The following is a 115,343-nucleotide window of genomic DNA, read 5'->3' as shown; positions in this document are numbered from 1 at the left end:
GGCGGTTATCCAGCGAGGCGCTGTTGAGGCTTGCGGCCTGGCCGTCACCAAAACGAATCAGGCCGCCGAGGTTGACGATGGCCGGCGAGTTGAGCGCTAGGCTTTGTTCGCCGAACAGGCGCGCGGTGGCGCCCTGGTTGGTCAGTTTGGCGCTGCTGACATCGACGGTTTTGGCCTGGATGATCGCACCCTGGTTGGTCAACGCCTGCGCGGCGGTAATCGCCAGGTTGCGGCTGGCCAGCAGGTTGCCGGTGGTGGTGACAGTCTGAGCGTTGATCACCAGGTCGCCGGTGGTATTGCGGGTGTTGTCGGCGGCGACGCCGGCTTCGATGATGCCGGGGTTGTTGACCGTGGCCGCATTGATATCGATGCGTTGGCCGGCGGCCACACTCTTCTGGTTGACCAGGGCCTGGGCGCTGGTCACTTGCACGTTGCCGGTGGCGTAGACCTTGTCGGTGAGGTCGACGTTCTGCGCGGTGACCTTGACGTTACCGGCGGCCTGGGTTTGCGCCATGCTCAAGCGCCCATTGGCGTCGAGCTGAATATCGCCGCCACTGGCCGCCAGCGTGCCGTCGAGCTTCACGCCCACGCCGGCTTCGGTGCCCACCAGCTTGATTGCGCCGGCGTACATGCCGCCCAGGGCCGACGAGTCAATCGCCAGCTCGGGCTTGGCACTGCCGTCGTCGGCGCGCGCGGTGGCGTTCAGCGTTTGTGCATCCACGTCATTGCGACCGGCAATCACGGTGAGCTGGCGCGCGTTGATCTGCGCATTGATCCTGGCCGAGCGGGTGATGATTTCGAAGCGGTCGACGTCGCTGGCGTTCAGACCCTGGCCGTCGATGGTCACGGCACCGCCGTCGACCTGGTAGCTTTTCAGTTGGCCGGCCGCGTCGAGCACCGGCTTGCCGGTGGTCAGGGTGACGTTGGGGGTGTTGATAAAACCGCAACCGCTGCAGGTAATGCCGTACGGGTTGGCGACGATGACCTTGGCCGATTGCCCCGCCACTTCGGTGTAACCGCGCAACTGGCTGGGGTTGGCGCCAGTGACTTCGTTGAGGATGACGTTCGCGGCACCGCCCTTGAGGTTGGGGTTGCCAACGATATAGCCACCAAGCTGGGTGTTGGCCATGGGACTATTGGCGTTGTTGAGGATCACGCCGTTGGGGCCGACGTTGTAGTCCGTGTACTGGTTATGGGACACGCCTGCGCCGTTGGGCGTGGCGATGTTCACCACCGGCACGCCATTGCCAGCCGCGCCCACGGTGGTGCCGGGGGTGGCGACCACGATACCTTCGGCCTGGGCCAGCAGAGGCTGCCAGAACAGCGCGTTGGCGAGGATCAGCACCAGCCCGCGCTTGGGCAGACCGAAAAACGCGTCTCGCGGCTTCAGGACAGCAGAAGGTTGGCGGGCCAGGAAGGCGAATTGGCGAACATCCATTTTCAGACTCTCGTTACGGTGCAGCGTTGAATTACAGGAAGAAATCCATACGGAAGTAGATCGGTGCTTCGCGTTCGGTCAGCACGCCGGGTCTTTCCAGCGAATGGGCAAAGGTCACGCTGGTGCTGACACGCTTGCCACGGGCGAACAGTTCCAGAGAGTTGCTGGAGACTCGGCCATGAACGTTGTCGTTGTAACGATCCCGGGTGATCACACCCTGGTCATAGCCGATGCTGGCGCCGTATTCGACGAACGCCGGGCGCATCCAGTCGAGGGTCACCGGGCGGGCCCAGCGCACTTCGTTGCGCCAGTAACCGCCGCTGTCGCCCATCAGTTGCTGGTCCTTGAAACCACGCACCGAGGCCGAGCCCCCCAGGCTCATGCGCTGGGGGCTGAACAGGATGTCTTCGCTGCGTTGGCCTGTCGCCAAGCTGCTGAAGCTGAACGACTCGCCCCACAGGCTGAATGGCTGCAGGTAGCTGACCGTGGCGGTGTACTTGCGGTAGCGCGAATTGGGCTGCCGACGACCCAGAGAGTCACGCTCGTCCTGGGATTGGGCGTCGAACAAACCGATGCCGTTCTGCATGCCAAGGTCGAGGTTGACGAAAGCACTGCCGATGCGTCGTCCGTGGTTGACGCCCAATTGCAATTCGCTGAGGCGGTTACTGCTGGGCGCGGTGCGCACGTCGAGGATGTAGTTGTTGGTACGCAGGTGCGCCAGGCCGACGTTCACCGATGTCTTGCTGACGTCATCGCGGTGGATGACTCGCTCGGCACGCAGTTGATGGTTCTGGTTATCGCCGTTCTGCTTGAACTTGAAGTCGTTGGTCACGCCGTAGGTGCGGTAATCGCTCTCACTGTAGGTGTAACTGAAGTTCCACCAGCCCCAAGGCACGTTGTAATACAGCATGCTGTTTTTCGAGGTTTTCTGATGGTCGCTGATGGCGTCGTGGCCGCCGCGCACTATCAGTTGATCGGCCAGGCCCAGCGGGCTGTCCCACTCAAGGCCGGCGCCCCACTGCTGTTCGCCGGTGCTTTTCTGGCCGTCGTTGTTGCGCGACAGACTGGCGCGCCAGGGTTTTTGCGGCTGGTTTTTGACCAGCACTTCGCTGCCGCCGATCTGCGTGCCGGGGGTCAGTTCCATTTGCGCCTGTTTGGACGGCAAGCGGCTCAGTTGATCCACCAATTGTTCGACTTCACGCAGGTTGAGCGCTTCACCGACCTTGCCGGGAAACGCCATCGCCAGCTCGCGGTCAGTGACGGTGCTGCCCTGGGCGCCCTTGATGCCTTCGAGTTTGCCTTCGACTACGAGCACCTGCAGGTGGCCGCTGGAAAGGTCCTGCTGCGGCAGGTAGGCGCGGCTGGTGACGCGGCCCTTGGCGATGTAGTAATCGGTGATGACCTTGAGCAATTCATTGAGCTGAGTAACGCCCAGGCACTGGCCGATATAGGGTTTGAGCAGGCGCGTGCGGTCGGCGGCGGAGAGGCTGTCGGCGCCCTTGAGTTCGATGTCCTGGATGGGGAAGCAGCGGGTGTCTGCCGGTGTGGCCGGGGCCTCGGGCTTGGCCGCTTTGCCGGGCAGGTCCTGGAGTTCCTGCAGGCGCCGCTGTTGCTCCTCGAGGAGACGGTTCTGGCGGTCGCGGATCAGGTCCTGATCCCCCGGCGTAGGGGCGGCCATGGCACTGTTCAGGCTCAAGTAAGCGAGCAGTAACGTGCTGAGGAAATACCGAGTCCGTGGCAATAAAAATGACATATCCGGTCCGTCGAAAATCAAGGGCCGCGAAACTAACATCAAACTTCATCCAGCCAAACAAGTTAGGCCAGTTGCACTTTCGCGCTGTTAATTCACGCAAACAATTGATTACTAACAATAAAAAATCATCAAAAAGCCAGGCAGCCTGAAACAGAAATTAATCTTCCGACAGACGGCAGCTGTTTTGATAACGATTCATCGGGAACTTAGAACTTGCCACTAGTTGGCCATCAAGTTCTTTCCGAGATTAGTTAGTACCGAAAAAAGCAGATAAGTTCGCGGGGGTTTTGTGAATTGGATCCCAATTCTCGGTCGTACGCCAGATCGTTCCCATGCTCCGCTTGGGAACGATCATTATGGTTTACAGCCTTAGCCGGCGTCTTTGCTCTGATCCTTGCCCGGCACGAGGCTCAAGCCGGGCTTTTCCACGTCGCGCGAGACATGGGCTTTGACTTCCGACACGCCGCCGTCTTCGTCGTTGTGGATCACCAGAACGCCCGGACGGCGCAGTTGCTCAAGGTCGCCCTCGGCGAGGCTGAAGCTCTCGCTCAGGTTCTTGTCGGTGAGGGCCTTGGCCTCGGCGCGGCGCTGGGCGAACTTGCGCCCTTTGCGTTGCTGGTAGCGCGCCCAGGAGACGAGGATCACGGCGTTGAACACGGCGATCCACAGGTAGATCTGCAAGGTGTTGAGCGCCGCGAAGATCGGCGCGTCGAGGCGCGGGCCACCGTGGGTGCCGAGCATTGAGGAGATGCCGCGCCACAACAGCCAGACCAGTCCGGCCCAGGCCATCAAGGTCAGGATCACGTCGATGACCCACATCACGGTACTTTGGCGAGTTCTGACCAGTTTCATGATCACGCCTCCTCTTCAACAGGTTTGATACCGCGATCCGGGCTGACCCAACGCGCGCGTTTCTGGTGCTGGTTGAACAGCACCTTGGGGAAGCTCACCAGCGTGGTAAACAGGCTGACCAGCCAGAACACCATCGGGTACCACACCGTCCAGAACAGGGTTTTCCACAGGTCCTTCTCGTAGCGACGGTCGATCAGGATGCTCACCGCAAACTGCACCAGGCACACCATCGCCAGTACCAGCCCGGTAAACGCCGGCGGCATCAGAGAGTCAACGGCAATGGCTTGAGGCAGCGGGATGAATTTCCCCACGCCCCAGAAAATCACCGAGAGCATGAACGTGAAGGCCCAACCGGTGGATAGGCAATACTCGAACAGCAGCGGCCACAGGTAGCGATGGCGCCACTGCCAGATGCCGCGGATGTTCTTGAACAGCACTTCGGCGCCGCCCTGGGCCCAACGCAGACGTTGTTTCCACAGGCCACCAACCGTTTCGGGCATAAGGATCCAGCACAGCGCGCGCGGCTCGTAGAAGATGCTCCAGTGGTCGAGCTGCAGCTTCCAACTGACGTCGATGTCCTCGGTGATCATGTCGGTGCTCCAGTAGTCGATGCGGTCCAGCGCCTTTTTACGGAACGCCACCACCACACCCGACACCGTGAAGATCCGCCCGAACACGCGCTGGGTGCGCTTGATCAGGCCGATGATCGAGGAGAACTCACCCACCTGCACCCGACCAATCAAGGTCGAGCGTGTGCGGATCCGGGGGTTGCCGGTGACGGCGCCCAGACGTGGGTTGTCGAGCATCGGCGCGACCAGATAGGCCGCCGCGTTTTTGTCGAGCAACGCATCACCGTCGATGCACACCAGGTACTCGCTGCGCGACGCCACGGCGCCCATGCGCAAGGCCACGGCCTTGCCCTGGTTCTGCGCCAGATGCAGCACGCGCAGACGCGGGTGTTGCAGTGCCAGGGCGTCGAGCACCGCAGCGGTATTGTCCTTGGAGCCGTCGTTGACCGCGATCACTTCGATGTTCGGGTACAACTGGCCCAGCGCCGCATGGATGGTGTCGGCGGCGTTATCGCCCTCGTTGTAGCAAGGGATGATGATCGAGATCAGCGGGTTGCCGGCCAGGGTCGGCGCCGGGGTGTCTTCTTCCCAGGGCCAGTGGCGCTCCCAGTGCAGCCAGAAGTACAAGCCGCCCGCGATCCACAAGGCCGACATGAACAGTGGGTAGAAAAACACGAAGTCCATCAGGAACTGCCCGGTGACCAGAAAGATCAGGCCCAGGGGCACGCCCAATACCAGTGCCAGCACGAATAAAGCCAGGATTCTGTCAAACATGGTCAAGGATTCCATTGGTTGGAAAGGGCCGGACGCACTGTCTTCAGGTCCGGGGAGTTTTCCAGGAAGTTGTCCGGGTAGTAGCCAAAACTCGTGACACCCTGGCGCTTGAGCACACCCATCCACTCGGCCATTTGCTCGGCGGACAAGTCGGGGGCTGCCGGGGTACGCCAGTCCTTGGCTTGCAGCTCGAACACCGTTCGCTGCAGGGCACCGGGGCGGGCCTTGACCGTGGCCACCAGTTTTTCCAGCCAGGCATTGGAGTTCTTGAATGTCTCGCCTTCCATCAGCGGCATAGCCATGGGCGCGGTCCAGTCGTAGGTCTGGAGGAAGTCATCGAGGTTCTGCGCGAACCAGGCTTCGCTCTGCGGGTTGAGCATCGGCTGGGCGAAGATGTTGCGCGCGGTCAGCACCTGCGGCCCGGCGATGGCGCGGACCTTGGCGGTCAGCTCGTTGGTGAAGTCGATCAGGTAGCGGCTCTTGAAGCGCGTCCAACGCTGCATCACCGCAGGGTCGGCGCGCAGGGCTTCGATGCTGTTCGGCAGGCCGTTGGCCGCGTAGGCCTTGAGCGCCGCGGGGCTGGCGTCTTCGAAGTCGGAGAACACCGCGTCATCGTGGTACAGCACACCGTCGATCGCACTGTTGCGCGCCAGGTCCTCATAGAGCTCGCCAATGATTTTGCGCACCTGCGGGTCGAACGGCGACAGGCGTTTGTATTGATCCGGGTCGATGCCCACCTTTCCGGTTTCCGGGTCCCAGCGCGTGACGCGAGGCAGCTTGGGGTCGAGGGCGAAGCTCAGCACCGGCATCCACGCATACACCGATGCATGGGCACGGGTGTGCAACTGCCAGGCGACGCGGTTGAACAGGTCGGCGCGCACCGGCAAGTGGCGGTTGGGGAAGTACAGCGAGTGCACCAGGCCGTCGCCCTTGGGGTCGGCGAAGGCTTGCAGGAACACCGTACCGGCGCCCATGTCCACCACGCGCTGTACCAACTGGTCGAGGTTGCGCGCCTGTTGGGCAGGGTCCGGGTCGTACACGTTGTCCAGGTCCACATGCAGCACGCGCATCGGCACCGGGGTTTGCACGGCAACGATGCTGTTGGCGAAATGCTCGCCGTCCGGGTCGGAGGCCACCAGGAAGCGTGGGCTGTTCATCAAGTCCGTGGAGCTGTCGAGGCCGTCCTCCAGGGTCAGGGCCATTTGGTAGCCCTGCTCGCCGACGATCGCCAACGAAGTGCCTTTGGCAGCGCCGTAGGGCCATACCCACACCCGGGGTTTTTTGCCGGTCACGGTTTGGATCTTGTTGGAGATGGCCGCGACATCGGCACGCAGCCGCGCATCGAACTGCGCCTGGGTTTCGTAACGCCCGGTGGCCGGGTCAAAGCGCAGGGACGTGGCGGCCGGCTCGAGATTGCCCTGGGGGTTGGCCAGGATGCCTTTGTGATTGGCATCGGTGTGCGCGGCGATTTCCACCAGGCCCGACTGCGACACTTCGCGGATCTGCTGCCAGGTCAGGAACTCGCCACGCGGCCGTGGTGAGCCGGCAAAGTCCACCGGTTGGTTAAGCGGCGTGTCGATCCAGCTGCCCACCGGCGCCAGCAAGGCCGGCCAGCGATAGGCGCGCAGGATCGGCATCACACGGGTGTAGAAGCTCGAATAGCCGTCGTCGAAGCTGAGCATGACGGCCTTGGGCGGCAGCGCGGGTCCGCCACTGCGCGCGGCGAGGATCTGGTCGACGCTGACCGCCTGGTAGCCGTTCTCGCGCAGCCAGGCCAGTTGTTCGATCAACCGTTCGGTGCGCACCGCCACCACCGCCTGGTCGGGGTCGCGGTCCGAGACGTCGTGGTAGGCAATGCCCAGGAAATGATTGTTTGGCCACGCCTGTTCGCTGGCCGGGGTCGGCCGCTCGGCGGGTGGAGTGAAAGGGGCGGGTTGCTGGGCGCAGGCACTGGCCAGCAATACACCCAGAACCAACAAGCAACGGCTGAGGAAGGTCATGGTCAGGCTCTTTTAGAAACGGTAAGTGAGGTCGACGAGCAGGCGCAGATCGCGTTCGCGATCACCGTCATAAGGTCGGCTGATCAGGCTCAGGTTGGCGCCGGCGTCCAGTACATCGTTCCAGCGAAAGCGCTGGCCGTAGCCGACCAACGCCATGCCGCCGGTGGAGTAATCGCGCTGGCTGTAGGTACCGGCACCGACCTGGAACTGCTGACTCCACTGGGTCTCGTAGCGGTGATAGAGCACGTGGTTGATGTTGAGCACCGGCAACACGGTGAAATCCGACTTCGGATTGAAGTACACCGCGTCTTCCTTGCTGTTGCGGCTGGCGCCGACTTCCAGGCCCAGGTCCACTTGCACTTTCGGCGAGCTGTAGAGGCCTTCGCGGCCGCTGAGCAAGGCTTCGAGGCGGTCGTTGCCGTCGCTGAAGTGGGAGGGGCTGAGGGTCAGTTTCCATTCGCGGCTTTCGTTGGCGCGCCAGCGGATAAAACCGCTGCCGCCGTTGGCCGTGATGTCGGCATTCAGCGCGCGCAACGGCGTGGTGCTCAGCAGGTAGCCGAGGCTGCCGCCGTATTGCCAGTTGTCGTTGATGTCGCGGGCGATCGATACGGCGGCGCCTTGCTTGGTGCCATTGCCGTAGGCATGGTTGGACACCTCGGCTTCGAGGGTCATGTCACGGGTGCGCCGCTCCACGCCGACAACCTGCCAACGATGGTGGCCGGTACCTTCCTCGAAGTCGGCGGTGGCATAGCCAGCACCGGCGAACAGGCGCCAGTCTTCGTCGATGGGCGGCGTGTAGAGACGGCTTTCGATGCCCCAGTCGCGGCTGCCGGAAACGGCGCCGGCCTCGTTGTCACTGCCGCCACCGAAGCTTTTACCGGTGTAGGCTTCGACGCGCAGCTCGGCCATGTCATGCACATCGCGCAGGCGGTTCAGGCGCTGCACCTGGCGGCTGTCGGGGTTGCGGGCGACCACGTCATCGGTGAGCACGTCGAGCTGGCGCCACTCCTGCAGGTCCATGGCGGTGTAGGCCTGGCTGACTTCCAGGCCGATGTCACGCGGGGCCTGGGCTTCGGTTTCCTTGAGAATGCCTTCGGCGCGCCGTGGCAGGTCGCGGGCGCGGTACATATCGGCCTGGGCCAGGCGCAGGCCGACGTTGCCTGGGGCTTTTGCTACCAAGGCTTCCAGGCCCGCTTCGCTGCCCGGCAGGTCGCCGCCGTATACGCCGGCCTGGGCCGACAGTTGTTGCGCGTCCATCCAGGCATCGTTGGGGTTGCCGACGGGCAAACCCTTGAGCTCGACCCGAGGTTTCTGACTGTTGGCCAGGCCCTTGGCAACGTCGTTGGCGTCCTCGCCTTTGTCGCTTTCCTGCAAGGTGTAGAACAAGGCGGTGGTGTCTTCGACCCGATCATCCGGCTCGGCGTCGGTGGCGCTCAGGGCCTGGCGATACAGCGGCTCGGCTTTTTCCGGCTGACGCTGGTCGAGGTAAGACGCAGCCACCCAACGCACGGCGTAGGTCGGCAACTGCACGCCTTCGCCTTTGAGGGTTTCGTATTCGCGGATCACCTCGGCGGTACGCGCCCGTGCCTTGAGCGCGCCGAGGCGGTCGATGCGCCAGCGCACCACGTCATCATGGGCGGTGGCGTCTGGGGTCCAGCGGGCGATCAGCTTGTCGTAGTCGCCCAAGGCCCGGTCGGCAATCACATAGCGGTCTTTCTCGCTGCGCGTGGCGAACTCGGCCATGCGCACGCGCTCGGCGGCGAGGTCGCCTTCCAGGCGGCGCTGGGTCACCGGGTCGAGCAGGCCGGGACGCTGGGCCGACAGGCGCAAGGCGGGTTCCGGCATCCGCGCCTTTTGCAGGGCGATGATGTATTCGCGGGCGACCTCCGGTTTGTCGCCGGCGCGGATAAACGCCTGGTCGAACTCAAACAGCGCGTCGTAGTTCAAGCCGGCACGGGTCAGGGCGTAGCCCAGGGCCATGCGTCGGTTGGGGTCATCAGGCTTGGCGGCGACCAGCGCGCGGGTGCGTTGCACGGCTTCGCTGGCCTTGCCGCCGTCGGCCTGGGTCAGGGCCAGGCCCAGTTGCAGGTCGATGTTGTTGGGCTCACGCAGCAGTGCCTGGCGATAGACCGCCTCGGCCTGGGCCCACTGCTTGCCGTTGCGATAGGTACGCGCCACCGTGGCGAGCGCCTGGGTACTGAGGTTGCGATGTTTACCCTGGGCCTCGTACACCTTCAGCACTTCGGCGTCCTGGCCGGCCCAACCGGCAATCACCAGGTGATCGCTGACCTGGCCTGGCGTCTGTCGTTCGTCGGACAGCTGACGCAATTGGGTCAGTGCAGGGGTGAAGTTGCCGTTACGCGCCTGAATAATCAGCGCGTCATAGGCCGGATCGGCCATGGCGAAAGTGGGCATCAGCAATTGGCCGCATAAGGCTGCGCCGATAAGCAGTCGCAACCGGCCTGATGCACTGAGTGGTAGGTTTCGCAACATATCGTGAGCTTCCTTACACAAGGAAAGCTGTAACGATAGGTGGTCCTGAGCGAATGGCTGCAGGGTGCCGGCGTCTAATGACCCGACCTAGCTTTCCTGTAGGAACTATCCCTTAGGAGAGTAGGAAGAAGTCCGATTCAGAACAATTGTTCAGAATTGCGGCAGATTCTGGAAAGGTGAATGTGGGAGCGGACTTGCCTGCGACAGCGCGGTATCCGGCGGCTTCAACGCCAGCCGTTTGACCTCTGTCGCGGGCCCCGCCCGCTCCCACACTATTTATTTTTGCTTGATGGCAAAATAGTTACTGCGCGCCGCTCACTGCTCCCACTTTGGCCATGACAAATCCAATGAACTGCTCAACCGTCATCTTCTGGCCGTTGAACGTCACTTCATTGTTGGCGTAGTGCAGTTTGGACACCACGTCGCTGCCGACCAAGGTCGCCAACTGAGTACCCACCGCCATGCCGCTGACCATCTCGGCGGCCATCTGCGACTGCTGCTCGATCGCTTTAGGGTCGGTCACACCACCCAGTTGCGCTTGCAGCGCGGACACATCGGCAATCATCGGTTTGGACAGCGTCAGGTTGGCATCCAGCAGCGCGATCATCTGCTTGCCCAGTTCAACCGGGGGCAGTTCCATGGACGCCGGCTTGGCCAGGTCCACCAGCAGGTTGAATTTGCTTTCGCCGTGGGTGGTTTTCAGCGAGAGGTTTTCCAATGCCACTTGCGGCTTGGCCGCCAGTACCTGGTTGACGTTGGCTTCGGCCAGGGCTTGCTCGGCTTCGGTCAACTGCAGTTCAGGAACCGGTTCGCCTGCCGCAGCGGCGGCTTGCACCGGCTGCATCTTGTCCTGGTAGAGCTTGGTCAGCACCAGCATGGCCGGGATGTCGACGTTCTTCATGCTCAGGGCCATGGCGGCCGACCCAACGGGTTTGCCCTGGTAACCGATCTCGTCGATTTTGTAGTCGACACGGCCGGCCAGGTTGTTGTCCTTGGTTTCGCTGGTGTCTTTTTGCTCGAAGCCTTTGACGGTCAGCACGGCTTTCTGCGGGCCGAAAGTGAACTTGCTGTTGGTCAGCTCAATGGTGTTTTGCCCGGTGTAAAACCCGAAGGTGGATTTTTCCAGGTTGCTGGCGATGGTCAGGCCAGCCAGTTCGGCTTCGAAGTGTTCACCCTTTGCATCCACTGCCGCGACCTTGAGGCTGTTCATAAAGCCATCGGCCTTGACCTTCTGGCCTTCGGCGGTGCCGTCGAAATTCATGTTGGCGCCGGAGAAGCTCACCGACGAGGTGTCGTCCTTGAACTCCAGCGGCAACAGCTCGACGTTGCCGCTGACCGAACGGGTGTAACCGATATTGGCCACGCCTTTGAGCGGCGACACGTCTTTGGCGGCGGCGAACCACTTCTCGGTGGTGGGGTTCTTTTCCAGTTCGTAGTGACTGGTGGCCATGACCGGCAGCCATTTGAGCGTCACCAGACGCGAGAACGGCAGCGGGCCGTGCTCGATATGGTCGACGAACAGCAGTTCGGGATTAGGGTTTTCTGCGCCGAACACCGAGCCTTGGCCCTTCAGGCGATAGTGCGCGGTGCTGCTGAACACGCCACGGTCCAGGGAGACCAGCTCCAGGGCCACGGTGCCATCGACGCCGGCCATGGAGGTCTGCAGTTCCTTGTTGGCGTTCTGGATCGCGGTTTGCAGCACCGGTTCCAGTTGTTTACCGGTGTACCAGGCGCCGCCTGCACTGACGACGCCAACGGCGACAACAAAACCCAAAAGAACGACTGCTGGCTTATTCATGAAGTGACCTGATCAAATCCTGTGAGAAGTGGGCTTTCTTCCTTGAACCCTGTAGGGGTTGGCTCAAGCCCGCCGAAAGCGGGGGGAAGATTAGCACTGGCGGCCACAAACGGCCCAGCCTTTCAGAGGGATCCGTTCAGGAGTAGTTCACGAATACTCCAACTCGATTTCATCGAGCTGGTGATCAAAGCTCTTCAAGCGCGCCGTCCAGGTGTACACCAGCACCTCAAACTCGCGGTGGATCACCGCGTTGCCGGGGGTGTCCGTCTTGGGATCGCAAAAATCCAGCTGGTAGCGTTCGCGGGCCATTTGGGTGGCGACGTCGGACAATTCCCGCGCGTTATTCAGCCAATGCCTACCATCGGCGACCTGCTTATCGAGCACGACACACTGTTTTTTCAGGACTTCGAGGCTTTTTTCCAGGGGGGTGCCGGTCAGGTCGCCCATCACTTCCTGGAATGTGCGCCCCGGCTGCCAGTAGCTGCCCCAGAAATACCGGTCGAACACGGTTTCGACGCGGCGTAGCGCGACCTTGGTGTCCCAGATCGCCACACGGGTCTTGCCTTGCTCGAGGAGCTTTTTCTTGACCCGTTGATTTTGGTAAGAGGCCCACGCCACGACGCCGATGGACAAGGTGCCGATCACCAGGCAGGCGCTGTCGAGAAACACCATGGCCTTGTCGAGCTGGTGGGCGAGCATGACGCCATAGAAATACGCGGCCGATAACAACACCAGTGCGAAGAGCACGCACCAGAAAGCGGGAGCATAAGGGTTTTTCATTATTGGAATCCCCATGAGCAAACGCGAGCAGTGTCAGGCGGGCCACCACGGGTCCGCCTGTCAAAGCATAGCTATTCGCTCAGGGTTTGCTGGCTGGCGCAGCGTGCGTTCGTCCGCTTTCCCAACCGCCGCCAAGGGCCAGGAACAGGTCGATCTGGCTCATGGCGACCTGGGTGTTGGCCGCCGCCAATTGCGCCCGCATCGCGGTGTAGGTGCGCGTGGCTTGCAGGTCGGCCAGGAACGATTCGCGCCCGGCCTGGAAGAACCGGTGGGTCTGGTCCGCCGCTTGTTGGGCCGATTGCTCGGCGTCGGCCAGTGCGTCACGGCGCTGCAACATGGCGGTGTACTGGGCAAGGCCGGTCTGGGTTTCGCGGATGGCGTTGAGCACCACCCCGTCAAAATGCGCCAGGGCGCCCTGGGTCGCGGCCTCGGCTTCGTGGATGCGCGCACGGGCGCCGTTGGTCGGCACGGTCCAGCTGATCATCGGGCCAAAGCCCCAGCGGTTGGTGGCCGGCTGGCCGAGGTTGTCGAGCAGGCCGACGGTGCCCACCGTGGCGCCGATGGCGATGTCCGGGTACAAGGCGCCGGTGGCGACGCCGATCCGTGCGGTGGCCGCCGCCAATTGGCGTTCGGCCTGGCGCACGTCGGGGCGGCGCTTGAGCAGCGCCGCGCCATCGCCCACCGGCAACAGTTGGGCGATGTGCGGCAGCTCGGCGCAGTTGCCGGTGCCCGCCGGCAGTTGGTCCACCGGCTTGGCCAGCAGCATCGACAGGCGGAACAGTCCCGCCTGGCGCGCCGCCTGGTAGCGCGGCATGTCGGCGCGCAAGGATTTGTATTGGGTCTGCGAGCGGGTGACCTGGGTTTCATCACCCCGCCCGGCGTCGCGCAGGCGCTGGGTCAGCCGGGTGCTTTGGGCTTGCAGTTCCAGAGACTCATTGGCAATCGCCAGCTCTTCATTGGCTGCGCAGACCTGGGTGTAGGAACGCACCACATCCGCCACCAGGGTGATGCGCGCGATATCGGCCGCAGCCTGGGCCGCATCGGCGCTGGCCTGGGCGCTTTCGATGCCGCGTTGCAGGGTGCCGAACAGGTCAAATTGATACGAGGTGGTGATGCCCACACTGCCGATGTTGTCGACCGGGACTTTGTCCGCCAGCAGGAACGCTTCGCCGGACTCCTGCAGGCGCTGCGCCTCGGCCTTGACGCCCGCACTCCAGCCACCGGCGGATTGCGCCTGTTGGGTCTGGTAACGCGCGCGCTGCAGGTTGGCGGCGGCCACGCGCAGGTCGGTGTTGGAGGCCATGGCCTGGCGCACCAGCTCATCCAGGCGCGGGTCTTGGTACAACTTCCACCAGTCGCCAGGCACGGGCGCGGACACCACGTTTTTGCCGTCCACGGGCAGTTGGCCTTGCAGGTCGCTACGGTTGACGGCGGCCTTGTCCGGCACCTGGTAATCCGGGCCGACCACTTGGCACGCCGACAGCAGCAACCCCAGTGCGACCGTGGTCAACAGCTGCTTCATGGCCGGGCTCCGTCATCGGGTTTATCGCCAATGATCGACACCGTGGCCGTGCGCCCGGCGATCATGCGGAAATCCGCCGGCACGTCGTCAAAGGCAATGCGCACCGGAATTCGCTGGGCCAGACGCACCCAGCTGAACGCCGGGTTGACGTTGGGCAGCAGGTTGGAGCCGCTGCTGCGGTCGCGGTCTTCGATGCCGGCGACGATGCTCTGCACATGGCCGCGCAGGCGGGCGTTGTCGCCGATCACGCGGATGTCCACCGCCATGCCGACGTGGATACCGTCGAGCTTGGTCTCCTCGAAGTAACCGTCAATGTGGAAGGAGTTGCTGTCCACTACCGACAGCACCGGGCGACCTGCGGTGACGAACTCCTGGGTGCGCGGCGCACGGTCGTTGACGTAGCCGTCCACCGGGCTGCGGATCACCGAGCGGTCCAGGTTCAATTGCGCCGCATCCACCGTCACTTGGGCCTCGGCCAGCGCGGACTGGGCGCGGGCCACGCGGGACTGGCTTTCTTCCAGTTGCTCGCTGGGCACCAGGTTACCCAGGCCACGGTTGCGCTTGTACTCGCGCTGGGCCTGGGCCAGGGTTTCCTGGCGGTCGGCCACGGCGGCCTGGGCTTGGCGCAGGGCCAGCTTGAAGCGGTCCTGGTCGACGGCAAACAGCACCTGACCCTTGCTCACCAACTGGTTGTCGCGCACGTCCACTCGCTGGATCAGCCCGGACACGTCCGGGGCGATCTGCACGATATCGGCACGGATGTGCCCGTCGCGGGTCCAGGGCGCAAACATGTAGTACATGACCATGCGCCACACAACGACGACCGCGAAGCTCACGATCAACAACGTCAGGACTACACGGCCGATGGTCAAAAAAGGTTTTTTCATGTCATCAGGTATCGACTGAGTGAGTCCACCGCACCCAGCAACAGCGCGTAGAGCCCCACATTGAACAATGCCCGGTGCCAGACCAGGCGATAGAAGTGCATGCGCGTCAACAACCCGTGCACCACCAGAAACAACACATACGTAATGCCCATCAGCACCAGCAGCGTGGGCAGGAACACCCCGCTGATATCCAGATCACCGATCATAAAGGCGCTCCATCAGGCAGCGGCGCCTGCAGTTCGCTGCCGCCAATAAATTCGACGCCAGGCAACAGCGCCAGGCGCAGGCCGGCCAGGGCGTGCAACAGGTGCAGGCGGGTATCGTCTTCGTCCTGCAAGCCCTGGCCGTTGAGGGCGCGGCGCGTGCGGTCGAGGGTCATCAGCAGACCGCTGGGCGCGGGCAGGCGTTCACCGGCCTTAAGGCAGGCCTTGTAGTAAGCGCCGACGCCTTCGACCACTTGGTTGAGCAACACCCGAGGCACGCCGAGGATGCGCGGCGAGTAGGCCAACAGGTCGAGCAGGTTCAGCGCCACGCGCAAGTCGCGCAGTGCGCTGCCGGTGTCCTGGCCGGTGAGGGCCAGGCGCGGCAGGTGCTGCATCAGACGGTCGAGCATTTGCACAGCCAGGTGCCGGTGCTCGGCCAGGGTGGCGGGCTCGCTGAGCCCGACGATGTCGCGCCAACTGAAGCGGGTCAGGCGCCTGGCGGCGAATTCGGCGCCGAAAGGCCGCGCGACCAGCGTCCACACAAACGCAAACAGCAGACCCACCGGGCCGGCCAGGTTGACGTTGGCGAAGTTGAGGAAGTCCGCGTCGTAGGCACCCTGGATGCTGATGAATGACGAGGTGTTCACCAGCGTCAGCAACATGCCCAGGTAGAACCGCGGCTGCACGGTGAGGGTGCCGATGCAGATGAACGGCACGGCGAACGCCAGCACCAGCATCGGGAAATCGTGCAGGTTGGGCAGGACCAGAAACAGGTACAGGCTGGCGAACAGCACCGACATCGCGGTCCAGAAAAAGAACCGGTAGATCTGCGGCGCCGGGTCGTCCATCGATGCGAAAAAGCTGCACGCCACCGCCGCCAGAATCACCGCGCTGCCGCCGTCGGTCCAGCCCAGCAGAATCCACAGCACGGAGGCGACGATGATCGCCGTGACGGTGGAGAACGCCGAGTAGAACATCAGGCCACGGTCAAGGAACGGCGTAAGCCGGCCCAGGCGCCAGTGACGGTAGACCGCGCGCCAGGTGTCCTGGCTCTCGCACTGAATGGCCGCTTGCAGGCTGCGGCAGTCTTGCCACAAATCGATCCACTCGCCCAGGCGGTACAGCGCGTTGGAAAACAGCAAAGTGTGGCGGTCGTCCAGCGCGTCGCCGTGGGGCTGGAGCGCGTCGACCTGGTCACGCAGGGCACGCCAACGTTCCAGCGGCGCGCTTTCGGTCGTGCTTTCCAGCCACTGCCGGGTGGCGTCCAGCAGCGGCGTGAGCTGCTCGAGAAACTGCGGCGCCCGGTGCTCAATGGCGTACAGCGCATCGTCGAGGGCATCCACCACTGGCAGCAGGTGAATCATCCGTCCGCGCAGTTCCTTGGTGTTGCGCACTGTCTGCGGCCGCGCGCCTTCGTGGGGCAACTGGCCGATCATCAATTCGAGGGTGTTGAAGGTCGCAACCATACCGCTGCGCAGGGTGCTGACTTCTTCGGGCTGCACGTTGCGGGTCAAAAAGCGCTGGCTGTAGACCTGGGCATCGGCAAACCACTTGGCCACCGAGCCGTCGAACACCGGCATCAGGCGGCGCGGCCAGAACATCGCGCCCACCACGGCGGCCACCGCGATGCCGAGGAAGATCTCTTCGGTGCGTGCTTCGGCCACGTCCCACACCGCCAGGGGGTTATCCACCACCGGCAGGGCGATCAGCGGCAAGGTATACCCGGCCAGCATCAGCGCGTAGTTGTTGGCGGTGCGCAGGTGCATGGAAAGGAACAGCAACGTGCCGGTCCACAACGCAATTACCACCACCAAAATGTAGGGTGACTGCACGAACATCGGCACAAACAATACCGCCGCCGCCGCGCCCATCAGGGTACCGATGGCGCGGTACAGCGCTTTGGAACTGGTGGGACCGACAAACGGGCTGGAAACGATATACACCGTGGCCATCGCCCAGTACGGACGCGGCATTTGCATGAGCATGGCGATGTACAACGCGATCATCGACGCGGCGAAGGTGCGCACACCGTAGAACCAGTCACGGGCGGGTGGGAAGCCGGTAAAAAATCCGCTCACAGCGTTGCCGCCTCGAAAGCGCGCAGCACACGCAGCGCGGCTTCCATATCGGCGTACGCCACATCGGCCAGCACTTCACGACGCAGGCGCACCAGTTGCGCTTCCACCGCCTGCACCAGCTCACGGCCACGCTCGGTGAGGCTCAAGGCCTTGGCGCGGCGGTCGTGGGCGTCTTCGGTGCGGCACACATAGCCGCCGCTGCACAGTTGATCCAACAGGCGCACCAGTGACGGGCTTTCCATGCCGGAGGCCTGGGCCACTTTGACTTGGTGCACCCCGTCGCCCAGGCGGCCGATCATCAACAGCGGCACGGCGCAGGCTTCAGAGATGCCATAGCTCACCAGCGTGTTCTGGCAGATTTTGCGCCAATGACGGGCGCCCACCACCATGCTGCTGCTGAGGTTCATCTGAAGTTGTTCGAGGGATTGGGGCATTGGATAGCTTGCATACAGTTAGTTTGCTAACTATCAATATGGTGGAGAGATCGAATTGCGTCAAGTTTTGAAACAATTTAGCGATGGGTGGGACGGTTCAATGGTGACGGCGCAGGGCCAATGTGGGAGGGGCTTGCTCCCGGTAGCGCCGGGCTGCGCGGCAGCCCTAAAAGCTGCGCCCCGGTTAATCCTGACACACGGCGGAGGTCTTATTGAGGCGGCTGCGCCGCCCGGCACTACCAGCACATTTAGCGCCAACAACGCCTCCAACTCAGGCGTTCGCTCCACGGTGGCGCAGTACCCAAGAAAAAAATCACTCAGCCGATTAGAGCCCAGATTTTTTTTACTGCTCACCATTTTTTTTTACAAAACCACAATTTCCAACAGATTTTTTTACACTCCTCGCCCACCCCGCAACATCAGATTCAACTCATCGACCACTTCGGCCCAATCCGCATCCTCCAGGACTTCCTCACGCAAAAACGCTTGCTGGCTTTTCGTCCAGAAAAACGCGTCCGCCAGGTGCAGCTCCGGCTTGAGCGGCGAATGGGCCGAGACGAACTGCTCGATGCTGACCGGGTCATCCGGCAAACCCAGCTGTTTGAACAGTGACGGCAAGCTATGCACAGGCGATTCCATGGCGGACTCCTAAGAAGACGATTCCGCGCAGTCTAGCCCAGGCGCCAGCCAGGCCAGCAAGCGCTCGACGCATTGCTGCGCCGACAGCACACCGGTGTCCAGCATCAACGCTGCATCTGCAGGCGGCTCGTAGGGTGAGCCGACGCCGGTGAATCCCGGCAAGTCGCCCCTTCGCGCACGGGCGTAGTGTCCTTTGGGGTCGCGCCCTTCGCACACCGCCAAGGAGGCGTTGCACCACACTTCGCGGTAGTCGGTGCCCAGGCGATCGGCAAACACCGCACGCAGTTCCACCAGGGGCGCAATCATCGCCAGGATCACGATTTGCCCGTTCGCCACCAGCAGCGCCGCCAGTTCGCTGGCGCGACGGATGTTTTCCTCGCGGTCGCCGTCGGCAAAGCCCAGGTCTTTATTGAGCCCGCCACGCAAGGCATCGCCGTCGAGCACGATGCTTTGCCGGCCTTGTTCGAACAGTGCGGCGTGCAGCCCTTGGGCCAGGGTCGATTTACCCGAGGCAGGCAAACCGGTAAGCAGGATCGCCATGCCGCGATGGCCATTACGCGCCTCACGCTTGAGGCGCGTGATGCTCGCCGTCGGCGCCACCAGGTTAGGGGGCAACGACACGCGGCACCGGTGCGGCGATATTGCCCGCGGCCCACGCCGATTCGCGGCTGGCCAGCGCCGTGGCGATGGTCTGCACGCGGTCAGAGTCCAATTGCTCCGGCAACGGGTCGAGCCCGGCACTGGCGAAGATCTGGCCGTAGGCATTGCGCAGGTCGGCGTAGGCCAGGTCGCGGCGCAGGTCGGCTTGCAGGGTGTTGAGTTCACCCTGGATCAGGTCCAGTTCGCCCAGGCCCGCCGCTCGGTGCCGGTTGCGCAGTTGGGTGAGGATCTGCCCATCGATGTTGGCCAGTTGTTCGTTGGTCTTGAACTGGCGCACGGCGTCCTGATAGTTGGCGTTGGCGACGTAGACTTGCGCCAGCACGGCAATCGACATGGCCTGGCGCCGCGCGGTAGCGACCTCTTCACCGGCCTTGGCCACGTCGATGGCCGCCGGAGCGGAGATCACGTTGAACAGGTTCCAGGTGATCTTGGCGCCGTAGTCAGCCCAACGGTTGTCCACCAGAAACGAGTTGCTGTCGTAGTGCCCGCCGGCGGAAAACTCCAGGCCCGGCAACAGGCGCAGCATGGCTTTGCGGGTTTCGGCAGCACTGATGCGAGTCTGGTAGTCCTGCTCACGCAGTTCCGGGCGGTTGGCCAGGGCTTCCTGTTCCAGGCTGCTCAAATTGACCTTCAGTTGCGGCACCGTGTAGTCGTCCGGGGTGGCCAGTTTCAGGTCGGTGCCCATGGGCAGGTTGATCAGGGTGGCCAGCTCGGTCTTGGCCAGGGACAGCGCACGGCGTTGCTCCTGCAATTGGCGCGTGGCTTCGATCAGCGAGCGCTGGTAACCGAGGGCCTGGACCGGGTCGCCGATACGCTGCTCACTCATGCTTTGGCTGTCGACCTGTGCCTTGTCGACCCGCGCCATCAGGCTGTCGATCTGGGTCAGCAGACGTTCGGCCGCCACGGCGCGCCAATAGGCCGAGCGCACGTCCTGGACGATGGTGTTGATCACTTTGCGTCGGCGTTCCTGAATGATCAGGCGCTGGTCGCCCTGCTGCTTGGCGCTGATGTAGCTGACGCCGAAGTCGAGCACGTTCCACACCATGGTCAGGTCCGCCACGCGGCGGTCGCGGTCCTGGGAGGTGGACGGCTCCAGGGATTGGGTGCCGGTGAGCACGCTCTGGCTGCTGGAGGCATTGGTGTTGTTACGCCCGGCATAGCCTGCCGACAGCGCCATGCGCGGCAGCATGTCGAAGCTGGAAAGGTCCGATTGGCGCTTGGCCAAGGCTTCCTCCATCAACTTCAAGCGGCCTTCGAGGTTGTATTTCACCGCTCGGGCCATGGCCTGGTGCAGGGTCAGTGGGCCGCTGAGGGGCTCTTGATCCGTGTACATGCCGTGCAGATCGCTGCGGGCTCGCTGCTCACTGACGCTGCGTTCAATCGGTTCGCTGGTGACCGCACAACCGCTGATCGCCAGCGCCAGCAGGCTGGCGCCGAACAACTTTTGACCTGTCTTCATCCCTGTACTGCCCCTGTTCCTGCGCCAAAATTAACATCCGTTCAAGCCTGCATTTCGCTGATGCCGACCTGCTTCAGTGCGATTGCCAGGTCCATGACCTGACGCTGTTCCATGTCCTTGATCTGTTGCAGTTGCTGGCCGAGGGTCGGGGCGCCAAACACGCCACGCAAGCCTTGGCTCGCATCGCCGTTGCCCTTGATCGATTTGCTGTCGAACGCCTTGAAGCCGCTGTCGCTGCCGCTGTTTTCGCGGTTGAACAACCCCGACAGGGTGCTTGAGCCAAACACCCCGCCATCCCCGCCACCAAAGCCGAGGAAGCCATTGCCACTGCCGTCCCCGCTGCCGTCGGTGCCGTCGGTGCTGAACACTTGGGCGATAAAGCTCGGAGACGACACGCCGTTGTTGATGAAGATGCTGCCGATAGGCGGCAAGCCCCCGCCCATTTCCCGCTGCTCGAACAAGGGCGGGAAACCAATGGGCGAGCCCAGGTCGCCACCCGGCGGGCCGAAGATGATCGGCTGCAACGGCTGGTTCGGCGCGTCCAGGGGCGCAGCCGGCACGGGAACGCGGAACAACGGATCGCCGGTGAGCGCGATGGTGTTGATCGCAAAATTGTTGGAGTTGGCAAAACCACTGCCGGTGTTACCCGCCAGGTCCGTGACCAGGCTGGCGTCCAGCGTGATGAAGTTGCTCGGGTCGTTGATATTCGCCGTCGGCGTGAGTGTTGCGGTCCAGGTTTTGCCGCCGTCGCTGCTGGCCAGGTTGGACAAGCTGCCATTGGCCACACTGAGGTCATCGAGCTCAAAGCCGCTGACTTTTTCGCTGAAGCTGAAGGTCACCGTGGTGGTCTGTCCAACCGTCAGGTTGGGGTTGGCCACGCTGATGGTGGCGGTCGGCTGATCACCATCAATCGCAAAGTTGTTGGAGATCACAATGCCGCCGCCGACGTTACCCGCCGCATCACTCACCAGGCTGGCGTCCAGCACGATCAGGTTGGTGGCATCGCTGATGGCCGCCGTCGGCGTCAACGTGGCCGTCCAGGTCTTCCCGCCATCGTTGCTGGCCAGGGACGACAACACGCCATTGGCCACGCTCAGGTCGGACAGATCGAAACCGCTGACCGCCTCGCTGAAGGCGATGGTCACGGTGGTGGTCTGCCCGATGCCCAAGTTGTTGTCCGCCACGGAGATCGTCGCGGTCGGACGCTGGGTATCGACCGCGTAGTTGTTCGAATCGGTGGTGCCCACGCCGCTATTTCCCGAGACATTGACGACACCGGTGTTGTCCAGGCTGATCACGTTGGTGGTGTCGGCAATGCTCGCGCTCGGCGTGAAGGTGGCCGTCCAGGTCAGGCCGCCGTCGGAGGAAGAAACATTGCTCAACGTGCCGTTGCTGACGCTCAGGTCGGCGTTGTCGAAACCGCTCACCGCCTCGTTGAAGGTGATGGTCACCAGGGACGTTTCGCCGAGGCTCAGGGACGTATCGGCCACCACGATGGTCGCCGTCGGCACCCGCGTGTCGATGGCGTAGTTGGCCGAGTTGGTGGTGCCGGCGCCAGTGTTGCCCGCCGCGTCACTCACACCGGTGTTGTCCAGGGTGATCAGGTTGGTCGCGTCGCGCACGCCAAGAGTCGGCGTGAAGGTCGCGGTCCAGGTCAGGCCGCCGTCGCTGCTGCTGACGGCGCTGAGGGTGCCGTTGGCCACGCTCAGGTCGGCGTTGGTGAAACCGGTCACCGCTTCGCTGAAGGTGATGGTCACCGACGAGGTTTCGCCGACACTGAGGCTGGAATCGGCCAGCACGATCGTTGCGGCAGGGCGTTCGGTGTCCACTGCGTAATTGTTGGAGTCGGCGCTGCCGATGTTGGCGTTGCCGCCCAGGTCAGTGATGCCGCCACTGTTGAGGGTGATGAGATTGCTGGCGTTCGTGACGCCCGTGGCCGGCGTGAACGTCGCGGTCCAGGTGATGCCGCCATCGCTGCTGCTCAGCGCCGAGATCACGCCGTTGGCCACCGTCAGGTCGGCACTGGTGAACGCCGTCACGGCCTCGCTGAAGGTGATGGTGACCAGCGAGGTCTCACCGGCGGCAATGGCCGTGTCGGCCACGACGATGGTCGCGGTCGGGCGTACGGTGTCGACGGTGTAGTTGTTCGAATCGGTGGTGCCCACGCCGACGTTGCCCGCACCGTTGACGACGCCAGTGTTGTCCAGGGTGATCACATTGGTGGTGTCGCTGATGCTCACGCTCGGGGTGAACGTGGCTGTCCAAGTGACGCCGCCGTCGGTGCTGCTCAGGGTGCTGAGTGTGCCGTTGACGACGGTCAGATCCGAATTGTCGAACCCGCTGACCGCCGAGTTGAAGGTCACGGTGACCAACGACGTCTCGCCGATGCTCAACGTGGTGTCGGCAATCACAATGGTCGCCGTCGGCACGTTGGTGTCGACCTGGTAGTTGTTGGAGGCTGTGGTGCCGGTCCCGGTGTTGCCCGCCGCATCGCTGACGCCGGTGTTGTTCAGGGTGATGACGTTGGACGTGTCGCTGACCCCGAGGGCTGGCGTGAAGGTGGCCGTCCAGGTGAGGCCGCCGTCGCTGCTGCTGACCGCGCTCAAGGTGCCGTTGGCGATGCTCAGGTCGGCGTTGGTGAAACCGGTCACGGCTTCGCTGAAGGTAATGGTGACCAGTGAGGTTTCACCGACGCTCAACGCCGTATCGGCGACCACGATGGTGGCGGTCGGGCGCTGCGTGTCGATGGCATAGTTGTTGGAGTCGGTGGTGCCGCTGCCGACGTTGCCTGCACCATCCATCACGCCGGTGTTATTGAGGGTGATCAGGTTGGTGGCAGCGTTGACGCCCGCCGATGGCGTGAAGGTCGCGGTGTACGTGATGTTGTCGCTGGTGCTCAGGCCGCTCAGGCTGCCGTTGGTGACGCTCAGGTCGGCCAGGCTGAAACCGGTCACGGGCTCGCTGAAGGTGATGGTCACCACCGATGTTTCGCCAACAGCAATGGCGGTATCGGCAACCACGATGGTAGCGGTGGGGCGGCCGGTGTCGATGGCGTAGTTATTGGAGTCGGTGGTGCCGCTGCCGGCGTTGCCCGCCGCGTCAGTCAAGCCGGTGTTGTCCAGGGTGATCAGGTTGCTGGTGTCGCTGATGCTGGCGCTTGGCGTGAGCGTTCCGGTCCAGGTAATGCCGCCGTCGCCGCTGCTCAGACCGGTGACCGTGCCGTTGGCGACCGTCAGGTCGGCGATGGTAAAGCCTGTCACCGCTTCGTTGAAGGTGATGGTCACCAGCGAGGTTTCGCCGATGCTCAGCGCGTTATCGGCCACCACGATGCTCGCGGTCGGCCGCTGCGTGTCGACCGCATAGTTGTTGGAGCTGGTGGTGCCGCTGCCGCTGTTACCCGCCGCGTCAGCCACGCCGGTATTGGCCAGGATGATCAGGTTGGTGGCATCGCTGACGCTGGCGCTCGGGGTGAGCGTCGCGGTCCAGGTGATACCGCCGTCGCTGCTGCTCAGCCCGCTCAGGATCCCATTGGCTACCGTCAGGTCGGCCAGGGTGAAACCGGTGACGGCCTCGCTGAAGGTGATGGTCACCTGCGATGTTTCGCCGATGCGCAGCGCGGTATCGGCCACCACGATGGAGGCGGTCGGGCGCTGGGTGTCGACGGCATAGTTGTTGGAGTCGGTGGTGCCGCTGCCGGCATTGCCCGCCAAGTCCGCAATGCCGGTGTTATCCAGGGTGATCAGGTTGCTGGTGTCGCTGACGCTGGCACTTGGTGTGAGCGTCCCGGTCCAGGTGATACCTCCGTCGCTGCTGCTCAGGCCGGTGACCGTGCCATTGGCGACCGTCAGGTCGGCGGTGGTGAAACCACTCACAGCCTCGGTGAAGGTGATGGTCACCCCAGAGGTTTCACCCACGCGCAGCGCGGTGTCGGACACCACGATGGTGGCGGTCGGGCGCTGCGTGTCAACGGCGTAGTTGTTGGAACTGGTCGTCCCCACGCCAGCATTGCCATTAAGGTCCGCCACGCCCGTGTTATTCAGGACAATCAGATTGGTGGCGTCGGTGATCGCCGCATCCGGTGTCAACGTGGCCGTCCAGGTGATGCCGCCGTCGCTGCTGCTCAGACCGCTGATCGAGCCGTTGGCGACGTTCAGGTCTGCTGCGGTAAAGCCGGAAACGGCCTCGGAGAAGGTGATGGTCACCGTCGAAGTTTCGCCGATCCTGAGGGCAGTGTCGCTGACCACGATGGACGCCGTGGGCGCCACGGTATCGTTGACGATGTAGTTGTTCGAGTCGGTGCTGCCCACGCCGGCATTACCGGCCAGGTCGGCAACGCCGGTGTTGTTCAGGGTGATGATGTTGGTGGTGTCGGCGATGTTGCTGGCTGCCGTCAACGTGCCGGTCCAGGTGATGCCACCGTCGCCACTGGTCAAGGTGCCGACGCTGCCGTTCTGCACGGTCAGGTCGGCCGCAGTAAGGCCGGTCACGGCTTCGGAAAAGGTGATGGTCACCGCCGAGGTGCCGCCGGAGTTGAGGTTGGTATTGGCCACTACGACGGTCGCCGTGGGCGGTGTCTCGTCCGGCACATAATTACTGTTGAGGGTGCCGCCGTTGCCGTAGATGTTGGCCACCGACGCAGGCGAAACACCCGCGGTGCCCGCACTGGTCCCCCCCACGCCACTGCCGCCAACGTTGCCGGCCAGTGCGGCGAAGTTGGCGGCGGTCATCAGGATCGAGCCTTTGTTCCAGATGGCGCCGACACCGACACCACCCGCACCGCCCGCCTGGAGATAGCTGCCGCCAGCCCCGCCGCCGCCGCCACCACCGCCGGCGCCGACGTTGTTGGAAATGGTCGAGTTGCCGATGATCCGCAGGGTCGCGCCGGTATCGTTGTAGATACCCCCCACGGCGCCGCCACCGGCACCGCCGATGTCGTCATACCCGTCACCGCCACCGCCACCGCCGATGGACAATCCGCCACTGCTGGCCGTACCCCCCGCCGAACCGGTGCTGTAGCCTGGATACGCCGCACCGCCCGCGCCACCCGTGGTGGAACCGCCACGCCCGCCAATGTTGAAGAAGCCGCCACCCGCGCCGCCCTGCCCCGCAGTACCATTGCCGCCCATGGAGTTGAGCGTATCGCCGCCCTTGCCACCGGTACCGCCTGTGATCGCGCCGCCGCCACCACCGCCGCCACCGGCGTATTGCGGCGTTACGCCGCCGCCACCACCACCGCCCGACGCGGCGTTGGCGGTCACCGTGACGTTTCTCAGGGTCAAGGTGCCCGCGTTGTAGATACCGCCGCCCTGGGACACCAGCGCATCGTCGCCGCCATTACCGCCATTGCCGGCCGCCATGCCTCGGGTAATCACCAGGCCATCGAGGGTGGCCGTGGTGCCGGATGTCACTTGCAGGATCTGGGTGCGGTACTGGCCGTCGAGCGTCACGTCGGCCACGTTGTCGTTATTGAGGTCGCCGTCGATGGTGATGTTCTTGTCGACCACCAGCACCTGGGTCAAGGCGACGGTCATGGTGCTATTGAACGTGACAATGTCGCCGTTCTGCGCGGACAACAGCGCCGCACGCAGGGAGCCCACGCCGCTGTTGAGGTTGTTGGTGGCGGTCCAGGTGGCCAGGCCCCATTGATACTCGCTCATGGCACTGGCCGACAGCACGTTGGCGCTTTCGATGTTGCCAGTGGCGATTTCCAGATCCCAGTCGCCGCCCAGGCCGGTGCGGTCGGTTGACGCTGCCACATCGCGGCCGGTCAAGTGCGCCAATGAATCCACCAGGCTCTGGCCACGCTCGCCTTCGGCGGTGTAGCAGCCATAGATCAGGATATCGCCGCCGACGTTCATGTCCTGACCGATCCGCGCCAGCACATCGCCGCGAGCCTGCACGTTATCCGCCGACAGGTAACTGTTGCCCAGCCACAGATCGCCGGCATTACCGTGGGCGATGATCTGCACCGAGCTCACGCCCTGGTGGCTGTCCAGGTAATCGGCGATCTGCTGCAAACCGTCCCTGGTCGCATCCAGTTGTACCACCTGGGTACCGGGCGCCACGCCTTCGAGCAGGCTGGCGGAATCCTTGACTCTGGAATCGATGAACAACACGCTCTTGCCCGGTACCGCCGCCTGGGTCGCATCGACCTGGCCCTGGGGCGCGTGCGTGTCTGCCGGCTGGTCGGTGGTGGCAGGCTTGGCCGCTTCGGCCGTGGGTTGGGCATCCGGCTGCGCGGCATCGGCCACCGTTGCCGCCACCGCGCCGTCGAACAGCATTCGCGGCTCCAGGAACATGATCATTGGCGATGCCAGGGCCTGTGTACCCTCGGTTACCCGCGATTTGCCTTTGCTCCACCACATGACGATCACCTGGACTCGAACGCTTTGAACACAGAAAAAGAAACGCCACCGTCAGTTGACGGCGGCGTCGGTTTTCATACGAATGACATTGGCCGCACTGGCAGCCCCATCGCGCCAAAACGACAGCGCGGCGTACTTTTCAAACAGGTCCGGCGGTAACAGGGTGCGCCGGGCCTGTGGCGCAACCTTGGGTTTGACCTTGTGCAGGCCGGCAAGCCCCAACGCCTGGTCGAAGGCCGGCGCGTCGTAGGTCAGGTGGTTGAAGTCATGTTCGAACCACGGCTCGCCGATGAACTCGTACACCAGCCGCATCACCCGCTCCGGCGCCTGGCTCAACAAGTCGTAATCGACCACCAGCAACGACTCGGCGTTCTCGCCGTAATACGCCTCTTTGAGCGCGGTCCAGGCAAACCCCACCAGGCGATTGCGCTGGGCCAGGGTTTCGCAGCGGCTGTAGACGGTGTTGCGCTCGTCATCGTCGTTGAACAGCTTGGTGTTCTCGAACGGATTGGCGCGGTACAGGCGCTCAAGACTGTCCAGGACCCACGCGACGTTGCGCACGCAGGCGATCACTTTGGCCTGGGGAAACAGGTCACGCAGCGCGGGCATGCGCGCGCACCACTGGCGGTTAGTGTCGAACACCACCGGGGTGGAAGCCTTATCGGCGTAATAGGCGTCGAATAACCCGCGCAGCAGACGGCGGCGGGTGTCGGCGTCGATCACCGAGCCGAACTCACTGCCGGCGCTGCACTGCGCCAGCACCCCATTGAACAAGGGGCTGACCGGGCTGCTCATGCCAGCGTGAAAACGCGGGTTCTGCAGCAGAATCGCGGAGAGCAGCGTTGAACCCGAACGCGGCAGTCCGGAGATAAAGTGATACTGCATCCTTTCACCACTTTCGTAGGACAAAATTCCATTTGTGGTGAGAGCGTAGCCGAGGATTACCGTATCAACTAGTGGTCATTTGCCACTATTTTGGTATGCCGTTAATGCCAAACGGATATTAGTCGCAGCCTGTAGGTTGCGATGCACCTGGCCCGCGGCACAGCACATAGAGCCGCGCCCTCGCCCCGCCGCCGTCCTGTTGGCTGATCAAGCGCCAGCCCTCGGGCAAGGGCGCAAAATCGTCGGGTGCTTCGTTGCCGCTGATCAGCCAGACGCGACGCGTATTGGCCGGCAATTCCGATAAGCGGTCGAGGTAGATGCGTCCGCCATCCTGGTCCACCAGGGTGCCGAAGCCATAGGCATTCGGCCGGGTCGGCGTGCCATCGGTTTTGGGCGGGGTGTAGAGCTGCAGTTGGGCGTCGGTCTGGTCGTAATAGACGTAGCTCAGGTACCACATCATGTCGCTGAGGACGATGCGGTCGCCTTCCTGGTAATTGCGATTGACGAACTCCACAGGCACGTTGAACTGGTCGTGCTCATCCACGGTGAAGTTGTTCTTCAACCCCAACACCTCAACGCCGACGAACAGCACGAACAGCGCAGCCCCCAGCAATGACAGGCGCGACGGTAAGCGGTCGATGAGCACCGCCACCAGCATTGGCAAAGCCAGGGCATACACGGTGAGGTAACGCTCGATAAACACCGGCGAGATAAACGACACCCCGTACACCAGCAGTAGCGGCAGGAGGAAAAACAGCGCCAATAGCACGGCCGGACGGTCCGGCTCGCGGTCCCGCCAGGCGGTCATGCCCACTGCCGCGATCAACAGCAATGGGAACAGCCAGAACAGCGGCCTCCAGAAGTCCAGGCCTTCGTCCTGAAGCACGAATTGCCAGATCATCGACGGCACGGAGAGCAGGCCAACCGGTTCTTCCCAGCCGATATCGCCACCGACCTTGAGTTGGTCGACGTGCTGCACCAGATCCAACAGGTTCGGCAGCCAGGGCAGGTAAAGCAGCACGATGGCGACGTTGGCCAGCCACCACTGTCGACGCGCAATCAAGCGTTCGCCGGGCTGCTGGGCGTTACACAGCACAGCCAGCCAGGCCCAGTGCACCAGCACGCACAGCGCAGTGAAATAGTGGGTGTAGAAACCCGCGCACATCAGCAGCACATAGGTGGCCAGATAGCGCATGCGAGCCGGTTGACGCACCCAGTACACCAGCGCCAGCGTGGCGCCCAGCAGCCACACCCCCAGCAGGGCATACATGCGCACTTCCTGGCTGTAGCGCACCGCTGTGGGCAGCAGCGCCAGCAACACGCCGGCCAACACCGCCGCGCGCTGGGTCGACAGCTGGCGGGTGAGCCAGATCCCCAGGCCAACGACCACCACGCCTGGGGTCGCGCTCATTCCGCGAATCGACCAGATCCCGTCGCCAAACAGCTCGATCCAGCCGCGCAGCATGAAAAAATACAGCGGCGGGTGCACATCATGGGCGGCGTGAAACCACAAGTCGTCCAAGGCGTATTCGCTGAGCAGCAGGCTGGAGCCTTCGTCGCCCCAGATCGCCGCAGCGGTCAGGCCATAGAATCGCAGGGCCATGGCCAGCCCCAGGATCGGCAGCCACCACAACCGGCTGAGCCAGCCAGCCCCCGCCCAGGCGCCGTTGAACGGGGCAACGACGTGAGCCTTTTCGTTTTGCTCTACCACAGACCGTCGCACCTCAAATTCCTCAACAACCGTACATGCGCAAACTCGCGCCACTCTAGGTTAAACGGGCCGCCTGCGCTTGCTGTTTCGCAAGGCTCGGGCAGTACGTCAATCCTGCGTCTACGCTCTGCGATGACGCCCACTCGAGTGGCGTCACACCCTATAGAGCCTCTACAAGGATGAACGATCCATGGAAGTATTCATCGGCACTATCCAGCCCTTCGCGTTTAATTTCGCCCCCCGAGACTGGGCCTTGTGCGCCGGTCAAACCCTGCCCCTCAGCCAATACCAGGCGCTGTTCGCCCTGATCGGCACCACCTACGGCGGCACCGGCACAACAAATTTCATGCTGCCCAACCTGCAAGGTCGCCTGCCGGTCGGCCAGGGTGCCGGCGCTGGCTTGACGCCGCGGGTTATTGGCCAAGTCTCCGGCACCGAAAGCGTCACTGCCACACTGGCCAACCTGCCCGCCCACACTCATGGCACCACAGCGCTCAAGGCCAGCACCTCGGTGCAACTGGCGAATGCTGCCAGCAATCCTGCCAACGCGCCAACCACCACCAACTCGTTCATTGGCGCGTCCGGCACCGGGCCAGGCAGTGCCACCATTTACTCGGACCAACAGGGCGCCAGCCCGGTGCCGCTCAACGGTGTGAGCACCACCGTGACCGGCACAATTGACCCCGCCGGCCAAGGCCAGCCCATGGGCACCATGAACCCGTTCCTGGTGATCAACTTCAGCATCGCCCTCAACGGGCTCTTCCCAACACGCGACTGATGCCATCCCTTGGCCGAGGTTTACAAGCCTCGGCCGTTCCGACACGGAGTCGCCTTATGTTGAACCTGATCACCCCTGAACACTTTCGCCCGTTGCTGGGGCATAACAGTGTGCTTTATCTGCCGGATGGCTCGGCGCTGCCGATTCAGGTCCAGAGCGTGCGCGAAGCGCCCCGGGCCACGTTGCCGGGCAGTGCGCGCGGGGCCTTCAGCGTGCTGCTCAACAGCCTTGGACCCACGGATTTCGTTGACGGTTTATGCCATCTGCCACTGCCGGAGACGAACCTGGACCCGGTGTTCGTGTCCCGCGAGCCCGCCATGGGCCGAGACGCCGAACGCGGCTATTTCTGCATCGTGTTCAACTGAGACGGGTACCACACCAGCCGCTGCGCGGCGGGTGTCGCTTCCTCCACCCGAAACCCCAGCGCCAGGTAATGCTGGCGCGCTTGGGGGTTGCTCGCCCACACCACCGTGGCCACCGGGCAACACACCTGGGCCGCGGCCTGCTGCACCCCCTGCAACACCGCGCGACCAAAACCCTGGCCACGGGCGGCGGGGATAAACGCCAGGTACAACACGCGGATTTCATTCGCCCCAAAGTCGGCACTCAGTGCGCCGATCGGCGTACCGAGCTTCTCGACCACGTAATGCAGCGCGCCGGGAAAATGCTCGTCCATGCCCTTTTCCTGGACCTGAAATTGCTGGGCAATCACCTCTTCCACCAGCGCCTGCTCGCCGTCGATCCATTGCAGATCAGCCCGCGCCGAGCGGTATAGCCCCTGTAAAAACGGCCCGTCGCGCGTGTGCGACGGGCGCACTACCAAACCCTGCGCCAACGCGCCCTCCTTGTTCAGCATCGTGTGTCACTCCTGTCAAAAACCGCTTTCCCTGACCCCTAACGCTGCCGCCCGGCGCCAGGCTGAGCCCAGCACCGACTCACTGCGCCCTTGCAGCACCACCACACCGCGCAGCGGCTGGTGGGGCGTGGGGATCGGCTGCACACTTTTAAATCGCGCACCGTATTGCGCCTGTACCGGTTCCGGGCGTCTGTTTTCATCGCGACGCACGGCAATCGGCCCATGGTGATCGGAAGCCAATGCCTCCTGATCCAGGTACACCACGCCGTTGGCATCAATGTCGGTCAACTCCACCGTAATTGCAGCGTGCATTGGGTCATCGGCGATAAACCGCCCAGTCGCCCCCGGCAGCACGCGCCACAACTCGGCCTCAGCGAGGTAACCGCGCAGGCGCGCGCCGTCCTCCACCACTTGCGCCAACGCGTCCTTGGGCGACAGCCAGCGGCCTGTGCTCAATTGCGGTAACACATCGCGCACGGTCCCGGCATGGGGCGCGCGTAACAACAGGCGCTCACGCTGGGCGGCCAGGCCCCGGTATTCGGCCAGGGCCTGGGACAGCCGCTGATCGTTAATGCCGGCATCCGCCGCGGTTTCGCTGCGTCCCGCCTGGCGACGCATCTGCAACTGCAGGATCTCCACTTCACGACGTACGATGCTTTGCCGGGCGTCCAGGTCGGCAGACTCCAATTCGATCAGCACCTGACCCTGGCTCACCACCTGACCATCCACCACGTGCAACGCCTTGACCCGCGCGGCCACCGGCGCATGCAAGGCGCTGGCGCGGCCAGCTTCGAGCATCGTCGGCAGCTCGACTGCACTGCGCCACGGCACCACCAACGCCAGCACGATCAGCAGCAAACCCAGCCCGGTGACGACAACCCTCGGTGCATGGGCCTGGCTGCGTCGGCTCCACCATTCACGCCACTCCTTGAACACCGGCAGGAAGATGAACCACACCAGCTCCACCAGCATCAGGAAGATCCCGAGCAGCTTGAAAAACAGGTGATACACCGCCAGCGCAATCCCCAGGAACAAGGCCGCCCGCCACAGCCAGGCCAGGTAGCCCCACCACAACAGGCGCCGTTGCATCGTCAGCGACCAGGGCTCCGGCGCCGGTTCACCGTAACCGAACAACAGCTCGCGCAAGCGCCAGCGGCACAGGGCGAAGGCACGACCTTGCAGGTTATCCACGCCCCACAGATCACTGATCAAAAAGTAACCATCAAAACGCATGAACGGGTTGAGGTTGATCGCCAGGGTGGTCAGCCACGTGGCGCTGGCCAGCATGAACGCGGCAGTGCGCGCGGGGCCGTCGGGCAGCAGCGACCAGGCCAGCAGGGCAACGCAGGCAAGCAGCAACTCCGCCATCACGCCACCGGCACCGATCATCAAGCGCGAGCGGCGATCATTCACGCGCCAGGCGTCGCTGACGTCGGTGTAAAACATCGGCAGCAACACCATGAACGCCACGCCCATGCTCTGCACCCGACATCCGGCGCGCTTGGCCATGAACGCATGCCCGAACTCGTGGCACAGCTTGGCAAAAAACAGCGCCACCCCGAACGCCAGCGCGCCGCCCAGGCTGAACAGGTGCGGGAACGTCGCCAGGAATCGCTGCCAGTCCCGCGCAACCAGAAACCCCCCCAGGCCCAGCACGATGGGCAAACCGTAGCGCAGCAGGCCCGGCCCAAAGCGCGCCAGCCACGGCCAGGCGCGGTTGAGAAAAGCGTCCGGGCGCCACAGCGGGATGCGGAAAAACAGGTATTGGTGCAGCAGCACTTGCCACAGGCTTTGCTTGCGCGCAGCGGCTTTGTACAGGTAACTGGCGCGCTGTTCGGGGTCCAGCGCGGCGATCAGGTCATGGGCCCGCAAAAAACTCAGTAATTCGTCCACTTCGCGGCCACCCAGCGGCAAGCCCGGCTCGCAGTTGGCGGCTTGCAAGACTTTTTGCGCATCTCCCAACGACCAGTGGCGTAGCAGCCGAATGGCGGTCGCCCCCAGCTTGAAGTAGCGCCCACGCACCGGGTCGGCCAGAGTCCAGCGCGGCGAGCCATCCAGAGCCGCACCGGCGCTGGACAGTTGCAGGTCCTCACGCAGTTTGGGCAGGTTCATCAAAGCCCCACGCTCTGGCGCAGGCCCGCCAATGGTCGACGCAACAGGTACAAGGCCAGCGGCGCGCGCTCGCCAAAGATTTTCGCGGTGCCGCGCAGGCCGATACGCGGCGGTGCGTCGTCGAACAGCGCGTCCAGGCGATAGGCCAGTTGCCCGCCAGGGGTGGGCTGGGCTTCGTAGGCGGCGCGTTGCAGGGTCGCCAGATGGCGGTGCAACGGGTCGCTGTCGAGAAACAGCGCGACTTGGGCGTTCGGCGCCAGGGCAATCGCATCGCCCACCGCCAGTTCGATGCGCAGCTCGGCCTGGCCGGGATCGGCGATCTGCAACAGGCGCTCGCCGGTCTGCACCGGTTTGCCGAGCCAGCGCTCGGCATCGGCGAACACCGCGATACCATCGCGCTCGGCGCGCACTTCGCTGCGCTTGAGCAACTCGCGGGCATAGTCACGTTCGGCACGCTTTTGCTCGACGCGCGCGGCGAGCAAGTCAATGCGCGAGCTGGATTCGGCGTCGGCAAATGCCCGCTGGGCATTGGCCTTAAGCTCCGCTTCGGCCACGCCCAATGCACGCGCAGCCACGTCGGCCTGGGCCGTGAGGGTGGTGCTTTCAAAGCGCAGCAGCAGGTCACCGCGCTTGACCGGTTGGTTGGGTTTGACCAGAAATTCAGCAATCACGCCGTCCAATGGCGCCGCCACCACTTGCCCGGCCAGCGGCACCACTTCGGCGGGCGCCAGCACCGACTGGCGTACCGGGATCGACAACAACAGCAGCAACGCCACCACTATCAAGGCCCGACGCTTACGGGTCAGGCGCAAGCGCCATGGCTGGCGGGGTTGCAACGCGAGCCAGGCATGACTGTAGGTGTCGCCCAATTGCGCCAGCAGCACCTGCTCGGCCGGGTTCCACGGCGTATCCCGCGCCAGCCACACGCCGCCGAACACGCGGCCTTGGGGGCCAATCAACGGCAACCAGAACACGTGCCCGGCCGACAAACTCTGCCAGTCGGCCTGCACCTGCGCACTCAATAGATCGGCGGGCACCACACGGGCGGTCTGGCCCAGCGCCTGCTTGTGCAATTGCGCCACGGCCTGCTCGACGAACGCCACAAACGGCGCGCTCGGATCGACGCTGCTCACAGCAGTCACCGCCTGCACCTTGCCGGCGATTATCAGCGCCGCATGGCGGTAGCCGAACAGCGGCTGGCCGTCATTAACCAGGCTGTAGGCCAGTTGCTCGGTGCTGCGCGCGGCACGGGTCTGGCGTTCAAGCTCAAGAAATTGGGCGAACACCCGCTCGGTATTGCCTGGCAACGGTGCGTTCATTGCAGTTGTGCGAAGTGGGCGGTGCCGCTCATGCCGGACATCAGCCCGCTGGCATTGGACACCGTGGCCACCAGCAACAGGGTCTGGCTGCCCTCGTCAATGCGTGCGCCCAGACGTTTGACGGTGGCGTTGAACGCTTGGCCGGTTTCATCGGGGGTGAAGGTGAACGCCTGCCCTGGCTTGAGCTTGCCCATCCAGCGCGACGGCACCAGTAAGTGGATCTCCAGGCTGCGGTTGTCGACGATTTCCAGCAACGGCGAGCCCGCCGAGACGCTTTCATAGCGTTGCACTTTGCGCTGCACCACTTGGCCGTCATACGGCGCCAGCACGCTGCAACGCTTGACCTGCACCTGATAGACCTGGGACTGGGCCTGGGTTTCAGTGAGTTTGGCTTGCGCGCGTGCCACTTCGAAGCGGCCGACGGAATTGAGCGCCGCCAACTGTTTATTGTGGGCCAGCTCTTCACCGGCGCCGCGACTGGCCGCCGATGCGGCATTGAGTTGCGCTTGATAGGCCGAACAGTCGAAACGCGCCAGGGTGTCGCCCTTCTTGAAGGACTCACCCTCGCTGAACGGCAGATCGACAATGCGCCCGGACAACTCGCTGGCCAGCATCGCTTGGTCGCGAGCGCGCAATACACCTCGCGCTTCGCTGCCGGTGCTCGCGGCGGTCGTGGCCGGTTGATCCAGCAACGGATCGTCCGCCATCACCGTCGGCACAGCGCCCATCAGGCAGCAAACACTCAACAGCCATCCATGCAACAACTTCATAAACGTCTCTCCCTGAGCATAAGCGCAGTCTAGGCCAGCGAGATCAAATAGCTACTTTCCCAGTCGGACAATTCTGCGATTTGTGTAGGCCTTCACCAAAGCCAAGGTCGGATCAGGCTACTATTGGCGCCCTCCAAGGACCCAGGATCAAGGACACGTCATGCGCATCGGTTTTCTGTCACCCCTGACATTGGCTCTGCTGGCCGGTATTTCCCTGCAGGCCCACGCCAGCTCGGATGATTCGTGCTACCCGGATTGGCGGGTGTCGCGTGACAGCCTCGACCCGTGCAATAACCTGCCGTTCCTCAGCCCCGGCAATGACAGCCGCGCCAACCTGCGCCTGTTGCTGGCGGACAAGAAAAACGCGCCGCTGACCCCGAATGCCTTGAGCGAAGATGACCTGGCCCAGGGTTTTGGCCCGGTGCCGTTTGCGGTGTATCGCCTGACTGCCGCGTCCAGCGCAGAAACCGAGCCCGACTCGGACGACTCGTCTACCGCCGAACTCGACACTCTGCTGACCTCCCTGGGGATCAAGCGCGAAGCCTATGAAACCGCCGGTGAAGCGTTCGTCGATGGCGAAGGCAGCCGCTGCCGCAGCAATGACGATGACAGCGCCACGGCGTTTGTCCGCCAAGTGGTGAAGGCCGACATGCCGAGCGCCGAGCGCCAGTTGCTGGCGAACGCGCGCCTGCAATTGCTCACCGCCTGCACTTGGGATGGTCCGGTGGTCGCCGAGCCGATCGAGTCGTCCAATGGCCGCCTGCTGCGCACTTACCTGCAAGCCGCCGCCGACTTCTACAGCGGGCGTTTCAGCGAAGCCGAACGCGGGTTTGCCGCTGCCGGCAGCAGCGACCAGCCCTGGCTGAAAGAGACGGCGCTGTATATGACCGCGCGCACCGCCCTGAACCAGGCGCAGGCCCAGGCCTTCGACGAGTACGGCATGCCGCAGCTTGAGCATGTGGATAAGTCGGCAGTGGGCCGGGCCGAAAAAGGCTTCCTTGAGTACCTTAAGACTTATCCACAGGGCGACTACGCCACGTCCGCCCATGGCCTGCTGCGTCGCGTGCATTGGCTGGCGGGTGATGCCGATAAGCTCTCCGAAGACTTCGCCTGGCAGATGACCGAAGCCACCGAGGCTCAGCGCAATGTGTCACTGGACGAATTGGTGGAAGAAGCCGACCTTAAATTGCTGATGGTCAGCGGTGGCAGCCTCAAGAACCCGATGCTGCAAGTGGTCACCGACCTGATGTTGATGCGTGCTCACACCCCGCCGAGCTTGACCCGCGAAGCCCTCGACAAGCAGAAAGCCACCTTTGCCAACGAGCCCGCGCTATTCGACTACCTGCAGGCCGCCTACGCCCTGTACGTCGAGCACCAACCCGACAACGCCCTGAAGCACCTGCCACAGGACGTGCCGTCGCACCTGGACTACTTCGCCTTCAGCCAACAGACCCTGCGCGCGTTGGCACTGGAAGACAAAAAAGATTGGAAAGGCGCAGAAGCCCTGTGGCTGACGCTGCTCGCCCAGGCCAAGTTGCCGCTGCAACGCGACCAACTGGAACTGGCCCTGGCCATGAACTACGAGCGCAGCGGCCAACTGGCCAAGGTGTTTGCCGGCGACTCACCGATCAGCGCCAAACAGGTGCGTTACATCCTGCTGCGCAACGTCGCCGGGCCTGAATTACTGCGTCAGCAGAGCGCCCAGGCCAGCGACCCGCTGGAGCGCCAGACCGCGCAATTCGTGTTGCTCTACAAAGACCTGCTGCGCGGCCAGTTCGCCACCTTCGCCGAAGACCTCAAACAACTGCCGGCCTCGCCCTCGGAGGATAAGTTGGGCACCAGCCTGGGTTATGTGTACAGCGGCGGCCAGACCTTGAAGCTGTTCCAGTGGAACGGCGAGAAAGCCGAATCCGGCTACACCTGCCCGAGCATCGTGCAAACCGCCGCCACCTTGCAAGGCGACGCGAAAAACCCGCAAGCCCTGAACTGCTTCGGCGAATTCATCCTGCGTAACGGCCTGGATGGCATGCCCCTGGAGCAGGCGCGCGCCGCCGGCAGCCTGGGCAGCACCGCCTCGGACTTCAAGGGTGAAACCTTCTCGCGCCTCGACGGTTACAAACAGGTGATCGGTAACGCCAAGGCGCCGAAGAACGACAAGGCTTACGCCTTGTTCCGCGCCATCAACTGCTACGCCCCGGCCGGCTACAACAGCTGCGGCGGCCAGGATGTCGAACCTGCGGTGCGCAAGGCCTGGTTCCGCCAACTCAAGAGCGGCTTTGCCGACACCCAGTGGGGCAAATCGCTGCAGTACTACTGGTGAAACACCTATGGCTGGGCTTGCTGCTGCTGGCGAGCCCGGCTTTCGCCGCCGTCGACGCCCGCGACTATGACGCTTTCTGGCTGTGGAGCGGCGTCACGCCCCAGCCGGTGCTCAAGCAGGCCAAAACCCTGTACATCCTTCAGGGCCAGATCAACTCCACCCGCCGCGCGCCACAGCGTGGTGTGCGGATGATTGCCCAAGGCACCGGCGTGCCGCGCATCACCCAAGGTGAAGTCTGGGTGGTGTACCGCGCCCATACGCTGCATTGGCCGGAGCGGGTCTACAGCCAACTGCTCAGCCAGGTACAACGCTGGCGCGAGGCCGGCAACCCGGTGGTGGGCATCCAGATCGACTTCGACGCACGCACCCAGTACCTGCACGACTACGCCGACTTCCTGCGTGACCTGCGCCGACGTCTGCCCTTTGAGCTGCGTCTGAGCATCACCGGCCTGATGGATTGGAGCAGCAACGCCGACCCGGCCGCCATCGCCCAGCTCAAGGGGGTGGTGGATGAGGTGGTGGTGCAGACCTATCAGGGGCGCCACAGCATCCCGGACTACGCTGCGTATTTACCGCGCCTGAATCGGCTGGGGTTGCCGTTCAAGATTGGCTTGATCCAGGGTGGCGAGTGGCAAGAGCCGGGGTATTTGAAGGGGAGTGAGTGGTTTCGGGGGTATGTGGTGTTTCTGCAGAACCCGGCACCGCACACACGCCCCTGACGGCTCATATCCATTGCGCGAAACGCGCTGTCGTGGTGAGCGGGCTTGCCCCGCGCCGGGAAGGCCGTGTCAGCGCTGCATGCCCCACCGCTTCACGGTGAGCCGCTCGAAGGTGTCAAACACCAGGTTTTCGACCAGCAGGCCGATCAGGATCACCACGGCCAGCCCGGCGAATACTTTGTCGGTGTACAGCTCGTTACGGTTCTGGAAAATGTACCAGCCCAGTCCGCCCTTGCCGCTGGTGGCGCCGAACACCAGTTCGGCGGCGATCAATGTGCGCCAGGCAAACGCCCAGCCGATTTTGAGGCCCGCGAGGATAGACGGCAGGGCCGCCGGGATCAGGATGAACAGCACAAAGCGCATGCCCTTGAGCCCATAGTTGCGACCGGCCATGCGCAGGGTTTCGGACACGCCTAGAAACCCCGAATAGGTATTGAGCGCCAGCGCCCACAGCACCGAATGCACCAACACGAAAATCAGGCTGTTCTGGCCCAGCCCGAACCACAGCAGCGCCAGCGGCAATAAGGCGATGGCCGGCAGCGGGTTGAACATAGACGTCAGGGTGCTCAGCAGGTCGCGGCCCAATTGGGTCGACACCGCCAAAGTGGTCAGGGCAAACGCCAGCACAATGCCGATCAGGTAACCCTTGACCAGCACCACCAGCGAGATGCTGACCTTGCCCAACAGTTCGCCGCTGAGCAGGCCGTCGTACAGCGCGTGAAAGGTCTGCAAAAAGCTCGGCAGCAACAGGTCGTTATTCTGGTAGCGCGCCACGGCTTCCCAGAGGATCGCCAGTACGATCAGGATCAGGCCCTTGCGCAGCCAGCCTTGCTGCCATAAGCGCTGGCGCAGCGGCAGTTCGCGCTCCACGGGCACGCTGAGCAGCGGTTCGAGGGTGATTTCGTATTCCTGGCGCATGGGTTGCTCCGTTAGTAAGCGATGCGGATGTCAGCAAAACCCAACTCGGGTTCGGCGGCGCTGGCCTCATCGAACAGCAGGCGATGAATCCGTCGCGCCGACGCTTGGAAGTCCATACCGCCAAGGCTGTGCAAGTCGTATTGATGACTGTGGATTTCCGCGCGCACCCGCCCTGGATGTGGCGACAGCAACAGGATGCGATTGCCCACCACCAGCGCCTCCTCAATGGAGTGGGTGACGAACAACAGGGTGAAGCGCACTTCCTCCCAGAGCAGCAGCAACTCTTCCTGCATCTTGCGGCGCGTGAGGGCGTCGAGCGCGGCGAAGGGCTCGTCCATCAATAGGATTTTCGGCTGCATGGCCAGGGCACGGGCGATCGCGACGCGGGCCTTCATGCCGCCGGACAGGGTATGGGGGTAGGCATCGGCGAAGGCGCTCAGGCCAACTTTGTCCAGATAATGCAACGCACGTTCTTCGGCTTCGCGACGCTTGAGCGTGTTGGATGCCAGCAAGGGAAACATCACGTTCTGCTTGACCGTTTTCCACGGCGGCAACTGGTCGAACTCCTGGAACACCACGATGCGGTCCGGGCCCGGCTGCTCGACCTTGTGCCCCAGCAATCGGATCTCGCCTTCGCAGGGTTTGATAAACCCGGCGATGGACTTGAGCAACGTTGATTTGCCACAGCCCGACGGGCCGAGCAAGACGTAGCGGTCGGCCGGGTCAATCTCGAAGCTGACGTGGTGCGTGGCACGCACCACGCGCTCGGGCGTACGGTATTCGAGGCTGACGTTATCCACCGCCAGCAAGGGCTCGGCGGTGTACAGGTTGCTGGCCGCGTGGCCTTGCAAGGGTGCGTTCATCTCAACTTCCTTGCAGGGGCTTGGCGTCCTGGAAGAAGTAGTCCTTCCACGATTCAGGCTTGTTTTTGATGGCGCCGACGCGATAGAGAAATTCGGCCAGCGGGTAGGTATTTTTTGGTGTGACGCTGAATTCGAACTGCGGGTTATCGATGATTTTGAGCAGTTCGGCGCGGTCAATCCTGGCCTTGGTCACGCGGATATAGGTGTCGGCGGCAGCGCCTTTGTCGTTCTGGGCGAACTGCGCAGCTTCGGTCAGTGCCTCGACGAACGCCTTGTAGGTTTTGGGGTTGTCGTTGCGGAATTTTTCCGTGGCGAACAGCACCGTTGGCGAGTTCGGCCCCAACAGGTCATAGGTGTTGAGCACCACGTGCACATTGGGGTTAGCCAGGGCCTGGTCCTGGAACGGAGGGTTGGAAAAATGCCCCGTCAATTCGGTGCCGCCAGCGATCAGGGCAGCGGTGGCGTCCGGATGCGGGACGGCGACGGTGTACTTGTCGAGGCGATTGAACGCATTATCGCCCCACTGTTTGGCGGCCGCGTATTGCAAAAAGCGCGACTGCACTGACACCCCCACCGCCGGTACCGCGATGCGGTCTTTTTCGGTGAAATCGGCGATGGTCTTGACCTTGGGATTGTTGCTGACCAGGTAGTAGGGGAAGTTGCCCAAGGACGCCACGGCCTTGACGTTCTGCTTGCCGTGGGTGCGGTCCCAGATGGTCAGCAGCGGGCCGACGCCGGCGCCGGCGATATCAATGGAGCCTGAAAGCAGCGCGTCGTTGACCGCCGCGCCACCGGAGAGTTGGGTCCAGTCGACTTTAATGTCGATGCCTTCCTGCTTGCCGTACTTCTCGATCAGGTGCTGGTCGCGCACCACGTTGAGCAAGAGGTAGACGATGCCGAATTGTTCGGCGATGCGAATCTCACCTTCGGCCTGGGCCGCCGCCGGCGCTACCAGGCTGCCGGCCAACAGGCTCAGACCCAGGCCGAACGTGGCGGCCAGGCGTGCCAATGGAATGCTCTTGGACATGGTCATGCTCCCAATCAGAAAGGCGCGTCGCCCTGGATGGTGGTACGAAACAGCTTGCGGCGCAGGTGGCTGGGGCAGCCGGCTGCCAGGTGGATCAGCGAGCGGTTGTCCCAGAACACCAGGTCGTGGGGCTGCCACTGGTGGCGATAGATGTTGTGGGGCAAGACGCTGTGGGCATAGAGCTGGGTGAGCAGGTCGCGGCTCTCGTCCTCCGGCACGCCGACGATGCGGGTGGTGAAGCCTTCACTGACAAACAGCGCCTTGCGGCCGTTTTCCGGGTGGGTGCGCACAATGGGGTGCACCACTTCGGCCACTTGGGCCAATTGTTCAGGAGTGAGCGTTGGGCGCCAGTTGCCTTCGAATTTGGTCTCGCTGTAGCGCGCGGTGTAGGAGTGCGCGGCGCTGCGGCCCTCGACGGCGGTACGCAGGTGCTCGGGCAGTTGGTCCCAAGCCTTGTGCATGTCAGCGAACAAGGTGTCGCCCCCTTCAGAGGGCAACTCCTGGGCGTGCAGCATCGAGCCCAGGCTGGGCAGTTCTTTATAAGACAGGTCCGAATGCCAGAACTTGCCTGCATCCCCCAAGCCTATGGCTTGGCCGTTTTCAATGATGTTGGAGACGATCAGGATTTCCGGGTGGTTTGCCAGCAGGAACTGTTTGAGCACATGAATCTGCAACACGCCAAAGCGGCGGCTGAACGCGATCTGTTGCTCAGGGGTGATGCGCTGGTCGCGAAAGACCACCACGTGATAATCCAGATGCGCGCGGTGAATACGCGCAAAATCCTGATCATTGACTGGCCGGGACAAGTCCAGGCCGATAATCTCGGCACCCACGCTGCCCGGCAAGGGGCGAACCTCGAAGACTTGGGCGGTAGGGGTCACTGGTAAAACAGCAGAGGCGGCGGACATGAGTTCACTCCCGGTCGGACAGGGAAATGACTTTATAGGTATAAGAAATTAATTTTAAATACCGTTAAAGAATATATATATGCGAGGAATGACGCACGGTGCCCGCGGCGTGTAAGACCTTCCAAAACACGTTCGTGGGCTGTGGGAGCCGCGTGTTGAAACGCTTACAAGCCGAAACCGTGCCTGTTTGACAAGCTTCTGGGCAGTCTCTAGTGTTCATTGGATCCAATTAGCCAGCACCCTCCGAACAAGGAGCATTACGTAACCGTGACGCAGAAGCCGACCCCTTTGAACAGCATCAAGGTCAGCGGTCCCATTCCCGCCCACCTTGCTCGCTCCGTGATTGAAGAAACCTTGCGCAATGCCATCCTCGATGGCCGATTGCCCTGCGGTACCGCCATGCGTCAGCAGGAGTTGGCCAGCCTGTTCGGGGTAAGCCGTATGCCGGTGCGTGAAGCCTTGCGCCAGTTGGAGGCGCAGTCACTGGTGCAGGTGGTGACCCATAAAGGAGCCGTGGTAGCCCCTTTGATAGAGGACAATTCGGCAGAGACCTACGAACTGCGAATGCTGCTGGAGTCCGAAGCCTTGCGCTTATCGATTCCGTCGTTGACCAACACCGACATCGCCGAGGCCAATGCATTCATCAACGCTCTGGAGCAGGAAAAAGACTACGCCGAGATCGGCCGCCTCAATCGTTTGTTTCACATGGCCCTTTACAGCAAGGCCCCTAACCAGCGCCTGCTCAAATTGGTGGAGCATGGATTGAACGAGGAGGAGCGGTTCCTGCGTTTCAACCTTGAAGCGATGGGGCTGGGCCAGATGTCTCAGGCAGACCACCGTGAACTGTTGAACCTGGTGGCACAAAAGAAAGTCGAGGAAAGCGTCCTGACTTTACGTAATCACTTGATGCGAGGAATGGAGGTGATTACCCAATACCTCAGCGGGCTCGAAGCCGCTCGCAAGCAAAAAACTTAACAAAGTGTCTACACACTGGTGTTGCGCCTCCTGCGTGTCGGGGACGTCTATCTAACGGATAGTGCCCCGCGCCCAAGAAACTTCCTACTATCACAAAGCAACTTACCGACAGCTAATATTATTTAGAAAAACATCTAATACACTCATACGCTCGTCGACTTATTTATCCCGCCTATTATCTTTCACGGCTAAACCAGACTCTTCATTCAATAGCGCCGCCTCACCCCCGTGAGCGTTCGGGCGCGCAAAGCCTGGTTTATAGCTGTTTATCTCCTTGCTGATCACGACGGCCCAACGCTGTCAGTCGGCAGACGCAACAACTAATAGGCATCATCCATGCAATCATCGTTAATTGAACAAAAACAACATCAGTTATGTGGCCATTCGTTATTTTCGGAAATAACCTCACAGCGCAAGTTACAGGTTTTCATGGAACACCATATCTTCGCTGTTTGGGATTTCATGACACTCACCAAACGCCTGCAACAGGACCTGACCTGCACTCGCCTGCCCTGGCTGCCACCCGCGGACCCGCAGGCCGCGCGCTTGATCAATGAAATTGTGCTGGGTGAAGAGTCAGACGAACACCCCAGGCACGGCCACTGCAGCCATTTCGAGTGGTACTTGGAAGCCATGGCCGAAGTCGGCGCCAACACGCGGGCGATCAACCGTTTCATTACGCTGCAACGCGAAGGCGTGGAAGCAAGCACCGCCCTGCACATGATCGATGCGCCTGCTGGCGCAATCCGATTCGTCAGCGAGACGTTGCACGTTGCGCGGCACGCCCCCACCCACCGTGTGGCAGCGGCGTTTTTTTACGGACGCGAGCACGTCATCCCGAGCATGTTCAGACACCTCTTACAGTCAGACACGCTCATCCGGCTTCAGGCGCCCGCCTTGCGTGGCTACCTTGAACGTCATATTGAGTTGGACGCGCAGAGTCATGGGCCGGCAGCTGCCCAGTTGCTCGACCGCTTGGTGGCTAAAGACCCGGTTTACCCCAGGCACGCCAGTGATGCAGCCCTGAGTGCCATGCAAAACCGGATCACGCTCTGGGACGAGGTGCAGGCCGCGCTGCAAGAGGTGCAGCCATGAAGGTTGCCGCCTACACCTCAATTGCCGACGACTGGGAACGCCGCGCAACCATTCGCACCCGGCCCCGCCGCCTGTTGGAAAACGACGACAAACTGATCTATCCGCTGTGCCGCCAGCCCCTGGTACTCAGTGCAAGCTTTATGGAGCACTGCCCGCAATGTCGCGACTTCGTCCTGGCACAGAGCTTCTACAAATTCATCAATGATGTGGTGATCTTCGAGACCGAAATTGTCGAAAAGACCGCACGCGACATCGCCAAGAACCGCTTCTCGGTGCCTTTCCCCCTCGCCTGCCGCATTGATGCGATGACGGTGGTGGTGGACGAGGACTACCACGCCCTCGTCGCGCTGGACTTCCTGCAACAAACCGTAGAGATGACCGGCATACAACCACTCGAACTGCCAGAGCAAATCGAGCTGAGCAAAGCGCTCTCGGCGGCAAAGGCTCATGCGCCGGCCTACCTGCACGATGCGGTAGAGCTGATTGCCGTGGCCATCGCCGAAAATACCGTCACCCAAGATGTGGCCGCGTTTTCCAAGGACCTCACTGTAAAAGCCTCCATCCGTGGCTTGATGGCCGACCATTTGTTTGACGAAGGCCGCCACGCGCAATTCTGGACTCGCTTGGTACAACGCTATTGGCGCACGGCCAGCCCGGACGATCGCGACGTCATCGCCCAGGTGTTGCCGATATTCCTGGCGCGCTACCTGACCAACGAGTTGCAGAAAAACTTCGATCTGCACCTGATAGAGCAGCTGAATATCGGCAGCGACCTGCGCAGCACACTGCGCGCTGAAATCCTCGCGATGGCGTTTCCCATCACCCACCGGCACCCGTTGATGGGCAATATCGTGAGCTTCCTGCGCCACAGCGGCCTGCTGCAAACACCCAGCGTGGCGCAGGCAATGCACGACTACCTGCCGGTGCCTGTATGAGGCGCCTGGCAATCGGCTGGAGAGGTACCAGCAATGCACTAGCCGCTATCAGGCCGGTGCTGGAACAGTACGGCCATGTGTCGGCGCAAGAAGCCTTCGACCTATGGATTGAAGACGGTAGCCTGCCGCTCCCGGATGACGCGGGCAGCACCCCCTGCTTAAGCCTGCGCGCGGGGATTGGCCCGGTAACCGAGTGCGGGCTGCCTGCGCTGCAAGTGCGTGCCTACGACCGTGATCGACGGTTGTCGGCTGTTCTGAACATTGCCGAGGAGCCCAGCGGCAACGGGCAACGGCTGTGTCGGCAGGTGACCAGCGCATTGGTCGATTGGGTGACGCTGCACGTCAGTGGTTTTTCAAGAGACCCTGATTACTTTTCTATGAGTGCGATCGCTACGGACTGGCCCGAGCAGGGTTTGCAGGCACTCGAAACGCTGGCCTTTATGCATCGGTTCAATCGCACCCAAAACCTCGCGCTGATGCAAACGGCCAGGGTGCCGGTGATCGAACGAATTCACGCGAGCCTGTACGCTTTCGCCGACCGGCCAGCACTGAGCATCGCCGGGCGGGAGGTGACCTACCGCCAGTTGCATGCCCGCGCCACGGCAATCCAGCAGCGCCTGCACCCGTTGCTGGAGACGCGCACTGCGCCGCCAGTGGTCGGCGTCTGCCTCGAAAAATCCGTCGATTTGTACGCCGGCATACTCGCGGTACTGGGCTGTGGTGCGGTGTACTTGCCGCTGGGACCTGAGCAGCCTGCTCAACGGCATGAGGTCATGCTTGAAAACGCCGGGGCCCGGGCATTGCTGGATACCGGTCAGCACCCTTTGCGGGAGCGGTTCCCTTCACTGGATGTCAGCGCGGTCGGCACGGGCAACACCGCCCCGCTGTTCCAGCCGACAGACGCCGGCGATCGCCTGAATGCGCCGTGCATCATGCTCTACACATCGGGAACCACTGGCCAGCCCAAGGGCGTGCTGCTCAGCGAAGGCAACCTGGCGCATTTCACAGCCTGGTTCGAGGCCCGGATGGCACTGGATAAACACAGTCGGGTGTTGCAGTTTTCGCCCTTGAGTTTCGATTCATCGTTGATCGATATCTTTCCCTCCTTGATCTCAGGCGCCATGTTGGTTGTCCCGAGCGAGGAGCAACGACGCGATCCTCTGCAACTGGTGGCGTTACTGCGCCGGCAGCGCGTTACCCATGCATTCATCCCGCCCGCGCTGCTCAGTACCTTGCCATTGGATCAGCCGCTGGGGGTGACGCACCTGCTGACCGGTGGCGATGCCTGCGAGCCCCATGTGATAGAGCAACTGGCCGGGCAATGCCAGCTTCACAACCTCTACGGTCCCACCGAGACCACAGTGTTGGTCACACACCGAACGCTGGCTCCCGGCGACAACTGTCGCAACATTGGCTACCCCATTGCTAACAGCCAAGTGCTGATCCTCGATGAAAAACTGCAGCCCGTGGAAGAACAGGTAACGGGCGAAATCTACATCGTTGGCCCTGGGGTAAGCCTGGGGTATGTGAGCGCGACGTCGCAGCCCGCCAGCGCGTTTGTCCAATTGCAGACAGGTGGCCACGTCGTTCAGGCGTACCGCAGCGGCGACCTTGCACAGTGGACCGCAGAGGGCATTATGTTGGGCGGGCGGCGTGATGATCAGGTCAAAATCCGCGGCTTTCGGGTCGAACCCCAAGAGATTGAACAATGTCTGCGCAACAGCCGGCTATATCGCGAGCTGGCCGTGGTGATTGACCGTGACCGCCGGATCCACGCCTTTGCCGCCCAGCCTGAACCAGGCGCCACCGTAGCGGCGCTGCGCAGACATGCACGGCAGTGGTTACCGGATTATCTGCAACCGGGATCCTGGCTTGAGGTGCCCCGCATGCCCCACTCGGCAAACGGTAAAGTCGACCGCCAGGCGCTACTGGCTCTGCCGCCACCTCCCCTGGTGCAGCTGGCCTCCTGTCCTGCTCACACCCCGCTGCAAACTCGGCTGCGCGACCTTTGGGGCGAGCTTTTGGCGCTGCCGGTGGAGAACGTCGCGATCGATGACAGCTTCTTCGACCTCGGCGGCCATTCGATTTTGCTGTCGACGTTGTTGCTACGTGTTCGCGAGCAATGTGGCCGCAGTTTTGCGCTGAGCCCGTTCATTGAAGCACCAACGGTCCGTACACTCGCGGCGCTGATCGAGGAAAGTGAGCGCCCCGACGCCTGCTTCGGCAAGGCGGTCCGGGATGCCCAACGCAAGTGGACGCTCAACACGCTGCACGAGGACTTCGCCGGCGATCCATACAAAGTGATCGTCACCGGTGCCAACAGTTTTGTCGGCGTACATATCGTCCAAGCCCTGGTTACCAATGGCGCAACTTCGGTGGCGTGCCTGGTGCGAGAGCGACCGGGGCAGTCAGCGATGGCGCGTTTTAACCAGGCGCTGCGTGATTACCGTTTGGAACACCTGGACCTGAGCAGGGTGCAGGTATTTGCCGCGGACATCAGCCGGCCTCGATTGGGCTTGGCGAGTAACGTCTACGACTACCTCGTCGAAGGCTTCGGCGTGCTGGTGCACAATGCGGCCCAGGTCAACCACGTAATGGACTATGCCTCACTGGCCAGCGACAACGTCGACCCTATATTCGAATGCCTGCGTTTGTGCGAGACAGGCAGCAAGAAGGTCTTCAATTTTGTATCGACGTTATCAGCCTGCAGTAGCGTCGACACGCTTGGTCATGTACTTGAAACCCCCGCCGCAGCCACATTGCCGGTGTACATCAAGAATGGCTACAACCTGTCCAAGTGGGTGGCGGAGCGGCATCTGGGACATGCACTCAAACAGGGAGCCTGGGTGAATATTCATCGTCCTGGAAACGTCAGTTTCAACAGCCGTAACGGGGTCTGTCAGCCGCAAAAAAATCGCCTGTTGCTGATGCTCAAAGGCTCTTTGCAATTGGGCCTGCTTCCACGACTCGATCTGAATTTCGACCTGATGCCGGTGGATTTCCTGGCTCGCTTCATTGCCTTCCACAGTGGTCGTTTCCAAGCCGATAGAAACGTGTTCAACCTACATAACCCACAACCTTTGAGCTGGGGGGACTATCTGGATGCGTTCAGCCGGTCGGGTCACACGTTCGAGCGAGTGAGCCTCGCGCGATGGCAGGAGGCGCTAAGGACTGTGGACCAGGACAACGCGCTGTTCGGCGTACTCGGGTTTTATCTTGATGGCCTGGATGAAGACATCGGCGACACCGGGATGATCCTTCACGACAACGCGCGCCATGGCGTTCAGCAGATGGGCGAGAGGTATCCCGACAAAGAACCCACGCTATTGAGCAAAGGCTGCAATTACCTCAAGGCTATCGGCTTTCTATGAACGGCCCCAGGACAACCTCATGAATCTGCTGCAACCCGATACGTTAATCCACAACCCGACTGGCCGGCCGATAGTGGCCTCTGTAGTGGTCGACTGCCAGGCCTGCCGTTTGTGGGACATGGTGGGGGAATTTTCCAGGTTCGATGTATTCATCACCGACCTGACGCATATTGAAATGACCGGTACCGGCGTAGGTGCATTGCGCACGAAGTTCTTCCGAGATGGCAACCGTGTGGTTGAACAGCTCAACAGTCGGGATGAGCACGCCATGCACATGACATGGACCACGATCTACAACACCCTGGGTGTGGCCAGATTGTGGTCAGCCATTAACGTCGAGGCTCTGGGAACGCGTTGTTCCAGAGTCACCTGGACCATCATTGCCGAGCCCGTAGAGGCGGCACAGAAGGGGTTTGAACAGTTTGTGCAGGACTTCGCAGACAGCGCGCTGGACAATGTACGTCGTTTGCTGAGCAGGCCGTAGGAGCGCGACGGCTCGCTCCTACGCACACAGGTGATGGGTCAGATCTTGAAACTGTCGACCAGTTGCTTCAACCGATTAGCCTGCTGCGACAACGCATCGCAATCCTTCAGCGTTTCGTTGAGGTTGGCCACGCCCTGCTGGTTCAGCAGATTGATCTGGTTGATGTCTACGTTGAGGGTTTCCACCACGGCAGTCTGCTCCTCGGTGGCGGCCGCGACGGACTGATTCATGCCGTCGATCTCGACGATCCGCTGCGTCACGCTGACCAGGCGCTCACCGGCCTGGTTGGCGACCTCGACGCTTTCCTCGCTGGAGGCCTGGCTGGCGTTCATGGTGGTCACCGCCTCACGCGAGCCCACTTGCAGAGAAGTGATCATCTTATGAATCTCTTCGGCGGACTCCTGGGTACGGTGAGCCAAGTTGCGCACTTCGTCAGCGACCACGGCAAAGCCTCGTCCTGCCTCACCCGCACGTGCGGCTTCAATCGCGGCGTTCAGTGCCAACAGGTTGGTTTGCTGGGAGATACCTTTAATCACATCGAGGATGTGACCAATGTTGTCCGTGCTGGCGTTCAGGGTTTCGATCTGAGTACAGGACAAACTGATTTTTTGCGACAGCTCCGACATTGCCAGAATGGTTTGCTCCACCACTTTGCGTCCGTCGTCAGCTTGCTCGCTGGCACCGCTGGCGTGCTGTGAAGCATCAGCGGCGTTACGCGCGATTTCCTGGGTGGCAGCACCCAGTTCGTTGATTGCCGCAGCCACACTGTTGGTGCGCGCGCTTTGCTCGTCAGAACCGATAATAGAGGCGTTGGACGACGCCATTACCCGTTGCGACAGGTCATGAACCTGGCGTGTTGCGGACGATACTTCGGAAATCGAGGCGTGGATACGCTCCACGAACCGGTTGAACGCACTGCCCACTTCGCCAAACTCATCTTTGCTGGTAACGGCGAGACGACGAGTCAGGTCACCCTCCCCCTGAGCAATGTCCTGCATCGCAACGCCCATGGTGGTCAGGGGGCGCAGCAAGACTTGAATCAGCAAGCTCAAGAGCACAGCAATCGCAACGACGGCAATCAACATGGCGATCAATGCGGAAGTTCGGAATTTCCCCAGAGGGGCGTAGGCCTTGTCTTTATCGATCGACAGACCGATGTACCAATCCGCGCCTGGTAGGCCGCTGATCGGAGTGAATGACAGAATACGATCCTGGCCCTTGAGGACGACATCCTGGTTGAGCTTTTCAATGCGAACGCTGGTCCCGGGGTAGATGTCCTTGAGGTTTTTCATCACTTGGTCTTCGTCAGGACTGACGATGACCTGGCCGTCGCCACTGACTAGGAACGCATGGCCGATGCCGCCGAAATCCACCGAGTTGATAATTTTCACCAGGGTTTGCAGGCTTAGGTCGCCGCCGACGACACCAAGCAGTTCGCCGTTCTTTTTCACCGGCATGGCGATAGTGACAATCTGCCCACCTACGGCAGCCATATAGGGCGGCGTGAGCATGGGTTTATCCGCCGCCACGGCTTGTTTGTACCAGGGGCGCTGACGGGGGTCATAACCGTCGGGCATTTTTGCATCCGGGCGCTGGGTAAACACGCCGTTGGTTTGGCCGACATACGTGAACTGGAAGTTCGAGGTGAACGCAGGTTGATCGACCAGGCCTGGAAGATCGGCGGCACTGCCTTGGTGGGCAACGTTTTGCGTCAGGCTTTCAAGCACCAGTATTCGCCCACTGAGCCAGTTCTGCACACTGCTGGCGGTGAGCTCACCGGATTGCTGGATAGACGACTCCAGGTTCTGTTTAATTGTGCTGCGCTGCAGGTAATCGTTGTAAAGGGTGAACAACGCGAAGGCTAGAACCACAACGCCTGACGCGGCCAACAGAATTTTATGACTGAACTTGAGATTCATTTCATCGACTTCTTTTGCCAAAGGGGGATGAGCGTGCAAGGTGAAACATTCCATGAACGGTATGTGAGCGGACTGTCAGTCCGCACTGTTTCGGTGCACGCATGGCTCATCAGGCTTTCGGCCAAATCGACGCAAAACTTAGGAAGTTGTGGGAAAAAGTCGCTTTTTACGTAGGAAATAGACCAGCGGTAGTCAGCAGCCTGCTTCGGTCGGTCCAGATGAGTCTACGAATGTGAATTGTCGCGGAGAGAGAAAACATGACGTGATCGTTCGCCTCTAAACGACAAAACCCCTGTTTGCGTTAGCAAACAGGGGTTCTGGAATTCAATCTTGACGATGACCTACTCTCACATGGGGAAACCCCACACTACCATCGGCGATGCATCGTTTCACTGCTGAGTTCGGGATGGGATCAGGTGGTTCCAATGCTCTATGGTCGTCAAGAAATTCTGTGTATCGAACCGTCGCGTTAGCAACGTGCCGATGAAATTCATGGACTTCTACATAAACAAAACCCCTGTCTGCGTGAGCAAACAGGGGTTCTGGAATTTAATCTTGACGATGACCTACTCTCACATGGGGAAACCCCACACTACCATCGGCGATGCATCGTTTCACTGCTGAGTTCGGGATGGGATCAGGTGGTTCCAATGCTCTATGGTCGTCAAGAAATTCGTGTACTGACTCGTGACCAAACGGCCTCGCTTCAGCAAATTGGGTATGTGACAGCTTTCGGTGTTTTGCGATCTACAAACTTTCGGTTCGTCTCGTCTTCACACACCGCAATCTGATGCCCTTTCAGGTTCTCAAATTGCTTGGGTGTTATATGGTCAAGCCTCACGGGCAATTAGTATTGGTTAGCTCAACGCCTCACAGCGCTTACACACCCAACCTATCAACGTCGTAGTCTTCGACGGCCCTTCAGGGAACTCAAGGTTCCAGTGAGATCTCATCTTGAGGCTAGTTTCCCGCTTAGATGCTTTCAGCGGTTATCTATTCCGAACATAGCTACCCGGCAATGCCACTGGCGTGACAACCGGAACACCAGAGGTTCGTCCACTCCGGTCCTCTCGTACTAGGAGCAGCCCCTCTCAAATCTCAAACGTCCACGGCAGATAGGGACCGAACTGTCTCACGACGTTCTAAACCCAGCTCGCGTACCACTTTAAATGGCGAACAGCCATACCCTTGGGACCGGCTTCAGCCCCAGGATGTGATGAGCCGACATCGAGGTGCCAAAACCGCCGTCGATATGAACTCTTGGGCGGTATCAGCCTGTTATCCCCGGAGTACCTTTTATCCGTTGAGCGATGGCCCTTCCATACAGAACCACCGGATCACTAAGACCTACTTTCGTACCTGCTCGACGTGTCTGTCTCGCAGTCAAGCGCGCTTTTGCCTTTATACTCTACGACCGATTTCCGACCGGTCTGAGCGCACCTTCGTACTCCTCCGTTACTCTTTAGGAGGAGACCGCCCCAGTCAAACTACCCACCATACACTGTCCTCGATCCGGATAACGGACCTGAGTTAGAACCTCAAAGTTGCCAGGGTGGTATTTCAAGGTTGGCTCCACGCGAACTGGCGTCCACGCTTCAAAGCCTCCCACCTATCCTACACAAGCAAATTCAAAGTCCAGTGCAAAGCTATAGTAAAGGTTCACGGGGTCTTTCCGTCTAGCCGCGGATACACTGCATCTTCACAGCGATTTCAATTTCACTGAGTCTCGGGTGGAGACAGCGCCGCCATCGTTACGCCATTCGTGCAGGTCGGAACTTACCCGACAAGGAATTTCGCTACCTTAGGACCGTTATAGTTACGGCCGCCGTTTACCGGGGCTTCGATCAAGAGCTTCGCGTTAGCTAACCCCATCAATTAACCTTCCGGCACCGGGCAGGCGTCACACCCTATACGTCCACTTTCGTGTTTGCAGAGTGCTGTGTTTTTAATAAACAGTCGCAGCGGCCTGGTATCTTCGACCGGCATGAGCTTACGGAGCAAGTCCTTCACCCTCACCGGCGCACCTTCTCCCGAAGTTACGGTGCCATTTTGCCTAGTTCCTTCACCCGAGTTCTCTCAAGCGCCTTGGTATTCTCTACCCAACCACCTGTGTCGGTTTGGGGTACGGTTCCTGGTTACCTGAAGCTTAGAAGCTTTTCTTGGAAGCATGGCATCAACCACTTCGTTAACTAAAAGTTAACTCGTCATCAGCTCTCGGCCTTAGAATCCCGGATTTACCTAAGATTCCAGCCTACCACCTTAAACTTGGACAACCAACGCCAAGCTGGCCTAGCCTTCTCCGTCCCTCCATCGCAATAACCAGAAGTACAGGAATATTAACCTGTTTTCCATCGACTACGCTTTTCAGCCTCGCCTTAGGGACCGACTAACCCTGCGTCGATTAACGTTGCGCAGGAAACCTTGGTCTTTCGGCGTGGGTGTTTTTCACACCCATTGTCGTTACTCATGTCAGCATTCGCACTTCTGATACCTCCAGCAAGCTTCTCAACTCACCTTCACAGGCTTACAGAACGCTCCTCTACCGCATCACTTACGTGATACCCGTAGCTTCGGTGTATGGTTTGAGCCCCGTTACATCTTCCGCGCAGGCCGACTCGACTAGTGAGCTATTACGCTTTCTTTAAAGGGTGGCTGCTTCTAAGCCAACCTCCTAGCTGTCTAAGCCTTCCCACATCGTTTCCCACTTAACCATAACTTTGGGACCTTAGCTGACGGTCTGGGTTGTTTCCCTTTTCACGACGGACGTTAGCACCCGCCGTGTGTCTCCCATGCTCGGCACTTGTAGGTATTCGGAGTTTGCATCGGTTTGGTAAGTCGGGATGACCCCCTAGCCGAAACAGTGCTCTACCCCCTACAGTGATACATGAGGCGCTACCTAAATAGCTTTCGAGGAGAACCAGCTATCTCCGAGCTTGATTAGCCTTTCACTCCGATCCACAGGTCATCCGCTAACTTTTCAACGGTAGTCGGTTCGGTCCTCCAGTTAGTGTTACCCAACCTTCAACCTGCCCATGGATAGATCGCCCGGTTTCGGGTCTATTCCCAGCGACTAGACGCCCTATTAAGACTCGCTTTCGCTACGCCTCCCCTATTCGGTTAAGCTCGCCACTGAAAATAAGTCGCTGACCCATTATACAAAAGGTACGCAGTCACCCAACAAAGTGGGCTCCCACTGCTTGTACGCATACGGTTTCAGGATCTATTTCACTCCCCTCTCCGGGGTTCTTTTCGCCTTTCCCTCACGGTACTAGTTCACTATCGGTCAGTCAGTAGTATTTAGCCTTGGAGGATGGTCCCCCCATATTCAGACAAAGTTTCTCGTGCTCCGTCCTACTCGATTTCATGACTAAGAGATTTTCGCGTACAGGGCTATCACCCACTATGGCCGCACTTTCCAGAGCGTTCCGCTAATCTCAAAGCCACTTAAGGGCTAGTCCCCGTTCGCTCGTCACTACTAAGGGAATCTCGGTTGATTTCTTTTCCTCAGGGTACTTAGATGTTTCAGTTCCCCTGGTTCGCCTCTTGCACCTATGTATTCAGTACAAGATAACCATCTTATGATGGCTGGGTTCCCCCATTCAGACATCTCCGGATCAAAGTCTGTTTGCCGACTCCCCGAAGCTTTTCGCAGGCTACCACGTCTTTCATCGCCTCTGACTGCCAAGGCATCCACCGTATGCGCTTCTTCACTTGACCATATAACCCCAAGCAATCTGGTTATACTGTGAAGACAACATTCGCCGAAAATTTGTAATGAATCACAAATTTTACCTTAGCCTGATCCGTTACCAGTGAAAGTAACGTTCAGTCTATCTTTCTATCACATACCCAAATTTTTAAAGAACGATCTAGTCAAAGACTAGAAATCAACATTCACCATCATCACAATGGAATGCTCATTTCTAAGCTTTCGTACGTCAGAAGCAGTAGTGGTGGAGCCAAACGGGATCGAACCGTTGACCTCCTGCGTGCAAGGCAGGCGCTCTCCCAGCTGAGCTATGGCCCCATATTTCTACAGGCGTTTCCCACACAAAATTGGTGGGTCTGGGCAGATTCGAACTGCCGACCTCACCCTTATCAGGGGTGCGCTCTAACCAACTGAGCTACAGACCCAATTTCGGGCTGCTTCTTATCGTCTTCTTCAATGAATCAAGCAATTCGTGTGGGAACTTATGGAGCAGCTGATGTCGTCGATTAAGGAGGTGATCCAGCCGCAGGTTCCCCTACGGCTACCTTGTTACGACTTCACCCCAGTCATGAATCACACCGTGGTAACCGTCCTCCCGAAGGTTAGACTAGCTACTTCTGGTGCAACCCACTCCCATGGTGTGACGGGCGGTGTGTACAAGGCCCGGGAACGTATTCACCGCGACATTCTGATTCGCGATTACTAGCGATTCCGACTTCACGCAGTCGAGTTGCAGACTGCGATCCGGACTACGATCGGTTTTGTGGGATTAGCTCCACCTCGCGGCTTGGCAACCCTCTGTACCGACCATTGTAGCACGTGTGTAGCCCAGGCCGTAAGGGCCATGATGACTTGACGTCATCCCCACCTTCCTCCGGTTTGTCACCGGCAGTCTCCTTAGAGTGCCCACCATTACGTGCTGGTAACTAAGGACAAGGGTTGCGCTCGTTACGGGACTTAACCCAACATCTCACGACACGAGCTGACGACAGCCATGCAGCACCTGTCTCAATGTTCCCGAAGGCACCAATCTATCTCTAGAAAGTTCATTGGATGTCAAGGCCTGGTAAGGTTCTTCGCGTTGCTTCGAATTAAACCACATGCTCCACCGCTTGTGCGGGCCCCCGTCAATTCATTTGAGTTTTAACCTTGCGGCCGTACTCCCCAGGCGGTCAACTTAATGCGTTAGCTGCGCCACTAAGAGCTCAAGGCTCCCAACGGCTAGTTGACATCGTTTACGGCGTGGACTACCAGGGTATCTAATCCTGTTTGCTCCCCACGCTTTCGCACCTCAGTGTCAGTGTTGGTCCAGGTGGTCGCCTTCGCCACTGGTGTTCCTTCCTATATCTACGCATTTCACCGCTACACAGGAAATTCCACCACCCTCTACCACACTCTAGTCAGTCAGTTTTGAATGCAGTTCCCAGGTTGAGCCCGGGGATTTCACATCCAACTTAACAAACCACCTACGCGCGCTTTACGCCCAGTAATTCCGATTAACGCTTGCACCCTCTGTATTACCGCGGCTGCTGGCACAGAGTTAGCCGGTGCTTATTCTGTCGGTAACGTCAAAACAATCACGTATTAGGTAACTGCCCTTCCTCCCAACTTAAAGTGCTTTACAATCCGAAGACCTTCTTCACACACGCGGCATGGCTGGATCAGGCTTTCGCCCATTGTCCAATATTCCCCACTGCTGCCTCCCGTAGGAGTCTGGACCGTGTCTCAGTTCCAGTGTGACTGATCATCCTCTCAGACCAGTTACGGATCGTCGCCTTGGTGAGCCATTACCTCACCAACTAGCTAATCCGACCTAGGCTCATCTGATAGCGCAAGGCCCGAAGGTCCCCTGCTTTCTCCCGTAGGACGTATGCGGTATTAGCGTCCGTTTCCGAACGTTATCCCCCACTACCAGGCAGATTCCTAGGCATTACTCACCCGTCCGCCGCTCTCAAGAGAAGCAAGCTTCTCTCTACCGCTCGACTTGCATGTGTTAGGCCTGCCGCCAGCGTTCAATCTGAGCCATGATCAAACTCTTCAGTTCAAACATCTTTGGGTTTTTAAGAAACCCTAAACTTGGCTCAGCAATCGTTGGTTACATCTTTGATTTCTCGCGGAGTAACTTGTGATGCTGATAATCTTGTTGACTATCAGTCTGACTCCACAAGCACCCACACGAATTGCTTGATTCAGTTGTTAAAGAGCGGTTGGTTAAGAGCTTTCGTCTCAACCGAGGCGCGCATTCTACAGCAGCCTCATTTGCTGTCAAGTGATTATTTTCAGAAGCTTTCGAAGATTTCTTCAACAACTTCAACCACTTGCGCTTCAGATCTCTCTTCAGCGGGAGGCGAATTCTACAGCGTTACACGCTGCTGTCAACACCTCTTTTTCAACTTCCTTTTGGCTTCGATGAACTGAAGCACCCTACTGCCGAAAACCGCCTAACTCATTGTTTACCAAAGAGTTTTCCGTTTCGACTGCGCCGGAAGTGGGGCGAATTATAGGCCTCCAGAATCTGGCGTCAACCATTTATTTTGTTTTTCTATCAAACTAACGAAACAGATTAAAAAACCACCAACATAGCCATCTATATATAGAAGAGACCCCCTAGACCACCCCAGCACCTCTTAGCGCGTCCACATGCAACGACCCCAAGCCCAATACCCTCTGTAATACCTGAGCCGTATGTTCGCCCAACAAGGGAGGCGCACTTCGATACTCTACCGGCGTCTTTGACAGGCGAATTGGGCTCGCAACCTGAGGCACCATCCCTGCTAATGCATGAGGCAACTGCATCGCCAATCCGCGCGCCTTGACCTGAGGGTCGGCAAACACCTGAGCAAGATCGTTGATCGGCCCACAAGGCACACCCACTTGTTCAAGCTGCGCCACCCACTCAGCCGTTGTCTTGAACACGGTAGCCTGGCGAATCAACGGAATCAGCAGCGCACGATTGGCCACCCGCACCTTATTAGAAGAGAAGCGCGGATCATCCGCCCACTGCGGCTGACCGGCCACCTCGGCGAACTTGCGAAACTGCCCGTCATTACCCACCGTCAGGATGAAGTCACCATCGGCCGTGGGGAAGTCCTGATAAGGCACGATATTCGGATGAGCATTACCGAGGCGCTTTGGCGAGACACCTGTCGTCAGGTAATTCATCGCCTGATTAGCCAGACACGCCACCTGCACATCAAGCAAGGCCATATCGATGTGCTGCCCGCCACCGTCATGATCTCTATGCGCCAGCGCAGCCAGAATGGCCACGGTCGAGTAGAGACCCGTAAGGATGTCAGTCAATGCCACTCCCACTTTCACCGGGCCAGCACCGTCATCACCTTCGGGGCGACCGGTCAGGCTCATGAGCCCGCCCAGCCCCTGAATCATGAAGTCATAACCCGCACGCCCCGCATACGGCCCTGTCTGCCCAAAACCGGTGATGGAGCAGTAGATCAATTCAGGATTGATCTCCTTGAGCGAATCGTAATCAAGCCCATACGCCGCAAGCCCACCTACCTTGAAGTTCTCGATAAGGATGTCGGACTTGGCCGCCAGATCCCGTACCAACTTCTGCCCCTCGGGTCGCGTAAAGTCGATAGTCACCGACTCTTTATTCCGATTGGCCGACAAGTAATACGCTGCCTCACTGGTATTTTCGCCATAAGCATCCTTGAGGAACGGCGGCCCCCAGGCGCGCGTGTCGTCGCCATTACCGGGACGCTCCACCTTGATAACCTCAGCCCCAAGGTCCGCGAGAATCTGACCAGACCAGGGGCCGGCCAATACTCGCGACAAATCCAATACTCGCAAATGCGAAAGCGCACCCATGCCCCTGCTCCTATTAATAGAACGCCTGAAGACCGGTCTGCGCACGCCCCAGAATCAAAGCGTGTACATCGTGGGTACCTTCATAGGTGTTGACCACCTCCAGGTTCACCAGATGACGCGCCACACCGAACTCGTCGGAAATGCCGTTGCCGCCCAACATGTCCCGCGCCATACGTGCAATGTCCAGGGACTTGCCACACGAGTTGCGCTTCATGATTGAGGTGATTTCCACTGCGGCCGTGCCTTCATCCTTCATGCGCCCCAAGCGCAAGCAACCTTGCAAGGCCAGCGTAATCTCGGTCTGCATGTCGGCCAGCTTCTTCTGGATCAACTGCGTCGCCGCCAAGGGTCGGCCGAACTGCTGACGATCCAGGGTGTACTGGCGAGCGGTGTGCCAGCAGAACTCTGCGGCACCCAGCGCGCCCCACGAGATACCGTAGCGCGCAGAATTAAGGCAGGTGAACGGCCCCTTCAAGCCACGCACATCCGGGAAGATGTTTTCTTCAGGCACGAATACGTTATCCATCACGATCTCACCGGTGATAGAGGCACGCAGGCCAACTTTGCCGTGTATTGCCGGTGCACTCAGGCCTTTCCAGCCTTTCTCCAGCACAAACCCACGGATATCGCCGGCGTCGTCTTTACCCCACACCACGAACACGTCCGCGATCGGACTGTTGGTGATCCACATCTTCGCGCCGGTCAGGCTGTAGCCACCGTCCACCTTGCGCGCACGAGTAATCATCGCGCCGGGATCTGACCCATGGTCAGGCTCGGTCAGACCAAAACAGCCGATCCATTCGCCGGAGGCCAGCTTCGGCAGGTACTTCTGCTTCTGCGCTTCGGTACCGAACTCATTGATCGGCACCATGACCAGCGAAGACTGCACACTCATCATCGAACGATAACCAGAGTCGACGCGCTCAACCTCGCGCGCAATCAACCCATAGCAGACGTAGTTCAGGCCGCTGCCGCCGTACTGCTCGGGGATCATCGCGCCCAGCAGGCCGGTTTCGCCCATCTCGCGAAAGATCGCAGGGTCGGTCTTTTCATGACGGAAAGCTTCGAGTACACGTGGCGCCAGTTTGTCCCGGGCAAATTGCTCAGCACTGTCGCGCACCATGCGCTCTTCTTCGGTGAGCTGTTGATCCAGCAGCAGCGGATCGATCCAGTTGAAGCTTGCCTTGCCAGCCATGAATAAGTCCTCGCAAAGAAAATCAGATGTCGTGGAGGGAGCCTAGGCCGCGAACGCGAGGAGAGCAAACGAGGTTTCCGCATAGGCTTGTGCTAATTTCTCACTTCGTAACACTAAAAAATGCGAAATATGGCTTTAACAAGTGAGAGCACGGTATATGCGCAGAAAAATCCCCAGCACAACCGCCCTTGTCAGTTTTGAAGCGGCAGCCCGCCACGAGAGCTTTACCAAGGCGGCCGTTGAGCTCTCCATTACACAAGGCGCCATCTGCCGACAGATCGCCAGTCTGGAGGAGTTTTTGAGTGTCGAGCTGTTTCGGCGCTCGCGACGCGGCGTAAAGCTAACGGAGGCTGGGCTGTCTTATAGTCGAAGAGTCGCAACGCAACTGGACGCTGTTGAGCGTGACACCCTGTCAGTGATGGGGCAGCAAGGCGCGAACACCATCGAGTTGGCCGTTGTACCCACCTTTGGGACGCAATGGTTAATCCCTCGCCTCAAGGACTTTCAACGGCGGCACCCAGAGGTGACGGTCAACCTTACGAACCGAACGCGACCTTTCCTGTTTGCAGACACTGAGTTTGACGCCGCGATTTACTTCGGCGATGCCGACTGGTCCGGCACAGAGTCCCACCGACTCATGGGAGAAAACCCCGTACCCGTGTGCAGCCCTCGACTCCTGGGTAAGCGCAAGCACTTCACCACTCAAGAGATCGCGCAGCTGCCACTGCTGCAGCAGACCACCCGCCCATACGCCTGGCGTCAATGGTTCAATGCCCAGCAATTGAACATTGCTCGCGACATGACAGGCCCACGTTACGAGCTATTCTCGATGCTGTCCCAGGCCGCGATGCATGAAATGGGCATCGCGCTGATCCCACCGTTCCTTATCCAACAGGAACTGGACGAGCAACAACTGGTGATCGCAAACCCGGAAACACTGAGCAGCTCGAAGGCTTATTACCTGATGATTCCTGACAGAAAAGTGGAGTCGGCCTCTCTGCATGCATTCAGGGACTGGCTGATTGACCAGTCGCGGAGCTACAGCCCCAGTAGATAAAGGACAAAGCAAATATTGACTCTGTAGTCAGCTAAATAATAAGCCTACAGATATACGTATATGTCGCATTTAAGCAGACTGTACCTATCGTCTTAAAAGAAGGCTTAACCCCATGATTTTCGTAGCTTACAGCGACGCCCGCGAGCCAATACCCGACTATTCACATCACCGATGAAAAAAGACACCGCCACGCAGATAATCTCCTTAATTAACTGTATTTAAAGGGATTATTCTTCATGATTGCGACAATCAGTCACAGGGTGACTTGTAGTTAATTTTTCGTCACCCGTCATAATCCCTTGAAGGCCATAAAGTTCGCCTGCAAAATGCCGCGCCCCGCTGTCATTTCAGCGGGGTCGTGCTGATCGGCCGCCCCAGTTGCGCCACTCGCGGCGCACTGGCCTTTTTACAAAAAGATCAAAAGCAAAAAGATCATGCAGGAGATTTGACGTGCACATTGGTGTTCCTCTCGAAACCCAGACCGGTGAAACGCGGGTGGCTGCCACCCCGGAAACCATCAAGAAGCTGATCGGCCAGGGCCATAAGGTCACTGTACAAAGCGGTGCCGGCCTTAAAGCCAGCATTGTCGACAGTGCCTATGCAACGGCAGGCGCGACCATTGGCAGCGCCAACGATGCGTTTGGCGCCGAGCTGATTCTTAAGGTGGTTGCACCCAGCGACAGCGAGCTGACGCTGATTAAAAGCGGCACCGTGTTGGTGGGCATGCTCAATCCGTTCAGCAACGAAACCATCGCCAAGCTGGCCGAGCGCGGCATCACCGCCTTCGCCCTTGAGGCTGCGCCACGCACATCCCGCGCCCAGAGCCTCGACGTACTGTCCTCGCAGGCGAACATCGCCGGCTATAAAGCCGTGTTGCTGGCCGCTCACCACTACCCACGTTTCATGCCGATGCTGATGACCGCCGCCGGTACCGTGAAGGCCGCACGCGTGCTGATCCTCGGCGCTGGCGTGGCAGGCTTGCAGGCCATCGCTACGGCTAAACGCCTGGGCGCAGTGATCGAAGCGTCTGACGTGCGTCCCGCCGTGAAAGAGCAGATCGAGTCCCTGGGCGCCAAGTTCGTCGATGTGCCTTACGAAACCGACGAAGAACGCGAATGCGCCGTTGGTGTCGGCGGTTACGCCCGCCCGATGCCCGCCAGTTGGATGCAGCGCCAGGCGCTTGCCGTGCACGAACGCGCCAAGCAGGCCGATATCGTTATCACCACCGCACTGATCCCTGGCCGCAAAGCGCCAACATTGCTCAGCGCCGAGACCGTCGCGCAGATGAAACCCGGCTCGGTGGTCATCGATCTTGCTGCCGCTCAGGGGGGCAACTGCCCGCTGACAGTTGCCGACCAGGTGGTAGTGGAAAACGGCGTGATTATCTGCGGCCCGACCAACCTCGCCGGCGCCGTCGCCGCCGACGCGTCGGCCTTGTACGCGCGCAACCTGCTGGACTTCCTGAAACTGGTCTTCACCAAGGAAGGGCAGTTTGAAATCAACCTCGAAGACGACATCGTCGCCGCGTGCCTGATGTGCCGCGACGGCCAAGTCATCCGCAAAAACGCCTAAGCAGGGATTCAGACGATGGAAGAGCTTATCTCCCCCGGTATCTACAACCTGATCATCTTCGTGCTGGCGATCTATGTCGGTTATCACGTGGTCTGGAACGTCACCCCAGCCTTGCACACTCCGCTGATGGCCGTGACCAACGCCATTTCCGCGATCGTGATCGTCGGCGCCATGCTCGCCGCTGCCCTGACCGTGACCCCGCTGGGCAAGACCATGGGCACCCTGGCCGTAGCCCTGGCGGCGGTCAACGTCTTCGGCGGCTTCCTGGTTACTCGCAGGATGCTTGAGATGTTCAAGAAGAAAGCGCCCAAGGTTAAAGAAGAGGTGCAGAAATAATGAGCATGAATCTGGTAACGACGCTCTACCTGATCGCGTCGATCTGCTTCATCCAGGCCCTCAAAGGCCTGTCGCACCCCACCACGTCGCGTCGCGGCAACCTGTTCGGCATGCTCGGCATGGCGCTGGCGGTGCTCACCACCGTGGGCCTCATCTATAAGCTCGGCGCTGAGCTTGCGACGGCCGGCATCGGCTACGTGATTGTCGGCCTGCTGGTCGGCGGCACCGCCGGTTCGATCATGGCCAAACGCGTTGAAATGACCAAGATGCCGGAGCTGGTGGCGTTCATGCACAGCATGATCGGTCTGGCCGCGGTGTTCATCGCGATCGCTGCGGTGGTGGAGCCGCAATCCCTGGGCATCGTCAAACACCTGGGCGACGCGATTCCTGCGGGGAACCGCCTGGAGTTGTTCCTGGGTGCGGCCATCGGCGCTATCACCTTCTCTGGTTCGGTGATCGCCTTCGGCAAGCTCTCGGGCAAGTACAAGTTCCGCCTGTTCCAGGGCGCACCGGTACAGTTCGGTGGGCAACACAAGCTGAACCTGATGTTAGGTCTCGCGACACTGGGCCTGGGCCTGGCGTTCATGTTCACCGGCAATCTGACTGCTTTTGCGCTGATGCTGGCCCTGGCGTTCGTGCTCGGCGTGCTGATCATCATCCCAATCGGCGGCGCTGACATGCCAGTGGTCGTGTCGATGCTTAACAGCTACTCCGGCTGGGCGGCGGCGGGCATCGGCTTCTCGCTGAACAACTCGATGCTGATCATCGCCGGCTCCCTGGTGGGCTCGAGCGGCGCGATCCTGTCGTACATCATGTGCAAGGCGATGAACCGCTCGTTCTTTAATGTGCTGCTCGGCGGTTTCGGCAACACGCCGGATGCCGCAGGCCCGGCGGGCTCGAAAGAGGCGCGCCCGGTTAAATCCGGCTCGGCTGATGACGCGACCTTCTTGCTGACCAACGCCGACACCGTGATCATCGTTCCAGGCTACGGCCTGGCGGTAGCACGAGCCCAGCATGCGCTGAAGGAATTGACCGAGAAGCTGACCCATCGCGGTGTGACCGTGAAGTACGCGATCCACCCGGTGGCAGGGCGGATGCCTGGGCACATGAACGTTCTGCTGGCCGAGGCGGAAGTGCCTTACGATCAGGTGTTCGAGATGGAGGACATCAACTCCGAGTTCGGCCAGGCCGACGTGGTACTGGTGCTGGGCGCAAACGATGTAGTCAATCCGGCCGCCAAGAACGATCCGAACTCACCGATCGCAGGCATGCCGATCCTCGAAGCCTTCAAGGCCAAGACCATCATCGTCAACAAGCGCTCGATGGCCAGCGGTTACGCCGGCCTGGATAACGAACTGTTCTATCTGGACAAGACAATGATGGTCTTTGGTGACGCCAAGAAGGTCATCGAAGACATGGTCAAAGCCGTCGAGTAACACTGCTTCAGCGCAATACTCCAAACCCCAGCCTCTTGTAGGCTGGGGTTTTTTATCGCCCCACGCTTTGCATGGGAGTGGATTAAGGGAGGCAATGTGTCGCGGTTGGCATGCCCCCATGAAACCCGACCAAAGGCTCTAAATCGCTGCCTCGCATTCGACCATGGTAGCGCGCCGAAATCTTTTGAAATCACTACACTGCCCACCTTGCTTCCGTAGCCTGAGATAACAATTCATGTACCGTGATCGTATCCGCTTGCCTTCGTTGTTGAACAAGGTCATGAGCGCGGCAGACGCCGCCGCACTGATCGAAGACGGCATGACCGTCGGCATGAGCGGCTTCACCCGCGCCGGTGAAGCCAAGGCCGTCCCCCATGCACTGGCAGAGCGCGCCAAGACGTCCCCGCTGAAAATCACCCTGATGACCGGTGCCAGTCTGGGCAATGACTTGGACAAGCAACTGACCGAAGCCGGCGTACTGTCCCGACGCATGCCGTTCCAGGTCGACAGTACGTTGCGCAAGGCAATCAACGCCGGCGAGGTGATGTTTATCGACCAGCACCTGTCGGAAACCGTCGAGCAACTGCGCAACAACCAACTCAAGCTACCGGACATTGCCGTAATCGAAGCCGTCGCGATCACCGAGCAAGGGCATATCGTGCCCACCACCTCCGTGGGCAACTCGGCCAGCTTCGCGATATTCGCCAAACAAGTGATCATCGAGATCAACATGGCGCACAACCCGAACCTGGAAGGGTTGCACGACATCTATATCCCGACCTATCGCCCCACGCGCACACCGATTCCGTTGGTAAAAGTCGATGATCGCATCGGCAGCACCGCAATTCCGATCCCGCCGGAAAAAATCGTCGCCATCGTCATCACCAACCAGGCGGACTCCGCCTCCACCGTGACGCCACCGGACAGCGACACCCAAGGGATCGCCAGTCACCTGATCAACTTCCTCAAGCAGGAAGTGGACGCCGGGCGCATGACCAACAAGCTTGGCCCGCTGCAGGCCGGTATCGGCAACATCGCCAACGCGGTGATGTGCGGTCTGATCGATTCGCCATTCGAAGACCTGACCATGTATTCGGAGGTGTTGCAGGATTCGACCTTCGACCTGATCGACGCCGGCAAGCTGAGTTTCGCCTCAGGCAGCTCGATCACATTGTCTGAGCGGCGTAACACCGACGTGTTCGGCAACCTGGAACATTACAAGGACAAGCTGGTACTGCGTCCCCAGGAAATTTCAAACCATCCTGAGGTGGTGCGTCGCCTGGGCATTATCGGCATCAACACCGCGCTGGAGTTCGATATCTACGGCAACGTCAACTCCACCCATGTCTGCGGCACCCGGATGATGAACGGTATCGGCGGCTCCGGAGACTTCGCGCGCAACGCGCACCTGGCGATCTTTGTCACCAAGTCGATTGCCAAGGGCGGCGCGATTTCCAGCGTAGTGCCAATGGTCAGCCATGTAGACCACACCGAGCATGACGTGGACATTCTGGTCACTGAGGTAGGCCTTGCAGACTTGCGTGGTCTGGCGCCGCGGGAACGGGCGCGAGTCGTCATCGATAACTGTGTGCATCCGGCCTACCGCGACGCGCTGAACAGTTACTTCGAGGCAGCCTGCGCCATCGGCGGCCACACCCCGCACATCCTGCGTGAAGCACTGAGTTGGCACATTAACCTGGAAGAAACCGGGCACATGCTCAAGGCGTGATTGATACAGATCCGGGCTGATGCAAACACAGTTTCATCAGCTCGGCTGCAACGCCATCACTTAAGCAAAAAACTGTACTGCTGTACCGGTCTTTTCCTACCGAAATATCCCACAACAATACTCAAAAAAGCCTATTTCGCACTGTTTCAGTGCGGACAGGTACAGTTGCCCCATTTACGTACAGTACAGCACCCATAAACAGTTAACTGGGCCCTCACAATACAGGTGAACTGTATCTAGAGAGTCTTGCGCGGGAAGAGGATCATTGGCATCAGTTAAACCACTACCTAATCCCGCCACAAGCGGAAGGATGTCATCATGGAACGTACACTCAGTTCCGAACTGTTCTCCGAAGAAAAATCTGTAAACAACCAAGCCGCCCTGCCTTTGCGCGTTCTGGCCAACCTGATGTTGTGGCAGCGCCGCATTTCCAGCCGCCACCAACTGGCTCGCCTGGATTCGCGTCTGCTGGCTGATGCAGGTATCAGCGAAGCTCAACGTTACGAAGAGCTGAGCAAGCCGTTCTGGCGCTAATTGGCGCCCGCTGGCCCTGACCCACCGGGTCCACTGCCAGCACTGATTTTTCAAAACAAAGCCCGCCCCGAGAGATCGGTGGTGGGCTTTGTTGTTTTCGGCGTCTGCGCTTCACAGGCTCAAACTGAACAAGCGATACAGTTTCGACATAACCACAATTAACCAGTACAGATTCATGAGTCGTACAAAATCTATCCGAATTGATACGCCGCGGCCTACTATCCAAACGGCACGTGGCAGAAACTCTGCGCCATCTTCATTGCTCACCTAATAGGAGTCACCCCTCATGTCCCGTCTTCGCCTGCTGAGTGCAGCTACCCTGTTGGCCCTTGCTGCCAACGCCAACGCGAGCAGCTTCATCGTGACGACCGACTCTATCGTCGGCGCGCTGAAGGCCACCTCCGACGCAACCTCAGATGCCACCTCGTCCCTGCGTGACAACAAAGTCGTGCGCGCAGCCCGTGATGACGCTGCCAGCTTTGTCGCCAGCGAAGGCGCGATCCGTGGCGTGAAGCTGGAGAGCGCCCTGGCACAGATCCGCCACCAAGCACCTCAACTCAACACCGCGACTGACGCACAACTGGCTCAAGCGATACTGGCTATCTAACCCAGAACGTAAAGGGAGCGCGGGCCGCTCCCGGACGCCTTTGCACTGGCCCTCGCCCGAGCATTGCGCTAGCCTTGGCGCTCGTTTTCAGTTGTCGAGTCCCATGGCTTTTTCATACCGCCTGTTCATTGCCCCTGTGCTGCTTTTTGTCTGCTGGTCGCCATGGGCTTCAGCCTTTGATTTGACCATCCAGAGCACCGTTGCGAGCGCATACGCCACCAGCAAGGTGACGTCGGCGCCCTTCGACCGCAAAGTCATCGTGGCCGCCCAGGATGACGCTGCCGCCTTCATCGCCACTGACGGCCGATGGCGAGGGGCACGGTTGGAGTCCGCGCTGGATTACCTGCGACGCACTCAACCAAAACTTCATGCAAGCGACCTTGAACTGGCGCAGGCAATTCTCGTCCAATAATCATCTTTGTATTTCGGAGTCATTCCATGCGTAGCCCGCTGATCGCCGCCTCCCTTGGCCTGCTGTTGTTGGCCGATGTTGCCCAGGCACAGACTCTGGTGGCCACCAGTAACATCATTGTTCGCGCCTCGGGTCGCACCATTGATTTCACGTCGGACACCACCACCTCCATCCGCGACTCCAAAGTCGTGCGCGAAGCCCACGATGACGCCGCCAGCTTTGTCGCCACCAACGGTGAAATCCGTGGCGCACAGCTTGAAGCTGCCTTCGACACCCTGCGCACCCGCCTGCCGGAAGCCCGCGACGCCAGTGACCAGACCCTCGCCGAAGCTATTCTCGCTCTGTGAGGCGACTTGTCGCCTGGCTCCTGGCCGGGTCTGTACTGCTCTGTAGCGGTGCGGCCCAGGCCGGCCTGCAACTGCGGCTCAAGACACAAGGCTTGAGCCCAGCCCAACAGCAGGCCAGCCAGGCATTGCTCGACGAGGCGATGCGTGCGTTGCCGCCGCGCTTTGTCGAGCAGTTGGACCGGCGCATCGATGTCGGCTGGACCGACAAGATGCCCGACAACGCTTACGGCCAGGCGTCGCTGGTCTCCGAGCTGGACCTCAATAGCAACCTGCTTGCCAGCCTGACCGACGGCAGTGCCGCCACCCAGAAAACCAATCGCCCCCACGGCACCGTGCGCCGGGAAATGCTCGCCACGGTGCTGCATGAACTGACCCACATCTATGACCGTGCGCGCCTGTGGCCCGCCGATGAGCGCTCGCTGATCCAGCGTTGCAGTCGCCAGAACAGCATCACCGGCCTGATCGGCCTGCCCGATCAATGCCGTGGCCAGAACGATCGCCGTTTCACCCTCAGCGATGACCCGCGCCTGCTGGACCTTGCCGGCTGGCCGCAATATGTCGGTCGTCGCGGTGAGCGCGAACAACACAATCGCCAGGTCGTGCGCAGCCCGGATATCTACGAAACCACCAGCCCGCTGGAGTTCGTCGCCGTCAATATGGAGTACTTCCTGCTGGACCCGAGCTACGCTTGCCGGCGTCCCGCACTGTTCCGCTATTACCAGCAACACTTCGGCTGGGCACCGCCTGAGCAGGACGCCTGCGCCAAGACCTACCCATTCCTCAACGCCGGCAACGACTTCGCCAAGACGCCGTTGGGCCACGTGGACCCTGAGCGGGTCTACGAAATCGACTACCTGCTGGCCGAAGCCAACCAGAACCTCGTCAGCCGCTGGGGCCACAGCATGTTGCGCCTGGTGATCTGCGCACCCGGCCGTCCACGTGGCCCCGATTGTCGGCTGGATCTGGACCAACACCTGGTGTTGTCCTATCGCGCCTTTGTCGGCGACGTACAACTATCGAGCTGGGACGGCCTGGTGGGCAAGTACCCATCACGTCTGTTCGTGCTGCCGCTGGCCCAGGTCATCGACGAATACACCAAGACCGAGCTGCGCGGCCTGGCCTCCGTGCCACTGAAACTCTCACGCCAGGAAATCAACGACACCGTCGAACACGCCGCAGAAATGCACTGGAGCTACGACGGCAATTACTACTTCCTGTCCAACAATTGCGCGGTCGAAAGCCTGAAACTGTTGCGCAGCGGCAGCGGTAATCCGCAATTGACCGGCCTGGACAACATCACCCCCAACGGCCTGCTCGAAGTGCTGCAAGCCCGTGGCCTGGCCGACACCAGCGTGCTGAACGACAAACGCGAAGCACTGCGCCTGGGCTACCACTTCGACTCATTCCGCGAGCGCTACCAAGCGATGTTCGACGTGCTGCGCAAACACTTGCCGATCGAACAGACCCAAGTTGAAGACTGGTTATCGCTGAGCGCCGCGCAGCGCCGTCAATGGTTCGATAGGGCCGACCTGCGCACCAGTGCCGCCTTGTTGCTATTGGAACAGGCCAGCTTTCGCAAGCAACTGATGCTGGCTCAGGACGAAGTCAAACAACGCTACCTCGGTGCCCGCGAGTTGAAAAACGGCGGCATGGAGAAGGCCAACGCCACCCTGCAACAGATCCTCGCCAACAGCGGTTTCCTCAGCCGCCCGGCGGAGTTGCTCGGCAGCGGCGGTTACGGGCTGCCGCAACCGTCGGAAGCCAGGCGCCTGGAATCGGAAAGTGCCGAGCGCCAGAAACAGCTGCAATCGTTGACCGGCGAGCTGGATAAAGAGGTGAGGGCGCTGCTGGATCCTTCCCGCGCCGCCGAGATCGCCGCCTGCGAGGCTAACCTCAAGCAGGTCGGCGAACACCTGCGATCACTACACAAAGCGGCGGGCGGCCTGGAGCTGCCCTGACTCGCATTAAAGAACAGTCCTACAAACCTCTCATCATCTGACGGCTCAGCGAAAGCTGGCTGAAAGCTTTCGCGTCTAGGATCGCCTCCACTGCCGGCAACAGACCGGCTGTTAACAACAACAATGGTGATTCCCGATGTCCGCCCGTAACCGCCTGTTCGCCCCAACTCCACCCGTACGTCTCGTGCCTTTCGTTTTGCGCTGACCGCCACCCGGTTCGCCATTCCCTAGCTGTGCTACGCCTGGAGTATTCCTATGCTGACTTTCCTTGGCTTTGCCATGGTCATCACGTTCATGTTCCTGATCATGACCAAGCGCCTGTCCGCGCTGATCGCTCTGATCATCGTCCCGATCCTGTTCGCGCTGTTCGGCGGTTTCGCACCGAAGATCGGCCCAATGATGCTCGAAGGCATCACCAAGCTCGCGCCGACCGGCGTGATGCTGATGTTCGCCATCCTTTACTTTGCCTTGATGATCGACTCCGGCCTGTTCGACCCGGCCGTGCGCAAGATTCTCAAGATGGTCAAGGGCGACCCGCTGAAGGTGTCGGTCGGCACCGCCGTGCTGGCCCTGGTGGTGTCCCTCGACGGCGACGGCGCCACCACCTACATGATCTGCGTGGCGGCCATGCTGCCGCTGTACCAGCGCATCGGCATGAGCCCGCGAATCATGGCCGGCCTGATCATCCTCGCCGGTGGCGTGATGAACATGACACCCTGGGGTGGCCCGACCGCCCGCGCCGCCAGTGCGCTGCACGTAGACCCTTCGGATATTTTCGTGCCGATGATCCCGGCCATGGCCGCCGGTGTCGTCGCGATCCTGGTGATCGCCTACATGTACGGCAAGCGCGAACGCGCACGTCTGGGTGAACTGCATCTGCAAGGCGACGATATCGACCACAGCGAGATCAGCGTGTCGCAATACCCGGACGCCCGCCGTCCAAAACTGATCTGGTTCAACGGCGCCCTGACCTTCGCCCTGATGTGCACCCTGATTGCCGGCCTGTTGCCGCTGCCGGTGCTGTTCATGGTGGCGTTCAGCATCGCGATGATCGTCAACTATCCCTGCCTGCAAATGCAGAAAGACCGCGTCGCCGCCCACGCCGGCAGCGTACTGGCGGTGGTGGGGCTGATCTTTGCTGCGGGTATTTTCACCGGGATCCTGTCAGGCACCGGCATGGTCGATGCCATGTCCAAGAGCCTGCTGGCGGTCATTCCGGAAGCCATGGGCCCGTATCTGGCAGTGATCACGGCGCTGGTGAGCATGCCGTTCACCTTCTTCATGTCTAACGATGCGTTCTACTATGGCGTACTGCCGGTATTGGCCGAAGCCGCCAGCCACTACGGTATCACCGCTGTAGAAATGGCCCGCGCCTCCATCGTTGGCCAGCCGGTGCACTTGCTCAGCCCGTTGGTACCCTCGACTTACCTGCTGGTGGCCCTGGCCGGTATCGAATTTGGTGATCACCAGCGCTTCACACTGAAGTGGGCAGTATTGGTGTGCCTGTGCATAATGTTCGCCGCATTGCTGATGGGGATTTTTCCGCTGTTCAGCACTCTATAATCGTACAACCCAACCGCGCCGGCCCTACGCCGGTGCGGTCTAACACACGCTCAAAGGAATACACATGGAATGGCTGACCAATCCGGAAATCTGGATTGCCTTCTTCACCCTGACGGCTCTCGAGATCGTCCTGGGCATCGATAACATCATCATGATTTCGATCCTGGTCAGCCGCATGCCCAAGCATATGCAGGCGCGCACCCGGATCTTCGGCCTGGCGCTGGCCATGGTCACACGCATCCTGCTGCTGCTGTCGATCACCTGGGTCATGCAACTGACCGCAGACCTGTTCGTGGTGTTTGGCCAAGGCATTTCCGGTCGCGACCTGATCCTGTTCTTCGGCGGCCTGTTCCTGCTGTGGAAAAGCTCCCAGGAGATGTACCACGCCCTGGAAGGTGAAGACGAAACCCAAGACGAGCCTAAAGGCGCCGGCGGCAAGTTCATCTACACCATCATTCAGATCGCGATCATCGACATCGTGTTCTCACTGGACTCGGTCATTACTGCCGTGGGTATGGTTTCCCACGTACCGGTCATGGTCGCCGCCATCGTCGTAGCCGTTCTGGTGATGATGCTCGCCGCAGGCACCATCAGCGAATTCATCGACAAGCACCCGTCGTTGAAAATGCTCGCACTGTCGTTCCTGCTGGTAGTGGGTACAGTGCTGATTGCTGAATCCTTCGACGTGCACGTACCAAAAGGCTACGTCTACTTCGCCATGGCGTTCTCGCTGGCGGTGGAGGCGGTAAACATCAAGATGCGTACCGCCATCGCGAAAAAGAAGAAACAGCAGGATCCGGTGAAACTGCGCAAGGACATTCCGGGTCAATAAACCTGACCCGCTGTCCAAAAGGGGCTTTCGAGCCCCTTTTTTTCGTCCGCAAAAAGCTGAATTCATGACAGTTTTGTTTCAATCCCAACTTTAGCTATGCGATGCTGGCGCACCGCCTATTCGCCAACTACAGCTTAAGTACAAGACGTAGAGCGGCACGCGGCAATACTGATTTGCTCCGTTGGAGCACACCCACACGGGGGGCCGAGCATGCTGACCTTGCTCAATCTGCTTTCCGCCGTGACCCTGCTCATTTGGGGCACGCACATCGTCCGTACCGGGATCCTGCGGGTCTACGGCTCCAACTTGCGCCAAGTCATCGGGCAGAATATGTCCAGGCGCTGGCTCACCTTTATCGCCGGCATTCTGGTGACAGCCATGGTGCAGAGCAGCAACGCCACGGCGATGCTGGTGACGTCGTTTGTCGGCCAAGGCTTGATGGGCCTGATGCCCGCCCTGGCGACCATGCTCGGCGCCGACGTCGGTACCGCGCTGATGGCGCGGGTACTCACCTTTGACTTGTCCTGGCTGTCGCCCCTGCTGATTTTTCTCGGGGTGATCTTCTTCCTGTCGCGCAAGCAGACGCGGGCGGGGCAATTGGGGCGGGTGGGCATCGGCCTCGGCTTGATCATCCTGGCGCTGCAATTGATCGTCGAAGCCGCCGGGCCGATTACCCACGCCCAGGGCGTCAAAGTAATCTTCGCGTCGCTGACCGGCGACATCCTGCTCGATGCCCTGGTCGGCGCCTTGTTTGCGATGGTCTCCTACTCCAGCCTGGCCGCCGTCCTGCTCACAGCCACCTTGGCCGGCGCGGGCGTGATCGGTTTGCACGTGGCCATCGGCCTGGTCATCGGCGCCAACATCGGCAGCGGCGTGCTGGCCTTTCTCAGCACCAGCATGCAGAACGCCGCCGGACGCCAGGTCGCTCTGGGCAGTCTGTTATACAAACTGATCGGCCTGCTGCTGATCATTCCCGTGCTCGACCCGCTCGTACGCTGGATGGACGACTTGGATTACAGTGCCCAGGGCATGGTCATCACCTTCCATCTGCTCTACAACGTCAGCCGCTGCCTGATCCTGTTGCCCACCATCGGCCCAATGGCTCGCTTGTGCGCATGGTTGCTGCCCGAGCGTGAAGACGCCAACGGCAAGACCAAACCGCGCCACCTGGACCCGACAGCGCTCACCACACCGAGCCTGGCCTTGGCTAACGCGGCGCGGGAAACCCTGCGACTGGGCGACTTGATCGACAACATGCTCACGTCGATGCAGGAAGTACTGCGCGGCAAACAGACCGCCATCACCCAGGAAATGCGCAGCCTCAGCGACGACGTCGAAGCCCTCTACAGCGCGATAAAGCTCTACCTGGCGCAAATGCCCCGCGAAGACCTGAGCGAGCAAGACAGTCGCCGCTGGGCCGAGATCATTGAGCTGTCGATCAACCTCAAGCTCGCCGGCGACTTGATCGAACGCATGCTGCGCAAAGTCCAGCAGCAAAAAACCTCCCAGCGTCGCCAGTTCTCTGAAGTCGGCCTGGAAGAACTCACCGACCTGCACAGCCAATTGATCGCCAACCTGCGCCTGGGCCTGTCGGTGTTCCTCAGCGCCGACCCGCACAGCGCCCGCCAATTGCTGCGTGAGAAACGCCGCTTCCGCGCCCAGGAGCGCCGCCTGGCCCACGCCCACGTCAGTCGCCTGCAACGCAAGATCGTACAAAGCCTGGAGACCAGTTCCCTGCACCTGGAGCTGATTGCTGACATGAAACGCTTGAACTCGTTGTTTTGCAGCAGTGCCTATGTAGTGTTGGAAACGTCCGACACCGGCGCGCTCTCGGCCGAAGATATTGCCGACATCACGCATTCACCCTGAACGTACGATGGCCCGTGAAGTCAGTTAAAGCTGACCTCACTCGCCAGGAAGCCAGTTATGCGTCGCCTGTTATTCGCCTGCCTGCTCATGGGTTCTGCCCACGCCTTTGCCTTTGATCGCCTGCAAGTGGAGGGCTACACCTTGCCCAACGGCCTGCAGGTGTTGCTCAAACCGGGCACCGAGCGCGGGCATGTGGCTATTCGGCTGGTGGTGGGCGTAGGCCTGGACGACTTCAGTTGTGAGCAAAAAGAACTGCCACACCTGCTCGAGCATGTGCTGTTCAGTGGCATTGATGGCGGGGACGAAGGCGACCTTGAGGAGCGCATGCAAGCCCTGGGCGGCGAATGGAACGCCTACACCAGCAACGCCGACACCACTTTTGTGATTGAGGCCCCGGCGCAGAACCAGCGCAAAGTGCTCGATCTGCTGCTGGCAATCATCACCCGCACCGAACTGAACGACGCCAACATCGACGCGGCCAAAAAAGTCGTCGAACGCGAAGACGGCGGCCATTACTCGCACCTGCAACGTCTGCTCGACCGCCAGGACCTCGGCCACACCGCCAGCAATCAACTGGCGGTCGAGTTGGGGCTCAAGTGCGCCGAGCGTGCCGAGGTCGATCACCTGACCCGCGAGCAGTTGCAGATGCTGCGCAAGCGTTGGTACGCCCCCAACAACATGACGCTGATCGTCGTCGGCGAACTCGACAAACTGCTACCGGCCTATCTGGAGCGCACCTACGGCGAACTCGACCCGGTCGACCCCACCGAACACCTGCCGCTGCCAGCGATCCAGCACACGGCCCTCGACCATCGCGAACTGATCCATGGCTGGGTCGGCGACGGCGCCAAACTGCACTGGCTGCTCCCGGAACCGGTGCTGGACGACCAGCACGATGAAACCTACGACCTGCTCAAGGACTACCTCGACTGGGCGCTGTACCGCCAACTGCGCCTCAAGCACGGTTTGTCCTACGGCCCACACAGCGAGCGCGAAGTTCTCGGCGGCGTCGGCTTTCTCAGCCTCAATGCCGATCTGGAGCGGGACAAGCTGCCCGAAGCCGAACAGGCAATGCGCGACCTCACCGCGCAACTGCTCAAGGAAGGCCTCGACCCAGTCACCTTCGCCCGCCTGCAACAGGCCGCTATCGCGCGACAAGCCTGGGCCGTGCAGGGCAACAGCGCCTTGGCCGACTACTATTGGGCGGCGGCGGCCGACTACGACAAAGGTCGCTTCAGCGACCCGGTCAAACGCATCAAGGCCGTCAACCTGGACGGGGCCAACCAGGCCATGCGCCAGGTACTCCAGCAACCCGGGTATTGGCGTATCGAAAAGCCGCTGCTCAGCTACGACATGCTCAATTGGCTCGGCGCCGGTGTACTTGGCCTGATCGCCTTTGTAATGATCGGCGTGCGGGTTTATCGCAAACGGATCGCGTAATGAGACACCGAACACGGGCCTAAGACGTTATTCTGTCTGGGATTTTTTCCTACAAAGACTGTGACCCGCCGAATGCCGAACCTGACCCACTACATCCAGCGCATCCTCGAATTGATGAAGCGCTACCCAGGGGTGATCGCACTCGGCGGTTTCATTTCGGGTGTCTGCAGCTTCATCCTGGTGGACCGCCAGCAGGGCATGGCCAGCTGGATCGCGGTGATCATGCTGGTGAGCTGGCTGTGGCTGATGCTGGAGAACAGCTTTACCCAGCTGTTTACCAAAGTGTTTAAGCGGGAAATCCCCGAACCGCTGCTGCGCTACGCCACCCAGATGATCCACCAGGAAAGCCTGTTCTTTGTGCTGCCGTTCTTTTTTGTCACCACCGCCTGGAACAGCGGCCAGTCGATCTTTACCGGCCTGCTGGGCGCCGCCGCGCTGGTGTCGATCATCGATCCGCTGTACTACAAATGGCTGGCCCCCAAGCGCTCGCTGTTCCTGGCGTTGCACACCCTGACCCTGTTCGCCGCACTGCTTACCGCGCTGCCGATCATCCTGCACCTGACCACTGCCCAGAGCTACAAACTCGCCCTCGGCGTAGCCATGGTTTTGTCGATCCCTAGCCTGGCGGTCAGCCTGCCGCTGCGCAGCCTCAAAGGCTGGGCGATGTTGCTGGGGGTCACGGCCGCCATCGGCTGCGCGGGCTGGTTTCTGCGCAGTTGGGTACCACCGGCCACACTGTGGATGACTGAAGTGGCCATCAGCACCCAGCTGCAAGACCGCACACCCGGCGACGACCTCAAGGACGTCAACGCCGCCCAACTGCGTAGCGGTGGGCTGTACGCCTACACCGCGATCAACGCGCCGCGCGGGCTCGACGAGCGGATCTACCACGTGTGGAAATTCAACGGTAAAGAAGTCGACCGCATCGCTTTGGATATCCACGGTGGGCGCAAGGAGGGCTACCGCGCCTGGACCCACAAGCAGAACTTCCCCGCCGATGCGGCGGGCCGCTGGCAAGTGCAGGTGCTCACCGAAGACGGTCAGGTGATCGGCGTGCTGCGCTTCAAAGTCACTGAGACAGCACAAACGGACAACCCCAAGTAGGCTGGATCGTGCTATTACGTAGCAATTGTGGATAGCCAATACAAGCTCGGAGCTTATGACCAGTAGCACCACGCCCGGCGCAGCCCACCTCGATACGTCCAGCGTGCCTCCGTTACTGCGGATTACGGGGGACTGGACGCTTGCCCACTACACAAACCTGAAAAAGCTGTCGGACAAACTCGACGGCCAGTACGACGCCGGCGCGCGCATCGACCTCAACGGCCTCGGTGCCCTGGATACCGCCGGCGCCTCGTTGTTGGTGGAACTGCTGGGGCCGACCCGAATCGAGCAATCCGCCGAGCAGACCGATTGCAGCCTGTCTGCCGCTGACCGCGCACTGCTCAAGACCGTCTACCGCTCGCTGAATGACTTTTGCGTACCGGATAAAGCCCCCGAAGAAGCCACCGGCATCCAACTCCTGGCACGCATCGGCCGCGCGGTAGATACGGTTTGGCAGGACAGCAAGCAGTTGCTGGGATTTATCGGCCTGATCCTCGAAACCTTCGCCCGAGGCATTTTCCGCCCCAAGCGCTGGCGCCTCACGCCGATGGTTGCGCATCTGGAACAGGTCGGCCTCGACGCCGCGCCCATCGTGGCCTTGCTGACCTTTCTGGTGGGCGCTGTGGTGGCATTTCTCGGCGCCACCGTGCTCAAGAGTTTCGGCGCGACGATCTTTACCGTGGACCTGGTGGCGTTTTCCTTCCTGCGCGAATTCGGCGTGCTGCTCACCGCGATCCTGATCGCCGGTCGCACCGCCAGCGCATTCACCGCACAAATCGGCTCCATGAAAGCCAACGAAGAAATCGACGCTATCCGCACCTTGGGTCTGGACCCGATGGAGCTGCTGGTATTGCCCCGCGTGCTGGCCTTGCTCGTGGCGCTGCCGATGCTGACCTTCCTGGCGATGCTCTCGGGCATCATCGGCGGGGGCGTCGTATGCGCAGTGGCCTTGGATATTTCGCCGGCGATGTTTCTCTCGTTGCTGCAATCGGACATTGGCGTTCAGCATTTCCTGGTGGGCATGGCGAAAGCGCCGATCTTTGCCTTCCTGATCGCGGCCATCGGCTGCCTGGAAGGCTTTAAGGTCAGCGGCAGTGCCGAATCGGTCGGCGCGCACACCACCTCCAGCGTGGTGCAATCGATCTTTGTGGTGATCGTGCTGGATGCGGTGGCCGCGTTGTTCTTCATGGAGATGAGCTGGTGAGCCGTTTACACCGGGCGCCCACCGAGGCGGTTATCCAGGTACGCGGCCTGTGCAATCGCTTTGGTAGCCAGAGCGTGCATGAAAACCTCGACCTGGACTTATACAAGGGCGAAATCCTCGCCGTCGTCGGCGGCTCCGGCAGCGGCAAATCGGTGTTGCTGCGCAGTATCGTCGGCCTGCGCCGACCCAGCGAAGGCGAGGTGCGGGTGTTCGGCAAGAACCTGCCAAGCTTGCCCGAGCAGGAACGCTCCCTGGTGGAACGACGCTTTGGCGTGCTGTTCCAGAAGGGCGCGCTGTTCTCCTCGCTGACCGTCACCGAAAACGTCGCACTGCCGCTGATCGAACACGCCGGCCTCAGCCGCCGGGATGCCGAGCACCTGGCGGCGGTCAAACTTGCGCTGGCCGGGCTGCCGCTGTCGGCCGCCGACAAGTACCCGGCCTCGCTGTCCGGCGGCATGATCAAGCGCGCCGCCCTGGCCCGGGCCCTGGCGCTGGATCCGGACATCCTGTTCCTCGATGAACCCACCGCAGGCCTCGACCCGATCGGCGCCGCGCAATTCGACCAGTTGATCCTGACCCTGCGCGACGCGCTGGGCCTGAGTGTGTTCCTGGTCACCCATGACCTCGACACGCTGTACACCATCACCGACCGCGTGGCGGTGCTGGCGCAGAAGAAAGTGCTGGTGGCCGATGCCATCGATGTCGTCTCGGAAACGAACGACGCCTGGATTCACGAATATTTCCACGGCCCTCGGGGCCGCGCGGCATTGGATGCCGCTCAACCGCTCAACGAGGTATGACATGGAAACCCGAGCCCATCATGTGATGATCGGTCTGTTCAGCGTAATCGTGGTGGTCGGCGCGATGCTGTTTGGCCTGTGGCTGGCCAAATCCAGCGTCGACAGCGCCTTCCAGGATTACGAAGTGATCTTCAACGAGGCGGTCAGCGGCCTGTCCCAGGGCAGTTCGGTGCAATACAGCGGGATCAAGGTGGGCGATGTGATCAGCCTGAGCCTGGACCCTAAAGACCCGCGCCGCGTACTGGCGCGCATTCGCCTGGCCGGGCAAACACCGATCAAGGAAGACACCCAGGCCAAGCTGGCGCTGACCGGCATCACCGGCACCTCAATCATCCAGCTCAGCGGCGGTACCCCGCAAAGCCCGGTGCTCAAGGGCAAGGACGGCAACCTGCCGCAGATCATCGCCTCGCCTTCGCCCATCGCGCGACTGCTGAACAACAGCAACGACCTGATGACCGGCATCAACCTGCTGCTGCACAACGCCAACGCGATGTTCTCCTCAGAGAACGTCGACCGCCTGAGCAAGACCCTGGATAACCTGCAACTGACCACAGGTGCGATTGCCGACCAACGCGGTGATATCAAGATGGTGATGCAGCAGCTGATGCAAGTGAGCAAACAGGCCAGCGCCGCCCTGGAGCAGACCACGGTGCTGATGCGCAATGCCAACGGCCTGCTCAACGATCAGGGCAAGCAGGCCTTCGGCAGCGCCGAACAGGCGATGAAGTCCCTTGAGCAAAGCACCGCCACCATTAACTCCTTGCTCAACGACAACAAGGCCTCGGTGAACAGTGGCATGCAGGGCCTCAATGAACTGGCCCCGGCCGTGCGCGAACTACGCGAAACCCTCGGTTCGTTGCGCGCCATCTCCCGCCGCCTGGAAGCCAACCCCAGCGGTTATCTGCTGGGCAGCGATAAGAACAAGGAGTTCACGCCATGAAGCGTGCTTACCAAATGATTGCCCCTGTAGCTTTGGCCCTGATCAGCGCGTGCTCGATCCTGCCCAAGGCCGACCCTTCGGACGTGTATCGCCTGGCCGCCGCCCAGACCGTCACACAAGGCACGCCGGTGAACTGGTCGCTGCGACTGACCAAACCGCAGACCAGCGAGTTCCTCGACAGCCCACGCATTGCCGTTGTGCCCAATGGCGATCTGATCAGCAGCTATGCAAACGCGCGCTGGAGCGATCCAGCGCCGGTGCTGTTGCGCAATCGCCTGCTGGACGGCTTTCAGCGTGACGGTCGGGTGACGCTGTTGAGCACCGACGAGACCAACTTGCAGGCCGACTATGAACTGGGAGGGCAGTTGCAAGCGTTTCAAAGCGAGTATCTGGGCAGTGCGGTAGAGGTGGTGATACGTCTCGACGCGCGGCTGGTGCGTGGACGTGACCAACGGATTATCGCCAGTCAGCGGTTTGAAGTGCGCCAGCCAGTGGCAGATACCAAAGTGCCTGCGGTGGTGGCCGCTTTTGGGCACGCCGCCGATCAATTGAACAGGCAGGTGGTGGATTGGGTCGTGGCCCAGGGCAACAGATCAGCCAGAGACTGACGGCATCGCAGGCCGCCGACTCGCCTGCGAGATCAATCTGAGCGTCAACCAAAGAACCAGTAGCACACCGCAATTGCCGCCACGACGCCGGCAAACTCCGCCAGCAATGCACACCCCACCGCGTGCCTGGCCCGCTGAATCCCCACCGAGCCGAAATACACGGCCAACACATAAAAGGTGGTTTCGGTACTGCCTTGGATCGTCGCCGCGACCAATGCCGGGAAGCTATCGACGCCCTGGCTCTGCATGGTCTCGATCAGCATCGCCCGCGCCGCACTGCCGGAGAACGGCTTGACCATGGCCGTCGGCAGCGCGTCGACGAAGCGCGTGTCCATGCCCGTCCACGCCACCACATGGCGAATGCCTTTCAGGCCGAACTCCAGGGCCCCGGAGGCGCGCAGCACGCCCACGGCGCAGAGCATCGCGACCAGGTAGGGCAGCAGGTTCCTGGCCACATCGAAGCCTTCTTTGGCGCCTTCGACAAACGTTTCGTACACCTTCACCTTGCGCAAGGCGCCGATCAGCAGGAACAGCATGATCAGGCCAAACAACGTGAGGTTGCCGAGGATCGACGACAAACCGGCCAAGGCCGTGGCAGACAAGGTCGCCAGCAACGCCATAAAGCCACCCAACACCAGCGCGCCTGGAATCAGGTAGGCCAGCACCACCGGGTCCCACAAGCGCAGGCGCTGCATCACCGCCACCGAGAGCAGGCCCACCAGGGTCGAGGCACTGGTGGCCAGCAGAATCGGCAGGAACACCAGCGTCGGGTCGGCAGCGCCTTGCTGGGCGCGGTACATAAAGATGGTCACCGGCAACAGCGTCAACGAGGATGCGTTAAGCACCAGGAACAGGATCTGCGCGTTACTGGCGGTGTTGGGGATAGGGTTGAGTTCCTGCAACGCCTTCATGGCTTTCAGGCCGATGGGCGTTGCCGCGTTGTCCAGGCCCAAGCCGTTGGCGGCGAAGTTGAGGGTGATCAAACCGATAGCCGGATGGCCGGCCGGCACTTCCGGCATCAGGCGGCGAAACAGCGGACCCAGAGCCTTTGCCAGCCAATCGACGATGCCGGCTTTCTCGGCAATGCGCAAAAAGCCCAACCACAAGGTCAGGGTGCCGAACAGCAGCACCATCACTTCCACCGACAACTTGGCCATGGCGAAAATGCTTTCCACCATGGCCGCAAAAATCCCGGCGTTACCGCCGACCAGCCATTGCGCCAGTGCTGACACCATTGCCACAACAAAGAAGCCAAGCCACAGGCCATTGAGCATCAGTTAAATCCCCCGAAAGATGGGGCGAATGATAGCGGGGCTGGCAGAAACGACAAACCCCGGATTTCCCGGGGTTTGTCTCAGAGCCGTCGTGCTGTCAGCCGCGAGTGGCCTGGGCGGTCGGTAGAGCTTCTTTGCTGCGCCAGTGCGGCAGAGAGTTCCAGTAGCGGGCGCCCTTGGCGTCGTCGTACATGCCTTCCCAGCGCGAGATCACCAACACCGCCAGGGCGTTGCCGATCACATTGAGGGCGGTACGCGCCATGTCCATGACGCGGTCGACACCGGCGATGAACGCCAGTCCTTCGAGCGGGATACCCACACTGCCCAGGGTCGCCAGCAGCACCACAAAGGACACACCCGGTACACCGGCGATACCTTTGGAGGTGACCATCAGGGTCAGCACCAGCATCAGTTGCTGGCCGATCGACAGGTCGATGCCGTACAGCTGGGCGATAAAGATTGCCGCGATGCTCTGGTACAGGGTCGAACCGTCGAGGTTAAAGGAGTAACCGGTCGGTACCACGAAGCTGCAGATGGCCTTCGGCGCGCCATAGGCCTCCATCTTCTCGATCACGCGCGGCAGCACGGTTTCGGAGCTGGCGGTGGAATACGCCAGCACCAGTTCATCCTTGAAGATGCGGATCAGCTTGAGGATCGAGAAGCCGAACAGGCGGGCGATCAGGCCCAATACCGCAAAGGCGAAGAACAGGATCGCGACGTAAACCAGGATCACCAGCTTGGCCAGCGGCAGCAACGAGGCGAAGCCAAAGTTGGCGACGGTCACCGCGATCAGTGCGAAGACGCCGATCGGGGCGTACTTCATGATCATGTGGGTCACTTTGAACATGCTCTCGGACACGCCCTGGAACAGCGTCACCAGCGGCTCGCGCAGCTCAGGCTTGAGGCTCGACAAGCCCAGGCCGAACAGTACAGAGAAGAAGATGATAGGCAGCATTTCGCCACGGGCGACGGCGGCGAAGATATTCGAGGGGATCAGGTTGAGGATGGTCTGGATGAACGCATGCTCATGCTGCACTTCAGCGGCGGTCGCCTGGTACTTGGAGATATCCACCGTCCCCAGGGTGCTCATGTCGATGCCGGCGCCCGGATGGAAGATATTGGCCAACAGCAGGCCGACCACGATGGCGATGGTGGTGACGATTTCGAAGTAAAGGATGGTTTTGACGCCGATGCGACCGAGTTTTTTCGCGTCACCGACACCGGCGATGCCGACGATCAGCGAGGAAATCACAATCGGGATCACGATCATCTTGATCAGGCGGATAAAGATATCGCCTGCCGGCTGCAGCACGTTGCTGATCCACCAGGCCTTCTCGGCACTGAAATGGTTGAGCACTGCACCGATTGCAATCCCCAGCACCAAACCGATGAGGATCTGCCAGGCGAGGCTTAGCTTTGCCTTCTTCATGTCATTACCCTTACTTCAAGTGAACTTAAGGCAAATGCGCCAGCTGGAACGCTCGAGAGCGAAAAAGTGTGTGCATCTGCCTCCATGAAAGGTCACCGCAGCGTGGCCGAAATGGCTTACTGGCAGGCGAAAAAAGGCGCAACTATTCCGATGCAAGGGAGCGCCGTCTAATGCCGTAAACGCCTACCCCATGCCGAATCGGCATGACTCTTTTTGATAATAACTGTCCGATCGGTCAGTTCAAATGCGACATTTTGTCAGGTGAATATGCCGTGAACCGGCCAATTCAGGCTCGCTCAGAGAGTCTGCACGCATTAGGTGCGCGACAGGAAATGCCTAGATATTTCACGGTGATGCGTGAGAAGAGTGGCAAAGTGCGCGCAAAACTTTCTCGATAGATGGTCGCGCCGACACACTCAGTAAAGGTTGGGATCGGGCGAAAAGAAATTTTGCGGCTATAGGCGGCATATCAAGACGGGATGAGCATTACAAGCCCGCCGCAAGTTCAGCAAGCCGTTGGCTTGTGAACCTGCGTCGCAGCTTTTCACCTGACCCGGCCCTTGCGCAGGCACTCCCTGTACCCGTAGGTCGCGCCGATCCCATTTGATCAGAGCAACCCGGCCCCCTGGTCATGCACTGCCCTTGGCGAGCCGTGCAGACAGAAAGAAGCGAGGGTGCTTCTTTCTATGGACGCTGGCCCCGCAGACGACAAACGCGTCAGACGGCACCTAGTACCAATTCGGATCTTTCTTAAGCTGCTCCATCAGCAACTTCTGCATGCCTTCATCCGGCTTACCGATAAAACGGTAATCGGCGTGCCGTGTCGGAGACTTGTCGGCCGGTAAGCCGGCAGGGACTTCTACCAACATGGCGTAGGCATCTTCCTTGTCGAGGCTGAAAGCGACGATCAGGCGCTTGTTCAGGCATGTATCTGCGGTTTCGCAGAGCGGCCCGACCAAGTACTTATCGCCATCCTCTTCCACGGCATTCATTTGCTCGGCGCTGCCCGACAGGTTCATCACCCATTCCGGCAAACGCTCTTCCTTCTTGACCACCCCTTGCCACGTCTCGCGGTACTGCGGGTCCGCACTGAGCAACTCGTTAGCCCGGGACTGGCCGTCATTGGCGGCCATCGCCAAGCCGCTACCGCCCAAGAGCAGGGCGGCAGCTATGGCTTTAAAGGACGAACTGGTCATATTCAGCCTCGGCCGCGGCGACCAAAGAAGAACGACACAACGAACATCACCAGGAAGACCACGAACAGAATCTTGGCGATACCCGTGGCGGTGCCCGCGATACCACCGAAGCCCAGCACTGCAGCCACAATGGCGATGATCAGAAACGTGATTGCCCAACTCAACATGGTGATTCTCCTTACACTTTATAGAGGTAACAGCGGTAGTGCGTGACGGGCGCCTATTCAAGCGACCGTGTTTCTTGCCTAGAACACCCAACGCTCTTGGGCAGGCAGCTCAACCAGGGAGCCCTGGTCAGCCACTCTCAATTGCGGGGCGGTCACATCAGCAGAAGCGCTACCGGCGGAACGGCTGCCAATGGAACTGAAATGGGTCTGAGTCATTACCGGACGTTCGAACTGCGGGGCATATTGCTGACTCTTCTGCCAATGCTGCATCTGCTGGCCGGCAATCAACGTGACCATCACGGCCAGGCTGGCAAACAGACCTTGCTGCAAGCGCAGTGGCGATACATGGAATTGGCTGAGGCTTTGGCGAGTCATGCTGCATTTCTCCCGCGTTCTGATTATTCGTTGAGAGAGGTATTGCAGAGCGCGTGCCAGCTTTTTTGCAAAATAAAACTCAATATAATCAATGAGTTATGCACTGATGATTCTAAGCTTATGCGGCATCCTGCACGATGCACCCGGGAGGCCCGTGCGAAATGCACGATGGCCAGTGGTCGGGTCGCCGGATCGAAAACGATTGTGGCGCTGCCGAACTGGCAAGAAGGCATGAAAATGCCACTAGCCGGGTGCGCTGTAGGAAGGTGTGCAGATAGCTGCGCGACGTTGCCTTTTATCGATCAGAATAAACCATGCAACTTGCCCGATTATTCCGGGACTAAACACCATCATTCATAGTTAAGGAGCGCGGGACAGATGGAATCAGCCAAGGAACTTCAAGGCCGCATTCTTTTAGTGGATGACGAATCCGCGATCCTCCGCACCTTCCGTTATTGCCTGGAAGATGAGGGCTACACCGTCGCCACCGCCAACAGCGCGGCGCAAGCGGATACCTTGATGCAGCGTCAGGTCTTCGACCTGTGCTTCCTCGACCTGCGTCTGGGCGAAGACAACGGTCTGGATGTACTGGCGCAGATGCGCATCCAGGCCCCTTGGATGCGTGTGGTGATCGTCACGGCTCACTCTGCCGTTGATACCGCGGTGGACGCGATCCAGGCTGGCGCGGCTGATTATCTGGTCAAACCGTGCAGCCCTGATCAACTGCGCCTGGCGACAGCCAAGCAGTTGGAAGTACGCCAGCTGTCGGCGCGACTGGAAGCCTTGGAAGGCGCAGTGCGTCAGCCCAAGGACGGCCTCGACTCCCACAGCCCATCGATGATGGCGGTGCTGGAAACTGCCCGCCAGGTGGCCGGGACCGACGCTAATATTCTGATCCTCGGCGAGTCCGGCACAGGCAAAGGCGAGCTGGCTCGGGCCATTCACGGTTGGAGCAAGCGCGCCAAGAAGTCCTGCGTGACCATCAACTGCCCGTCGCTGACGGCGGAACTGATGGAAAGCGAGCTGTTCGGCCATAGCCGGGGGGCGTTCACCGGTGCCAGTGAGAGCACATTGGGGCGTGTTAACCAAGCGGACGGAGGCACGCTGTTTCTCGATGAGATCGGCGACTTTCCCCTCACGTTGCAGCCAAAGTTGCTGCGTTTTATCCAGGACAAAGAATACGAGCGCGTGGGCGACCCCGTTACCCGTCGCGCCGACGTGCGTATCCTCGCCGCCACCAACCTGAACCTGGAAGACATGGTGCGCGACGGCCGCTTCCGTGAAGACTTGCTGTACCGACTCAACGTCATCACTTTGCACCTGCCGCCGCTGCGCGAGCGTAGCGAAGACATCCTGACCCTGGCCGACCGCTTCCTGGCCCGCTTCGTCAAGGAATACGCGCGCCCGGCGCGGGGCTTCAGTGACCAGGCGCGCGAGGCGCTGCTCAATTATCGCTGGCCGGGCAATATCCGTGAGCTGCGCAACGTGGTGGAGCGCGCCAGCATCATTTGCCCGCAGGAAAAAGTCGAAATCAGCCACTTGGGCATGGCCGAGCAACCGACCAACAACGCTCCGCGCATTGGCGCGGCACTAAGCCTGGACGAGCTGGAGAAAGCCCACATCGGCGCCGTACTGGCCACCAGCGACACACTGGATCAGGCGGCGCGCACCCTCGGCATTGACGCCTCGACCCTGTATCGCAAACGCAAGCAGTACAACCTGTGAGCTGTACCCTATGAAGTTAGCGATGAAACTGCGCACTCGATTGTTTCTGAGTATCTCAGCGCTGATCACCGTCGCCTTGCTGGGCTTGATCCTGGGCCTGGTCAGCGTCATGCAAATGGCCAAGACCCAGGAGTCCCTGATTCGCAGCAATTTTGTCACCCTGGACCTGGGGCTCAAACTGCGCCAGAGCCTGGGCGATCAGTTAATCATGATGCTCGAGCAGCGCCCCGACTCCGAAGCGCTGCGAATATCCAAAAAGCATTACTTCGACTTGCTGGACCAAGGCATTGCCCATGAACAGCGCAATGGCCATGGCACCGGCTTCAGCCAGTCACGCCGCCAGTACCAGGCGCTGCTCGAGGCGTTTGACCAGTCTCAGCAGGTACCGCGCCCCCCGGACAGCAAAGAAAAAATCACCGAAACCTTCAATGTGCTGCGCAACGGGCTGATCGCCGAACACAAGCAAGCCCTGGAAAACATCAGCGACAGCGAACACAAATCCCGCGAGCGCGCCCTGCTGATCGCCGGTCTGCTAGGGATGGTGGGGCTCGCCGTATTGATCATCGGATTTGTCACGGCCCACGGTATCGCCCGACGTTTTGGCGGCCCAATCGAAGCACTGGCCAAAGCGGCCGACAAGATCGGCCAGGGCGATTTCGAAGTGACGCTGCCGATCTCATCAGCAGCGGAAATGAACCAACTGACGCGCCGGTTCGGCATCATGGCCGAAGCTTTGCGCCAGCATCAGGCAACCAATATCGACGAACTGCTCGCCGGCCAGCAACGCCTGCAAGCGGTACTCGACAGCATTGACGATGGCCTGCTGATGATTGACCGCCAAGGCCGCCTGGAGCATCTCAACCCCGTCGCACAGCGTCAGTTGGGCTGGGACGAAGAACGTCTCGGCCAAGGCCTGGGCGAGGCACTGGTGCGGCCGGAGCTGGATGAACAACTGCAACTGGTGCTGCGCGGCGGCAATCTGGAGCGGGCCCCGGACGATCTGGAAGTGGAAGTCGAGGGCGAACTGCGCCTGCTGACCTACAGCCTCACGCCGGTCAGTCACACCCAAGGGCACATACTCGGGGCAGTGATGGTGCTGCACGATGTCACCGAACAACGCGCGTTCGAGCGGGTACGCAGTGAGTTTGTATTGCGCGCCTCCCACGAGTTGCGCACGCCGGTGACCGGCATGCATATGGCGTTCGGACTGTTTCGCGAGCGTGCGAAGTTCCCGGCGGAGTCCCGTGAAGCGGACCTGCTGGATACGGTGAACGAAGAAATGCAGCGCCTGATGCAACTGATCAATGACTTGCTCAACTTCTCGCGCTACCAGAACGGCCTGCAGAAACTGACCCTGGGCCCGTGCGACGTCATTGATCTGCTGGAACACGCACGTGCGCGCTTCGTAGAGGTGGCCAACGCGCAGCACGTCGAGCTGCTGGTGGAAGCCCAGTCCGACCTGCCTCGGTTGTACGCCGACCGGGCGCAGTTGGAGCGGGTGCTCGATAATCTGCTGGGCAACGCCCTGCGCCATACCGCCGACGGTGGGCAGATTCGCCTGCAGGCGCGCCGCCACGGCGAGCGGGTGATTATCAGCGTGGAGGACAACGGCGAAGGCATTGCCTACGGGCAGCAAGGGCGGATCTTTGAACCCTTCGTCCAGGTAGGCCGCAAGAAAGGCGGCGCCGGCCTGGGGCTGGCGCTGTGCAAAGAGATCGTGCAATTGCACGGTGGCCGCATGGGCGTGTATTCGCGGCCGGGCCAGGGAACGCAGTTCTATATGGCGCTGCCGCTTTAACGCTGGTTCAGCACACGCAGGATGGCGGCACTTTCGGCATCTGGTGTGCCATCGAACAGTGATGGCCGGAAACGCATCTGAAACGCTGCAATCACATGGCGCGTGGCGACATCCAATTCGCCGGTCCGGGGCGTCGGGTAACCCAATTGCGCCAGCTCGTCCTGGAACCACGTGACACTCGGCAGCTCGACGGCGTACTGCACCTGAACTCGTGCGACGGCCTGAGCGTCCGGCCATATGCCCAACCCTTCATCGGCCAAGCGCTTCCAGGGGAACAATGGACCGGGGTCAAGCTTGCGCAGCGGGGCGATATCGCTGTGACCAATGATGTTCCTGGGGTCGATGCCATTGCGCTTGCTGATGTCCTTGAGCAACACCACCAGCGACTTCACCTGCGCCTCGGAGTACGGGTACCAGACGCGCCCGGTCGGTGTGTCACGGTACCCAGGGTTCACGATCTCGATGCCAATGGAGCTGGAATTGAGCCAGGTGCGCCCCATCCACTCACTTTCCCCGGCATGCCAGGCGCGCTGACTTTCATCCACCAGCTTGTAAATGGTGGCCGAGGCATCATCGCCGATCAGGTAATGAGCACTGACCTGGCCGTGCGTCAGCAGGGCCAGTGAGTGTTCGAGGTCAGTTGAGGTGTAGTGGACGACGACGAACTGCACGCGGTTGTCGTGGTTCGCCGAGGGATGGCTGGTATTGAGGCGGGGACCGCTGGCGCAGCCGGCCAGCAGAAGAAACACACAAGCGAAGTACAAGGATTTCATGGCAGAGGACAGTACGCTGAAGACGATAATGCAACAGTGTAACGTACCGTTTGCAGCCAGGCGGTCAAATTACAAAATGGAACACCTTTTACGCGGCCTGTACCTGGTTACGCCCTGCTGCCTTAGCCCGATACAACGCCTCATCGGCTCGTTTGAGCGCCAGCTCACTGCGCTCACCCTGCTGGAACTGCGCCACACCCATGGATACGGTGATCGTCACCGGTTCGCCTTTGAAGTGGAACGGGCAGGCTGCGATCGCCTCGCGCAGCACTTCACCCACCGCCAGCGCATCCGGCAAAGGTGAGTCGGGCATCAGCAACACGAACTCTTCGCCGCCAAACCGCGCAATGAAGTCGCTCGGCCTCAGACGCTTGCGCAGCACGCTGGCGATAATCTTCAACACTTTGTCGCCGGCCAAGTGGCCGTAACCATCGTTGATGCGCTTGAAATGGTCCAAATCCAGCATCGCCAGCGACAGACTGCTACCGCGTTGGTGCCAGGCGTTGACTTCATGATCCAGGCGCTCGCTCCATGCCGCGCGGTTGGGCAGCCCCGTGAGCGGATCGATCAGGGCCTTCTGGCGCTGTACTTCAAGATGCTCACGATAGCCCTGGGCCTCCTTCTCCATACTCGCGACGCGCTCTGCCAACCCCTTCAAACGCGACGCCACTTCCTGCTCGCGCTGGTCGCGTTGCTGCTGGTGCTCGTCCATGGTGCCGAGCAACCCTTCAAGGTGGCTCTCAAGGACCTGTTTGAGACTGTCCAGGTCTGCTGCTTCCTGCACACTGCTTTGCAGGCCGTCGACCTGCTCGCGAATCTGCGTGTCCAGTTCGCGAGCGGCGGCACGGCTGTCGGCATGGCCATCACTGGCGACCTGCAAATGCCCCTGGAATGCTTCGAGACGCTCGTTGAGCTGCTTGAGATAAGCCTCGAATTCATGCTGGCCACTGTCGGTGATCGCCAGCATCAACACGGCCAGGTCGTCAAGGATCGGCAGTAACTCGTACCAGTTCAAACCGTTGGCCAGGCGCTCACGCATCGCTTCGGCCTGAGGCCGATGCCTTTCGGGCAAGGACAACTCTTCCAGCAGGCCGATGAGCGTGTCTTCAATATGTTTGGCCACGGAGCTGTAGGACGGCTCCGGCGAATCCGGCAACGAGTAGGTGCCATCCGATTGCAGTTCGTCGGGATTGGACGCCTCAACATCCAGCACAGGGGGGAGCGAGAGGCTACCGATAAACGTCTCGTCCGGCGTTTCGACTTGAACCAGGGGCTCTTCGATAAAGGCCGCAAGAGCACTTTCGGCAGCGGGCTCTTCGACCTGGGGCTCAGGCGTTTCAGGCACCACGGGCGTCACAGCGGCCTTCAAGGGCTGAACAATTGCTGCCTTTTGGGTGGGCGCTTCGTACACAAACGTATCGCTGGCAACTTCAGCGGGGTGGGTGGCCACTGGGCGTTGCAGCAGCGGGTCAACCGGCGCCTCGGGCTGTGGCGCAAAGGCACGCAAGGCTTGCGTGAGCGCTTCGGACTGCTCGGACGGTTCGAGCTCCGGCGGCGCAGCAACGGGTTTAGGCCCGACGGGTGCCGATGACGGCGCAGGAATCAGCTCGCTTACCGGCGCTTCGCTGGCAATGTCCTTGGCGCCAAACAAGCGCTGTAACAATCCAGGCCCGGGGCGTGTGGTTTCGCCGTCCGGCTCCAGGTTATTCAAGGCTTGCCCCTGCAGGCCGCTCAATTCGCTGAGCAGCAACGGTATCTCGCGGGCCTGGCTGACGCGGCCATCCAACTGCTTGGCAAAGGTTTTCAGCGGACGCGCGACCTCACGGGGCAGCGGCAGCTTTTGCAGTTGAGTAACCAGGGAGGTCAGCGCAGTGCTCATTTGCTCGATCCGGGTTTCGCGGCGCTGCTCCGAATCCAGCACAGCCTTCTCCAGACGCGGCAGCAAGGCGGCGAGCGCGGCGTCCATGTCGTCTGTGCGCACAACGTCGCGCATTTCCTTCATGCATTGGTCGACCGCACGGTCGGTGCCTTCAGCCGCCAACGTACTGCGCACCAGCCCCCGGCGCAGCAGGTCGAGGCGGGCGGCCCAACGTCGCTCGAGCTTTTCTTGTTGCTCGATGCTTAACAGGTATTTTTCTTTCCAGCGCTGGGCGTCGTCGCTCATGCAAGGGGTCCGCGAGGGCCGGGGCTCAACGCGGGCAATGCATCAACCGTGAGCGAACCCGGCAGACGAATCTCTACCGCGACCGGCAGGTGATCGGAAATGGGCTGCGCAAGCACCTGCACACTTTCCAGTGTGAGGCTCGGACTGAGCAGGATATGGTCAAGACAGCGTTGCGGACGCCAACTGGGAAAGGTGGCCTCGACTTGCGGCGCCAGTAATCCAAGGTCGCGCAACGGAGAATTCTGCAGCAGATCGGTGGCATGGGTATTCATGTCCCCCATCAACACCTGATGCTTGTAGTTGCCAATCAAATCACGCACATAGGCCAGTTGCAGGTTGCGCGTACGGCCTCCGAGCGCAAGGTGCATCATCACCACCACCAATGCCTCAGGCCCCTCACCAAACCGTACGAGTATCGCACCGCGGCCTTTAGGGCCGGGCAACGGGTGATCTTCGATAGCGGTCGGCTTCAAGCGGCTGAGCACACCATTACTGTGCTGCGCCAGGCGCCCGAGGTTGCGATTGAGCTGCTGGTACCAATAAGGGAAGGCTCCGAGGTGGGCCAGGTGCTCCACCTGATTGATATAGCCCGAACGTATGCTGCCACCGTCGGCTTCCTGCAGGGCAACCAGGTCGAAATCATTCAACAGGTCGCCGATCTTCTGCAGGTTACCGGCCCGCCCGTTGTGGGGCAGCAGATGCTGCCAGCCACGGGTGAGGTAGTGTCGGTACTTTTCGGTGCTGTTGCCCACCTGGATATTGAAGCTGAGCAGACGCAGGCGGTTATCCGCCGGCAAGCCTGTCGATTCCAGGTGATGCTCGTTGACCCGCGGGTCGTGCAGGCCAACGACGCGTTCGGTACCCCAGCGGCGCATGACGGGCCCCTTACTTGGCTGCGCGCTCTTTGGCGATCAGTTGGTCGGCCACATTGAGGGTCGCTTCAGGACCGCCTGTAGTGCCCAGGTCGAAACGGTATTTGCCGTTGACGATCATGGTCGGTACGCCTTGCACGCCGTACTTCTGCGCCAGTTCCTTGGCCTGCTTGATCTGACCCTGGATAGCGAAGGAGTTGAACGTGGCGAGGAACTTGTCCTTGTCGACACCCTGAGTGGCAACGAAGTCAGCCATTTCGGCCGGCTTGGTCAGGCGCTTACCTTCCTTCTGGATGGCGTTAAACACAGCGTTGTGGACCTTATGTTCTACACCCATGGCCTCCAGGGTCAGGAACAGCTGGCCGTGTGCATCCCATGGACCGCCGAACATGGCAGGAATGCGCTTGAAGTTCACATCCTTGGGCAGCTTCTCGACCCACGGATTGATAATCGGCTCAAAAGCGTAGCAATGCGGGCAGCCATACCAGAACAGCTCCACCACTTCGATCTTGCCTGGCTGCGCAACCGGGACCGGGTTAGCCAGCTCCACATAGGTTTTACCGGCTTCAAGCGGCACGTCGGCTGCCTGTGCGGTCATGCCGAAGAGACTGGCAGTGACGAGAGCGGCGCTGAGGATCAGATTACGCATGCTTTACTCCTGGACAAATAAGGTCGCCTCACGCGACCTTTAGGTATGACAGGTCTGCGCGGGCATGAGTTCGTTAGTGTAACGGCACCGGCCACAAAAAAGGGCGGCCTGGGCCACCCTTTTTATGCTTGCATCGCCGGATTAATCGGGCGTTAACGTCACTCGTCCCTAGTGCAGGCCCTGGATGTAACTGGAGACGGCTGCGATGTCTTCGTCGCTCAGCTTACGAGCGATGGTACGCATGGTCATTGCGTCTCCGTCATTAGCCCGGCCGGCCTCTTCCTTACGGAAGTCAGTCAACTGCTTGGCAATGTACTGAGCGTGTTGGCCGCCCAGGTGCGGGAAGCCTGCGGCTGCGTTGCCTGAACCATTGGGCGAGTGGCAACCGGTGCAGGCAGGTAGACCTTTCTCCAGATCACCACCACGGAACAGCTTCTCTCCACGGGCGACAACTTTAGGATCGGCAGCTCCCACACTGCCTTTCTGGCTGGCAAAATACGCCGCGAGGTCCGCCAGGTCCTGATCGCTGAGATTGGTCAGCAGGCCGGTCATTTCCAGCACCGTACGCTTGCCATCCTTGATGTCGTGCATCTGCTTGGTCAGGTAACGTTCACCTTGGCCAGCCAGTTTGGGGAAGTTCGGCGCCGGGCTGTTGCCATCCGGTCCGTGGCAAGCACCACACACGGCGGCTTTCGCCTGGCCCGCTGTAGCGTCGCCTGCAGCATGGGCAACACCGGTGATGCCCAAGGTCAACAGCAGACTCACGATCAGTTTGTTCATCAGCTAATCCAACTACGGCTAAGGGTTTAAGAGTTATCAACCGGGTTTACTCACCATCAACTCAACGACGGCCTGGTAATCCTCAGTACAGCATTCCATGCACAAACCACGCGGCGGCATTGCCTTGAAACCCTGGGTCACCTATTGCACCAGCGTGACCACGCAAACTCGGTTGTACAGCGCCTCCGGTTCCTGTGTAGCCTGAGCGCCTTAAAAGCGGAGTCAGGACACCAAAAGCGAGCAACCATCAGGTCATACATCGACCTTTTCAGGGTTTGAGAGCGTTTTGCGTTCTAATGCGCAATAAAGGTCTATCGCTCCCGTGAACTTCATCCTTCGCTGGGACAAAGCACACACAAAATCTGCGGCATTATATACTGGCGCTACTGAAACGGAAACGACACCGCTTGCCGCACCCTTTCTCGGCATCGCCCATATCGGAAATCCCATGCAACTCAAGAATCCCATCCTCGGCCTGTGCCAACAGTCCACCTTCATGCTCAGCGCCGCCAAAGTGGACCAATGCCCCGATGACGAAGGCTTCGAAGTCGCGTTTGCCGGCCGCTCCAACGCAGGTAAGTCCAGCGCCCTGAACACCCTGACCCACGCCAGCCTGGCGCGCACCTCGAAAACTCCGGGCCGCACGCAACTGCTCAACTTCTTCAAGCTAGACGATGATCGGCGTCTGGTCGACCTGCCGGGCTACGGTTATGCAAAAGTACCTATCCCATTGAAGCTGCATTGGCAGCGTCACCTGGAGGCTTACCTGGGTGGCCGGGAGAGTTTGAAGGGACTGATTCTGATGATGGACATCCGTCATCCAATGACCGATTTCGACCTGCTGATGCTCGACTGGGCTGTGGCCAGCGGCATGCCGATGCACATCCTGTTGACCAAAGCCGACAAGCTGACCTACGGCGCAGCTAAGAACACGCTGCTCAAAGTGCAGTCCGATATCCGTAAGGGCTGGGGCGATGCGATCAGCATCCAGCTGTTCTCGGCGCCTAAGCGCATGGGCCTGGAAGAGGCTTACACCGTACTGGCCGACTGGATGGAGCTGGCGGACAAAGGCGCAGAAATCGCCGAATAACTTTTCTGCAGGCAAAAAAAACCCCGGACTTCGTATGGGGAGGGGAAGTTCGGGGTTCAAGTTCCGGACCGCTAGGGCGGGGTCCAGATATCTGCCAACACTTAACACAACATAGGAGCATTGAAGGGCTTCACCACCCATTCAGTAACTCTGAGTGGCACTTCACAGGTTAAGTTCCGGCTCGCCCAAAAAACTATTGGAAATAACTGACGGTCGTTTCCGATCTAAAGCGCTTTGCCACCACCCCGGGCAATGGCAAAGCCCGTCAATCAGTGCGCCTCGTCCCAGTTATCGCCCACGCCCACTTCCACCAGAAGCGGCACGTCCAACTGCGCCGCAGCACTCATGTGCTCACGGATTTTCTCGCTGACCTCTGCTACCAGGTCCTCACGCACTTCCAGTACGAGTTCGTCGTGTACCTGCAGGATGACCTTGGCATCCAGGCCCGAGTCGGTCAGCCAGTTGTCCACGAGCACCATGGCTTTCTTGATGATGTCCGCGGCGGTGCCCTGCATGGGTGCGTTGATCGCAGTGCGTTCCGCCGCTGCGCGCTCTTGAGGTTTATTGGAGTGAATATCCGGCAGGTACAAGCGACGCCCGAAGAAGGTCTCTACATAGCCCTGGTCGGACGCCTGGGCACGAGTGCGCTCCATATATTCGCGAACACCGGGATAACGGGCGAAATACACGTCGATGTAGGCCTTGGCCGTCTTGGTATCAACACCGATGTCCTTACCCAGCTTCTGCGCGCCCATGCCATAGATCAGGCCAAAGTTGATCGCCTTGGCGCTGCGGCGCTGATCGGACGTGACCTCACCCAACTCAACCTTGAACACTTCGGCCGCCGTGGCGGTGTGCACGTCCAGATTATGACGAAAGGCGTTCATCAAGCCTTCGTCCTTGGACAGGTGCGCCATGATCCGCAACTCGATCTGCGAATAGTCGGCCGCCAGCAACTTGTAGCCCTTGGGCGCAACAAACGCCTGGCGGATACGCCGGCCTTCAGCGGTGCGCACTGGAATGTTTTGCAGGTTAGGGTCGCTGGATGACAGGCGCCCAGTCGCTGCTACCGCCTGATGATAAGACGTGTGGATGCGCCCGGTGCGCGGGTTGATCTGCTCCGGCAAACGGTCGGTGTAAGTACTTTTGAGCTTGCTCATGCTGCGGTACTGCATCAGCACCTTGGGCAGCGGATAGTCGTCTTCGGCCAGTTTGGCCAGCACTTCTTCAGCCGTGGAGGCCTGCCCTTTGCCCGTCTTTTTCAGTACCGGCAGCCCGAGCTTCTCGTAGAGAATCGCCCCCAATTGTTTGGGTGAGCCCAAGTTGAATTCTTCACCGGCAATCTCAAACGCCTGGCGCTCCAACTCGACCATCTTGTTGCCCAACTCGATGCTCTGGATGCCCAGCAACTGCGCATCCACCAGCGCGCCCTGACGCTCGATGCGCGCCAGTACCGGCACCAGCGGCATCTCGATATCCGTCAGCACGCTGGCCAGACTCGGAATAGCCGTCAGTTGCGCATGCAGGGCCTGGTGCAGGCGCAGGGTCACATCCGCATCCTCCGCCGCGTAAGGCCCGGCCTGCTCAAGCGCGATCTGATCGAACGTCAGTTGCTTGGCGCCTTTGCCAGCGATGTCCTGGAAGCTGATGGTGTCGTAGCCCAGGTACTTCTTGGCCAGGCTGTCCATGTCATGCCGGGTTGCGGTGGCATTCAACACATAGGACTCAAGCATGGTGTCGAACGCGATACCCCGCACGGTGATGCCCCGCGCAGGGTCGCCGCCAATGGCGCAGTTGGCCAGGATGTTCATGTCGAATTTAGCGTGCTGGCCCACCTTGAGCTTGCTCGGATCTTCCAGCAACGGCTTCAACGCCAGCAGCACCGTGTCGCGATCCAGTTGCTCGGGCGCACCGATGTAGGAATGCGTCAGCGGGATGTAGGCCGCCTCATGCGGTTGCACCGCAAACGAAACCCCGACCAATTGCGCCTGATGGGCATCGATCCCAGTGGTTTCGGTGTCAAAGGCGAACAACTTCGCGTCGTTGAGCTTCTTTAACCACAGGTCGAATGTCGCCTGGTCAAGAATCGTGGTGTAGGCAGCCTCCACCGATGCTGACGGAACAGCGTCGACGGCGTCTTCAACAGCCGGAGTCGCCTTGAGTTCGACACGCTTGGCATCGCGTTGGATCTCATCAATCCAGCTTTTGAACTCCAAAAGCGTGTACAGCTCCAGGAGTTTCTCGCGGTCCGGCTCGATCAGGTGCAAATCGTCCAGCCCGATGTCCAGCGGCACATCAATCTTAATCGTCGCCAACTGGTAGGAAAGGAACGCCATCTCCTTATGCTCTTCGAGCTTGGCCGGCAGCGTCTTGGCGCCGCGGATCGGCAGGGTCGGCACAATATCAAGCTGCTCATACAGCTCTTTGAGGCCGCCATTCACGCCTACCAGCAAACCGGATGCGGTCTTCGGCCCAATACCCGGAACACCCGGAATGTTGTCGGACGAATCGCCCATCAACGCCAGATAGTCGATGATCTGCTCCGGAGCGACGCCAAATTTCTCCTTTACGCCGTCCACATCCATGGCGCTACCGGTCATGGTGTTGACCAAGGTAATGTGTCCATCCACCAGCTGCGCCATGTCCTTGTCACCGGTCGAGATCACCACCGGGCGGTCAGCGGCGGCGCTGCTGCGAGCCAGGGTGCCGATCACATCATCGGCCTCGACGCCTTCGACGCACAGCAACGGGAAGCCCAGGGCGATCACGCTCTGGTGCAGCGGCTCGATCTGCAGGCGCATGTCATCGGGCATGCTTGGGCGGTTGGCCTTGTATTCGGCGTACATGTCATCGCGAAAGGTCCCACCCTTGGCATCGAACACCACCGCGAAGGGGCTGTCCGGGTACTGTTTGCGCAGGCTTTTGAGCATGTTCAACACGCCCTTGACCGCACCGGTCGGCAGGCCTTTGGAGGTGGTCAGCGGTGGCAGCGCGTGGAAGGCGCGGTACAGATAAGAAGAACCGTCCACCAGGACGAGGGGCGCTTGGCTCATGAGCAGGATCAACCTTTTCGGCGGGTCAGGCGCTAGAATAGCCGGACCAATGAAAACAAAGGGACAAGGTTATCATGCGTACATTCAATCGCCTCCTGTTGACCGGCTTGATCGCACTCGCTCCGCTGGCTGCCGTGGCGGCAGACAGCGCACCTTCGGGCGATCCGGAAGTGACCATTCGCACGGAAGGCGACAGGACTATCCAGGAGTACCGCCAAAACGGTTTCCTGTACGCAATCAAGATCACGAAAAAAGGCTTTCCACCGTATTTCCTGGTGCGCGCGGACGGAACCGACGCGAACTTCATCCGCTCTGACCAGCCGGATATGCTGATCCCGTCATGGAAGATCTTCGAATGGAAATGATTTCTTAACTTCAATTGGCGCCGTACCTCGCGGCGCCCGTACTGGCAGTTTTAACCATGTCTGTGTTCACCCCCCTGGCTCGGCCCGAGCTGGAAACCTTTCTCGCCCCTTACGGGCTCGGCCGCCTGCTCGACTTCCAGGGGATTGCCGCCGGTAGCGAAAACACCAATTTCTTTATCAGCCTGGAACAAGGCGAATTCGTCCTGACCCTGGTTGAACGTGGGCCCGTTGCAGAAATGCCGTTTTTCATTGAGCTGCTCGATGTGCTCCACGATGCCGACCTGCCCGTGCCGTACGCCCTGCGCACCACCGACGGCGTAGCGCTGCGAGAGCTGGCCGGCAAACCGGCGCTGCTGCAGCCGCGCCTGGCCGGCAAACACATCAAGGATGCTAACGCGCAGCACTGCGCCCAAGTGGGCGAGCTGCTCGGCCATCTGCACCTGGCGACTCAAGGTGACAAGGTCCTGGAGCGCAAGACCGATCGCGGCCTGGATTGGATGCTCAGCGAAGGCGCGCAGCTGATTTCGCACCTGAGCGATGCACAGCAGCAGCTGCTCAAAGACGCATTGGCGGAGATTACCGCGCATAAAGGGCAGATCCTTGCCCTGCCGCGCGCCAACGTCCACGCCGACCTGTTCCGTGACAATGCCATGTTCGAAGGCACGCACCTGACGGGCCTGATCGACTTCTACAACGCCTGCTCGGGCCCGATGCTGTATGACGTGGCCATCGCACTCAATGACTGGTGTTCGGACGCCGAAGGCGTGATCGACGGGCAACGCGCCCGCGCATTGCTGGGCGCTTACGCCGGGCTGCGGCCGTTTACGGCGAAGGAAGCAGAGCTTTGGCCGACAATGTTGCGCGTAGCCTGCGTGCGGTTCTGGTTGTCACGCCTGATCGCGGCGGAATCGTTTGCAGGGCAGGATGTGTTAATCCACGACCCGGCGGAATTCGAGCATCGCTTGGCTCAACGCCAGCAGGTCAGTGTGCAATTGCCGTTCGCGCTATAAAAAACGGCACAAAAAATGTGGGACCGGGCGTGCTCGCTCCCACATGGGTTATGCGCTTGCGGTTAAAGAGACTCCAGGCATCCGGCCAGGTCATTGCCCAACTTATCCAACACCTGCTCGTAACCCTGAGCCGTCGCCGGGGTATACCCGCCCAACGCATCCAGCTCCGCCAACTTCACCGGCAAACCCGCGACCAGCGTCTCAGCCAGACGCGGGCGCAATGGCGGCTCACTGAACACGCAGGTCTTGCCGACTTCCTGCAACCGCGTACGCATGGCTGCCACGTGCTGGGCGCCAGGCTGTACTTCAGCGGCGACGCTGAACACGCCGGCATGCTTCAAGCCGTAAGCCCCCTCAAAGTAATCGAAGGCTTCGTGGAACACGAAGTAAGGCTTGCCATCAATCCCCGCCAGGCGCTTTTTCAAGCGCGCGTCCAACGCATCCAAACGACCATCGAAGGCTTTTGCGTTGTTCTGATAACGCTCGGCATTCGCCGGGTCAGCCGCACTGAGGTCGGTCGCCATGCTTGCCGCAATCACCCGCGCGTTCACCGTCGACAACCATAAATGCGCATCCAGGCTGCCTGGGCGATGATCGTGATCATGTTCGTCGGCATCATCGGCGTGAGAATGACTATCTTCGCCGAACCGGCGCAATTTCAGACCTGGTAGATCCTGCACCGCTACCGTCTTCGCTGTGCGACCTTTCAGTACGCGAGGCAGGAAGCCTTCCATGTCCGGCCCGATCCAATACAGCAGATCCACCGACTGCACCCGCCGTACGTCGGATGGCCGCAATGCAAAGTTATGCGGCGACGCGCCCGGCGGCAGCAACACCTCAGGAACCGCCACGCCATCCTGCACAGCCGCGGCAATCAACTGCAGTGGCTTGATGCTGGTCAGCACGTTGACCTCGGCCTGAGCGGCCCCACCCATGAACAAACTGGCGACAAATACGACAAAAACGGGAAAAAGTCGGGACACGATGACCACTCGATGGCGTAGGAACGGGTAACATAATAACGTCTCTATCAAATATCTGTCGCCGCTCATGCCTAAAACACCGCTAGCCAGCCGTCCCCACGACCACTCTCACTGCGTGCATACCGCGCTGTCGGAGGCCGACACCCTGTGTGCGCAAAAAGGTCTGCGCTTGACCGCTCTGCGTCGTCGCGTGCTGGAACTGGTGTGGCAGAGCCACAAACCGCTGGGCGCCTACGACATTCTGGGTGTACTCAGCGAGCAGGATGGCCGCCGCGCCGCGCCGCCCACGGTGTACCGCGCGCTGGATTTTCTGCTGGAAAACGGCCTGGTGCACCGCATCGCCTCGCTCAACGCCTTCGTGGGTTGCAACCACCCGGAACACGCCCACCAGGGCCAGTTCCTGATCTGCCGCGAGTGCCATGCGGCCATTGAGCTTGAACAAAAAAGCATCAGCGACGCCATTATCAAGAGCTCTGCCGACGTGGGCTTCAAGGTCGAAGGGCAGACGGTCGAAGTGGTCGGCCTGTGCTCGGGCTGCCAGGGGGCTTGATGAGCAACGCGTTAATCCGCCTGGAGCAGGTTGGGGTCACGTTTGCCGGCCAAACCGTGCTGGATAACATCGCACTGAGCGTAGAGCCGGGGCAAATCGTCACGCTCATCGGCCCCAACGGCGCCGGCAAAACAACCCTGGTGCGCGCCGTGCTTGGCCTGCTCAAGCCCGACAGCGGCAGCGTGTGGCGCAAGCCCAGGCTGCGCGTCGGCTATATGCCGCAGAAACTGCATGTCGACCCGACCCTGCCACTCTCCGTGCTGCGCTTCCTGCGTCTGGTGCCCGGCGTGGACCGTGCCCGCGCGCAGTCTGCACTCAAGGAGGTCGGCGCCGAACAGGTGATCGACAGCCCGGTACAAAGCATCTCCGGCGGCGAAATGCAGCGCGTACTGCTGGCCCGGGCTTTGTTGCGTGAACCGCAACTGCTGGTGCTCGATGAGCCCGTCCAGGGCGTCGACGTCGCCGGCCAGGCCGAGCTGTACAGCCTGATCACCCGCCTGCGCGATCGTCATGGTTGCGGCGTGCTGATGGTGTCCCATGATCTGCACCTGGTGATGAGCACCACCGACCAAGTGGTGTGCCTCAACCGCCACGTGTGTTGTTCCGGCCACCCGGAACAGGTCAGCGGCGACCCGGCGTTTGTCGAGCTGTTCGGCAAGAACGCCCAGAGCCTGGCGATTTATCACCACCATCACGACCACGCCCACGACCTGCATGGCGCCGTGGTTGACGATCCAACCGCACCTCACACCCACGTTCATGGAGATAGCTGCAAGCATGGCTGATTTTCTGCTCTACGCCCTGCTGGCAGGCTTGGCTTTGGCGCTGGTGGCGGGCCCTTTGGGCTCGTTCGTGGTCTGGCGACGCATGGCGTATTTTGGCGACACCTTGTCGCATGCCGCGCTCCTGGGCGTGGCCATGGGCTTTTTGCTGGACGTGAGCCCGACCATCGCCGTGACCGTCGGCTGCCTGCTGTTGGCGGTGCTGCTGGTGACCCTGCAACAGCGCCAGCCGCTGGCCTCGGATACGCTGCTCGGCATTCTGGCGCCGAGCACGCTGTCGCTGGGCCTGGTGGTGCTGAGCTTTATGCACGAGGTGCGCATCGACCTGATGGCCTACCTGTTCGGCGACCTGCTGGCGATCAGCCCCACTGACCTGGCCTGGATCCTGGGCGGCAGCGCCGCGGTGCTGGTGCTGCTGGTAGCCCTGTGGCGGCCACTCCTGGCTATCACGGTGCATGAAGAGTTGGCCAAGGTCGAAGGCCTGCCCGTATCGGCCCTGCGCATGGCCCTGATGCTGTTGATTGCCGTGGTGATCGCTGTCGCAATGAAGATTGTCGGCGTATTGTTGATCACATCGCTGTTGATCATTCCCGCCGCCGCCGCCCAGCGTCACGCCCGTTCCCCGGAGCAGATGGCAATCGGCGCCAGCCTGTTGGGGATGCTGGCAGTATGTGGGGGCCTGGCGTTGTCGTGGTTCAAGGACACGCCGGCCGGACCATCGATTGTGGTCACGGCTGCCGCCCTGTTTCTGCTGAGTTTTGTCCTGCCCCGTCGAGGGGTGTAGACTTGCTCGCTTTTTGCGCAAATAGAGAGTCGCAGGAATGAAGCTGTTCACCTCCCGTTATCTGCTCCTTGCCGCATTTTCTTTGCTGCTGGGCGCCTGTCAAAGCACACCGCCCGTAGCCCCCGAGGCTTCCGACCCGCGTGCTGCGGCCATCGCGCAGCTGGAGCAAAACCTGGCCAGCAGTGAATTGGCCACCGCCGAAGACCAGCTTGCCGCGCTACAGGCTCAGTCGCCCAACGACCCAACGCTGGAGTCTTATCAGCGCCAACTGGCCGAAGCCTACCTGCAACGCAGCCAAATCGTGCTGCAAAAGGGTGACGTCAACGCTGCCGCCACTGCCCTGAGCCGCGCCCGCGCGTTGATGCCCAAGGCGCCGGCACTGACGGGCGGCGTCAACAGCGCCATTACCCATGCCCGCAAAGCCGAGCTGGATAAGGCCGAAGAAGCCCTCAAGGCCGCCGAAGCCAAACCCGCAGCCAAGGTCATCGACCCGGCGGCACCAAGCACCACCGTGGCCTTGAACCTCACCGATATCGAAGAACTGCGCCATCAACTGGATGCGATCGCCATCGACGTGGTGAATTACCAGTGCGATGTGAGCATCCAGGCCCCGCGCACCGAGGATTACCCATGGTTGGCCACACTGCTGACCAAACGGGTTAAGCGCATTGATTCGGGGTACGACCTGAAAATTCACCGGCAAATCCTGAAGAAGATTCCGGCGCAAATTGTGCTGATTCCGCGCAAGGCGGACTAATAGCATCGCGGGCACGCCCGCTCCCACACTTGAATGTATTCATCACTCAAATGTGGGAGCGGGCGACCTGACAAACAGCCGAGTATTTAAGCCGGAATCGCCTTGGCCTTCGCCTCACGGTCCCACACCCGATGCTGGGCAATGGCGGCAAAGAACGTCTTGAACGCCTTGGCATCCGCACCCACGATCAACCCCGCATCCGCCTCCAGCTTCAGCAGATCCAGCAGCGGCTTCACGTCAGTGGCCACGGCGATCGCCTTGAGGTGTTTGTACGCTTCCAGCACGTAGTGCAACGCCACGCCATCACCGCTCAAGGCCGTCACCGACTCTTTACCGCCTGGGATAAACACCGCGTCAAACGCAATGGACGGCATACCCTCCATCGACGCATCCACCGCCAGCGTCTTGCCGTCCGCCGTGGTCACAGGCGCCGAAGTAGGCCCCAGCAACTTCGCATGGGCACCTTCGGCCTCAAGGGCTTTTTTCATCGCATCGATCGCCGCGCCGTCGACACCATTGGCCGCCAGGATCGCCACTTTGCGCGTCTTGATATCACCCGACAGCAGATTGACCTGGCTCAATGCCGGCGATTGTTTAACCGACGTCTCACGCACAGGCACTGTGCCCTTGGTCGGCGCCGGCAGGCCCAGGTTCTGCGCCACGCGCTTGGCCAGTTCCAGGTCGATATTGGCCAGGATCTCGTTCACCTGACGGGCGCGAATATGCTCGCGTTCGACTTTGCCAAGCTCAAAGCTGTAGGCCGCAATAATGTGCTCTTTCTCATGATGGCTCATGCTGTTGAAAAACAGCGTCGCCTGGGAAAAGTGGTCACCGAACGATTCACTGCGCTCGCGCACTTTGCTGGCATCAACGCGCTCGTAACAGGTTTCGAAACCACCATCGGTTGGCCCTGCCGGCGTTTCCTTCGGCCAGCCGCCGTCGATGGAGTTCGGCTCGTAAGATGCCCGTCCCTTGTCGATCACCGTACGGTGCTGGGCATCGCGCTGGCCATTATGGAACGGCGCGACCGGGCGGTTGATAGGGATCTCATGAAAGTTCGGCCCACCCAGTCGGCTGATCTGCGTATCCGTGTAGGAAAACAGACGGCCTTGCAGCAACGGGTCGTTGGTGAAGTCGATGCCGGGCACAATATGTCCTGGGCAGAACGCAACCTGCTCGACTTCAGCGAAGAAGTTGTCCGGATTGCGGTTAAGCACCATCTTGCCCAGGGGCGTGATGGGCACCAGTTCTTCAGGAATGATCTTGGTGGGGTCGAGCAAATCGAAGTCGAACGAGTGTTCGTCTTCTTCGGCGACGATCTGAACACCCAGTTCCCACTCGGGGTAGTCGCCCATCTCGATGGACTCCCACAGATCGCGACGGTGGTAATCGGTATCTTTACCGGCAAGCTTTTGCGCTTCGTCCCATACCAGGGAGCAGGTGCCGACTGTTGGCCGCCAATGGAATTTGACGAAGCTGGACTTACCCTCGGTATTGATCAGGCGAAAGGTGTGCACGCCGAAACCCTGCATGGCGCGCAGGCTTTTGGGAATCGCACGGTCGGACATCGCCCACACCACCATGTGCGCCGATTCCGGTACCAGGGAGACGAAATCCCAGAACGTATCGTGGGCCGAACCGCCGGTAGGGATCTCGTTGTGCGGCTCGGGTTTTACCGCGTGCACAAAGTCCGGAAACTTGATCGCGTCCTGAATAAAGAACACCGGCATGTTGTTGCCCACCAGGTCGAAGTTGCCTTCTTCGGTGAAGAACTTCACGGCAAAACCGCGCACGTCACGCACCGTATCACCCGAACCACGTGGACCTTGCACGGTGGAAAAGCGCGCGAATACCGGGGTTTTATGCTCCGGCGTGCGCAGGAACCCGGCCTTGGTCAGCGCAGAATGGTCGCCATAGGATTGGAAGTAGCCATGGGCGCCTGTGCCACGGGCGTGCACGATGCGCTCCGGGATGCGCTCATGGTCAAAATGCGTGATTTTCTCCCGCATGATGAAATCTTCGAGCAGCGAAGGACCACGAGGGCCGACCTTCAAGCTGTTCTGGTTGTCGGAAATCTTCACGCCTTGGTTGGTGCGCAAGGCTTGGCCGGTGGCGTCGGAACGAAACGTTTCCAAGGCCTGCAGCTTGGCGTTGGTATTGCCACGGTCCAGGGTGTCGGTGCCGGCAAGTTCACTCTTCGGCGGGGTGGCTGGCTTCTTGGTACTCATCAGACAAAACTCCTTATTCAAAGTAGCCAGAGCGGTCCCCGGCTCGTTTGAGCAAAACCCCAGGCACGGCACCCAGGAGATCGCGTTGCCTAAGTAGTGACTGATGAGGTTTTGGGCCGTTCCTTTTTTATGACCTTTGATCGCGTTATTGCCAAATCGCAGGATGAATGCGAAATAAATGCTAAGAAACGCTATACGGACAGGCTAAAATGCGCGCCCGGCTAACCGCTGATCCCTTTTCAATGCGCCCCACAAGGTTCGCTACGTGATCGAGTTTCAAAACGTCCATAAAACTTACCGCGTCGCCGGTAAGGATATTCCCGCCCTCCACGCCACCAGCCTGCGCGTCGAAAACGGCCAGGTGTTCGGCCTGATCGGCCACTCGGGTGCGGGTAAAAGTACGCTGCTGCGCCTGATCAACCGCCTGGAAGAACCCAGCGGCGGCCAGATCACGGTCGACGGCGAAGAAGTCACCGCCCTGGATGCCAACGGCCTGCGCCGTTTCCGTCAGCAGGTCGGGATGATCTTCCAGCACTTCAACCTGTTGGCATCCAAGACCGTGGCCGACAACGTGGCACTGCCGCTGACCCTGGCCGGCGAACTGTCGCGCAAGGACATCGACCTGCGCGTGGCCGAGTTGCTGGCCCGCGTCGGCTTGTCGGACCACGCCAAGAAATACCCGGCGCAGTTGTCCGGCGGCCAGAAGCAGCGCGTCGGCATCGCCCGCGCCCTGGCGACCAAGCCAAAGATTTTGCTGTGCGACGAAGCCACCAGCGCCCTCGACCCGCAGACCACCGCGTCCGTGCTGCAACTGCTGGCCGAGATCAACCGTGAGCTGAAACTGACCATCGTGCTGATCACCCATGAAATGGACGTGATCCGCCGCGTCTGCGACCAGGTGGCCGTGATGGACGCCGGCGTGATCGTCGAGCAAGGCTCGGTGGCCGACGTGTTCCTGCACCCCAAGCACCCGACCACCAAACGCTTCGTGCAGGAAGCCGAGCAGGTCGACGAAGGCGAGCAGCGCGATGACTTCGCCCACGTACCGGGCCGTATCGTGCGCCTGACGTTCCAGGGCGAAGCGACCTACGCGCCGCTGCTGGGAACCGTCGCACGCGAAACGGGGGTGGACTACAGCATCCTTGCCGGTCGTATTGACCGCATCAAAGACATCCCCTACGGGCAACTGACCCTCGCCGTCACCGGCGGTGACATGCAGGCGGCCTTCGCCCGCTTCACTGCCACAGACGTCCACATGGAGGTGCTGCGTTAATGGAAGTCCTGACGAGTTTCTTCGCCAATATCGACTGGTCCGAAATCTGGCTCGCTACCGGCGACACCATGATCATGCTGTTCGGCTCACTGTTGTTCACCGTGCTACTCGGCCTGCCGCTGGGTGTACTGCTGTTCCTGACCAGTCCGCGCCAGTTGTTCGAACAAAAAGGCCTGTACGCGCTGTTGTCACTGGTCGTCAACATCCTGCGTTCGTTGCCGTTCATCATCCTGCTGATCGTAATGATCCCGTTCACCGTGCTGATCACCGGCACCTCGCTGGGCGTGGCCGGTGCGATTCCGCCGCTCGTGGTCGGCGCAACCCCGTTCTTTGCGCGCCTGGTGGAAACCGCCCTGCGTGAAGTGGACCGCGGCATCATCGAAGCCACGCAGTCGATGGGCGCCACCACCCGCCAGATCATCACCAACGCACTGCTGCCAGAAGCCCGCCCTGGCATCTTCGCAGCGATTACCGTGACAGCGATTACACTGGTGTCCTACACCGCCATGGCCGGTGTCGTCGGCGCCGGCGGCCTGGGCGATCTGGCGATTCGTTTTGGTTACCAGCGTTTCCAGACCGATGTAATGGTGGTCACCGTGGTGATGCTGTTGATTCTGGTGCAAATTCTGCAAACCGTCGGCGACAGGCTGGTGGTGCACTTTTCTCGAAAATAACGGCCATTGCCGGCGCAAAGCCGGCAGATACCCGAACAAGGAGCTTGCTGGATGAAAAAACTATTGGTCGCTTTCGCCGCCGTTGCCGCGTTTTCCGCCCATGCCGAGACGATTACCGTCGCGGCGTCGCCGGTGCCGCACGCGCAAATCCTCGAATTCGTGAAGCCTGCACTGGCCAAAGAAGGCGTGGACCTGCAGGTCAAAGTCTTCACCGACTACGTCCAGCCCAACGTACAAGTGGCTGAAAAGCGCCTGGACGCCAACTTCTTCCAGCACCAGCCGTACCTGGATGAGTTCAACAAAGCCAAGGGCACTCATCTGGTGAGCGTCGGCGCGGTGCACCTGGAGCCGCTGGGCGCCTACTCCAGCAAGTACAAGAAGCTGGAAGACCTGCCGAACGGCGCCAACGTGGTCATCCCTAACGACGCCACCAACGGCGGCCGTGCGCTGCTGCTGCTGGCCAAGAACGGCCTGATCACCCTGAAGGACCCGACCAACATCCTGTCGACCATCAAGGACATCACCGTTAACAGCAAAAACCTGAAGTTCCGCGAACTGGAAGCCGCCACGCTGCCTCGCGTGCTGACCCAGGTCGACCTGGCCCTGATCAACACCAACTACGCCCTGGAAGCCAAGCTCGATCCTTCCAAGGATGCACTGGTGATCGAAGGCAGCGACTCGCCTTACGTGAACATTCTGGTCACCCGCGAAGACAACAAAGATTCTGACGCTGTGAAGAAGCTGGTGGCAGCCCTGCACACACCAGAAGTGAAGGCATTCATCGAAGAGAAGTACAAAGGCGCAATCAAGCCGGCGTTCTGATCTGACTGAAAATCAATGTGGGGGCAAGCCCGCTCCCACATTTTTTGTCGCCCCTTATTTGCGCTGCAGCAACCCCGGCAACTGCGCCACCAGCTTCTGGTTGTTCAACGGCGCACGGATAAACCCACGCTGGGTGCCGTCCGGGCCGATCAGCGCGAGGTTGCCGCTGTGGTCGACGGTGTAGTTCGGCTTGCTGGTATCTGCCGGAATGAACGGGATACTCACCGCGTTCGAGACCTTTTGCACGTCCTCCACATTAGCGCCGGTGAGGCCTTCGAACTGCGGATCGAAATAGCCCAGGTACTGCTTGAGCTGGGTCGGCGTGTCACGGTTCGGGTCAACGCTGACCAGGATCACCTGCAACTTATCCACCGCCTCTTTGGGCAACTCACTCTTGATCTGGCGCAACTGGGCGAGGGTGGTCGGGCAGATGTCCGGGCAGAAGGTGTAGCCGAAGAACAGCAGGCTCCACTTACCCTTCAACTCATTGACCAGCACCGGCTGGCCGTCCTGATCCGTCATGGTCACCGCCGGCAGTTGGCGGCTCTGCGGCAGCAGGATAATGCCGGCGTCGATCAACGCGGCAGGGTCACCCTGGCCTTTGCCCGACAGCACTTTGTTAACGGTCAGGCCCATGATCAGCGCGACGATTGCCACCAGGATGAAGACGGTTTTTTGAGTTCGAGTCATAGGTTCAACAATAGGTAATGGTCTACGAGCAGGGCGATAAACAGCAGGAACAGGTACCAGATAGAGTACTTGAACGTGTTGATCGCCGCGTGCGGCCGACCGCCACGGTACAACACCCAGGCCCATTGCAGAAAGCGCCCGCCCAACAGCAGCGCACACGCCAGGTACAGTGGGCCGCTCATGTGGATCACATAGGGCATCAGGCTCACCGCCAACAGCGCAAAGGTATAAAGCAGGATATGCACCTTGGTGTAGTGCTCGCCGTGGGTGACCGGCAACATCGGGATGTCGGCTTTGGCGTACTCCTCTTTGCGATGAATAGCCAGGGCCCAGAAGTGCGGCGGGGTCCAGGCGAAGATGATCAGCACCAGCAACAGCGGCTCGGCGCTGATATGCCCGGTCACGGCGACCCAGCCCAAGAGCGGCGGTGCAGCACCGGCAAGCCCACCGATGACGATATTCTGCGGCGTCGCACGCTTGAGAAAGCCGGTGTAGATCACCGCATAACCGAGCAACGAAGCCAACGTCAGCCAGGCGGCCAACGGATTGGTGAATGCCAGTAACAGCGCCAATCCTGCAACAGCCAGAAACAAAGCAAAGGCCAATGCGGCCATGGGCGATACGCGGCCTTGCGCCAACGGTCGCTTGTGGGTCCGCGCCATCACCGCATCGATGCGCCGGTCCACCACATGATTGACCACCGCCGCGCCGCCCGCGCACAGGGCGATACCCAGGTTGCCGAACACCAGCACCGTCCACGGCACCCCGGCGCGGGTCGCGAGAAACATGCCCACCAGCGAGGTGATGAGCATCAGCACCACCACTTTCGGCTTGGTCAGCTCCAAATAGTCACGCCAGATCGCCTGGCCGTGACGCGCGCCGATCAAGGTCGCCATGGCATCTCTCCTTTAAGCGTTACGAGGCCCGACACAGGTTTGCGCGGGCTGAAACGCCAACCGAACAGCCGTTGATGGCGCACCCGAACCAGGCTGGTGCGCGCGTGGTAATTGACCAATACCAGCGTCAGCAACAGCGCGGCACCGCCGGCGTTGTGAGCGACCGCCACCGGCAGCGGCAGACCGAACGCCACATTGCTCAGGCCCAGGCCGATTTGCACGAGCAGGGCGATCAGCAGCAGGCCAGCAAGCCGCGTCATGCCCACGGCGCGCAACTGCCAGGCCAGGCCCAACAGCACCAGGCTCACCAGCACCGCGCCAATGCGATGGGTCAGATGAATGGCCGTGCGCGCCTCGCTGTCGAGCTGGCCGCCCAGGTAGTTGGGGCCAATGTGCTGGGTCAAGTGAAAGCCATTGGCAAAATCCGCCGCCGGCCACCATTGGCCATGGCACGTTGGCAAGTCCACACAGGCCACCGCCGCATAGTTGGAACTGACCCAACCGCCGAGCGCGATCTGCCCGATCACCAGCACCAGTCCCGCCGTCGCCCAATATTGCAGGCGCTTGGGCACAATCAACGCAGGCAGCACGCCGGACAGGCGCAAGGTCAGCAAAAGCAGGAGGCTCAACGTGGCAAAACCGCCCAACAAGTGTCCGGTCACCACCTGCGGCCACAGCTTTAACGTCACCGTCCACATACCAAAAGCGGCCTGGGCAAACACCACCGCCAGCAGAAACAACGGCAACTTCACCGGCTGCCCTGGATCACGCCGATGGCTCCACGCGCGCCCCGCCAGCAGCCCGATCAGCAGGCCCAAGGTGCCGGCGAAGTAACGGTGGGTCATCTCGGCCCAGCCCTTGTCAGCTTCCACCGGGGTGTCGGGGAAATGCAATTCGGCATGGGCCAGCTGCGCCTCGCTTTGCGGCACGCCTATAAAGCCGTAGCAACCCGGCCAATCCGGACAGCCGAGGCCCGCGTGGGTCAGGCGGGTGTAGGCGCCGAGCAGCACGACAATCAGCGCCAGCAACGTGGCAAACAACGCGAGGCGAAATCCAGGTTTGGCCATGACGATGCCCTTATCCGATATTCGACAGTTTCAGCAGGTGGCGCAGGTCGTTGAGCAAGTCCTTGCCCTTGACCTTGGCGTCGTAGCGCAGCACCAGGTTGCCGTGGGGGTCAACGATCCACAGCTGCGCCTCGCCCGGTGCGGCGGCGTTCTTAGTGAAGGTCGAAGCATCCAGCGAATAACGCTGCAATTGGGGGTATTCGGTTTTCAACTTGGCCTCGTAGTCGGCGCCAACCGGCTGCGCACTGGCCAGGGCATGACTGGCCCGTGAAGCGTCGCGCCCCAAACCGATCTGCAACTGCCGCGCGAGGTACACCAGTTGCTGGCAATCGGCCGCACACGCAGTGGGCGCGGTGACCAGCAACTGCCAGCGCTGCTCATCGGCCTGCACGCCAATATCGGCACGGGTCTGGCCGTTGCCGATCATTTCGCCATGGTAGCTGCGGCTGTCCGGCACCCAGAACTGCAGCTTGTACATAAACGTCGCCAGCACCATCGGGCCGATCACCATCAGCAGGATCAGCAGCAGTTGCCAGCGGCCTTTGCGCCGATCAGGCAGGTCAGACATGTTGAGTGGATTGGTGGCCGCTCCCATGGGGCTTCTCCTTTGTGTTGTGCCATCCGAGGTAGAGGTAAAGCGCGAGCAACGCCAGCGCCATGGCGAACCATTGCACGGCGTAGGCCTGGTGTTTTTCCGGGCCCATGGCGACCACCGGCCAGGTGGTGTCGTACGTACCGGGGCCGCTCTCGGCACGCAACTCGTAGGCAAAGCCGCTGCGGCCCAGCTCAGTCCATAAGGCGGCGGGGTGCACTGCGGTGAGTAAGCGCGGCCAGGGCGCATCGGCCGGGTCGGCATGCAGCTGGAAGGTCTCGCCGGGGGCGACGTACACCCAGGCGTCGAGGTTCAACGGCGGCTCAGGGGTGGTGAAGGCCGGCGGAATGCGGCGATCCGGCCAGGGCAGCCAGCCACGGTTAAGCAACAGCCACAGGCCGCTGGCCTGGTCATGAAAGGGTTGCAGCAACTCAACACCGGCCTTGCCGTCGCGCATGCGGTTGTCCAGCAGCACGCTGTGATCGACGTCGAACTGCCCGCGCAGATGCACGCGGCGAAACGCCGGATCCATCGTGCCATCGAGCTGCTCACTGCGCATCGGCGCGGCCGCGCGGCGTTCGGCATAGCTGTCGAGCATCACCTGCTTTTGATGCCCGCGCGACAGCTGCCAGAACCCCAAACCCACCATCAACGGCAGCAGCACCATCACCACCACGGTTGGCGCAATGCCGGGGCGAAACTGTTTTAAGGCGCTGGCTATACTTGTTTTCATTGCCCGCCCCCTCCATAAAAGCCCAGGAGCCAGACCATGCTCAAAGCAGCCATTGCCCTGATGCTGATCGCGACTGTCGTGAGCCTGTTCAGTGGCTTGTTCTTTCTGGTCAAGGACGAGGGCCACTCCAATCGCCTCGTCACTGCCTTGACCGTACGTGTCGTACTGGCTGTGATCACCCTGGCGTTGATCAGCTGGGGTTTTTTCAGCGGCCAGTTGGTGTCTCACGCGCCGTGGTAATAGCCCTCACAGCACGTACACGAAGAAAAACAACCCGATCCACACCACATCCACAAAGTGCCAATACCAACTGGCCGCCTCGAACCCGAACTGGTGCTCGGCATTGAAGTGCCCGCGCAGGATGCGCATCAGCATCACAAATAAAATGATCGTACCGATGGTCACGTGGGCGCCGTGGAAACCGGTGAGCATGAAAAAGGTTGCGCCGTATACACCGGAGCCCAGCGTGAGCCCCAGCTCTTTATAGGCATGGATGTACTCCTCGGCCTGAAACCCGAGAAACGCCAGGCCCAGCAGCACGGTGATCGCCAACCAGATCTTCAACGCACCGCGATGCCCCTTGCGCAAGGCATGGTGGGCAATGGTGATGGTCACGCTGGAACTCACCAGCAGGATGGTATTGACCAGCGGCAAGCCCCACGGACTGATGGTGCCCTTGGGTGCCGGATAGAGTTTGGGGTCCGGATTGTTGAGCAATGGCCAGGCATATTCGAAGTTCGGCCACAGCATATGCGCGATGCCTTTGGGGCCTTCACCCGCCAGCCAGGGGCCCGACCAGGTACGCACATAAAACAGCGCACCAAAGAACGCGATAAAGAACATCACTTCAGAAAAGATGAACCAGGTCATGCCCCAGCGAAAGGAGCGGTCCATTTGTGAGCTGTACAAACCGGCTCGGCTTTCTTTGATCACCGCACCAAACCAGCCGAACATCATGTAGGCCAGCAACAACCCACCGACGAAAAAGATCCACGGTCCGTGGGATTCCGGGCGCGCGGCCTTCAGGTCGTTGAACCACAGCCCCAGGCCATACACAGTGATCAGCAGGCCAAACGTGGCAATTATTGGCCATTTGCTTTGCGCTGGTACGTAGTACGTATCATGAGTCGACATGTATTCGCTCTCCTGATTGAGCGGGCAAACAGTAGCTAGCCGCCAGAACGGGCAGCCACGGGCGGTTGGCGCGCAGTGATGTCAAACAGCGTGTACGCCAGGGTCAGATGCTTCACATCCTTGGGCATGTCCCGGTCGACGATGAAGCGCACCGGCATCTCAATACGCTCGCCTGGCTGCAACACTTGCTGGGTGAAGCAAAAACACTCGGTCTTGTGGAAGTACATCGCCGCTTCGGCCGGCGAAATGCTTGGCACGGCCTGGGCGGTCATCGGTTTATCGGTCGGGTTGTGGGCCACGAACAGCATCTCGGTCACCGCGCCAGGATTGACCACCACCTCGTCAGCCTTGGCATAAAAGTCCCAGACCATGTCGATGGCATTAGTAGACAAAAACTGCACGCGCACCTGGCGTGACGCATCCACCACCTGCGATCCCTCGTACTGCCCGGCGGTCTTGCCGTTGATGCCGAATGCCTTGCACATCACGTCATAGATCGGCACCAGGGCGAAGCCGAAAGCGAACATCGCCAGCACCAGGATCAGCAGGCGGGTGACCAGGCGCTTGAGCGGCACGGAGTCAGCCATGGCGATCACCCGAGACAGTGGCGGGAGCGGGCTTGGCACCCCAGGCGTTCATTTGACCTCCGGCGGCGTGGTGAAGGTGTGGTACGGCGCAGGGGAAGGGACGCTCCACTCCAGGCCTTCAGCCCCATCCCATGGCTTGGCCGGGGCGGGCTGGCCGCCGCGGATGCACTTGATGACGATAAACAGGAAGAAGATCTGCGTAGCGCCAAACATAAACGCGCCAATCGACGAGACCATGTTGAAGTCCGCGAACTGCAGGTTGTAGTCGGGCACCCGCCGAGGCATGCCGGCCAAGCCGACGAAGTGCATGGGGAAGAACGCCATGTTCATGCCCACGAAAGACAGCCAGAAGTGCAGCTTGCCCAAGGTTTCGTCGTACATGTGACCGGTCCATTTCGGCAGCCAGTAGTAGGCCGATGCGAAGATGCCGAAGATCGCGCCGGGCACCAGTACGTAATGGAAGTGCGCCACCACAAAGTAGGTGTCGTGGTATTGGAAGTCCGCCGGGGCAATCGCCAGCATCAGCCCGGAAAAACCGCCGATGGTGAACAGAATCACAAAGGCCACCGCAAACAGCATCGGCGTTTCGAAGGTCAGTGAGCCCTGCCACATGGTGCTGACCCAGTTGAAGACCTTCACCCCCGTCGGCACGGCGATCAGCAGCGTGGCGTACATGAAGAACAGCTCACCTACCAGCGGGATACCGACCACGAACATGTGGTGCGCCCACACGATAAACGACAGGAACGCGATGCTCGCCGTGGCGTAAACCATCGAGGTGTAGCCGAACAGTGGCTTGCGCGAGAAGGTCGGGATGATCGAACTGACGGCGCCGAAGGCCGGCAGGATCATGATGTACACCTCCGGGTGACCAAAGAACCAGAACACATGCTGGAACAGCACCGGGTCACCGCCGCCTGCGGCACTGAAAAAGCTGGTGCCGAAGTGAATGTCCATCAGCATCATGGTCACGCAACCGGCCAATACGGGCATCACTGCGATCAGCAGGAACGCGGTGATCAGCCACGTCCACACGAACAGCGGCATTTTCATCAAGGTCATGCCGGGGGCACGCAGGTTGAGGATGGTCGCGACCACGTTGATCGCGCCCATGATCGAACTGATGCCCATCAAGTGGATGGCAAAGATAAAGAACGTCACGCTTTCCGGGGCGTATGTGGTGGACAGCGGCGCGTAGAAGGTCCAGCCGAAGTTCGGCCCGCCGCCCGGCGTGAACAGGGTCGAGACCAGCAGCAGGAACGCCGCCGGCAGCAGCCAGAAACTGAAGTTGTTCATGCGCGGCAGGGCCATATCGGGCGCGCCGATCATCAGCGGGATCATCCAGTTGGCCAGGCCGACAAACGCCGGCATCACCGCGCCGAACACCATGATCAACCCGTGCATGGTGGTCATCTGGTTGAAGAACGCCGGTTGCACGATCTGCAGACCGGGCTGGAACAGCTCGGCGCGGATCACCATGGCGAACGAACCGCCGAGCAGAAACATCGCGAACGCGAACCACAGGTACATCGTGCCGATGTCTTTGTGGTTGGTGGTCAGCACCCAGCGCATCAAACCCTTCGCGGGGCCGTGGGCATGGTCACTGGCGTGGCCATGGTCATCGATCACAGCGCTCATGGCCGTTCTCCTGCAAACGAATGGGCGGGGCGGGTCAGCGCATTGGCAATGAAGTGGCTCATTTGCTTTCCGCCTGCTTGATGGCCAACACGTCTTTAGGCGTGACCATGTCGCCTTTGTTGTTGCCCCACGCGTTGCGCTCGTAGGTCACCACGGCGGCGATATCCACTTCCGAGAGCTGCTTGCCGAACGCTGCCATCGCGGTGCCCGGCTTGCCGTGATAGACGATGCTCAAGTGATCGGCGGCAGGCCCGGTGGCGATTTTGGAGCCCTTGAGCGCCGGGAACATCGGCGGCAGCCCCTGGCCCTCGGCCTGGTGACAGGCCACGCAAGTGGTGTGGTAGACCTTGTCGCCACGGGCCACCAGCTCTTCAAGGGTCCACTCTTTGGACGTGAGCTCCTTGAGCTGGGCGGCCTGCGCCTTGCGCTCACCGAGCCAGGTGTCGTAATCGGCTTTGGACTTGACCTCGACCACGATGGGCATAAAGCCGTGGTCTTTGCCGCACAACTCGGCACATTGGCCACGGTAGATGCCGGGCTTCTCGACGCGGGTCCAGGCCTCGTTGACGAAACCAGGGATGGCGTCGCGCTTGACCGCGAAGGCCGGCACCCACCAGGAGTGGATTACGTCGGCGGCGGTCACCAGGAAGCGCACTTTGGCGCCCACCGGCAATACCAGCGGCT

93 protein-coding genes, 2 tRNA genes, 4 rRNA genes and 2 pseudogenes (2 of these 101 cut by a window edge) are annotated in these 115,343 nt (G+C 60.6%); 41 read left to right on the top strand and 60 right to left on the bottom strand.

The window, feature by feature from the left end:
- From PSH59_RS00775 to PSH59_RS00685, 19 genes are all read right to left on the bottom strand, one after another.
- Positions 1–1,438: the 5' end (the start) of a DUF637 domain-containing protein gene (locus tag PSH59_RS00775; protein ID WP_305394057.1), read on the bottom strand. It extends 6,344 nt beyond the left edge of the window; 1,438 of the gene's 7,782 nt are visible here — the first part of the coding sequence; the start codon lies at positions 1,436–1,438; its stop codon lies beyond the left edge, outside the window.
- A gap of 31 nt (positions 1,439–1,469) precedes the next feature.
- Positions 1,470–3,191: a ShlB/FhaC/HecB family hemolysin secretion/activation protein gene (locus tag PSH59_RS00770; RefSeq protein ID WP_305394056.1), complete on the bottom strand. Its 1,722-nt coding sequence runs from the start codon at positions 3,189–3,191 to the stop codon at positions 1,470–1,472.
- A gap of 369 nt (positions 3,192–3,560) precedes the next feature.
- Complete coding sequence (gene pgaD / locus PSH59_RS00765) at positions 3,561–4,043, bottom strand: poly-beta-1,6-N-acetyl-D-glucosamine biosynthesis protein PgaD (protein ID WP_305394055.1); 483 nt, start codon at positions 4,041–4,043, stop codon at positions 3,561–3,563.
- 2 nt (positions 4,044–4,045) lie between these two features.
- The gene (gene pgaC, locus PSH59_RS00760) at positions 4,046–5,386 is read right to left on the bottom strand and encodes a poly-beta-1,6-N-acetyl-D-glucosamine synthase (protein ID WP_248084027.1); all 1,341 of its coding nucleotides are present in this window, start codon (positions 5,384–5,386) and stop codon (positions 4,046–4,048) included.
- Positions 5,387–5,388: 2 nt separating this feature from the next.
- Positions 5,389–7,386 carry a poly-beta-1,6-N-acetyl-D-glucosamine N-deacetylase PgaB gene (gene pgaB / locus PSH59_RS00755; protein ID WP_248084028.1) on the bottom strand — a complete coding sequence of 666 codons (1,998 nt, stop codon included), beginning with the start codon at positions 7,384–7,386 and terminating at the stop codon, positions 5,389–5,391.
- A gap of 12 nt (positions 7,387–7,398) precedes the next feature.
- On the bottom strand, positions 7,399–9,879 hold the full coding sequence (gene pgaA / locus PSH59_RS00750) for a poly-beta-1,6 N-acetyl-D-glucosamine export porin PgaA (RefSeq protein WP_305394054.1): 2,481 nt from the start codon (positions 9,877–9,879) through the stop codon (positions 7,399–7,401).
- Between the two features lie 301 nt (positions 9,880–10,180).
- Entirely contained in the window at positions 10,181–11,677 is a 1,497-nt protein-coding gene (locus PSH59_RS00745) for a YdgA family protein (RefSeq protein ID WP_248084030.1), read from the bottom strand.
- 147 nt (positions 11,678–11,824) lie between these two features.
- Positions 11,825–12,457 (bottom strand): NADH:ubiquinone oxidoreductase subunit N, encoded by a 633-nt coding sequence (locus PSH59_RS00740; protein WP_248084031.1) that lies wholly within the window; start codon positions 12,455–12,457, stop codon positions 11,825–11,827.
- Between the two features lie 79 nt (positions 12,458–12,536).
- Positions 12,537–13,979, bottom strand: coding sequence for an efflux transporter outer membrane subunit (locus PSH59_RS00735; protein ID WP_248084032.1), 1,443 nt, complete (start codon positions 13,977–13,979; stop codon positions 12,537–12,539).
- Positions 13,976–14,866: an efflux RND transporter periplasmic adaptor subunit gene (locus PSH59_RS00730; RefSeq protein WP_305394053.1), complete on the bottom strand. Its 891-nt coding sequence runs from the start codon at positions 14,864–14,866 to the stop codon at positions 13,976–13,978. Before PSH59_RS00730 ends, PSH59_RS00735 begins: the two co-directional genes overlap by 4 nt.
- Positions 14,863–15,072, bottom strand: a complete 210-nt coding sequence (locus PSH59_RS00725) for a DUF1656 domain-containing protein (protein WP_003187469.1) — start codon at positions 15,070–15,072, stop codon at positions 14,863–14,865. Before PSH59_RS00725 ends, PSH59_RS00730 begins: the two co-directional genes overlap by 4 nt.
- Positions 15,069–17,147 (bottom strand): FUSC family protein, encoded by a 2,079-nt coding sequence (locus PSH59_RS00720; protein ID WP_248084034.1) that lies wholly within the window; start codon positions 17,145–17,147, stop codon positions 15,069–15,071. The genes PSH59_RS00725 and PSH59_RS00720 overlap by 4 nt, the downstream gene beginning before the upstream one ends.
- Complete coding sequence (locus PSH59_RS00715; protein WP_248084059.1) at positions 17,144–17,554, bottom strand: MarR family winged helix-turn-helix transcriptional regulator; 411 nt, start codon at positions 17,552–17,554, stop codon at positions 17,144–17,146. Before PSH59_RS00715 ends, PSH59_RS00720 begins: the two co-directional genes overlap by 4 nt.
- A gap of 420 nt (positions 17,555–17,974) precedes the next feature.
- The gene (locus PSH59_RS00710) at positions 17,975–18,220 is read right to left on the bottom strand and encodes a DUF2789 domain-containing protein (RefSeq protein WP_248084035.1); all 246 of its coding nucleotides are present in this window, start codon (positions 18,218–18,220) and stop codon (positions 17,975–17,977) included.
- Between the two features lie 9 nt (positions 18,221–18,229).
- Positions 18,230–18,841, bottom strand: coding sequence for an adenylyl-sulfate kinase (gene cysC / locus PSH59_RS00705; RefSeq protein WP_248084036.1), 612 nt, complete (start codon positions 18,839–18,841; stop codon positions 18,230–18,232).
- Positions 18,825–20,339: a TolC family protein gene (locus PSH59_RS00700; RefSeq protein ID WP_248084037.1), complete on the bottom strand. Its 1,515-nt coding sequence runs from the start codon at positions 20,337–20,339 to the stop codon at positions 18,825–18,827. The genes cysC and PSH59_RS00700 overlap by 17 nt, the downstream gene beginning before the upstream one ends.
- Positions 20,340–20,380: 41 nt before the next feature.
- The gene (locus tag PSH59_RS00695) at positions 20,381–26,704 is read right to left on the bottom strand and encodes an Ig-like domain-containing protein (protein WP_305394052.1); all 6,324 of its coding nucleotides are present in this window, start codon (positions 26,702–26,704) and stop codon (positions 20,381–20,383) included.
- Positions 26,705–26,755: 51 nt separating this feature from the next.
- Positions 26,756–27,589 carry a sulfotransferase gene (locus PSH59_RS00690; protein ID WP_248084039.1) on the bottom strand — a complete coding sequence of 278 codons (834 nt, stop codon included), beginning with the start codon at positions 27,587–27,589 and terminating at the stop codon, positions 26,756–26,758.
- A gap of 118 nt (positions 27,590–27,707) precedes the next feature.
- Entirely contained in the window at positions 27,708–29,312 is a 1,605-nt protein-coding gene (locus tag PSH59_RS00685) for a glycosyltransferase family 39 protein (protein WP_305394051.1), read from the bottom strand.
- 178 nt (positions 29,313–29,490) lie between these two features.
- Here PSH59_RS00685 and PSH59_RS00680 point away from each other — a divergent pair, with 178 nt between their 5' ends.
- Both PSH59_RS00680 and PSH59_RS00675 read left to right on the top strand, forming a co-directional pair.
- A complete protein-coding gene (locus tag PSH59_RS00680) occupies positions 29,491–30,078 on the top strand; it encodes a phage tail protein (RefSeq protein WP_248084041.1) in 588 nt (195 codons plus the stop codon).
- Positions 30,079–30,134: 56 nt separating this feature from the next.
- Positions 30,135–30,443, top strand: a complete 309-nt coding sequence (locus PSH59_RS00675; protein ID WP_248084042.1) for a hypothetical protein — start codon at positions 30,135–30,137, stop codon at positions 30,441–30,443.
- On the opposite strand, the gene PSH59_RS00670 is transcribed toward PSH59_RS00675, so the two are convergent.
- The 4 genes from PSH59_RS00670 to PSH59_RS00655 are packed head-to-tail and all read right to left on the bottom strand — an operon-like array spanning position 30,419 to position 35,135.
- Positions 30,419–30,934 carry a GNAT family N-acetyltransferase gene (locus PSH59_RS00670; RefSeq protein WP_248084043.1) on the bottom strand — a complete coding sequence of 172 codons (516 nt, stop codon included), beginning with the start codon at positions 30,932–30,934 and terminating at the stop codon, positions 30,419–30,421. The genes PSH59_RS00675 and PSH59_RS00670 overlap by 25 nt on opposite strands.
- A gap of 15 nt (positions 30,935–30,949) precedes the next feature.
- Positions 30,950–33,046, bottom strand: a complete 2,097-nt coding sequence (locus tag PSH59_RS00665) for a biotin/lipoyl-binding protein (protein WP_305394050.1) — start codon at positions 33,044–33,046, stop codon at positions 30,950–30,952.
- Complete coding sequence (locus PSH59_RS00660; protein WP_305394049.1) at positions 33,046–34,365, bottom strand: efflux RND transporter periplasmic adaptor subunit; 1,320 nt, start codon at positions 34,363–34,365, stop codon at positions 33,046–33,048. The genes PSH59_RS00665 and PSH59_RS00660 overlap by 1 nt, the downstream gene beginning before the upstream one ends.
- On the bottom strand, positions 34,362–35,135 hold the full coding sequence (locus PSH59_RS00655) for an efflux RND transporter periplasmic adaptor subunit (protein WP_248084046.1): 774 nt from the start codon (positions 35,133–35,135) through the stop codon (positions 34,362–34,364). Before PSH59_RS00655 ends, PSH59_RS00660 begins: the two co-directional genes overlap by 4 nt.
- 160 nt (positions 35,136–35,295) lie before the next feature.
- Here PSH59_RS00655 and PSH59_RS00650 point away from each other — a divergent pair, with 160 nt between their 5' ends.
- Complete coding sequence (locus PSH59_RS00650) at positions 35,296–37,455, top strand: outer membrane assembly lipoprotein YfiO (RefSeq protein ID WP_305394048.1); 2,160 nt, start codon at positions 35,296–35,298, stop codon at positions 37,453–37,455.
- On the top strand, positions 37,452–38,174 hold the full coding sequence (locus PSH59_RS00645; protein ID WP_248084048.1) for a DUF3142 domain-containing protein: 723 nt from the start codon (positions 37,452–37,454) through the stop codon (positions 38,172–38,174). The genes PSH59_RS00650 and PSH59_RS00645 overlap by 4 nt, the downstream gene beginning before the upstream one ends.
- Positions 38,175–38,243: 69 nt before the next feature.
- Here PSH59_RS00645 and PSH59_RS00640 read toward each other — a convergent pair whose 3' ends face one another.
- Genes PSH59_RS00640 through PSH59_RS00625 form a run of 4 tightly spaced genes read right to left on the bottom strand, consistent with a single transcriptional unit; the run spans position 38,244 to position 41,890 of the window.
- Positions 38,244–39,092, bottom strand: a complete 849-nt coding sequence (locus PSH59_RS00640; protein WP_248084049.1) for an ABC transporter permease — start codon at positions 39,090–39,092, stop codon at positions 38,244–38,246.
- An 11-nt stretch (positions 39,093–39,103) separates the two neighbouring features.
- Positions 39,104–39,955, bottom strand: a complete 852-nt coding sequence (locus PSH59_RS00635) for an ABC transporter ATP-binding protein (protein ID WP_305394047.1) — start codon at positions 39,953–39,955, stop codon at positions 39,104–39,106.
- Between the two features lies 1 nt (position 39,956).
- A complete protein-coding gene (locus PSH59_RS00630; RefSeq protein WP_305394046.1) occupies positions 39,957–40,982 on the bottom strand; it encodes an ABC transporter substrate-binding protein in 1,026 nt (341 codons plus the stop codon).
- Between the two features lie 14 nt (positions 40,983–40,996).
- The gene (locus PSH59_RS00625; protein ID WP_305394045.1) at positions 40,997–41,890 is read right to left on the bottom strand and encodes a TauD/TfdA family dioxygenase; all 894 of its coding nucleotides are present in this window, start codon (positions 41,888–41,890) and stop codon (positions 40,997–40,999) included.
- A gap of 267 nt (positions 41,891–42,157) precedes the next feature.
- On the opposite strand from PSH59_RS00625, the gene PSH59_RS00620 reads away from it, so the two are divergent.
- The 5 genes from PSH59_RS00620 to PSH59_RS00600 all read left to right on the top strand — a co-directional run bounded on the left by PSH59_RS00620 (position 42,158) and on the right by PSH59_RS00600 (position 48,750).
- Entirely contained in the window at positions 42,158–42,865 is a 708-nt protein-coding gene (locus PSH59_RS00620; RefSeq protein ID WP_305394044.1) for a GntR family transcriptional regulator, read from the top strand.
- Between the two features lie 336 nt (positions 42,866–43,201).
- Positions 43,202–43,960 (top strand): DUF3050 domain-containing protein, encoded by a 759-nt coding sequence (locus PSH59_RS00615; protein WP_305394043.1) that lies wholly within the window; start codon positions 43,202–43,204, stop codon positions 43,958–43,960.
- Positions 43,957–44,895 (top strand): diiron oxygenase, encoded by a 939-nt coding sequence (locus tag PSH59_RS00610; protein WP_248084055.1) that lies wholly within the window; start codon positions 43,957–43,959, stop codon positions 44,893–44,895. Before PSH59_RS00615 ends, PSH59_RS00610 begins: the two co-directional genes overlap by 4 nt.
- Positions 44,892–48,266, top strand: a complete 3,375-nt coding sequence (locus PSH59_RS00605; RefSeq protein WP_305394042.1) for an amino acid adenylation domain-containing protein — start codon at positions 44,892–44,894, stop codon at positions 48,264–48,266. Before PSH59_RS00610 ends, PSH59_RS00605 begins: the two co-directional genes overlap by 4 nt.
- A gap of 19 nt (positions 48,267–48,285) precedes the next feature.
- Positions 48,286–48,750: an SRPBCC family protein gene (locus tag PSH59_RS00600; RefSeq protein ID WP_305394041.1), complete on the top strand. Its 465-nt coding sequence runs from the start codon at positions 48,286–48,288 to the stop codon at positions 48,748–48,750.
- A 38-nt stretch (positions 48,751–48,788) separates the two neighbouring features.
- On the opposite strand, the gene PSH59_RS00595 is transcribed toward PSH59_RS00600, so the two are convergent.
- The 9 genes from PSH59_RS00595 to PSH59_RS00555 all read right to left on the bottom strand — a co-directional run bounded on the left by PSH59_RS00595 (position 48,789) and on the right by PSH59_RS00555 (position 59,401).
- A complete protein-coding gene (locus PSH59_RS00595; RefSeq protein WP_248084058.1) occupies positions 48,789–50,669 on the bottom strand; it encodes a methyl-accepting chemotaxis protein in 1,881 nt (626 codons plus the stop codon).
- 328 nt (positions 50,670–50,997) lie between these two features.
- Positions 50,998–51,113: ribosomal RNA gene (gene rrf, locus PSH59_RS00590) — 5S ribosomal RNA — on the bottom strand.
- Positions 51,114–51,222: 109 nt separating this feature from the next.
- Positions 51,223–51,338: ribosomal RNA gene (gene rrf, locus PSH59_RS00585) — 5S ribosomal RNA — on the bottom strand.
- A gap of 157 nt (positions 51,339–51,495) precedes the next feature.
- Positions 51,496–54,386 (bottom strand): 23S ribosomal RNA (locus PSH59_RS00580).
- 234 nt (positions 54,387–54,620) lie between these two features.
- A tRNA-Ala gene (locus PSH59_RS00575) sits at positions 54,621–54,696 on the bottom strand.
- Positions 54,697–54,726: 30 nt separating this feature from the next.
- Positions 54,727–54,803, bottom strand: a tRNA-Ile gene (locus PSH59_RS00570).
- Between the two features lie 82 nt (positions 54,804–54,885).
- Positions 54,886–56,422, bottom strand: a 16S ribosomal RNA gene (locus PSH59_RS00565).
- The 16S, 23S and 5S rRNA genes sit together here with 2 tRNA genes alongside, the layout of an rRNA operon.
- 563 nt (positions 56,423–56,985) lie before the next feature.
- The gene (locus tag PSH59_RS00560; protein WP_305394040.1) at positions 56,986–58,206 is read right to left on the bottom strand and encodes a CaiB/BaiF CoA-transferase family protein; all 1,221 of its coding nucleotides are present in this window, start codon (positions 58,204–58,206) and stop codon (positions 56,986–56,988) included.
- A 13-nt stretch (positions 58,207–58,219) separates the two neighbouring features.
- Positions 58,220–59,401, bottom strand: a complete 1,182-nt coding sequence (locus PSH59_RS00555; RefSeq protein ID WP_248083353.1) for an acyl-CoA dehydrogenase — start codon at positions 59,399–59,401, stop codon at positions 58,220–58,222.
- Between the two features lie 157 nt (positions 59,402–59,558).
- Between PSH59_RS00555 and PSH59_RS00550 the strand changes: the two genes are divergently transcribed.
- The 19 genes from PSH59_RS00550 (at position 59,559) to lptE (ending at position 79,749) form a co-directional block, all read left to right on the top strand.
- Positions 59,559–60,458, top strand: a complete 900-nt coding sequence (locus PSH59_RS00550; protein WP_248083352.1) for a LysR family transcriptional regulator — start codon at positions 59,559–59,561, stop codon at positions 60,456–60,458.
- A gap of 450 nt (positions 60,459–60,908) precedes the next feature.
- On the top strand, positions 60,909–62,030 hold the full coding sequence (locus PSH59_RS00545) for a Re/Si-specific NAD(P)(+) transhydrogenase subunit alpha (protein WP_305394039.1): 1,122 nt from the start codon (positions 60,909–60,911) through the stop codon (positions 62,028–62,030).
- A gap of 15 nt (positions 62,031–62,045) precedes the next feature.
- Complete coding sequence (locus tag PSH59_RS00540) at positions 62,046–62,366, top strand: NAD(P) transhydrogenase subunit alpha (RefSeq protein ID WP_025854291.1); 321 nt, start codon at positions 62,046–62,048, stop codon at positions 62,364–62,366.
- On the top strand, positions 62,366–63,802 hold the full coding sequence (locus PSH59_RS00535; RefSeq protein ID WP_248083350.1) for an NAD(P)(+) transhydrogenase (Re/Si-specific) subunit beta: 1,437 nt from the start codon (positions 62,366–62,368) through the stop codon (positions 63,800–63,802). The genes PSH59_RS00540 and PSH59_RS00535 overlap by 1 nt, the downstream gene beginning before the upstream one ends.
- A 235-nt stretch (positions 63,803–64,037) precedes the next feature.
- Positions 64,038–65,531 (top strand): acetyl-CoA hydrolase/transferase family protein, encoded by a 1,494-nt coding sequence (locus PSH59_RS00530; protein ID WP_248083349.1) that lies wholly within the window; start codon positions 64,038–64,040, stop codon positions 65,529–65,531.
- Positions 65,532–65,849: 318 nt separating this feature from the next.
- Positions 65,850–66,065 (top strand): DUF1127 domain-containing protein, encoded by a 216-nt coding sequence (locus PSH59_RS00525; protein WP_248083348.1) that lies wholly within the window; start codon positions 65,850–65,852, stop codon positions 66,063–66,065.
- 286 nt (positions 66,066–66,351) lie between these two features.
- Positions 66,352–66,672 (top strand): DUF2388 domain-containing protein, encoded by a 321-nt coding sequence (locus PSH59_RS00520; RefSeq protein WP_248083347.1) that lies wholly within the window; start codon positions 66,352–66,354, stop codon positions 66,670–66,672.
- A 103-nt stretch (positions 66,673–66,775) separates the two neighbouring features.
- Positions 66,776–67,084, top strand: a complete 309-nt coding sequence (locus PSH59_RS00515; protein WP_248083346.1) for a DUF2388 domain-containing protein — start codon at positions 66,776–66,778, stop codon at positions 67,082–67,084.
- Positions 67,085–67,110: 26 nt separating this feature from the next.
- Positions 67,111–67,431 (top strand): DUF2388 domain-containing protein, encoded by a 321-nt coding sequence (locus PSH59_RS00510; protein ID WP_248083345.1) that lies wholly within the window; start codon positions 67,111–67,113, stop codon positions 67,429–67,431.
- Positions 67,428–69,389 (top strand): DUF4105 domain-containing protein, encoded by a 1,962-nt coding sequence (locus PSH59_RS00505; protein WP_305394038.1) that lies wholly within the window; start codon positions 67,428–67,430, stop codon positions 69,387–69,389. Before PSH59_RS00510 ends, PSH59_RS00505 begins: the two co-directional genes overlap by 4 nt.
- A gap of 255 nt (positions 69,390–69,644) precedes the next feature.
- Positions 69,645–70,952: a CitMHS family transporter gene (locus tag PSH59_RS00500; RefSeq protein WP_248083343.1), complete on the top strand. Its 1,308-nt coding sequence runs from the start codon at positions 69,645–69,647 to the stop codon at positions 70,950–70,952.
- Positions 70,953–71,016: 64 nt separating this feature from the next.
- Positions 71,017–71,784 carry a TerC family protein gene (locus PSH59_RS00495; protein WP_003187403.1) on the top strand — a complete coding sequence of 256 codons (768 nt, stop codon included), beginning with the start codon at positions 71,017–71,019 and terminating at the stop codon, positions 71,782–71,784.
- Between the two features lie 210 nt (positions 71,785–71,994).
- Positions 71,995–73,653 (top strand): Na/Pi cotransporter family protein, encoded by a 1,659-nt coding sequence (locus tag PSH59_RS00490; RefSeq protein ID WP_305394037.1) that lies wholly within the window; start codon positions 71,995–71,997, stop codon positions 73,651–73,653.
- Positions 73,654–73,710: 57 nt separating this feature from the next.
- Entirely contained in the window at positions 73,711–75,093 is a 1,383-nt protein-coding gene (locus PSH59_RS00485) for a pitrilysin family protein (protein ID WP_248083341.1), read from the top strand.
- Between the two features lie 72 nt (positions 75,094–75,165).
- Positions 75,166–76,197 carry a DUF5924 family protein gene (locus tag PSH59_RS00480; RefSeq protein WP_248083340.1) on the top strand — a complete coding sequence of 344 codons (1,032 nt, stop codon included), beginning with the start codon at positions 75,166–75,168 and terminating at the stop codon, positions 76,195–76,197.
- Between the two features lie 55 nt (positions 76,198–76,252).
- Positions 76,253–77,401 carry an ABC transporter permease gene (locus PSH59_RS00475; RefSeq protein WP_305394036.1) on the top strand — a complete coding sequence of 383 codons (1,149 nt, stop codon included), beginning with the start codon at positions 76,253–76,255 and terminating at the stop codon, positions 77,399–77,401.
- Complete coding sequence (locus PSH59_RS00470; RefSeq protein ID WP_248083338.1) at positions 77,398–78,201, top strand: ABC transporter ATP-binding protein; 804 nt, start codon at positions 77,398–77,400, stop codon at positions 78,199–78,201. Before PSH59_RS00475 ends, PSH59_RS00470 begins: the two co-directional genes overlap by 4 nt.
- Before the next feature lies 1 nt (position 78,202).
- Entirely contained in the window at positions 78,203–79,141 is a 939-nt protein-coding gene (locus tag PSH59_RS00465) for an MlaD family protein (RefSeq protein ID WP_248083337.1), read from the top strand.
- The gene (gene lptE, locus PSH59_RS00460) at positions 79,138–79,749 is read left to right on the top strand and encodes an LPS assembly lipoprotein LptE (protein ID WP_248083336.1); all 612 of its coding nucleotides are present in this window, start codon (positions 79,138–79,140) and stop codon (positions 79,747–79,749) included. Before PSH59_RS00465 ends, lptE begins: the two co-directional genes overlap by 4 nt.
- Before the next feature lie 44 nt (positions 79,750–79,793).
- Here the strand turns inward: lptE and PSH59_RS00455 are convergent, their stop codons facing one another.
- The 5 genes from PSH59_RS00455 to PSH59_RS00435 all read right to left on the bottom strand — a co-directional run bounded on the left by PSH59_RS00455 (position 79,794) and on the right by PSH59_RS00435 (position 84,190).
- Positions 79,794–81,023, bottom strand: a complete 1,230-nt coding sequence (locus tag PSH59_RS00455) for a nucleoside recognition domain-containing protein (protein WP_305394035.1) — start codon at positions 81,021–81,023, stop codon at positions 79,794–79,796.
- A 97-nt stretch (positions 81,024–81,120) separates the two neighbouring features.
- Positions 81,121–82,452, bottom strand: coding sequence for a glutamate/aspartate:proton symporter GltP (gene gltP, locus PSH59_RS00450; RefSeq protein ID WP_248083334.1), 1,332 nt, complete (start codon positions 82,450–82,452; stop codon positions 81,121–81,123).
- Positions 82,453–83,180: 728 nt separating this feature from the next.
- The gene (locus PSH59_RS00445; RefSeq protein ID WP_248083333.1) at positions 83,181–83,648 is read right to left on the bottom strand and encodes an inhibitor of vertebrate lysozyme family protein; all 468 of its coding nucleotides are present in this window, start codon (positions 83,646–83,648) and stop codon (positions 83,181–83,183) included.
- 2 nt (positions 83,649–83,650) lie between these two features.
- Positions 83,651–83,815: a DUF1328 domain-containing protein gene (locus PSH59_RS00440; RefSeq protein ID WP_002555679.1), complete on the bottom strand. Its 165-nt coding sequence runs from the start codon at positions 83,813–83,815 to the stop codon at positions 83,651–83,653.
- Between the two features lie 78 nt (positions 83,816–83,893).
- A complete protein-coding gene (locus tag PSH59_RS00435) occupies positions 83,894–84,190 on the bottom strand; it encodes a hypothetical protein (RefSeq protein WP_305394034.1) in 297 nt (98 codons plus the stop codon).
- Positions 84,191–84,568: 378 nt separating this feature from the next.
- On the opposite strand from PSH59_RS00435, the gene algB reads away from it, so the two are divergent.
- Both algB and PSH59_RS00425 read left to right on the top strand, forming a co-directional pair.
- A complete protein-coding gene (algB, locus tag PSH59_RS00430) occupies positions 84,569–85,915 on the top strand; it encodes a sigma-54 dependent transcriptional regulator (protein ID WP_248083331.1) in 1,347 nt (448 codons plus the stop codon).
- A gap of 10 nt (positions 85,916–85,925) precedes the next feature.
- Positions 85,926–87,713, top strand: coding sequence for an ATP-binding protein (locus PSH59_RS00425; RefSeq protein WP_305394033.1), 1,788 nt, complete (start codon positions 85,926–85,928; stop codon positions 87,711–87,713).
- Here the strand turns inward: PSH59_RS00425 and PSH59_RS00420 are convergent.
- The 7 genes and pseudogenes from PSH59_RS00420 to PSH59_RS26175 form a co-directional block, all read right to left on the bottom strand.
- The gene (locus PSH59_RS00420) at positions 87,710–88,486 is read right to left on the bottom strand and encodes an N-acetylmuramoyl-L-alanine amidase (protein ID WP_248083329.1); all 777 of its coding nucleotides are present in this window, start codon (positions 88,484–88,486) and stop codon (positions 87,710–87,712) included. The genes PSH59_RS00425 and PSH59_RS00420 overlap by 4 nt on opposite strands.
- Before the next feature lie 88 nt (positions 88,487–88,574).
- On the bottom strand, positions 88,575–90,650 hold the full coding sequence (locus PSH59_RS00415; protein ID WP_305394032.1) for a GGDEF domain-containing protein: 2,076 nt from the start codon (positions 90,648–90,650) through the stop codon (positions 88,575–88,577).
- Positions 90,647–91,525, bottom strand: coding sequence for an endonuclease/exonuclease/phosphatase family protein (locus PSH59_RS00410; protein ID WP_248083327.1), 879 nt, complete (start codon positions 91,523–91,525; stop codon positions 90,647–90,649). Before PSH59_RS00410 ends, PSH59_RS00415 begins: the two co-directional genes overlap by 4 nt.
- 10 nt (positions 91,526–91,535) lie before the next feature.
- Positions 91,536–92,171 carry a thiol:disulfide interchange protein DsbA/DsbL gene (gene dsbA / locus PSH59_RS00405; RefSeq protein WP_248083326.1) on the bottom strand — a complete coding sequence of 212 codons (636 nt, stop codon included), beginning with the start codon at positions 92,169–92,171 and terminating at the stop codon, positions 91,536–91,538.
- Positions 92,172–92,339: 168 nt separating this feature from the next.
- Positions 92,340–92,951, bottom strand: a complete 612-nt coding sequence (locus tag PSH59_RS00400) for a cytochrome c4 (protein ID WP_248083325.1) — start codon at positions 92,949–92,951, stop codon at positions 92,340–92,342.
- A 36-nt stretch (positions 92,952–92,987) separates the two neighbouring features.
- A pseudogene (locus PSH59_RS26180) lies at positions 92,988–93,107 on the bottom strand (cytochrome c5 family protein); the annotation flags it as partial.
- A 3-nt stretch (positions 93,108–93,110) separates the two neighbouring features.
- Positions 93,111–93,195: pseudogene (locus PSH59_RS26175) on the bottom strand (cytochrome c5 family protein); the annotation flags it as partial.
- Positions 93,196–93,399: 204 nt separating this feature from the next.
- Between PSH59_RS26175 and yihA the strand changes: the two are divergent.
- Complete coding sequence (gene yihA, locus PSH59_RS00390) at positions 93,400–94,041, top strand: ribosome biogenesis GTP-binding protein YihA/YsxC (RefSeq protein ID WP_248083324.1); 642 nt, start codon at positions 93,400–93,402, stop codon at positions 94,039–94,041.
- A gap of 269 nt (positions 94,042–94,310) precedes the next feature.
- Here the strand turns inward: yihA and polA are convergent, their stop codons facing one another.
- Positions 94,311–97,094, bottom strand: coding sequence for a DNA polymerase I (polA, locus tag PSH59_RS00385; protein ID WP_248083323.1), 2,784 nt, complete (start codon positions 97,092–97,094; stop codon positions 94,311–94,313).
- A 74-nt stretch (positions 97,095–97,168) separates the two neighbouring features.
- Between polA and PSH59_RS00380 the strand changes: the two genes are divergently transcribed.
- Together PSH59_RS00380 and PSH59_RS00375 are read left to right on the top strand one after the other, a co-directional pair.
- On the top strand, positions 97,169–97,459 hold the full coding sequence (locus tag PSH59_RS00380; RefSeq protein ID WP_248083322.1) for a DUF2782 domain-containing protein: 291 nt from the start codon (positions 97,169–97,171) through the stop codon (positions 97,457–97,459).
- A gap of 56 nt (positions 97,460–97,515) precedes the next feature.
- Positions 97,516–98,469, top strand: a complete 954-nt coding sequence (locus tag PSH59_RS00375; RefSeq protein WP_305394031.1) for a homoserine kinase — start codon at positions 97,516–97,518, stop codon at positions 98,467–98,469.
- A gap of 62 nt (positions 98,470–98,531) precedes the next feature.
- Here the strand turns inward: PSH59_RS00375 and PSH59_RS00370 are convergent, their stop codons facing one another.
- Complete coding sequence (locus PSH59_RS00370; protein ID WP_305394030.1) at positions 98,532–99,461, bottom strand: zinc ABC transporter substrate-binding protein; 930 nt, start codon at positions 99,459–99,461, stop codon at positions 98,532–98,534.
- A 58-nt stretch (positions 99,462–99,519) separates the two neighbouring features.
- On the opposite strand from PSH59_RS00370, the gene zur reads away from it, so the two are divergent.
- From zur to PSH59_RS00350, 4 genes are read left to right on the top strand one after another with little or no spacing between them, the layout of a single operon-like run.
- The gene (zur, locus tag PSH59_RS00365; RefSeq protein WP_017528744.1) at positions 99,520–100,002 is read left to right on the top strand and encodes a zinc uptake transcriptional repressor Zur; all 483 of its coding nucleotides are present in this window, start codon (positions 99,520–99,522) and stop codon (positions 100,000–100,002) included.
- Positions 100,002–100,787 (top strand): zinc ABC transporter ATP-binding protein ZnuC, encoded by a 786-nt coding sequence (gene znuC / locus PSH59_RS00360; RefSeq protein ID WP_248083320.1) that lies wholly within the window; start codon positions 100,002–100,004, stop codon positions 100,785–100,787. The genes zur and znuC overlap by 1 nt, the downstream gene beginning before the upstream one ends.
- A complete protein-coding gene (znuB, locus tag PSH59_RS00355) occupies positions 100,780–101,568 on the top strand; it encodes a zinc ABC transporter permease subunit ZnuB (RefSeq protein ID WP_017528742.1) in 789 nt (262 codons plus the stop codon). Before znuC ends, znuB begins: the two co-directional genes overlap by 8 nt.
- A 37-nt stretch (positions 101,569–101,605) precedes the next feature.
- On the top strand, positions 101,606–102,325 hold the full coding sequence (locus tag PSH59_RS00350; protein WP_305394029.1) for a PA5502 family lipoprotein: 720 nt from the start codon (positions 101,606–101,608) through the stop codon (positions 102,323–102,325).
- 86 nt (positions 102,326–102,411) lie between these two features.
- Here PSH59_RS00350 and katE read toward each other — a convergent pair whose 3' ends face one another.
- On the bottom strand, positions 102,412–104,553 hold the full coding sequence (gene katE / locus PSH59_RS00345) for a catalase HPII (protein WP_305394028.1): 2,142 nt from the start codon (positions 104,551–104,553) through the stop codon (positions 102,412–102,414).
- Positions 104,554–104,818: 265 nt separating this feature from the next.
- Between katE and PSH59_RS00340 the strand changes: the two genes are divergently transcribed.
- The 3 genes from PSH59_RS00340 to PSH59_RS00330 are packed head-to-tail and all read left to right on the top strand — an operon-like array spanning position 104,819 to position 107,322.
- The gene (locus PSH59_RS00340) at positions 104,819–105,826 is read left to right on the top strand and encodes a methionine ABC transporter ATP-binding protein (protein ID WP_305394027.1); all 1,008 of its coding nucleotides are present in this window, start codon (positions 104,819–104,821) and stop codon (positions 105,824–105,826) included.
- Positions 105,826–106,500, top strand: coding sequence for a methionine ABC transporter permease (locus PSH59_RS00335; RefSeq protein ID WP_248083316.1), 675 nt, complete (start codon positions 105,826–105,828; stop codon positions 106,498–106,500). The genes PSH59_RS00340 and PSH59_RS00335 overlap by 1 nt, the downstream gene beginning before the upstream one ends.
- Positions 106,501–106,551: 51 nt before the next feature.
- Positions 106,552–107,322, top strand: coding sequence for a MetQ/NlpA family ABC transporter substrate-binding protein (locus PSH59_RS00330; RefSeq protein WP_248083315.1), 771 nt, complete (start codon positions 106,552–106,554; stop codon positions 107,320–107,322).
- Positions 107,323–107,376: 54 nt separating this feature from the next.
- On the opposite strand, the gene PSH59_RS00325 is transcribed toward PSH59_RS00330, so the two are convergent.
- Genes PSH59_RS00325 through PSH59_RS00305 form a run of 5 tightly spaced genes read right to left on the bottom strand, consistent with a single transcriptional unit; the run spans position 107,377 to position 111,300 of the window.
- Complete coding sequence (locus PSH59_RS00325) at positions 107,377–108,012, bottom strand: SCO family protein (RefSeq protein WP_248083314.1); 636 nt, start codon at positions 108,010–108,012, stop codon at positions 107,377–107,379.
- A complete protein-coding gene (gene cyoE / locus PSH59_RS00320; protein ID WP_248083313.1) occupies positions 108,009–108,908 on the bottom strand; it encodes a heme o synthase in 900 nt (299 codons plus the stop codon). Before cyoE ends, PSH59_RS00325 begins: the two co-directional genes overlap by 4 nt.
- Complete coding sequence (locus PSH59_RS00315) at positions 108,896–109,975, bottom strand: heme A synthase (protein ID WP_305394026.1); 1,080 nt, start codon at positions 109,973–109,975, stop codon at positions 108,896–108,898. The genes cyoE and PSH59_RS00315 overlap by 13 nt, the downstream gene beginning before the upstream one ends.
- Positions 109,976–109,985: 10 nt before the next feature.
- Complete coding sequence (locus tag PSH59_RS00310) at positions 109,986–110,570, bottom strand: hypothetical protein (RefSeq protein ID WP_248083311.1); 585 nt, start codon at positions 110,568–110,570, stop codon at positions 109,986–109,988.
- Positions 110,536–111,300, bottom strand: coding sequence for an SURF1 family protein (locus PSH59_RS00305; RefSeq protein WP_305394025.1), 765 nt, complete (start codon positions 111,298–111,300; stop codon positions 110,536–110,538). The genes PSH59_RS00310 and PSH59_RS00305 overlap by 35 nt, the downstream gene beginning before the upstream one ends.
- Before the next feature lie 36 nt (positions 111,301–111,336).
- Here PSH59_RS00305 and PSH59_RS00300 point away from each other — a divergent pair, with 36 nt between their 5' ends.
- The gene (locus PSH59_RS00300) at positions 111,337–111,540 is read left to right on the top strand and encodes a twin transmembrane helix small protein (protein ID WP_248083309.1); all 204 of its coding nucleotides are present in this window, start codon (positions 111,337–111,339) and stop codon (positions 111,538–111,540) included.
- Positions 111,541–111,546: 6 nt separating this feature from the next.
- On the opposite strand, the gene PSH59_RS00295 is transcribed toward PSH59_RS00300, so the two are convergent.
- The 4 genes in view from PSH59_RS00295 to coxB are tightly spaced (at most 58 nt apart) and all read right to left on the bottom strand, a layout consistent with a single transcriptional unit that may run on beyond the window.
- A complete protein-coding gene (locus PSH59_RS00295; RefSeq protein WP_248083308.1) occupies positions 111,547–112,434 on the bottom strand; it encodes a cytochrome c oxidase subunit 3 in 888 nt (295 codons plus the stop codon).
- Positions 112,435–112,469: 35 nt separating this feature from the next.
- Complete coding sequence (locus PSH59_RS00290) at positions 112,470–113,021, bottom strand: cytochrome c oxidase assembly protein (RefSeq protein ID WP_248083307.1); 552 nt, start codon at positions 113,019–113,021, stop codon at positions 112,470–112,472.
- Positions 113,022–113,069: 48 nt separating this feature from the next.
- Positions 113,070–114,659, bottom strand: coding sequence for a cytochrome c oxidase subunit I (ctaD, locus tag PSH59_RS00285; RefSeq protein ID WP_248083306.1), 1,590 nt, complete (start codon positions 114,657–114,659; stop codon positions 113,070–113,072).
- Between the two features lie 58 nt (positions 114,660–114,717).
- A protein-coding gene (gene coxB / locus PSH59_RS00280; RefSeq protein WP_248083305.1) for a cytochrome c oxidase subunit II crosses the window boundary here: on the bottom strand, positions 114,718–115,343 show its 3' portion. 502 nt of this gene lie beyond the right edge of the window; 626 of the gene's 1,128 nt are visible here — the last part of the coding sequence; its start codon lies beyond the right edge, outside the window; the stop codon is at positions 114,718–114,720.

Source organism: Pseudomonas sp. FP2309, from assembly GCF_030687575.1.
Lineage (GTDB): Bacteria > Pseudomonadota > Gammaproteobacteria > Pseudomonadales > Pseudomonadaceae > Aquipseudomonas.
Note: the sequence above shows the minus strand (reverse complement) of the source record. Positions and strands in the feature narration are given on the sequence as shown.

Coding starts and splice junctions, on each gene's coding strand:
- PSH59_RS00635 (WP_305394047.1), bottom strand. CDS start 39,955: ATGAACGCACCCTTGCAAGGCCACGCGGCCAGCAACCTGTACACCGCC.
- PSH59_RS00670 (WP_248084043.1), bottom strand. CDS start 30,934: ATGCTGAACAAGGAGGGCGCGTTGGCGCAGGGTTTGGTAGTGCGCCCG.
- PSH59_RS00665 (WP_305394050.1), bottom strand. CDS start 33,046: ATGAACCTGCCCAAACTGCGTGAGGACCTGCAACTGTCCAGCGCCGGT.
- PSH59_RS00735 (WP_248084032.1), bottom strand. CDS start 13,979: ATGAAGCAGCTGTTGACCACGGTCGCACTGGGGTTGCTGCTGTCGGCG.
- PSH59_RS00325 (WP_248083314.1), bottom strand. CDS start 108,012: ATGACTCGAACTCAAAAAACCGTCTTCATCCTGGTGGCAATCGTCGCG.
- PSH59_RS00500 (WP_248083343.1), top strand. CDS start 69,645: ATGCTGACTTTCCTTGGCTTTGCCATGGTCATCACGTTCATGTTCCTG.
- PSH59_RS00560 (WP_305394040.1), bottom strand. CDS start 58,206: ATGGGTGCGCTTTCGCATTTGCGAGTATTGGATTTGTCGCGAGTATTG.
- PSH59_RS00625 (WP_305394045.1), bottom strand. CDS start 41,890: ATGTCCGCCGCCTCTGCTGTTTTACCAGTGACCCCTACCGCCCAAGTC.
- PSH59_RS00490 (WP_305394037.1), top strand. CDS start 71,995: ATGCTGACCTTGCTCAATCTGCTTTCCGCCGTGACCCTGCTCATTTGG.
- PSH59_RS00610 (WP_248084055.1), top strand. CDS start 43,957: ATGAAGGTTGCCGCCTACACCTCAATTGCCGACGACTGGGAACGCCGC.
- PSH59_RS00710 (WP_248084035.1), bottom strand. CDS start 18,220: ATGGAATCGCCTGTGCATAGCTTGCCGTCACTGTTCAAACAGCTGGGT.
- yihA (WP_248083324.1), top strand. CDS start 93,400: ATGCAACTCAAGAATCCCATCCTCGGCCTGTGCCAACAGTCCACCTTC.
- pgaA (WP_305394054.1), bottom strand. CDS start 9,879: ATGTTGCGAAACCTACCACTCAGTGCATCAGGCCGGTTGCGACTGCTT.
- PSH59_RS00305 (WP_305394025.1), bottom strand. CDS start 111,300: ATGAAAACAAGTATAGCCAGCGCCTTAAAACAGTTTCGCCCCGGCATT.
- lptE (WP_248083336.1), top strand. CDS start 79,138: ATGAAGCGTGCTTACCAAATGATTGCCCCTGTAGCTTTGGCCCTGATC.
- dsbA (WP_248083326.1), bottom strand. CDS start 92,171: ATGCGTAATCTGATCCTCAGCGCCGCTCTCGTCACTGCCAGTCTCTTC.
- PSH59_RS00440 (WP_002555679.1), bottom strand. CDS start 83,815: ATGTTGAGTTGGGCAATCACGTTTCTGATCATCGCCATTGTGGCTGCA.
- PSH59_RS00725 (WP_003187469.1), bottom strand. CDS start 15,072: ATGATCGGTGATCTGGATATCAGCGGGGTGTTCCTGCCCACGCTGCTG.
- pgaC (WP_248084027.1), bottom strand. CDS start 5,386: ATGTTTGACAGAATCCTGGCTTTATTCGTGCTGGCACTGGTATTGGGC.
- PSH59_RS00660 (WP_305394049.1), bottom strand. CDS start 34,365: ATGAACGCACCGTTGCCAGGCAATACCGAGCGGGTGTTCGCCCAATTT.
- PSH59_RS00515 (WP_248083346.1), top strand. CDS start 66,776: ATGGCTTTTTCATACCGCCTGTTCATTGCCCCTGTGCTGCTTTTTGTC.
- PSH59_RS00740 (WP_248084031.1), bottom strand. CDS start 12,457: ATGAAAAACCCTTATGCTCCCGCTTTCTGGTGCGTGCTCTTCGCACTG.
- PSH59_RS00550 (WP_248083352.1), top strand. CDS start 59,559: ATGCGCAGAAAAATCCCCAGCACAACCGCCCTTGTCAGTTTTGAAGCG.
- PSH59_RS00415 (WP_305394032.1), bottom strand. CDS start 90,650: ATGAGCGACGACGCCCAGCGCTGGAAAGAAAAATACCTGTTAAGCATC.
- ctaD (WP_248083306.1), bottom strand. CDS start 114,659: ATGAGCGCTGTGATCGATGACCATGGCCACGCCAGTGACCATGCCCAC.
- katE (WP_305394028.1), bottom strand. CDS start 104,553: ATGAGTACCAAGAAGCCAGCCACCCCGCCGAAGAGTGAACTTGCCGGC.
- PSH59_RS00445 (WP_248083333.1), bottom strand. CDS start 83,648: ATGACCAGTTCGTCCTTTAAAGCCATAGCTGCCGCCCTGCTCTTGGGC.
- PSH59_RS00310 (WP_248083311.1), bottom strand. CDS start 110,570: ATGGGAGCGGCCACCAATCCACTCAACATGTCTGACCTGCCTGATCGG.
- pgaB (WP_248084028.1), bottom strand. CDS start 7,386: ATGACCTTCCTCAGCCGTTGCTTGTTGGTTCTGGGTGTATTGCTGGCC.
- znuC (WP_248083320.1), top strand. CDS start 100,002: ATGAGCAACGCGTTAATCCGCCTGGAGCAGGTTGGGGTCACGTTTGCC.
- PSH59_RS00595 (WP_248084058.1), bottom strand. CDS start 50,669: ATGAATCTCAAGTTCAGTCATAAAATTCTGTTGGCCGCGTCAGGCGTT.
- PSH59_RS00375 (WP_305394031.1), top strand. CDS start 97,516: ATGTCTGTGTTCACCCCCCTGGCTCGGCCCGAGCTGGAAACCTTTCTC.
- pgaD (WP_305394055.1), bottom strand. CDS start 4,043: ATGAAACTGGTCAGAACTCGCCAAAGTACCGTGATGTGGGTCATCGAC.
- PSH59_RS00615 (WP_305394043.1), top strand. CDS start 43,202: ATGCAATCATCGTTAATTGAACAAAAACAACATCAGTTATGTGGCCAT.
- cyoE (WP_248083313.1), bottom strand. CDS start 108,908: ATGGCGACCTTGATCGGCGCGCGTCACGGCCAGGCGATCTGGCGTGAC.
- PSH59_RS00290 (WP_248083307.1), bottom strand. CDS start 113,021: ATGGCTGACTCCGTGCCGCTCAAGCGCCTGGTCACCCGCCTGCTGATC.
- PSH59_RS00530 (WP_248083349.1), top strand. CDS start 64,038: ATGTACCGTGATCGTATCCGCTTGCCTTCGTTGTTGAACAAGGTCATG.
- PSH59_RS00715 (WP_248084059.1), bottom strand. CDS start 17,554: ATGAACCTCAGCAGCAGCATGGTGGTGGGCGCCCGTCATTGGCGCAAA.
- PSH59_RS00600 (WP_305394041.1), top strand. CDS start 48,286: ATGAATCTGCTGCAACCCGATACGTTAATCCACAACCCGACTGGCCGG.
- PSH59_RS00520 (WP_248083347.1), top strand. CDS start 66,352: ATGTCCCGTCTTCGCCTGCTGAGTGCAGCTACCCTGTTGGCCCTTGCT.
- zur (WP_017528744.1), top strand. CDS start 99,520: ATGCCTAAAACACCGCTAGCCAGCCGTCCCCACGACCACTCTCACTGC.
- PSH59_RS00700 (WP_248084037.1), bottom strand. CDS start 20,339: ATGAAGACAGGTCAAAAGTTGTTCGGCGCCAGCCTGCTGGCGCTGGCG.
- PSH59_RS00465 (WP_248083337.1), top strand. CDS start 78,203: ATGGAAACCCGAGCCCATCATGTGATGATCGGTCTGTTCAGCGTAATC.
- PSH59_RS00400 (WP_248083325.1), bottom strand. CDS start 92,951: ATGAACAAACTGATCGTGAGTCTGCTGTTGACCTTGGGCATCACCGGT.
- PSH59_RS00510 (WP_248083345.1), top strand. CDS start 67,111: ATGCGTAGCCCGCTGATCGCCGCCTCCCTTGGCCTGCTGTTGTTGGCC.
- PSH59_RS00650 (WP_305394048.1), top strand. CDS start 35,296: ATGCGCATCGGTTTTCTGTCACCCCTGACATTGGCTCTGCTGGCCGGT.
- PSH59_RS00655 (WP_248084046.1), bottom strand. CDS start 35,135: ATGAAGTTGTTGCATGGATGGCTGTTGAGTGTTTGCTGCCTGATGGGC.
- PSH59_RS00495 (WP_003187403.1), top strand. CDS start 71,017: ATGGAATGGCTGACCAATCCGGAAATCTGGATTGCCTTCTTCACCCTG.
- PSH59_RS00630 (WP_305394046.1), bottom strand. CDS start 40,982: ATGTCCAAGAGCATTCCATTGGCACGCCTGGCCGCCACGTTCGGCCTG.
- PSH59_RS00770 (WP_305394056.1), bottom strand. CDS start 3,191: ATGTCATTTTTATTGCCACGGACTCGGTATTTCCTCAGCACGTTACTG.
- PSH59_RS00295 (WP_248083308.1), bottom strand. CDS start 112,434: ATGTCGACTCATGATACGTACTACGTACCAGCGCAAAGCAAATGGCCA.
- PSH59_RS00695 (WP_305394052.1), bottom strand. CDS start 26,704: ATGTGGTGGAGCAAAGGCAAATCGCGGGTAACCGAGGGTACACAGGCC.
- gltP (WP_248083334.1), bottom strand. CDS start 82,452: ATGAAGAAGGCAAAGCTAAGCCTCGCCTGGCAGATCCTCATCGGTTTG.
- PSH59_RS00330 (WP_248083315.1), top strand. CDS start 106,552: ATGAAAAAACTATTGGTCGCTTTCGCCGCCGTTGCCGCGTTTTCCGCC.
- PSH59_RS00485 (WP_248083341.1), top strand. CDS start 73,711: ATGCGTCGCCTGTTATTCGCCTGCCTGCTCATGGGTTCTGCCCACGCC.
- PSH59_RS00525 (WP_248083348.1), top strand. CDS start 65,850: ATGGAACGTACACTCAGTTCCGAACTGTTCTCCGAAGAAAAATCTGTA.
- PSH59_RS00300 (WP_248083309.1), top strand. CDS start 111,337: ATGCTCAAAGCAGCCATTGCCCTGATGCTGATCGCGACTGTCGTGAGC.
- PSH59_RS00475 (WP_305394036.1), top strand. CDS start 76,253: ATGACCAGTAGCACCACGCCCGGCGCAGCCCACCTCGATACGTCCAGC.
- PSH59_RS00410 (WP_248083327.1), bottom strand. CDS start 91,525: ATGCGCCGCTGGGGTACCGAACGCGTCGTTGGCCTGCACGACCCGCGG.
- PSH59_RS00675 (WP_248084042.1), top strand. CDS start 30,135: ATGTTGAACCTGATCACCCCTGAACACTTTCGCCCGTTGCTGGGGCAT.
- PSH59_RS00435 (WP_305394034.1), bottom strand. CDS start 84,190: ATGACTCGCCAAAGCCTCAGCCAATTCCATGTATCGCCACTGCGCTTG.
- PSH59_RS00555 (WP_248083353.1), bottom strand. CDS start 59,401: ATGGCTGGCAAGGCAAGCTTCAACTGGATCGATCCGCTGCTGCTGGAT.
- PSH59_RS00420 (WP_248083329.1), bottom strand. CDS start 88,486: ATGAAATCCTTGTACTTCGCTTGTGTGTTTCTTCTGCTGGCCGGCTGC.
- PSH59_RS00605 (WP_305394042.1), top strand. CDS start 44,892: ATGAGGCGCCTGGCAATCGGCTGGAGAGGTACCAGCAATGCACTAGCC.
- PSH59_RS00480 (WP_248083340.1), top strand. CDS start 75,166: ATGCCGAACCTGACCCACTACATCCAGCGCATCCTCGAATTGATGAAG.
- PSH59_RS00680 (WP_248084041.1), top strand. CDS start 29,491: ATGGAAGTATTCATCGGCACTATCCAGCCCTTCGCGTTTAATTTCGCC.
- PSH59_RS00745 (WP_248084030.1), bottom strand. CDS start 11,677: ATGAATAAGCCAGCAGTCGTTCTTTTGGGTTTTGTTGTCGCCGTTGGC.
- PSH59_RS00335 (WP_248083316.1), top strand. CDS start 105,826: ATGGAAGTCCTGACGAGTTTCTTCGCCAATATCGACTGGTCCGAAATC.
- algB (WP_248083331.1), top strand. CDS start 84,569: ATGGAATCAGCCAAGGAACTTCAAGGCCGCATTCTTTTAGTGGATGAC.
- PSH59_RS00380 (WP_248083322.1), top strand. CDS start 97,169: ATGCGTACATTCAATCGCCTCCTGTTGACCGGCTTGATCGCACTCGCT.
- PSH59_RS00315 (WP_305394026.1), bottom strand. CDS start 109,975: ATGGCCAAACCTGGATTTCGCCTCGCGTTGTTTGCCACGTTGCTGGCG.
- PSH59_RS00350 (WP_305394029.1), top strand. CDS start 101,606: ATGAAGCTGTTCACCTCCCGTTATCTGCTCCTTGCCGCATTTTCTTTG.
- znuB (WP_017528742.1), top strand. CDS start 100,780: ATGGCTGATTTTCTGCTCTACGCCCTGCTGGCAGGCTTGGCTTTGGCG.
- PSH59_RS00455 (WP_305394035.1), bottom strand. CDS start 81,023: ATGCTCAATGGCCTGTGGCTTGGCTTCTTTGTTGTGGCAATGGTGTCA.
- PSH59_RS00640 (WP_248084049.1), bottom strand. CDS start 39,092: ATGCGCCAGGAATACGAAATCACCCTCGAACCGCTGCTCAGCGTGCCC.
- PSH59_RS00535 (WP_248083350.1), top strand. CDS start 62,366: ATGAGCATGAATCTGGTAACGACGCTCTACCTGATCGCGTCGATCTGC.
- PSH59_RS00690 (WP_248084039.1), bottom strand. CDS start 27,589: ATGCAGTATCACTTTATCTCCGGACTGCCGCGTTCGGGTTCAACGCTG.
- PSH59_RS00730 (WP_305394053.1), bottom strand. CDS start 14,866: ATGAAAAAACCTTTTTTGACCATCGGCCGTGTAGTCCTGACGTTGTTG.
- PSH59_RS00540 (WP_025854291.1), top strand. CDS start 62,046: ATGGAAGAGCTTATCTCCCCCGGTATCTACAACCTGATCATCTTCGTG.
- polA (WP_248083323.1), bottom strand. CDS start 97,094: ATGAGCCAAGCGCCCCTCGTCCTGGTGGACGGTTCTTCTTATCTGTAC.
- PSH59_RS00425 (WP_305394033.1), top strand. CDS start 85,926: ATGAAGTTAGCGATGAAACTGCGCACTCGATTGTTTCTGAGTATCTCA.